General features: G+C 73.3%; 107 protein-coding genes and 1 pseudogene (2 of these 108 cut by a window edge). 63 read left to right on the top strand and 45 right to left on the bottom strand.

All coding sequences use genetic code 11. The annotated features are described in order from the left end of the window. Positions 1-341: the start of an FAD-binding protein gene (locus tag ELQ39_RS05920; protein ID WP_242591255.1), read on the bottom strand. 913 nt of this gene lie to the left of the window's left edge; 341 of the gene's 1,254 nt are visible here — the first part of the coding sequence; it begins with the start codon at positions 339-341; its stop codon lies beyond the left edge, outside the window. A gap of 174 nt (positions 342-515) precedes the next feature. On the opposite strand from ELQ39_RS05920, the gene ELQ39_RS05915 reads away from it, so the two are divergent. After that, positions 516-1,838 (top strand): radical SAM protein, encoded by a 1,323-nt coding sequence (locus ELQ39_RS05915; RefSeq protein WP_190001337.1) that lies wholly within the window; start codon positions 516-518, stop codon positions 1,836-1,838. 241 nt (positions 1,839-2,079) lie between these two features. Continuing rightward, a complete protein-coding gene (locus ELQ39_RS05910) occupies positions 2,080-3,600 on the top strand; it encodes a cellulose binding domain-containing protein (protein ID WP_242591254.1) in 1,521 nt (506 codons plus the stop codon). A 192-nt stretch (positions 3,601-3,792) separates the two neighbouring features. On the opposite strand, the gene ELQ39_RS05905 is transcribed toward ELQ39_RS05910, so the two are convergent. Next, positions 3,793-4,383: a TetR/AcrR family transcriptional regulator gene (locus tag ELQ39_RS05905; RefSeq protein ID WP_242591253.1), complete on the bottom strand. Its 591-nt coding sequence runs from the start codon at positions 4,381-4,383 to the stop codon at positions 3,793-3,795. 88 nt (positions 4,384-4,471) lie between these two features. On the opposite strand from ELQ39_RS05905, the gene ELQ39_RS05900 reads away from it, so the two are divergent. Together ELQ39_RS05900 and rsgA are read left to right on the top strand one after the other, a co-directional pair. Beyond that, on the top strand, positions 4,472-4,924 hold the full coding sequence (locus ELQ39_RS05900; protein WP_242591252.1) for an anthrone oxygenase family protein: 453 nt from the start codon (positions 4,472-4,474) through the stop codon (positions 4,922-4,924). A gap of 398 nt (positions 4,925-5,322) precedes the next feature. Then, positions 5,323-6,426 carry a ribosome small subunit-dependent GTPase A gene (gene rsgA / locus ELQ39_RS05895; protein WP_242591251.1) on the top strand — a complete coding sequence of 368 codons (1,104 nt, stop codon included), beginning with the start codon at positions 5,323-5,325 and terminating at the stop codon, positions 6,424-6,426. Between the two features lie 45 nt (positions 6,427-6,471). Here rsgA and ELQ39_RS05890 read toward each other — a convergent pair whose 3' ends face one another. Both ELQ39_RS05890 and ELQ39_RS05885 read right to left on the bottom strand, forming a co-directional pair. Further along, positions 6,472-7,476, bottom strand: coding sequence for a HEAT repeat domain-containing protein (locus ELQ39_RS05890; RefSeq protein ID WP_242591250.1), 1,005 nt, complete (start codon positions 7,474-7,476; stop codon positions 6,472-6,474). A 6-nt stretch (positions 7,477-7,482) separates the two neighbouring features. Continuing rightward, the gene (locus tag ELQ39_RS05885) at positions 7,483-8,163 is read right to left on the bottom strand and encodes a HEAT repeat domain-containing protein (protein ID WP_190001358.1); all 681 of its coding nucleotides are present in this window, start codon (positions 8,161-8,163) and stop codon (positions 7,483-7,485) included. Between the two features lie 181 nt (positions 8,164-8,344). Here ELQ39_RS05885 and ELQ39_RS05880 point away from each other — a divergent pair, with 181 nt between their 5' ends. After that, entirely contained in the window at positions 8,345-9,730 is a 1,386-nt protein-coding gene (locus ELQ39_RS05880; RefSeq protein ID WP_242591249.1) for a bifunctional transcriptional activator/DNA repair enzyme AdaA, read from the top strand. Between the two features lie 5 nt (positions 9,731-9,735). Next, a complete protein-coding gene (locus tag ELQ39_RS05875) occupies positions 9,736-10,230 on the top strand; it encodes a methylated-DNA--[protein]-cysteine S-methyltransferase (RefSeq protein ID WP_190001360.1) in 495 nt (164 codons plus the stop codon). A gap of 19 nt (positions 10,231-10,249) precedes the next feature. Here ELQ39_RS05875 and ELQ39_RS05870 read toward each other — a convergent pair whose 3' ends face one another. Further along, positions 10,250-10,732 (bottom strand): DUF456 family protein, encoded by a 483-nt coding sequence (locus ELQ39_RS05870; RefSeq protein WP_225625181.1) that lies wholly within the window; start codon positions 10,730-10,732, stop codon positions 10,250-10,252. 808 nt (positions 10,733-11,540) lie between these two features. Here ELQ39_RS05870 and ELQ39_RS32665 point away from each other — a divergent pair. Together ELQ39_RS32665 and ELQ39_RS05860 are read left to right on the top strand one after the other, a co-directional pair. Then, entirely contained in the window at positions 11,541-12,680 is a 1,140-nt protein-coding gene (locus ELQ39_RS32665; RefSeq protein ID WP_391686551.1) for a protein phosphatase 2C domain-containing protein, read from the top strand. Positions 12,681-12,746: 66 nt separating this feature from the next. Next, a complete protein-coding gene (locus tag ELQ39_RS05860) occupies positions 12,747-14,492 on the top strand; it encodes a pyruvate dehydrogenase (RefSeq protein ID WP_190001363.1) in 1,746 nt (581 codons plus the stop codon). Positions 14,493-14,498: 6 nt separating this feature from the next. On the opposite strand, the gene ELQ39_RS05855 is transcribed toward ELQ39_RS05860, so the two are convergent. Then, the gene (locus tag ELQ39_RS05855) at positions 14,499-15,908 is read right to left on the bottom strand and encodes a helix-turn-helix domain-containing protein (RefSeq protein WP_242591247.1); all 1,410 of its coding nucleotides are present in this window, start codon (positions 15,906-15,908) and stop codon (positions 14,499-14,501) included. A gap of 266 nt (positions 15,909-16,174) precedes the next feature. Here ELQ39_RS05855 and ELQ39_RS05850 point away from each other — a divergent pair, with 266 nt between their 5' ends. Next, positions 16,175-16,840: a hypothetical protein gene (locus tag ELQ39_RS05850; protein WP_242591246.1), complete on the top strand. Its 666-nt coding sequence runs from the start codon at positions 16,175-16,177 to the stop codon at positions 16,838-16,840. Between the two features lie 219 nt (positions 16,841-17,059). Then, a complete protein-coding gene (locus tag ELQ39_RS05845) occupies positions 17,060-17,485 on the top strand; it encodes an ATP-binding protein (RefSeq protein ID WP_225640207.1) in 426 nt (141 codons plus the stop codon). An 87-nt stretch (positions 17,486-17,572) separates the two neighbouring features. On the opposite strand, the gene ELQ39_RS05840 is transcribed toward ELQ39_RS05845, so the two are convergent. Both ELQ39_RS05840 and ELQ39_RS05835 read right to left on the bottom strand, forming a co-directional pair. Continuing rightward, positions 17,573-18,619, bottom strand: coding sequence for a DUF2637 domain-containing protein (locus ELQ39_RS05840; protein ID WP_225625186.1), 1,047 nt, complete (start codon positions 18,617-18,619; stop codon positions 17,573-17,575). 337 nt (positions 18,620-18,956) lie between these two features. Beyond that, entirely contained in the window at positions 18,957-19,829 is an 873-nt protein-coding gene (locus ELQ39_RS05835; RefSeq protein ID WP_242591245.1) for a (2Fe-2S)-binding protein, read from the bottom strand. A 167-nt stretch (positions 19,830-19,996) separates the two neighbouring features. On the opposite strand from ELQ39_RS05835, the gene ELQ39_RS05830 reads away from it, so the two are divergent. Then, positions 19,997-20,839, top strand: coding sequence for a GntR family transcriptional regulator (locus ELQ39_RS05830; RefSeq protein ID WP_242591244.1), 843 nt, complete (start codon positions 19,997-19,999; stop codon positions 20,837-20,839). Between the two features lie 80 nt (positions 20,840-20,919). Here ELQ39_RS05830 and ELQ39_RS05825 read toward each other — a convergent pair whose 3' ends face one another. Together ELQ39_RS05825 and ELQ39_RS05820 are read right to left on the bottom strand one after the other, a co-directional pair. Beyond that, positions 20,920-21,687 carry a hypothetical protein gene (locus ELQ39_RS05825; RefSeq protein WP_242595549.1) on the bottom strand — a complete coding sequence of 256 codons (768 nt, stop codon included), beginning with the start codon at positions 21,685-21,687 and terminating at the stop codon, positions 20,920-20,922. Between the two features lie 226 nt (positions 21,688-21,913). Beyond that, on the bottom strand, positions 21,914-23,608 hold the full coding sequence (locus ELQ39_RS05820; RefSeq protein ID WP_190001370.1) for a PucR family transcriptional regulator: 1,695 nt from the start codon (positions 23,606-23,608) through the stop codon (positions 21,914-21,916). Between the two features lie 342 nt (positions 23,609-23,950). On the opposite strand from ELQ39_RS05820, the gene ELQ39_RS05815 reads away from it, so the two are divergent. The 5 genes from ELQ39_RS05815 to ELQ39_RS05795 all read left to right on the top strand — a co-directional run bounded on the left by ELQ39_RS05815 (position 23,951) and on the right by ELQ39_RS05795 (position 30,742). Next, complete coding sequence (locus tag ELQ39_RS05815) at positions 23,951-24,841, top strand: FAD binding domain-containing protein (RefSeq protein ID WP_190001371.1); 891 nt, start codon at positions 23,951-23,953, stop codon at positions 24,839-24,841. Further along, the gene (locus ELQ39_RS05810) at positions 24,841-25,425 is read left to right on the top strand and encodes a (2Fe-2S)-binding protein (RefSeq protein WP_242591243.1); all 585 of its coding nucleotides are present in this window, start codon (positions 24,841-24,843) and stop codon (positions 25,423-25,425) included. Before ELQ39_RS05815 ends, ELQ39_RS05810 begins: the two co-directional genes overlap by 1 nt. Positions 25,426-25,427: 2 nt before the next feature. Further along, on the top strand, positions 25,428-27,812 hold the full coding sequence (pucD, locus tag ELQ39_RS05805) for a xanthine dehydrogenase subunit D (RefSeq protein ID WP_242591242.1): 2,385 nt from the start codon (positions 25,428-25,430) through the stop codon (positions 27,810-27,812). 278 nt (positions 27,813-28,090) lie between these two features. Then, the gene (locus ELQ39_RS05800; RefSeq protein ID WP_242591241.1) at positions 28,091-29,548 is read left to right on the top strand and encodes an NCS2 family permease; all 1,458 of its coding nucleotides are present in this window, start codon (positions 28,091-28,093) and stop codon (positions 29,546-29,548) included. 45 nt (positions 29,549-29,593) lie between these two features. Further along, a complete protein-coding gene (locus tag ELQ39_RS05795) occupies positions 29,594-30,742 on the top strand; it encodes an XdhC family protein (protein ID WP_242591240.1) in 1,149 nt (382 codons plus the stop codon). 43 nt (positions 30,743-30,785) lie between these two features. Here the strand turns inward: ELQ39_RS05795 and ELQ39_RS05790 are convergent, their stop codons facing one another. Further along, on the bottom strand, positions 30,786-31,508 hold the full coding sequence (locus tag ELQ39_RS05790; RefSeq protein WP_242591239.1) for a DinB family protein: 723 nt from the start codon (positions 31,506-31,508) through the stop codon (positions 30,786-30,788). A gap of 115 nt (positions 31,509-31,623) precedes the next feature. Continuing rightward, positions 31,624-32,064: an SRPBCC family protein gene (locus ELQ39_RS05785; protein ID WP_242591238.1), complete on the bottom strand. Its 441-nt coding sequence runs from the start codon at positions 32,062-32,064 to the stop codon at positions 31,624-31,626. A gap of 437 nt (positions 32,065-32,501) precedes the next feature. On the opposite strand from ELQ39_RS05785, the gene ELQ39_RS05780 reads away from it, so the two are divergent. From ELQ39_RS05780 to ELQ39_RS05750, 7 genes are read left to right on the top strand one after another with little or no spacing between them, the layout of a single operon-like run. After that, a complete protein-coding gene (locus ELQ39_RS05780; protein ID WP_242591237.1) occupies positions 32,502-33,509 on the top strand; it encodes a glycosyltransferase family 2 protein in 1,008 nt (335 codons plus the stop codon). Then, on the top strand, positions 33,506-34,162 hold the full coding sequence (locus tag ELQ39_RS05775) for a D-glycero-alpha-D-manno-heptose-1,7-bisphosphate 7-phosphatase (RefSeq protein ID WP_242591236.1): 657 nt from the start codon (positions 33,506-33,508) through the stop codon (positions 34,160-34,162). Before ELQ39_RS05780 ends, ELQ39_RS05775 begins: the two co-directional genes overlap by 4 nt. Continuing rightward, on the top strand, positions 34,159-35,148 hold the full coding sequence (locus ELQ39_RS05770) for a glycosyltransferase family 9 protein (protein ID WP_242591235.1): 990 nt from the start codon (positions 34,159-34,161) through the stop codon (positions 35,146-35,148). Before ELQ39_RS05775 ends, ELQ39_RS05770 begins: the two co-directional genes overlap by 4 nt. Continuing rightward, positions 35,145-36,095, top strand: a complete 951-nt coding sequence (locus ELQ39_RS05765) for a glycosyltransferase (RefSeq protein WP_190001381.1) — start codon at positions 35,145-35,147, stop codon at positions 36,093-36,095. The genes ELQ39_RS05770 and ELQ39_RS05765 overlap by 4 nt, the downstream gene beginning before the upstream one ends. Continuing rightward, positions 36,092-37,051: a glycosyltransferase family 9 protein gene (locus ELQ39_RS05760; protein WP_190001382.1), complete on the top strand. Its 960-nt coding sequence runs from the start codon at positions 36,092-36,094 to the stop codon at positions 37,049-37,051. Before ELQ39_RS05765 ends, ELQ39_RS05760 begins: the two co-directional genes overlap by 4 nt. Continuing rightward, complete coding sequence (locus ELQ39_RS05755; RefSeq protein ID WP_242591234.1) at positions 37,048-37,923, top strand: glycosyltransferase family 2 protein; 876 nt, start codon at positions 37,048-37,050, stop codon at positions 37,921-37,923. The genes ELQ39_RS05760 and ELQ39_RS05755 overlap by 4 nt, the downstream gene beginning before the upstream one ends. Beyond that, positions 37,920-38,816 (top strand): glycosyltransferase family 2 protein, encoded by an 897-nt coding sequence (locus ELQ39_RS05750; protein ID WP_190001384.1) that lies wholly within the window; start codon positions 37,920-37,922, stop codon positions 38,814-38,816. Before ELQ39_RS05755 ends, ELQ39_RS05750 begins: the two co-directional genes overlap by 4 nt. A 123-nt stretch (positions 38,817-38,939) precedes the next feature. Here the strand turns inward: ELQ39_RS05750 and ELQ39_RS05745 are convergent, their stop codons facing one another. The 3 genes from ELQ39_RS05745 to ELQ39_RS05735 form a co-directional block, all read right to left on the bottom strand. Further along, positions 38,940-39,281: a DUF3040 domain-containing protein gene (locus ELQ39_RS05745; RefSeq protein WP_242591233.1), complete on the bottom strand. Its 342-nt coding sequence runs from the start codon at positions 39,279-39,281 to the stop codon at positions 38,940-38,942. A 66-nt stretch (positions 39,282-39,347) separates the two neighbouring features. After that, on the bottom strand, positions 39,348-40,277 hold the full coding sequence (locus tag ELQ39_RS05740; RefSeq protein ID WP_225640195.1) for a polysaccharide pyruvyl transferase family protein: 930 nt from the start codon (positions 40,275-40,277) through the stop codon (positions 39,348-39,350). Positions 40,278-40,382: 105 nt separating this feature from the next. Beyond that, positions 40,383-40,811 carry a hypothetical protein gene (locus ELQ39_RS05735; protein WP_242591232.1) on the bottom strand — a complete coding sequence of 143 codons (429 nt, stop codon included), beginning with the start codon at positions 40,809-40,811 and terminating at the stop codon, positions 40,383-40,385. Positions 40,812-40,987: 176 nt separating this feature from the next. Here ELQ39_RS05735 and ELQ39_RS05730 point away from each other — a divergent pair, with 176 nt between their 5' ends. Beyond that, positions 40,988-42,109 (top strand): winged helix DNA-binding domain-containing protein, encoded by a 1,122-nt coding sequence (locus ELQ39_RS05730; protein WP_242591231.1) that lies wholly within the window; start codon positions 40,988-40,990, stop codon positions 42,107-42,109. Positions 42,110-42,636: 527 nt separating this feature from the next. Here the strand turns inward: ELQ39_RS05730 and ELQ39_RS05725 are convergent. Both ELQ39_RS05725 and ELQ39_RS05720 read right to left on the bottom strand, forming a co-directional pair. Then, entirely contained in the window at positions 42,637-45,447 is a 2,811-nt protein-coding gene (locus ELQ39_RS05725; protein WP_190001389.1) for an ATP-binding protein, read from the bottom strand. 153 nt (positions 45,448-45,600) lie between these two features. Further along, complete coding sequence (locus tag ELQ39_RS05720) at positions 45,601-46,431, bottom strand: helix-turn-helix transcriptional regulator (RefSeq protein WP_242595548.1); 831 nt, start codon at positions 46,429-46,431, stop codon at positions 45,601-45,603. 158 nt (positions 46,432-46,589) lie between these two features. On the opposite strand from ELQ39_RS05720, the gene ELQ39_RS05715 reads away from it, so the two are divergent. Both ELQ39_RS05715 and ELQ39_RS05710 read left to right on the top strand, forming a co-directional pair. After that, entirely contained in the window at positions 46,590-48,263 is a 1,674-nt protein-coding gene (locus tag ELQ39_RS05715) for an AMP-binding protein (protein ID WP_190001390.1), read from the top strand. Next, entirely contained in the window at positions 48,260-49,852 is a 1,593-nt protein-coding gene (locus ELQ39_RS05710; protein ID WP_242591230.1) for an AMP-binding protein, read from the top strand. The genes ELQ39_RS05715 and ELQ39_RS05710 overlap by 4 nt, the downstream gene beginning before the upstream one ends. A gap of 7 nt (positions 49,853-49,859) precedes the next feature. Here the strand turns inward: ELQ39_RS05710 and ELQ39_RS05705 are convergent, their stop codons facing one another. From ELQ39_RS05705 to ELQ39_RS05695, 3 genes are read right to left on the bottom strand one after another with little or no spacing between them, the layout of a single operon-like run. Beyond that, the gene (locus tag ELQ39_RS05705; protein ID WP_242591229.1) at positions 49,860-50,333 is read right to left on the bottom strand and encodes a GNAT family N-acetyltransferase; all 474 of its coding nucleotides are present in this window, start codon (positions 50,331-50,333) and stop codon (positions 49,860-49,862) included. Further along, entirely contained in the window at positions 50,330-50,884 is a 555-nt protein-coding gene (locus ELQ39_RS05700; RefSeq protein ID WP_242591228.1) for a GNAT family N-acetyltransferase, read from the bottom strand. The genes ELQ39_RS05705 and ELQ39_RS05700 overlap by 4 nt, the downstream gene beginning before the upstream one ends. Positions 50,885-50,927: 43 nt before the next feature. Next, positions 50,928-51,602, bottom strand: a complete 675-nt coding sequence (locus ELQ39_RS05695) for a hypothetical protein (protein WP_242591227.1) — start codon at positions 51,600-51,602, stop codon at positions 50,928-50,930. Between the two features lie 211 nt (positions 51,603-51,813). On the opposite strand from ELQ39_RS05695, the gene gcl reads away from it, so the two are divergent. Further along, positions 51,814-53,598, top strand: coding sequence for a glyoxylate carboligase (gene gcl / locus ELQ39_RS05690; RefSeq protein ID WP_242591226.1), 1,785 nt, complete (start codon positions 51,814-51,816; stop codon positions 53,596-53,598). A gap of 154 nt (positions 53,599-53,752) precedes the next feature. Next, positions 53,753-54,514 (top strand): ZIP family metal transporter, encoded by a 762-nt coding sequence (locus ELQ39_RS05685; protein WP_190001396.1) that lies wholly within the window; start codon positions 53,753-53,755, stop codon positions 54,512-54,514. Between the two features lie 28 nt (positions 54,515-54,542). On the opposite strand, the gene ELQ39_RS05680 is transcribed toward ELQ39_RS05685, so the two are convergent. From ELQ39_RS05680 to ELQ39_RS05665, 4 genes are all read right to left on the bottom strand, one after another. Next, positions 54,543-55,244, bottom strand: coding sequence for a TIGR04222 domain-containing membrane protein (locus ELQ39_RS05680; protein WP_242591225.1), 702 nt, complete (start codon positions 55,242-55,244; stop codon positions 54,543-54,545). Between the two features lie 165 nt (positions 55,245-55,409). After that, complete coding sequence (locus ELQ39_RS05675; protein WP_030869843.1) at positions 55,410-55,646, bottom strand: hypothetical protein; 237 nt, start codon at positions 55,644-55,646, stop codon at positions 55,410-55,412. Between the two features lie 335 nt (positions 55,647-55,981). Continuing rightward, positions 55,982-56,872, bottom strand: a complete 891-nt coding sequence (locus tag ELQ39_RS05670; RefSeq protein ID WP_242591224.1) for a 2-hydroxy-3-oxopropionate reductase — start codon at positions 56,870-56,872, stop codon at positions 55,982-55,984. Positions 56,873-56,934: 62 nt separating this feature from the next. Next, on the bottom strand, positions 56,935-57,765 hold the full coding sequence (locus ELQ39_RS05665) for a TIM barrel protein (RefSeq protein ID WP_242591223.1): 831 nt from the start codon (positions 57,763-57,765) through the stop codon (positions 56,935-56,937). A gap of 111 nt (positions 57,766-57,876) precedes the next feature. Here ELQ39_RS05665 and ELQ39_RS05660 point away from each other — a divergent pair, with 111 nt between their 5' ends. The 7 genes from ELQ39_RS05660 (at position 57,877) to ELQ39_RS05630 (ending at position 63,609) form a co-directional block, all read left to right on the top strand. Further along, complete coding sequence (locus tag ELQ39_RS05660; RefSeq protein WP_190001400.1) at positions 57,877-58,128, top strand: hypothetical protein; 252 nt, start codon at positions 57,877-57,879, stop codon at positions 58,126-58,128. Next, positions 58,125-58,493: a helix-turn-helix domain-containing protein gene (locus ELQ39_RS05655; RefSeq protein ID WP_225628509.1), complete on the top strand. Its 369-nt coding sequence runs from the start codon at positions 58,125-58,127 to the stop codon at positions 58,491-58,493. Before ELQ39_RS05660 ends, ELQ39_RS05655 begins: the two co-directional genes overlap by 4 nt. A gap of 156 nt (positions 58,494-58,649) precedes the next feature. Next, on the top strand, positions 58,650-59,168 hold the full coding sequence (uraD, locus tag ELQ39_RS05650; RefSeq protein WP_225628508.1) for a 2-oxo-4-hydroxy-4-carboxy-5-ureidoimidazoline decarboxylase: 519 nt from the start codon (positions 58,650-58,652) through the stop codon (positions 59,166-59,168). Continuing rightward, positions 59,165-59,569: a hydroxyisourate hydrolase gene (uraH, locus tag ELQ39_RS05645; RefSeq protein WP_190001403.1), complete on the top strand. Its 405-nt coding sequence runs from the start codon at positions 59,165-59,167 to the stop codon at positions 59,567-59,569. Before uraD ends, uraH begins: the two co-directional genes overlap by 4 nt. Positions 59,570-59,574: 5 nt before the next feature. Then, on the top strand, positions 59,575-60,471 hold the full coding sequence (gene pucL / locus ELQ39_RS05640; RefSeq protein WP_190001404.1) for a factor-independent urate hydroxylase: 897 nt from the start codon (positions 59,575-59,577) through the stop codon (positions 60,469-60,471). A 118-nt stretch (positions 60,472-60,589) separates the two neighbouring features. Continuing rightward, a complete protein-coding gene (locus ELQ39_RS05635; protein ID WP_242591222.1) occupies positions 60,590-61,969 on the top strand; it encodes an 8-oxoguanine deaminase in 1,380 nt (459 codons plus the stop codon). A 251-nt stretch (positions 61,970-62,220) separates the two neighbouring features. Beyond that, a complete protein-coding gene (locus ELQ39_RS05630; RefSeq protein ID WP_242591221.1) occupies positions 62,221-63,609 on the top strand; it encodes a nucleobase:cation symporter-2 family protein in 1,389 nt (462 codons plus the stop codon). A gap of 16 nt (positions 63,610-63,625) precedes the next feature. Here the strand turns inward: ELQ39_RS05630 and ELQ39_RS05625 are convergent, their stop codons facing one another. The 3 genes from ELQ39_RS05625 to ELQ39_RS05615 form a co-directional block, all read right to left on the bottom strand. After that, positions 63,626-64,285 (bottom strand): peptidoglycan recognition protein family protein, encoded by a 660-nt coding sequence (locus ELQ39_RS05625; protein ID WP_391671759.1) that lies wholly within the window; start codon positions 64,283-64,285, stop codon positions 63,626-63,628. Between the two features lie 99 nt (positions 64,286-64,384). After that, a complete protein-coding gene (locus tag ELQ39_RS05620; protein WP_242591219.1) occupies positions 64,385-65,269 on the bottom strand; it encodes a lysozyme in 885 nt (294 codons plus the stop codon). 286 nt (positions 65,270-65,555) lie between these two features. Further along, the gene (locus tag ELQ39_RS05615; protein ID WP_242591218.1) at positions 65,556-67,001 is read right to left on the bottom strand and encodes an MFS transporter; all 1,446 of its coding nucleotides are present in this window, start codon (positions 66,999-67,001) and stop codon (positions 65,556-65,558) included. 81 nt (positions 67,002-67,082) lie between these two features. Here ELQ39_RS05615 and ELQ39_RS05610 point away from each other — a divergent pair, with 81 nt between their 5' ends. Then, positions 67,083-67,484, top strand: a complete 402-nt coding sequence (locus tag ELQ39_RS05610) for a winged helix-turn-helix transcriptional regulator (protein WP_242591217.1) — start codon at positions 67,083-67,085, stop codon at positions 67,482-67,484. A 7-nt stretch (positions 67,485-67,491) separates the two neighbouring features. Here the strand turns inward: ELQ39_RS05610 and ELQ39_RS05605 are convergent, their stop codons facing one another. From ELQ39_RS05605 to ELQ39_RS05590, 4 genes are read right to left on the bottom strand one after another with little or no spacing between them, the layout of a single operon-like run. Beyond that, positions 67,492-67,914, bottom strand: coding sequence for an acyl-CoA thioesterase (locus tag ELQ39_RS05605; RefSeq protein WP_190001415.1), 423 nt, complete (start codon positions 67,912-67,914; stop codon positions 67,492-67,494). Between the two features lie 58 nt (positions 67,915-67,972). Then, positions 67,973-68,614, bottom strand: a complete 642-nt coding sequence (locus ELQ39_RS05600; RefSeq protein ID WP_242591216.1) for a hypothetical protein — start codon at positions 68,612-68,614, stop codon at positions 67,973-67,975. Further along, complete coding sequence (locus ELQ39_RS05595) at positions 68,611-68,808, bottom strand: DUF397 domain-containing protein (RefSeq protein ID WP_242591215.1); 198 nt, start codon at positions 68,806-68,808, stop codon at positions 68,611-68,613. Before ELQ39_RS05595 ends, ELQ39_RS05600 begins: the two co-directional genes overlap by 4 nt. Beyond that, positions 68,805-69,632 carry a helix-turn-helix domain-containing protein gene (locus ELQ39_RS05590; RefSeq protein WP_031023136.1) on the bottom strand — a complete coding sequence of 276 codons (828 nt, stop codon included), beginning with the start codon at positions 69,630-69,632 and terminating at the stop codon, positions 68,805-68,807. Before ELQ39_RS05590 ends, ELQ39_RS05595 begins: the two co-directional genes overlap by 4 nt. 149 nt (positions 69,633-69,781) lie before the next feature. Between ELQ39_RS05590 and ELQ39_RS05585 the strand changes: the two genes are divergently transcribed. The 3 genes from ELQ39_RS05585 to sigJ all read left to right on the top strand — a co-directional run bounded on the left by ELQ39_RS05585 (position 69,782) and on the right by sigJ (position 72,113). Further along, on the top strand, positions 69,782-70,249 hold the full coding sequence (locus tag ELQ39_RS05585; protein ID WP_242591214.1) for an ATP-binding protein: 468 nt from the start codon (positions 69,782-69,784) through the stop codon (positions 70,247-70,249). 103 nt (positions 70,250-70,352) lie between these two features. Continuing rightward, the gene (locus ELQ39_RS05580; protein ID WP_242591213.1) at positions 70,353-71,087 is read left to right on the top strand and encodes an SDR family oxidoreductase; all 735 of its coding nucleotides are present in this window, start codon (positions 70,353-70,355) and stop codon (positions 71,085-71,087) included. A gap of 48 nt (positions 71,088-71,135) precedes the next feature. After that, positions 71,136-72,113 (top strand): RNA polymerase sigma factor SigJ, encoded by a 978-nt coding sequence (gene sigJ, locus ELQ39_RS05575; protein ID WP_242591212.1) that lies wholly within the window; start codon positions 71,136-71,138, stop codon positions 72,111-72,113. Between the two features lie 42 nt (positions 72,114-72,155). On the opposite strand, the gene ELQ39_RS05570 is transcribed toward sigJ, so the two are convergent. Then, on the bottom strand, positions 72,156-72,719 hold the full coding sequence (locus ELQ39_RS05570) for a cysteine hydrolase family protein (RefSeq protein WP_242591211.1): 564 nt from the start codon (positions 72,717-72,719) through the stop codon (positions 72,156-72,158). 172 nt (positions 72,720-72,891) lie between these two features. Here ELQ39_RS05570 and ELQ39_RS05565 point away from each other — a divergent pair. Together ELQ39_RS05565 and ELQ39_RS05560 are read left to right on the top strand one after the other, a co-directional pair. After that, positions 72,892-73,353 (top strand): annotated as a pseudogene (locus ELQ39_RS05565) (pyridoxamine 5'-phosphate oxidase family protein). A gap of 39 nt (positions 73,354-73,392) precedes the next feature. Further along, positions 73,393-74,238, top strand: a complete 846-nt coding sequence (locus tag ELQ39_RS05560) for an inositol monophosphatase family protein (RefSeq protein WP_242591210.1) — start codon at positions 73,393-73,395, stop codon at positions 74,236-74,238. A 66-nt stretch (positions 74,239-74,304) separates the two neighbouring features. On the opposite strand, the gene ELQ39_RS05555 is transcribed toward ELQ39_RS05560, so the two are convergent. Further along, positions 74,305-75,237: an MBL fold metallo-hydrolase gene (locus tag ELQ39_RS05555; RefSeq protein ID WP_242591209.1), complete on the bottom strand. Its 933-nt coding sequence runs from the start codon at positions 75,235-75,237 to the stop codon at positions 74,305-74,307. A gap of 167 nt (positions 75,238-75,404) precedes the next feature. On the opposite strand from ELQ39_RS05555, the gene ELQ39_RS05550 reads away from it, so the two are divergent. Then, complete coding sequence (locus ELQ39_RS05550; protein WP_242591208.1) at positions 75,405-76,292, top strand: helix-turn-helix transcriptional regulator; 888 nt, start codon at positions 75,405-75,407, stop codon at positions 76,290-76,292. 140 nt (positions 76,293-76,432) lie between these two features. Then, positions 76,433-77,326 carry a GNAT family N-acetyltransferase gene (locus ELQ39_RS05545; RefSeq protein WP_242591207.1) on the top strand — a complete coding sequence of 298 codons (894 nt, stop codon included), beginning with the start codon at positions 76,433-76,435 and terminating at the stop codon, positions 77,324-77,326. Between the two features lie 143 nt (positions 77,327-77,469). Here ELQ39_RS05545 and ELQ39_RS05540 read toward each other — a convergent pair whose 3' ends face one another. Together ELQ39_RS05540 and ELQ39_RS05535 are read right to left on the bottom strand one after the other, a co-directional pair. Beyond that, the gene (locus tag ELQ39_RS05540; RefSeq protein ID WP_242591206.1) at positions 77,470-79,638 is read right to left on the bottom strand and encodes a hypothetical protein; all 2,169 of its coding nucleotides are present in this window, start codon (positions 79,636-79,638) and stop codon (positions 77,470-77,472) included. A gap of 63 nt (positions 79,639-79,701) precedes the next feature. Next, positions 79,702-80,667 carry a MerR family transcriptional regulator gene (locus ELQ39_RS05535; protein ID WP_242591205.1) on the bottom strand — a complete coding sequence of 322 codons (966 nt, stop codon included), beginning with the start codon at positions 80,665-80,667 and terminating at the stop codon, positions 79,702-79,704. Positions 80,668-80,759: 92 nt separating this feature from the next. Here ELQ39_RS05535 and ELQ39_RS05530 point away from each other — a divergent pair, with 92 nt between their 5' ends. Next, a complete protein-coding gene (locus ELQ39_RS05530; RefSeq protein ID WP_242591204.1) occupies positions 80,760-82,277 on the top strand; it encodes an alpha/beta fold hydrolase in 1,518 nt (505 codons plus the stop codon). A 121-nt stretch (positions 82,278-82,398) separates the two neighbouring features. Further along, positions 82,399-83,199 carry a GNAT family N-acetyltransferase gene (locus ELQ39_RS05525; RefSeq protein ID WP_242591203.1) on the top strand — a complete coding sequence of 267 codons (801 nt, stop codon included), beginning with the start codon at positions 82,399-82,401 and terminating at the stop codon, positions 83,197-83,199. Between the two features lie 102 nt (positions 83,200-83,301). On the opposite strand, the gene ELQ39_RS05520 is transcribed toward ELQ39_RS05525, so the two are convergent. Then, on the bottom strand, positions 83,302-84,510 hold the full coding sequence (locus ELQ39_RS05520) for a pyridoxal phosphate-dependent aminotransferase (RefSeq protein WP_190001431.1): 1,209 nt from the start codon (positions 84,508-84,510) through the stop codon (positions 83,302-83,304). A gap of 81 nt (positions 84,511-84,591) precedes the next feature. Between ELQ39_RS05520 and ELQ39_RS05515 the strand changes: the two genes are divergently transcribed. After that, positions 84,592-85,218 carry a winged helix-turn-helix transcriptional regulator gene (locus tag ELQ39_RS05515; RefSeq protein ID WP_190001432.1) on the top strand — a complete coding sequence of 209 codons (627 nt, stop codon included), beginning with the start codon at positions 84,592-84,594 and terminating at the stop codon, positions 85,216-85,218. 237 nt (positions 85,219-85,455) lie between these two features. Beyond that, complete coding sequence (locus ELQ39_RS05510) at positions 85,456-85,980, top strand: DUF3291 domain-containing protein (protein ID WP_242591202.1); 525 nt, start codon at positions 85,456-85,458, stop codon at positions 85,978-85,980. A 62-nt stretch (positions 85,981-86,042) separates the two neighbouring features. Here the strand turns inward: ELQ39_RS05510 and ELQ39_RS05505 are convergent, their stop codons facing one another. Genes ELQ39_RS05505 through ELQ39_RS05495 form a run of 3 tightly spaced genes read right to left on the bottom strand, consistent with a single transcriptional unit; the run spans position 86,043 to position 89,692 of the window. Next, positions 86,043-86,843 carry a hypothetical protein gene (locus ELQ39_RS05505; protein WP_225628488.1) on the bottom strand — a complete coding sequence of 267 codons (801 nt, stop codon included), beginning with the start codon at positions 86,841-86,843 and terminating at the stop codon, positions 86,043-86,045. After that, on the bottom strand, positions 86,843-88,114 hold the full coding sequence (locus ELQ39_RS05500) for a VWA domain-containing protein (RefSeq protein WP_242591201.1): 1,272 nt from the start codon (positions 88,112-88,114) through the stop codon (positions 86,843-86,845). The genes ELQ39_RS05505 and ELQ39_RS05500 overlap by 1 nt, the downstream gene beginning before the upstream one ends. Positions 88,115-88,159: 45 nt before the next feature. Continuing rightward, a complete protein-coding gene (locus tag ELQ39_RS05495) occupies positions 88,160-89,692 on the bottom strand; it encodes an IucA/IucC family siderophore biosynthesis protein (protein ID WP_242591200.1) in 1,533 nt (510 codons plus the stop codon). A 108-nt stretch (positions 89,693-89,800) separates the two neighbouring features. Here ELQ39_RS05495 and ELQ39_RS05490 point away from each other — a divergent pair, with 108 nt between their 5' ends. From ELQ39_RS05490 to ELQ39_RS05470, 5 genes are all read left to right on the top strand, one after another. Beyond that, positions 89,801-91,345, top strand: a complete 1,545-nt coding sequence (locus tag ELQ39_RS05490) for an IucA/IucC family protein (protein ID WP_242595547.1) — start codon at positions 89,801-89,803, stop codon at positions 91,343-91,345. A 123-nt stretch (positions 91,346-91,468) separates the two neighbouring features. Beyond that, positions 91,469-92,422: a TerC family protein gene (locus tag ELQ39_RS05485; RefSeq protein WP_242591199.1), complete on the top strand. Its 954-nt coding sequence runs from the start codon at positions 91,469-91,471 to the stop codon at positions 92,420-92,422. Between the two features lie 20 nt (positions 92,423-92,442). Further along, a complete protein-coding gene (locus tag ELQ39_RS05480; protein WP_242591198.1) occupies positions 92,443-92,700 on the top strand; it encodes a hypothetical protein in 258 nt (85 codons plus the stop codon). Between the two features lie 76 nt (positions 92,701-92,776). Further along, positions 92,777-93,691 carry a HipA family kinase gene (locus tag ELQ39_RS05475; RefSeq protein ID WP_242591197.1) on the top strand — a complete coding sequence of 305 codons (915 nt, stop codon included), beginning with the start codon at positions 92,777-92,779 and terminating at the stop codon, positions 93,689-93,691. Next, positions 93,688-93,966 (top strand): SelT/SelW/SelH family protein, encoded by a 279-nt coding sequence (locus tag ELQ39_RS05470; RefSeq protein ID WP_189904140.1) that lies wholly within the window; start codon positions 93,688-93,690, stop codon positions 93,964-93,966. Before ELQ39_RS05475 ends, ELQ39_RS05470 begins: the two co-directional genes overlap by 4 nt. 18 nt (positions 93,967-93,984) lie before the next feature. Here the strand turns inward: ELQ39_RS05470 and aceB are convergent, their stop codons facing one another. Then, positions 93,985-95,610, bottom strand: coding sequence for a malate synthase A (gene aceB, locus ELQ39_RS05465; protein WP_242591196.1), 1,626 nt, complete (start codon positions 95,608-95,610; stop codon positions 93,985-93,987). A gap of 153 nt (positions 95,611-95,763) precedes the next feature. Beyond that, a complete protein-coding gene (locus ELQ39_RS05460) occupies positions 95,764-96,363 on the bottom strand; it encodes a nucleotidyltransferase family protein (RefSeq protein WP_242591195.1) in 600 nt (199 codons plus the stop codon). A gap of 206 nt (positions 96,364-96,569) precedes the next feature. Here ELQ39_RS05460 and ELQ39_RS05455 point away from each other — a divergent pair, with 206 nt between their 5' ends. Next, complete coding sequence (locus tag ELQ39_RS05455) at positions 96,570-96,884, top strand: DUF5955 family protein (RefSeq protein WP_225628483.1); 315 nt, start codon at positions 96,570-96,572, stop codon at positions 96,882-96,884. Positions 96,885-96,990: 106 nt separating this feature from the next. Here ELQ39_RS05455 and ELQ39_RS05450 read toward each other — a convergent pair whose 3' ends face one another. After that, the gene (locus ELQ39_RS05450; protein WP_190001443.1) at positions 96,991-97,794 is read right to left on the bottom strand and encodes an IclR family transcriptional regulator; all 804 of its coding nucleotides are present in this window, start codon (positions 97,792-97,794) and stop codon (positions 96,991-96,993) included. A 237-nt stretch (positions 97,795-98,031) separates the two neighbouring features. On the opposite strand from ELQ39_RS05450, the gene allB reads away from it, so the two are divergent. Together allB and alc are read left to right on the top strand one after the other, a co-directional pair. Continuing rightward, entirely contained in the window at positions 98,032-99,372 is a 1,341-nt protein-coding gene (allB, locus tag ELQ39_RS05445) for an allantoinase AllB (RefSeq protein WP_242591194.1), read from the top strand. 31 nt (positions 99,373-99,403) lie between these two features. Beyond that, positions 99,404-100,519, top strand: a complete 1,116-nt coding sequence (alc, locus tag ELQ39_RS05440) for an allantoicase (RefSeq protein WP_242591193.1) — start codon at positions 99,404-99,406, stop codon at positions 100,517-100,519. A 46-nt stretch (positions 100,520-100,565) separates the two neighbouring features. Here alc and ELQ39_RS05435 read toward each other — a convergent pair whose 3' ends face one another. Next, entirely contained in the window at positions 100,566-101,318 is a 753-nt protein-coding gene (locus tag ELQ39_RS05435; RefSeq protein ID WP_242591192.1) for an SDR family NAD(P)-dependent oxidoreductase, read from the bottom strand. Between the two features lie 180 nt (positions 101,319-101,498). Here ELQ39_RS05435 and ELQ39_RS05430 point away from each other — a divergent pair, with 180 nt between their 5' ends. Beyond that, positions 101,499-101,930, top strand: a complete 432-nt coding sequence (locus ELQ39_RS05430; protein ID WP_242591191.1) for a ribonuclease domain-containing protein — start codon at positions 101,499-101,501, stop codon at positions 101,928-101,930. A 12-nt stretch (positions 101,931-101,942) separates the two neighbouring features. Here ELQ39_RS05430 and ELQ39_RS05425 read toward each other — a convergent pair whose 3' ends face one another. Then, on the bottom strand, positions 101,943-102,146 hold the full coding sequence (locus ELQ39_RS05425; protein ID WP_242591190.1) for a hypothetical protein: 204 nt from the start codon (positions 102,144-102,146) through the stop codon (positions 101,943-101,945). A gap of 179 nt (positions 102,147-102,325) precedes the next feature. Between ELQ39_RS05425 and ELQ39_RS05420 the strand changes: the two genes are divergently transcribed. From ELQ39_RS05420 to ELQ39_RS05410, 3 genes are all read left to right on the top strand, one after another. Further along, the gene (locus ELQ39_RS05420) at positions 102,326-103,573 is read left to right on the top strand and encodes a histidine kinase (RefSeq protein WP_190001449.1); all 1,248 of its coding nucleotides are present in this window, start codon (positions 102,326-102,328) and stop codon (positions 103,571-103,573) included. A gap of 130 nt (positions 103,574-103,703) precedes the next feature. Continuing rightward, entirely contained in the window at positions 103,704-104,384 is a 681-nt protein-coding gene (locus ELQ39_RS05415) for a response regulator (RefSeq protein WP_190001450.1), read from the top strand. A 32-nt stretch (positions 104,385-104,416) separates the two neighbouring features. Next, positions 104,417-104,851 carry a hotdog fold thioesterase gene (locus ELQ39_RS05410; protein WP_190001699.1) on the top strand — a complete coding sequence of 145 codons (435 nt, stop codon included), beginning with the start codon at positions 104,417-104,419 and terminating at the stop codon, positions 104,849-104,851. Positions 104,852-104,922: 71 nt separating this feature from the next. On the opposite strand, the gene ELQ39_RS05405 is transcribed toward ELQ39_RS05410, so the two are convergent. After that, a complete protein-coding gene (locus ELQ39_RS05405) occupies positions 104,923-105,945 on the bottom strand; it encodes a Gfo/Idh/MocA family protein (protein ID WP_190001451.1) in 1,023 nt (340 codons plus the stop codon). 128 nt (positions 105,946-106,073) lie between these two features. On the opposite strand from ELQ39_RS05405, the gene ELQ39_RS05400 reads away from it, so the two are divergent. The 4 genes from ELQ39_RS05400 to ELQ39_RS05385 form a co-directional block, all read left to right on the top strand. Continuing rightward, positions 106,074-106,811, top strand: a complete 738-nt coding sequence (locus ELQ39_RS05400) for a GntR family transcriptional regulator (protein ID WP_190001700.1) — start codon at positions 106,074-106,076, stop codon at positions 106,809-106,811. 211 nt (positions 106,812-107,022) lie between these two features. Beyond that, positions 107,023-108,171, top strand: a complete 1,149-nt coding sequence (locus tag ELQ39_RS05395) for an ROK family glucokinase (RefSeq protein ID WP_190001452.1) — start codon at positions 107,023-107,025, stop codon at positions 108,169-108,171. Next, on the top strand, positions 108,168-108,764 hold the full coding sequence (locus ELQ39_RS05390) for a sugar kinase (protein WP_242591189.1): 597 nt from the start codon (positions 108,168-108,170) through the stop codon (positions 108,762-108,764). Before ELQ39_RS05395 ends, ELQ39_RS05390 begins: the two co-directional genes overlap by 4 nt. 99 nt (positions 108,765-108,863) lie before the next feature. Continuing rightward, on the top strand, positions 108,864-111,151 hold the 5' portion of the coding sequence (locus ELQ39_RS05385) for a DEAD/DEAH box helicase (RefSeq protein ID WP_242591188.1). 598 nt of this gene lie beyond the right edge of the window; only the first 2,288 of its 2,886 coding nucleotides appear in the window; it begins with the start codon at positions 108,864-108,866; the stop codon falls past the right edge of the window.

Genomic DNA, 111,151 nt, shown 5'->3' with positions numbered 1-111,151 from the left:
GACCCGGCCACCGAGATGTGGGGGAGCGACGCCATGTTGGCCAGCGCCAGCCCGTGCCGGTGCACCTCGCGGGCCAGCTCCGCGTACCGCACCCCGCCGCCGGCCCGTACCGTGCGCGCCCCGGCGTCCACCTCGATCACCGGGGGCAGCGCGGCCAGGGACAGCAGGACGCCGTCCTCGCCGGCGTCGGCGATGTCGTTGAAGGAGTGGCCGCTGCCCAGCACCCGCACCCGCGAGGAGTCCGCGACCAGTGCGCGCAGCGCGTCCGTCGTGTGCGGCCGGTGCAGTTCCTTGGCGGCGTACGTGATGTTGCCCGCCCAGTTGGTCACACTCTCGGTCATCCCTCGTCCTTCCCGCCCGCGGGCCCGTGGAGGGCCCCGAGGACCCGTGGAAGGGCCCCGACGGAACCTACCCCGGGAGTGACTCGTGCCATGTGGGGGGACCCGCCGCCCCGGATGTCCGGCCGGGGGCATACCGTGAGGAGTCGTACGTCGGCACCGGGAGGAGAACACGCGATGGGCAGCCGTACCGCGCTGGTCGAGGATCTGATGGAGCGGTTCCCGCACGTTCCGCGCGAGGCCGTCTTCAAGGAGGACCTGCTGCGCGGCGGTGTGGCCTTCGACCCCTCCGCGCTCAGCGACAACGAGAGCGGCGAGGTCAAACCGAAGTCGTACTTCATCTTCTCCTTCGACCACGGCACCCTGCCGGAGCTGGGCGAGGCCGCGCTGCGCCGCCCGCCGGAGGAGATCATCCTCACGGGAGGACCGTACGACCTGCGCCGCACGGTCGTGTCCGTCCGGGTGAACCCGTCGTCCCCGTACCGGGTCGCCGCCGACGAGCACGGCATGCTCGGCCTGTACCTCGACGGCAGGCGGATCTCCGACGTCGGCGTGCCGCCGATGCCGGAGTACTACCGGCACAAGCTGTCCAACGGGAAGTCGGTGATGGAGGTCGCCCCCACCATCCAGTGGGGCTATCTGATCTACCTGACGGTCTTCCGCGTCTGCCAGTACTTCGGCGCCAAGGAGGAGTGCCAGTACTGCGACATCAATCACAACTGGCGCCAGCACAAGGCGGCCGGCCGGCCCTACACCGGTGTGAAGGACGTCGAGGAGGTCCTCGAGGCCCTGGAGATCATCGACCGGTACGACACCGCGAAGGCGTCCACCGCCTACACCCTCACCGGTGGCGCCATCACCAAGACCGTCTCCGGCCGCGACGAGGCCGACTTCTACGGCCACTACGCCAAGGCCATCGAGGAGCGCTTCCCCGGCCGCTGGATCGGCAAGGTCGTCGCCCAGGCGCTGCCCAAGGACGACGTGCAGCGCTTCAAGGACTACGGCGTGCAGATCTACCACCCCAACTACGAGGTGTGGGACGAGTACCTGTTCAAGATGTACTGCCCGGGCAAGGAGCGGTACGTCGGGCGGGACGAGTGGCACCGCCGCATCCTCGACTCCGCGGAGATCTTCGGCGCGCGCAACGTGATCCCCAACTTCGTGGCGGGCGTGGAGATGGCCGAGCCGTTCGGTTTCAAGACCGTCGACGAGGCGATCGCGTCCACCACGGAGGGCCTGCGCTTCTTCATGTCGAAGGGGATCACGCCCCGCTTCACCACCTGGTGCCCCGAGCCGACCACCCCGCTCGGCAAGGCCAACCCGCAGGGCGCGCCGCTGGAGTACCACATCCGGCTGCTCCAGGCGTACCGGCAGACGATGGAGGACTTCGGTCTGGCCTCGCCCCCCGGTTACGGCCCGCCCGGGCCCGGCCGCGCGGTGTTCTCCGTCAGCTCCTTCATGGACAGCCTGCCCGCGACGGAGCCCGTCGAGGCGGTCTGACCGGCTCCCCCGACGGTGAGCCTGATGTGACAGAAGTGAGCGGGAAAGGCCGGAACCGAGACGTTCCGGCCTTCTCCGCGTATGGTCCCTGCGAGGGGTCGCGGCACCGCCACACAAAGTGAAGACAGCGCTTGTCAGTTGTGTCGGAGACGTGCGAAGCTCTCGTCCACTGCCGCGAGGTTCCCTTCAACTCCACCCGCCGGTATGGCGAGTTGACCTCGCTCGTGGATGCAGGAGTCTCATGCCCGACCTGCCGAGCCCTCAGGACGCCACCGAGGCGGCTCTGTTCTCCGAATGCTGGGACGCGGTGCTCTCCTACGCCGACCTGTGCACGGCGGGTTCGAGCGCCGCCGCGGAACTGGCCCGCGAGGCCTTCGCCGAGGGCATACGCGAACTGCGCGCCGCCGAGTCGGGAAGCGTGCGCGGGACCGGCCGCCGCTCCTCCCGGCTGCCCCGCATCCCCCTGCTGCTGACCGCCGTGCGCACCACGGCCGCCGCGTGGGAGAAGGAGGGGCGGGGCCACAAGCTCGACCCCGGGCTGCGGCTGTGGCTGCACTCGGACGAGGCCGCCCGCTACACCGGGCCGCCCCTCGAACGCCCCATCGCCCTGCGGGGGTTGCGTGACCTCCAGCAGGCGGACGCCGAACTGCTGTGGCTGGCCGAGGCGGAGGCGCTCCCGCTGCCTCTCGTGGCCCGCCGACTGGGTCTCGACCCCGCCACCACGGCCGACGAACTCGCCCAGGTCGCCCGCCTGTTCCGGGACCGCTGCCACCGCAATCACCTCGACTCCCCGATGGACGCGGAGTGCCGCAGCTACGCCCGGCTGCTCGACGCCGTCACCCGCTCGCCCGCCGCGGACACCCCCGAGGACCTGTCCCGGCACCTGGCCACCTGCCGCCGGTGCGCGGAGGCCGCCGCCTGTCTGCGGCTGAACACCGGCACCCTTCCCGGAGCGCTGGCCGGCGGCGTCATCGGCTGGGGCGGCCTCGCCTACCTGGAGCGCCGCCGCCGCGCCGCCGAGGTCCGGCTGGGCGCGGGGCGCCCGGACGGGCCCGACGCGGACCACGACGATCCGTCGGGCGGACGGAGCGGCAAGGCGCGGGTCGTCCGGCACGGGCCCATGGCCGCGGCCGTCGTCGTCTCGCTGCTGGCGCTCGCGGTGTCGCTGATGCCGTTCGGGGACGGCGGGGACCCCGGGACCCCCGCCGCCGACAACGACCGCGGCGGCCCGGTCGCCGCGCCCGAGCCCTCCCTGCCGTCGGCGGGCACGGCGCCGTCCGGCTCCGCCGGCGCGGAGACGCCGCAACCCATGGCCCCCAGCGCCCCGCCGAGCCGCACCACCGCCCCGCCCTCCCGCACGGCGGACCCGGCCCCCGACCCCGACCCGGAACCGCAGGGCACGTCCTCGGGCGCCCCCGCGGCACCGGGCGACGAGGGCGACTCGCGCGCCGCGTGCGTGGTCGACCACGACGTGCTCAACCAGTGGCCGGAGGGCTACCAGGCCGCCGTCACCGTGACGACGCGCCACGCCATGGACGGCTGGCGCGTCGCCTTCACCGTCCCCGAAGGCCACCGGGTCACTCACATGTGGGACGCGTCGGTGCACCAGACCGACACGCGGGTGACCGCCACCGCGGCCGACTACAACGCCCGCGTCACGGCAGGCGCCCGCCTGTCCTTCGGCTTCCTCGCGGCCCGCCAGGGCACGGACACCCGGGCGTACGACTTCACTCTCAACGGCCGGACGTGCGCGGTGGCGTGAGCACACGCGCGCCGCTCGCCCCGCGGTCCGGGGACATGCGTGCCGCCTGGAACTGCGCTTGCCGCGCGAATCCGCGGGCATGCGTGCCGCCCGGGGCGGCACGGGTGGGCGCGGCGGCACCCCGCGGGCGCCGGGCTGCGCCGGCACCCCCCGGCTCACCGCAACGCCATGTGACGCAGCGACACCCCACGCTCACACCACCGCAAGCCGGCTGACCAGCAGCCCGACCCTCCGCTCCGCTTCCCCCGCCGGCAACCGCCCGGCCCGGGTCAAGGTCGCCAACCCGTGCAGCGACGCCCAGAACACCTCCGTGAACAACCCCGGTTCGACACCCTCCCCGGTAACGTCCCGCAACGTCTCCAGCAACGCCGCGAACCCGTCCTTCAAGGCCTGAGGCGTGTCCTCCGCCGCGAATGCGAGACCGCCGTCCAGCTGGAACATCGCGTCGTAGACGGCGGGATTCCGCTCGGCGAAGTCCAGATACGCCCGGGCCAGCGCGGTGACCCGCCCCCGCGCCTCCTCCGTCGACACGGCGGCCCCCGCCGAAGCGGCCCGCAACTGCGCCGCCAGCTCGGCCGCCCCCTCCAGAGCCACGGCCCCGATGATCTCCCGCTTCCCCCGGAAGTGGCTGTACAGCACGGGCTGGCTGTACTCGATCCGCTCGGCGAGCCGCCGGGTCGTGACCGCGTCCCACCCCTGCTCCTCGGCGAGTTCCCGCGCCGTGGCGACGATGAGCCGCTCCCGCTCCGCCCGCTCACGCTGCTTGCGTTCCTGTACCGACATACGTGGATCCTAGCACCGCTAGACAATCGAGCACCGGCAGGTCTAGCGTTGACCCATCAGCTAGCAACGCTAGATCCAGGGGGATCGCATGCTCAGCACACTCGAAGTGGCCACGGTCGTCATCGTCGGACTGATGGTCGGCGTGGAGTTCTCCGTCGCCTTCGTCATGAACCGCGTCATCGACGCGCTGCCGGAGGACAGCGCCCAGCAGGCCCACGCCCACGGCGGCCGCATGCTCGGCGCGGTGATGCCGGTCTGGTACATCGGCTCGCTCGTCCTCGTCGCCGTATGGGCCGTCACAGGACGGCACGGCTCCGACCCCGGCACCGGACTCCTCGTCACCGCAGCCGCGCTGCTCGTCCTCAGCGTGATCATGTCGCTGCTGCTGCTCGTCCCGATCAACAACCGCAACAAGACCTGGACGCCCGAGAACCGCCCCGCCGACTGGAGGGAGCAGCTCGCCCGCTGGGCCCGCTACCACTACGGCCGCCTCGCCCTGATCGCCGCGGCCTTCACCCTCCTGGCCGTCGCCCGAGGCTGAGGCGAGGCGGCCGGCGGTCTGCCGGCGGTGAGCGCCTTGACCCGCCGCAGGGTCGGCACGGTCTCCACCGCCTGCACCCCGGACAAGGCCCCGGCCCGCTCGGTGAGGAACGCGTACAGCTGCTGCGGATCCCGCACCCGCGCGACCCGTAGGACATGCCGGGAAAAGCGGTGGCAGGCCGCCGCCGGGCCCTCTAGTCTGTCCCGAGTCGGCAAGGCGCCCGTGGGTGCCGTTCGTGACGAGGTTCTTGGGAGGTGTGACCGATGGCTGTCTCTGTGATGGGCCGTGCCCGCATTCAGTCGATCGAATCGTTCACCTCCGTGGCCTCCGGCTGACCTCACCTCTCTTCGCGCGCTCGTCGACGCGCGCCGCCGGGGCCGCCCTTCGAAGGGTTCCCCTTGAATCTCTCCTCTCTTTCCGCCTCCTCGCACGCACTCGCTCCCTACGGCTGGGACGAGGACTGGGAGCAGGCCTTCGCTCCGTACGCCGCTCAGGGGCTGGTGCCGGGCCGGGTGGTCCGGGTCGACCGGGGGCTGTGCGACATGGCCACCCCGGACGGGGTGATCCGTGCCGACACCGAGTACGTCGTCCCCCGTGACCCGATGAAGGTCGTCTGCACGGGCGACTGGGCCGCCGTCGACCCCGAGGGCGCCCGCCCCCGCTACGTGCGGACGCTGCTGCCCCGCCGTACCGCGTTCGTGCGGTCCACCTCCTCCAAGCGGTCCGAGGGGCAGATCCTCGCCGCCAACGTCGACCACGCGGTCGTCGCGGTGTCCCTCGCCGTGGAGCTGGACCTCGCCCGGATCGAGCGGTTCCTCGCGCTGGCGTGGGAGTCCGGGGCGCAGCCGGTCGTGGTGCTCACCAAGGCCGACCTCGTGCCGGACGCGGCGACCCGCTCGCACCTCGTGCAGGACGTCGAGACGACCGCGCCGGGCGTGCCCGTCCTCACCGTCAGCGCGCAGGACGGCGAAGGGCTCGACGTGCTCGCCGCGATCGTGTCCTACGGGACCTCGGTGCTGCTCGGGCAGTCCGGCGCCGGCAAGTCCACCCTGGCCAACGCCCTCCTCGGCGAGGACGTCATGGACGTCCAGGCCACCCGGGACGTCGACGGCAAGGGCCGCCACACCACCACGACCCGCAACCTGCTCCTGCTGCCCGGCGGGGGTGTTCTCATCGACACCCCCGGTCTGCGGGGCGTCGGCCTGTGGGACGCCGGCACCGGTGTCGGCCAGGTGTTCTCCGAGATCCAGGATCTCGCCGAGAACTGCCGGTTCCACGACTGCGCCCACGAGAGCGAGCCCGGCTGTGCCGTGCTCGACGCGATCGAGACGGGGGAGCTGCCGCAGCGCCGCCTGGACAGCTACCGCAAACTGCTGCGGGAGAACCAGTACATCGTCGCCAAGACCGACGCCCGCGTCCGCGCCGAGCTCCGCAAGGACTGGAAGCGCAAGGGCGCCATCGGCAAGGCGGCCATGGAGGCCAAGCGGGGGCGGTTGCGCTGACACCCCGCCCCGCCGGGTGCCCTCGGCGGCACCCGGCGGGGCGGCTCAGCCCGGCTCCCGCAGCTCCAGCACGTACCGCGCGGTCAGCGCCACCGCCCGGTCCCCGTCCCGGGTCAGAGCCCTCAGCGTGCCCGTGGCGGCCGGGCCCGGGATCTCGGCGAGGGCCTGCGTCAGACGGCGGCGCGCCGACGGGTCCAGGACGGCGTCGGCCAGACGTTCCGACAGCGCCGTCACGATGCGGTCCGCCACCCCCGCGTCGCCCGCCAGCGTGCCCAGCGCGTCCGCCGCCTCGACGTCGTTCGCCTCCTCGACGACCATGCCGACCAGCTCCGGCATCGCCTCCGCCACCCCCCGCGCCCCCAGCTCCAGGGCCGCGGTCCGGCGCACGGAGGGGTCCGCGTCCCCGAGCGCCTCCCGCAGCAGCGCCGTCGCCCGGTCGCCCGGAATCTCCGCCAGGCACCGCGCCGCCCGCCCCCGCACCTCCGGCAGCGCCGACCCCAGCCCCGCCGCCAGCAGCTCCGGACCCCGCTCGCCCGCCTGCGCCAGCGCCCATCGCAGGGCCCCGGCGACATGCGGGTCCGTCTCGCGCAGCACCGCCTCCACGAGCGCCTCCACCGGCACCGGCGCCGTGTCCACCGACGACAGGGCAGCCCGCTGGCGCATCCCCGCGTCCCCCGAGCGCAGGTTCCGCAGCAGCGCGACGACCTGGAGGACCTCCTGCCAGTCGGCGGGCCCCGCCGCGTCGATCCGCTGGAGCCGCGTCAGCAGCTCCGTCTCCCGCGCGATGCGCTCCCGCGTCCGCCGCGCCAGGTCCGCGACGAGACCGGACGGGGTGAAGCCGGGGTCGTCCAGGGCGCGGCCCGCGTCCCGCAGCGACAACCCCAGCGACCGCAGGCTCTCCACGTGGAAGATCCGCCGGATGTCCTCCTCCGTGTAGGCGCGGTACCCGGCCGCCGTACGGCCCGTCGGCCGCACCAGGCCCAGCGACTCGTAGTGCCGCAGCATCCGGGGGCTGACCCCGGACCGCCGCGCCACCTCACCGATCAGCACCCTGCCTCACTCCTCCTCACCGGGAGGCCCGTCCGGCCCCAGCGACACCACCCGCTTCGCCTCCTCCACCGCGTACGCGAACCCCGCCTCAGGGTCGCGCCGCAGCCGCTCCGTCGCGAGCGCGTGCGCCCGGACCCGCGGGTCCGGAGCGTCCGCCGCGGCCCGCACCGGCGGTACCGCCGGCTCGCCCAGCTCGATCAGCGCCCGGCTGAGACTCAGCCGCGTCTCCCGCCCGCCCCGCCCGAGCTGCGACACCAGCACCTCCGCCAGCTCCGCCGCCTCATCCTCCGGCGCGAGCAGCACCGCCGTGCGCCAGGCGGTGCGCGCCACCTCGTCGTCCGGGTCGGTCAGCAGCGACCGGGGGACCGACGGCCACACGCTCCGGTCCCCGATCTTGGACAGGGTGTGCAGCGCCTGGCTCCGCGCCCGGGCGTTCGGCGACCGCAGCTCGGCCAGGACCCGCGGCACCGTCACCGTCTCCGGGTGGCGGGTCAGGGCCCACGTCAGCATGTCCCGCACATGGAACACGGGTTCCACCCCGCACCGCTCCACCAGCGGCTCCACGAACCCCGGGTCCGGGTCCGCACCGGCCGTCAGTGCCGCGCGCAGCCGCACCGAGGGGTCGTCGTGCCGCAGTCCCGCGAGCACGCGTGATGTTGTCGTCGTCTCCGCCTTGGGCGTGGTCATCGGAGCACCTCCAGGCACGCCAGTGAAGACCTTCTCACCGTGTCAGGGTCAAGCGCCGCCCTCGCCGGTCCCTGGAAGGTCTCACGGGCTCCGGAAGGCCTCACGCGCTCCGGAAGGCCTCACGGGCTCCATGTCCGATTCCCGCCAGCCGGGCCGTCCCCGCCAAGGGACACTGGACCGTATGACGGACGAGGACAGCAGGTACGAGGCGGTGCGCAGCCGGGACGCGCGGTTCGACGGCGCGTTCTTCTTCGCCGTCGAGACCACCGGCATCTACTGCCGGCCCAGCTGCCCCGCCGTCACCCCGAAACGCGCCCACGTGCGCTTCTTCCCGACCGCCGCCGCGGCCCAGGGCGCGGGCTTCCGGGCCTGCCGGCGCTGCCGCCCCGACGCCGTGCCCGGCTCCGCAGAGTGGAACGTACGGGCCGACGCCGTGGGCCGTGCCATGCGTCTCATCGCCGACGGCGTCGTCGACCGCGAGGGCGTCGCCGGGCTCGCCGCGCGTCTCGGCTACAGCGCCCGCCAGGTGCAGCGGCAGCTGACCGCCGAGCTCGGCGCCGGACCGGTCGCCCTGGCCCGCGCCCAGCGCGCCCACACCGCGCGTGTGCTGCTCCAGACGACCGGCCTGCCGGTCACGGAGGTCGCGTGGGCGGCCGGTTTCACCAGCGTGCGCCAGTTCAACGACACCGTCCGCGCCGTGTACGCCACCACGCCCACCGGACTGCGCGCCGCCGCGCCCCGCAGGGGCCGGCCCCGCCCCGGCACCCCCACCGCCGGTGTGCCCCTGCGCCTCGCCCACCGGGGCCCCTACCAGGCGCGCCCCGTCTTCGACCTGCTGGCACGGGAGGCCGTCCCCGGCGTCGAGGAGATGACCGGGACGCCCGGCGCCCGCACCTACCGGCGCACCCTGCGCCTCCCTTACGGCACCGGCATCGCCGCCGTCGAGGAGCGCCCGCACACCGGCGCCGGCGCCCGCCCCGGCGGCTGGCTCGACGCCCGCGTCCACCTCACCGACCTGCGCGACCTGACCACCGCCGTGCAGCGGCTGCGCCGGCTGTTGGACCTGGACGCCGATCCCTACGCCGTCGACGAGCGCCTCGGCGCCGACGCCCGGCTCGCCCCGCTGGTCGCGGCCTGTCCCGGACTGCGCTCGCCCGGCGCCGCCGACCCCGACGAGGTCGCCGTACGGGCGCTCGTGGGCCGCGACACGGCCGCCGAGCTGGTCCGCCGCTACGGCAAACGGCTCGACGCGCCCTGCGGGGGCCTCACCCATCTGTTCCCGGAGGCCGCCGTCCTCGCGGGCGCGGAACCCGGCGGCACCCTGGGCGCGCTGACCGCCGCCCTCGCCGACGGCGCCGTACGGCTCGGACCCGGTGACGACCGGGACGCGGCGCGGGACGCCCTCGCCGCCGTCCCCGGCCTCGACGACCGTACGATCGCCGCGATCCGCACCCGTGCGCTCGGCGACCCCGACGTGGCCCCGCCCGGCCTCGACACCCCCGACAGCTGGCGCCCCTGGCGCTCGTACGCCCTGAACCACCTGCGCGCCGCAGGGGAGTTGGAGTGACCCTCATGACGACGACGTACTGGACGCACGTGGACAGCCCCCTCGGGCCGCTGCTGCTCACCGCCGCCCCGACCGGCGAGCTGACCTCGCTCACCGTGCCCGGGCAGAAGAAGGCGACCGTGGTGCGGGACGACTGGACGCACGACCCCGGGCCCTTCCGGGAGGCGGAACGGCAGCTCGCCGCGTACTTCGCCGGCGACCTCAAGGAGTTCCGGCTGCCGACGCGGGCCGTCGGCACCCCCTTCCGGGAGAAGGTGTGGGCCGCCCTCGACGACGTGCCGTACGGCGGGACCGTCACCTACGGGGAGATCGCCGCGCGCGTCGGGGCGCCCCGGGCCGCCGTGCGCGCCGTCGGCGGCGCCATCGGCGCGAACCCGCTGCTGATCGTCCGCCCCTGCCACCGGGTCATCGGCGCCGACGGCTCCCTCACGGGGTACGCCGGAGGGCTGGAGCGGAAGGTTCGGCTGCTCACCCACGAGGGTGTGCTGCCGCCCGCGTGAGCGCTCCGCGATGCGCCGGTCAGCCGAAGAACACCGCGCCGATCCACGCCGCCGCGACCAGCTGGCAGGTGAACAGCTCCGTCAGCAGGCTCCACCCGCCCGACCGCATCACGGTGCGCACCGCAGCCCTCGCCTCCTCACGGCGGCCGAGGCGGATCCGCTCGTGGACGTACACCCCGGCGAGGAAGCCGGGGATCGCGCCGATCACCGGCAGCACGACGAAACCCGCGAACGAGCCGCCGCCCGCGTACGCCAGCAGCCGGGCGTCCACGCCCCCGGCCCGGAGTCTGCGGGGCGGCAGCGCCCAGCGGATCACCTGCGACAGGAACAGCACCACCGTCGCCCCCACCAGCACCCACCACGCGACCGCCTGCGGGTCCTTCAGCGCCCACCACAGGACCGCGGCCCACACCAGCCAGGCCCCGGGCACCCCAGGCACCAGCACCCCGCACAGACCGAACAGGAGCACCAGTCCGGTGAGCAGGAGGTCCCACGCTCCCATCTGTCCAGGGTGCAGGAGGGTGCGCGACGGCGCAGATCGGAAGCGTGGGGGCCGTCGCGCGGGGCGGCGATTTTCCCGATGCCCCGTTTTCATCCGGCCCGTCCGGTGGACAATTGGGGGCATGAGTCAGCAGGGGGGAAGGCCCGGCGGGCCCACAGGTCCCGGTCTCGGGGACGACTGGTGGGGTCAGCTCTACGACGACGCCTCCGACGACACGGGGCCGGCGCCCGCGGCCGACTCCCTGGACGACCGGTTCGCCTCGGCGGCGGGAGCGGTGGGCGCAGACGGGGCGCCCGCCCCGTCGGCCCCGGACCCCCGGGACGCGCCCAGCACCCCGGCGGTGCCGGGCCCGCGCCGGACGCCGCCACCTCCGGCCACGGAGCCGTCAGTCGGATACCTTCCGGGACCGGACGCCCCGGCCGATCCACCGGAATCGCCGTCCGCGCGGCCGGAGTCGCCCCAGGGGGCGCCGACCAGGAGGTCGCCGATGCCTCCGACCCCGGAGCAGGCACCTGCGCACGGCGTTCCCGCCCCACCGGCGCAGCCCCCGGGCCAGGCGCCGACGCCGCATCCGCCGGGCCGCGGGCTGTCCCCAGCGGGTTCGTCGCCCGCGCCGGAGGCGCCGCCTCCACCGGAGCCGCCCGCGGCACCCCCGCCCCCCGCGGCTTCTCCGCCGGGGCGGACTCCACCGACCGACGCGACCGACGCGTCCGACGCGTCCACCGCACCGGAGGCGCCGGCCGCCCCGAAGGCGCCGCCCACCCGGCATCCCGCGGCCGAGCCACGGAGGCCGGACACCGGGGCCGCCGTGTCAGCGACGCATCCTCCCGCACCCGGCGCCCCCGCCCTCCCCGACCGCCCACCGCCCTCCGGCCCCACCGCCGCCCCCGCCTACGGCGACTGGACCCCCGCCGCGCCGGCCGACGGCGAGTCGGAGGACGCGAGCCCCGCGTCCAGGCTCGGGCCCCTCCCGCCCCCGCTCACCTCCCGCGCCCACGTCGGCACCCGGCCGCCCACCTACGACGCCGAGCCCACCGCGCTCCCCGCCGCCGACCCCGACGACCTGGACGCCCTCGTCCCCGACACCGTGCTGGACGGCGCCCGCTACGGCGCCTGCACGCTGCGCGCCGTCTCCGTGCGCGGGGACTCCGCCCGGTACCGGGGCGAACCCCGCCGTGACGCGCTGCTGACCGCGCGGTTCGGGGCGGGGGAGCGGGCCCTCGTCCTGGTGGCACTGGCGACCGGCACCAGGACCGCTCCCGGCGCGCACCTGGCCGCCGCCGAGGTGTGCCGCTGGATCGGCGCGGCGGTCGGCCGCAGCCACGAGCGGCTCACCGACGACATCCGGGCGGCCCGCCGCGCCGACCTCAAGGCCGGCCTGCACCGTCTCACCGACCGCAGTCTCGGCAAGCTGCGCGCCGCCGCGACCGAGCAGGGCCTCGACCCCGACGACTACGCCGCCACCCTGCGCTGTCTGCTGCTGTCCGCCGACCCCGGGTGCCGCACCCGGGTGTTCTTCGGGGTCGGCCCCGGAGGGCTGTTCCGGCTGCGGGACCGTGAGTGGCAGGACATCGAGCCGGAGGTCGCGGAGGTCAAGGGCGAGCCGGTGCTCGGCTTCGGCTCGGCGCCGCACGAGACGCCGGACGGCGACCGCCTCACCATGGACCTCGGCATCCCCACGCCCCCGAGCCCGTACGAGCCGGCCCCCGAACCGCCCCGCGAGCCCTTCCGTTTCCGTACCTCCGTAGCCCGCCCGGGTGATGTGCTGCTGATGTGCGGCACCGGGTTCGCCGAACCGCTGCACGGCGAGCCAGAACTGCGCGCCCACCTCGCCGACAGGTGGTCCGGTCCCGAGCCGCCGGGACTGACGGCGTATCTGGCCGACACGCAGGTACGGGTGAAGGGGTACGCCGACGACCGTACGGCCGTGGCCGTCTGGGAGGCGTGAGCGGGCCCGGTGTGAATTCATGGAATCCGTCAGGCATCTCCGGCACCCGAGGGGCAGACGGAACCCATGGCCAAACAGAACATCGCGGAACAGTTCGTCGACATCCTCGTCCGTGCGGGAGTCAAACGCCTGTACGGCGTGGTCGGTGACAGCCTCAACCCGGTCGTGGACGCCGTGCGCCGCAACTCCGCCATCGACTGGATCCATGTGCGGCACGAGGAGACCGCCGCGTTCGCGGCCGGCGCCGAGGCGCAGGTAACCGGCCGGCTCGCCGCCTGCGCCGGCTCCTGCGGGCCCGGCAACCTCCACCTCATCAACGGCCTGTACGACGCCCACCGCTCCATGGCGCCCGTCCTCGCCCTCGCCTCCCACATCCCGTCCAGCGAGATCGGCCTCGGCTACTTCCAGGAGACCCACCCGGACCAGCTGTTCCGGGAGTGCAGCCACTACTGCGAGCTGATCTCCAGCCCCCGCCAGATGCCCCGGCTGCTGGACACCGCCATCCAGCACGCGGTCGGCCGCTCCGGTGTCAGCGTCGTCTCGCTGCCCGGCGACCTCGCCGACGAACCCGCCCCCGACCAGGCGCCCGAGACCGCGCTGGTCACCTCCCGGCCCACGGTCCGCCCCGGCGACGACGAGATCGACAAGCTCGTCGACATGATCGACCGCGCCGAGAAGGTCACCCTGTTCTGCGGCGCCGGCACGAAGGGCGCGCACGCCGAGGTGATGGAGTTCGCCGGGAAGATCAAGGCGCCCGTCGGGCACGCCCTGCGCGGCAAGGAGTGGATCCAGTACGACAATCCGTACGACGTCGGGATGAGCGGGCTGCTCGGCTACGGCGCCGCGTACGAGGCGACGCACGAGTGCGACCTCCTGATCCTGCTCGGCACCGACTTCCCGTACAACGCCTTCCTGCCCGGCGACGACGTGAAGATCGTCCAGGTGGACGTGCGGCCCGAGATCATCGGACGGCGCTCCAAGCTGGACCTCGCGGTGTGGGGTGACGTGAAGGAGACGCTGCGCTGTCTCACGCCCCGGGTGCGCACCAAGGACAACCGCAAGTTCCTGGACCGGATGCTGAAGAAGCACGCGGAGGCGCTGGAGGGGGTGGTGAAGGCGTACACCCGCAAGGTGGAGAAGCATGTGCCGATCCACCCCGAGTACGTGGCGTCCGTACTGGACGACATGGCCGACGACGACGCCGTCTTCACCGTCGACACGGGCATGTGCAACGTCTGGGCCGCGCGGTATATCTCGCCCAACGGCCGCCGCAGGGTCATCGGTTCGTTCTCCCACGGCTCGATGGCCAACGCGCTGCCGATGGCGATCGGGGCACAGTTCACCGACCGGGGCCGGCAGGTCGTGTCGATGTCCGGAGACGGCGGATTCACCATGATGATGGGTGACTTCCTCACGCTCGTGCAGTACGACCTGCCGGTGAAGGTGGTCCTGTTCAACAACTCCTCGCTGAGCATGGTGGAGTTGGAGATGCTGGTCGCCGGACTCCCGTCGCACGGCACGGCGATGAAGAACCCCGACTTCGCCGCCGTGGCGCGTGCCTGCGGGGCGTACGGGGTGCGGGTGGAGAAGCCGAAGGAGCTGGCGGGCGCGCTGAAGGCGGCGTTCAAGCACAAGGGCCCGGCGCTGGTGGACGTCGTGACCGACCCCAACGCGCTGTCCATCCCGCCGAAGATCAGCAAGGAGATGGTGACCGGGTTCGCCCTGTCCGCCTCCAAGATCGTGCTGGACGGCGGGGTTGGCCGGATGGTCCAGATGGCCCGCTCCAACCTGCGGAACGTGCCGCGCCCGTAGGGGCGTTCAGTTGTTCCGGATCCGCCAGGAGCGGTTCAGGGTGTCGTACTCGTAGTGCGGCAGCCCCTCGACCGCACTGGTGCGGAAGGGACGGCCCCGGTCGTCGATCCGCACCGTGCCGGTGCGGCCCTGCGACGACCAGTCCAGCTCCAGCCACCAGCGGCAGTCGCAGCCCTCGGTGCGGGCGGTGACCATCAGCACCTCGGGGTCGGTCGCGGACACCCGGTACGGCATCCGCACCGCCGGGATCGGCGTACCCGCGTCGTTCCCGGCGACCGCGCGGGCGATCGGCCGGTCCTTGTCCAGGTCCACGTCGAAGTAGCGCGGGGTCAGCGCGCCGCCGCAGCCCTGGTCCATCGCGTACGCGTTGCCGGGCGCCGGCGCCGAACGGCCGGCCACCCGGACGCGCAGCGCCGTGAGGACGACGGCCGTGTCGGACCTCCCCTGCACCGACAGCTCGACCAGCGTCTCCCCGCCGTGCACGGCGCCCTGCGTGGCCGCCCAGGTCCGGGCGTCCTGCGGGACGGGCGGCGGAGGCACCTGGGAGGGCGGCTTCGCCACGACGTAGTCGTGCCCGCAGCCGTACGACCACGCGTGGTCGTTCACCGACCAGGTGAGGGGCGGTGGCCCGGCGGGCGCGTCGTCCGGTGCGGTGGCGGAGCCGGTGGGTCCGGGCGCCTTGGACGCGGTGCCGTTCCCGCCGTGGCGGGCGGAAGGGGAGGGAGACGGAGAGGGCGACCGCGAGGCCGAGGGGGAGCCGGTGGGCGCGACGGACCGAGCGGGGCCCGCACCGCCGCCGGTGCCGCTCTCCCGGGTTTCCTCCGCCGCCCCGACGGCCCCGCTTCCGGCCGCCTTCCGCTCGTCCGGCAGGAACGACAGACTCCCGACGGTGGCGAGCACGGCACACATGGCAGCGGCGGCGACGGCGACGCGCTTGCGCCGCCGTGGGGCGGGCCCCTGGCTGTGGCCGACGGGCCCGCTCACCACACGCGTGTCGCCCCCGCCCGGCTCCTCGGCGTGGCTGGAATCGCGCGCGGCGGCGGGGTCCGGGGAGGAGTCGGGCTGCTCGCCGAGGGACGGGGTGGCAGGGCGGTCGCCCTGTGCCGACCCCGGGGAGGCGTCCGGCCCTTGGGTCGTCTCCAAAGCCGCCCCGCCCCGCGGCCGCCGCCTCGCCTCCGCAGCGCGGAGCCACAGGCGGTGGAGTTCGAGGCGTTCCGCGTCCGTCGCGCCGCACAGCGCGGCGAAGCGCTCGAGCGGGGCGAAGTCGACGGGGACCGCGTCGCCGGCGCAGTAGCGGTGCAGGGTCGAGGTGTTCATCCCGAGGCGGCGGGCCAGTTGGCCGTAGCTGCGGTCCGTGCGTCCCTTCAGTTCCCGCAGCAGCGCCGCGAACCGAGCCACTTCGTCCTGTGCCGACACCGGATCCGTCTCCCCGTCACTCGTCGTCACTCGTCCGTGCGCCTCCACCAGGCGTCCCAGGGCATCCCAGGCGCCCTGTATCACTGCACGTCGGGCGGGCTGGGATGGTTCCATGCCGGGGAACCGGGCGGCGGCGCTTGCGCCGGTCGTCATCGACGGCGGATGCTCTGACCACGGCGAACCGCCCCGACAGCCCGGACGGACCATCCCGGCCGTCGCGGCGCACGTGTCGTCATTCCACCACGCTCATCCCACGGGGGTCACCCATGCCTGTCCGCACCCGTGTCGCGGCGCTCGCCGCGCTCACCGCCACCGCACTCGCCCTGGGCGCGGCCGCCACCAGCCAGGCCGGCGCCGCGCCGGGCGGGACCGTGCAGAAGAACGCGGCAGCGAAAAGCGCGTCCGCGCAGAAGAAGGCCGCCGCGCCCAGGTTCCTCGCGGCGTCCGAGCTGCCGCCGCATCCGACCGGCTGGACCGCCGGTCCGGTCACCGACGGCTTCCCGGAGCAGCTCGCGTACTGCCTCGGCGAGGGCGTGCCGGCGTACGACTACCGGCACCGTCTGTTCCACACCGAGCTGGACGCCAGCGCCGTGCAGGTCACCGTCGTGACCGGGTCCGCGGCGAAGGGCAAGGCGCTGGCGGACCGGCTGAACGAGGAGATCCGCACCTGCGCGGCCCGGCTGGAGCGGCTGTACCCGGAGATCGAGGCCGAGGGCCGGTTCTTCGGGACGCTGCCCGTCGAGGAGGGGGCGACGGTGCACGGCCTGCACACCGAGACGTCGTACGGCGCCACGGACGTCAACCTGCTGTCCGTGGGGCGTGACGGCCGCACCGTGACCGTCGTCGGCTGGGGCCGGATGGGCGACTTCGACGACGCCCCCCTCGCCGCGTTCAAGAAGACCGCGAAGAAGGCGGTCACCAAGCTCTACTGACGTTCCTGGGGTTTCACGACCACCGTGTGAGAGCCGGGGTCGTCCTCTCGCCACGGGGGTCGGGAGGACGGCCCCGCACACGGTTGTGTGGCCGTTGCACTTCGGCCAACAACGGCTGACGACCGCTCCGCATGACTGCCGTGTGAACGACCGGGCAAGCATTTCCCTGTAGGTGTTCGAGCAGGTGGGGGAAACGGCGTCGGCACGCGGGCGGGGGTCATGAGAAGTCAGGCTTCGGCGGATCGGCTGAGGCGCACACTGGGGCGTGCGGATCTGCGGGCGGTGGCCGAGTCCCGCCGCGCCGTGCGCGAGCTGTTACGCCACCGGTGCGATCCGGAGCGGTCCGCTGTCGCGGAACTGCTCACCAGCGAACTCGTGACCAACGCCCTCGTCCACACCGACCGCGACGCGGTCCTCACCGCGGACGTCGGCCCCTTCGGACTGCGCGTGGAGGTACGGGACTTCACCGCCCGCGAGCCCCGGCCGCGCCCGCAGACGGGCAACGACACCACGAACGGGCGGGGCCTGGTGCTCGTGGAGTCCCTGGCAGACGCCTGGGGCGTCAGACGGCACGGCGTGGGCAAGTCCGTCTGGTTCGCGCTCGGCCCGGAGACGGAAACGGGGAAGGACGCCGACGCGGCGTGAGGGAGGCGGTTTCCCACCGCGTTCCTCACGCCGCGTCGCGCCGTCGTCAGGGCGCCGGCCCGGTCGTACGGCCGTGCCGTGCGACCGTCAGCCGAACTGCTGCTCCAGGTCCTTGAGTTTGCGCTCCAGGCTGTCCAGACGCGGCAGCGCCTGGGTGTCGTCCTCGGCCGTGAGGTCGACCGTCCGCGCCTCACCGCCGGAGCGGCGGGCCGGCTGCAGGGAGGGACGCGGGGCGGGGGCGGGCAGGGCCTCCGGCGCCGCTATGGCAGGCTCCGCGGCGACCACGTCGGAGTCCCGCTCCACTGTGGCCTCCAGCTCGCGCCCCCCGCCCCGGCCGCCGAACCCCCGGTGACCGCGGCTGATCGCCTTCAGACGGGCCCGCTCCATGCGCTCCTGCTCCCGCCGGCGCCGCTTCTCCTGCTCCTTGCGGAGCTTGTCCTCGCGCACCTCCTCGACCGCCTCGTCGAGGCTGCGCACGCCCTCCAGCAGCATCAGCGACCAGGCGCGGTAGGTCTCGCGGGGGGCGCGCAGCCAGCGGACGATGCGGATCTGCGGCAACGGCCGCGGCACCAGGCCCTGTTCCCGCAGCGCGGCGCGGCGGGTCTGCTTCAGCGCGCGGTCGAAGAGCACCGCGGCGGACAGGGACATGCCCGCGAAGAAGTGCGGGGCGCCCGCGTGGCCGACGCCGCGCGGCGCGTGGACCCAGTTGAACCAGGCCGCGGCCAGGGCGAACGTCCACACGAGTATGCGCGAGCCGAGGGCCGCGTCACCGTGGCTGGCCTCGCGCACGGCGAGCACCGAGCAGAACATCGCCGCGCCGTCCAGGCCGAAGGGGACGAGGTACTGCCACCCGCCGGACAGGCCGAGGTTCTGCTCACCGAAGCCGACCAGGCCGTGGAAGGACAGGGCGGCGGCCACCGCCGCACAGCAGAACAGCAGCACGTAGGAGACGGTGGCGTAGACGGCCTCCTTGCGCCTGCGGCGCTCCTCGCTGCGCTCCCACGAGTCGTCGGCGCTCGTGTCCTTGACCGAGGAGCGCTTGCCGCGCGCCAGCACCGCCACCGCCGCCAGCATGCCCAGGAGCAGCACGGCGCCCGGAAGCAGCCAGTTCAGCGATATGTCGGTCAGTCTCATCTAGGGGTCCCTTGCATTGGGATAGGGCGTAACGCCCGCCATAGTGGCCCAATCCCGGCGTCCCTCAGGGGGTTTCGGGGCAAGAGGCCGCCAATGAAGTGCGAGGGGGGTGCCCTGGGCGGCTTTCTGCTCGAACTGCCGCATGAGGGGCGGGAGTTGAGTTCGAATAAGACTACCCGTACGGATGGGTCCGGAGAGACTTCCAGCCGGCGGTGGGGAAATTGTGAAGTGCTCGTGACCTGGCGGCTCCGCCCGGCACGCGCCGGCGCCGCGCACAAAGACGGGGCGGCCGGACGATCTTACGCCGTCCGGCCGCCCCGCCTTGTTGTACGTCCCGTCAACCGGCCTGCCCGACCAGCTCCTTCTCCCGCTCGGGGGCGCGCACCGCGGTCCGCTCCTTGGCGCAGGTGCGCGGACAGGTGGCGCAGACGTCCGCGGGGCGCAGCGTGTAGAACATGCAGCAGCTCACCCGCTCCCGGGTGGCGGCGGCCGGTTGACCGCCGGGCCCGGACGGCCTGCGGAACGTCGCCGCGCCGACGTACGGCTTCGTCGCGCCGGGCAGCAGCAGCTCCAGCTCGCGCAGGGCCCGCTCCTCCTCGCCGAGCAGTCCGGCGACGTACCAGAGGCTCTCGACGATCTCGTCGGTCGCCATGCCCCACAGCGCCCGGCCGCGCCGGCGCATCCGGGGTCCGAATCCGGCCAGCACGGGCTCCAGGTGTTCGGCGACCGCCGCGCGCACCTCCGCCCGCAGCGCCTCCTCGCCCTCCACGACGTGCGCGCCGGGCAGGGCGGCGGCCGGGTCGTCCGGCAGGCAGGCGAAGCCGGCGGGGCGTACGGCCATGCGGCCCACGGCGAGCCCGGCGGCGGTGCGGTCGAACGAGACGTGCGTCACGGGGTAGCGCGGGACCCGGCGGTGCAGGAACCACGGCACGGTGATCAGCAGACAGGCCGGCCAGGCGTACCGGTGCAGACCGAAGCTGGCGATGACGTCCGGGCGGCCCTGCTGTCCGTAGTCCCGCCGCACCTGCGTGTCGTCCCAGGCGAGGAAGGAGTCCAGGACGTCCCCGCCCGTGGCGAGGTCGGAGGCGGCGACCCAGCCGCCGCCCCGGGGGGCCGCCTCTCCCGCGCCGAGCTCGGTGACGGCGAGGGCCGGGAAGGCCTCCGCAAGGCGGGCGTACGCGTCCGCGACGGCCGAACCGGGCACGGCCATGGGACCACCCCTTCGCATCTCGTGGAGCCGGGCAATAAAAGGTAAGCCTCACCTTACCCAACATCGCGGAGATGTGAACTGGCGTCCGATGCGCTTATGGTGCTTGACGCACAGGTGCCAACCCGCCGTAATGACCCCAAGTACCGACACGTCCGCAGGAGGACCTTGTGAAGCAGGGCACGCAGGGCTCCGCCGGGACGACGGGCGAGACGGCCGGGGCCGCCGGGGCCTCCGCCGGGACCGCGCGGAGCCGCTACCGGGTGCCCGCCCAGCCGGCCGCCGGTGAGGCGGACCGGCGCCGCGACGCCGGCGCCGCCGTCGAAGGGCCCGCACGCGGCGAGCACACCCACGCCGAGCCCGTCCTGCCCCGCCCACGGCCCGCCGTCCAGCGGTCGTCGGTACGCGGCCAGGTCCTCGCCGCCCTGCGCACCGCGCTGGTCACCGGTGACCTGCGGCCCGGCGAGGTCTACTCGGGGCCCGTGCTGGCCGAGCGCTTCGGCGTCTCCGCCACGCCCGTCCGCGAGGCCATGCAGCAGCTCGCCCAGGAGGGCGCGGTCGAGGTCGTGCCCAACCGGGGTTTCCGGGTCGTCGAGCGCGGCCCGCGCGAGCTGGCCGAGCTGGCGGAGGTGCGCGCGCTGATCGAGGTGCCGGTGATGCTGCGGCTGGCCCGTACGGTGCCGCCCGAGCGGTGGGCCGGACTGCGCCCGCTCGCCGAGGCCACCGTCCGCGCCGCGTCCTCCGGCTGCCGCGCGACCTACGCCGAGGCCGACCGCGCCTTCCACGGCGCGGTCCTCGCCCTCGCCGGCAACCAGCAACTGGTCGGCGTGGCAGAGGAGTTGCACCGTCGCGCCCAGTGGCCCCTGGTCGGCGGCAACGCCCCCGGCGGCGGCACCCGGGCCGAACTGATCGCGGACGCCCACGAACACACGGCCCTGCTCGACGCCCTGATCGCGGGCGACCTGGACGTGGTGCGGGCGCTGGTGGGCGAACACTTCAACGGCGCGCAGTAGGAGCGGAGCAGGGGGACGCCCCTTCCTGACGTCCCTGAGCCGATCCCTGGTTCACCCGAACGAGGCACCCGCAAGACCCCTCACGCCGTCGCCGCGCCCGTTTCCGGGGGAGCGAGGCGGTGGGCGAGCCAGGTGGGGACTCCGCCCAGGAGGCGGAACAGACGGCGGGCCTCCTCGCGCAGGCGGGAGGCCTCCGGCTCCGTCTCCGTGTCCGCGAGGGAGACCAACGCCGGAGCCGTGCCGACCAGATACCCCAGTTCCTCCCGGATCCGCAGCGACTCCGCGAACCCGTGCCGGGCCTCCGTCAGCTCACCCTCGCGCAGGGCGAGTCCGGCGAGATGGCGCCAGGTGGCGGACAGCAGCAGCGGGTCGGTATGGGCGGTGGCGCCCGCGTGGGCCCGCCGGTACGCCGCGCGGGCGGCCTGCGGGGAGCGGGTGAGGTTCTCCGCGATCAGCCCGCGCCGGAAGTCCAGCAGCGGCCGCCCCGGTGCGCCGGGCGCGATCAGCGCGGCGGCGCGGCCCAGCGCGGCGCGCGCCTCGTCGGCCCGGTCCCGGACCTGGAACAGCGTGGCGGCGTAGGCCAAGTACCCGCGTTCACAAGCGGCCGCGCCCCGCTCGTCGTCGGTGTGCGCCAGGGCCTCCGCCGTGCGCAGCGCGTCCTCCGCGTCCTCCCACCCCGCCTCGGTGTACAGACACCGCTCCACCAGCAGCGACGCCCGCTGCAGGGCCGCCCGAGGGGTGGCGGGGGTGAGCAGTGCGGCCGCGTCCACCCAGCAGGCGCGGGAGCGAAGCCGCCACACCGCCGTCTGGAGGGGATCGTCTTCGGCGGTCGTTCCGTCACCGGACATGGCGGTATGCGCCACGTTGCCCTCCCCGAGCACGCCATCGAGCTGTTGAGTGGTGGCCGCATCTCAGCACGAACCACCGGGCCCGGCCAAGAGGGCGGGTGAAGGATTTCACAAAGTCATGGGGAGCGGGACGGAACCGGGGAGTCCGGCCTGTGGGCCGGGCCAGGGAGGGGAGCGCCGTCGCCGACGGGCCTCGCGGCCGGCCCGGTCGCGGGCCGGCCGGCGCTCAGCTCATGCGCAGCGCCAGGAAGAAGTCCAGCTTGTCCTCCAGCCGCGACAGGTCACGCCCCGTCAACTGCTCGATGCGGCCGACGCGGTAGCGGAGCGTGTTGACGTGCAGGTGGAGGCGGGTGGCGCAGCGGGTCCAGGAGCCGTCGCAGTCGAGGAAAGCCTCCAGGGTGGGGATCAGCTCGGCGCGGTGCCGGCGGTCGTACTCGCGCAGCGGGTCCAGCAGCCGGGCGGTGAACGCGCGCCGCACGTCGTCGGGGACGAACGGCAGCAGCAGCACGTGCGAGGCCAGCTCCTGGTGTCCGGCCGCGCACACCCGGCCGGGGCGGGCCGCGGCGACCCGGCGTGCGTGCCGGGCCTCCTCCAGCGCGCCGCGCAGCCCCTCGGCCGAGTGCACGGCGGCGGACACCCCGACGGTGAGCCGCCCGTCGCCGTCGAGTCCCGCCGTCAGCGGCCCCCGCACGGAATCCAGCAGCGCGTCGGCCAGCACACCGGGCCCGGCCTCGTCGTGCTCGTCGGTCACGGACGGCAGCGGGACCAGCGCGATCGCCTCGTCGCCGGTGTGCGCCACCGCGATCCGGTCGGAGGGCTCGGGTCCGGTCGACGCCGGGTCGACGAGGATCTCCTCGAGCAGCGCCTGCGTGACCGGGCCGGCGTCGCCGCGCCCGTCCTCCCACTCGACCCGGGCGACCACGACCTGCCAGTGCGGCGCGGTGCCGAGCCCGGGCAGCAGCACCGGCGCGGCGACCCGCAGGCGCGCCGCGATCTCCGCGGGCGCGGCGCCCGTCTGCACCAGCTCCAGCACCTCCTGCGCGAGCCGCCGCCGCACCGTGCGCGCCGCGTCCCGCCGGTCCCGCTCGACGGCGATCAGCTGGGTGACGCCCTGCAGCAGGTCCAGCCGCTCCTCGGCCCAGTCCCCGGCGTCCGCCTCGACCGCCAGCAGCCAGTCCGCGAGCATCGTCTCGCGCGGGTCGGCCGGCTCCGAGGACGGACCGTGCCCGCTGCCCCGCACCGGGAAGAGGCTGTACGTCGTCCGGTCCAACACCACCCGGTGCGGACCGCGCCGCCCGGTCCGCACGGCCGCCAGATGCTCCGCCGCGAGCCGCGCGCACGCCTCGGGGGCCAGCGCGGGGACGGTGCCGCGCGCCCCCGCGGTCTCCTTGGGCGCGGCGATCAGCCGGCCGGTGGGGGAGAGCACCCAGGCGCGCAGGTCCAGGTCGGAGCCGAGCAGGTCGAGCACCACGTCGGGGCCGCCGCCCGCCGGGCCGGAGGTCATCATCCGCCGGTGCCGGTCGACGACGGCCGCCAGGTCTCCGGCGCGTTCGCCGGACACCTGTCGTACGACATGCTCGGTGATGGTCGCGAAGGCCACCGACTCGTGCACCGCGAACAGCGGCAGCCGGTGTCGCGCGCACGCCACGACCAGGTCCTCGGGGACGTCCCCCAGCTCCGCCTCGCCCGCGGCCAGGGCGGCCACCCCGGCCTGCACCAGGATCCGTACGAACGGCTCGGAGTCGGCGGCGTCGCGGCGCCAGGCCAGCCCGGTCAGCACCAGCTCGCCGCCGGACAGATAGCGGCTCGGGTCGCGCAGGTCGGTGGTCATCACCCCGCGCACACCGCGGTCCAGCTCGTCCTCCCCGCCGAGCAGCTTCAGGCCCAGCGCGTCGGTGTCCAGCAGTGCGCGCAGCCGCATTCTCGTCGCCGCCGTTCCTTGTCTCGGTACCTGTGGGGAGGGTGAAGGGATGGTCGGGAGGGGCCCGTGGGACTGGCCTGCGGACATGCTCCGCCGGCTCCCGATCGCCTCCCGCGTTGCTGGAGGAAGACCGGAAGGTTACCGAGGCTCTCCGTTCATACGAATCTACAAGATGCCCGCGTTGGCCAGCCAACTCCTTCATGGTTTCGGTGACTGACCCGGGCGGAGTACGCGGCGGTGTACTGAACGCACTCCACGTGAACACCGCAGGAACGAGCCGGGCCCGCCGCACACGGATTGGCTCAATCTGTACGCCCCACGAGACGAAGAAGAGAGCCGGTCATGGACTTCCTTCGCCCCGCCAGCTGGGAGGAGGCGCTCGCCGCGAAGGCCGAGCATCCCACCGCTGTGCCGATCGCGGGCGGCACCGACGTGATGGTCGAGATCAACTTCGACCACCGCCGTCCCGAGTACCTGATGGACCTCACCCGCATCGGTGATCTCTACGAATGGGAGGTGGGCCGGGACACCGTACGGCTCGGCGCCTCCGTCCCCTACGCGACGATCATGGAGCAGCTGCGCCCCGAGCTGCCGGGCCTCGCCCTCGCCTCCCACACGGTCGCCTCCCCGCAGATCCGCAACCGCGGCGGCGTCGGCGGCAACCTCGGCACCGCCTCCCCGGCCGGCGACGCCCACCCGGCCCTGCTCGCGGCCGGCGCCGAGGTCGAGGTGGAGTCCGTACGCGGGTCCCGCCGCATCCCCGTCGACGACTTCTACACCGGCGTGAAACGCAACGCGCTCGCACCCGACGAGCTGATCCGCGCCGTCCACATCCGCAAGGCCGACGGACCGCAGCAGTACTCCAAGGTCGGCACCCGCAACGCCATGGTCATCGCCGTGTGCGCCTTCGGCCTCGCCCTTCACCCGCAGACGCGCACGGTCCGCACCGGCATCGGCTCGGCCGCCCCGACCCCCGTCCGGGCGAAGGCCGCCGAGGACTTCCTCAACGCGGCCCTGGAGGAAGGCGGTTTCTGGGACAACGGGAAGATCATCACCCCGTCCGTGGCGAAGCAGTTCGCCGACCTGTGCGCAGCCGCCTGCAACCCCATCGACGACGTGCGCGGCACCGCGAGCTACCGCCGTCACGCGGTCGGCGTGATGGCGCGCCGCACCCTGACCTGGACCTGGGAGTCGTACCGCGGCGCCCACCGCACCACGGAGGGAGCCGCGTAATGCGCGTCAACTTCACCGTCAACGGACGCCCCCAGCAGGCCGACGACGTCTGGGAGGGCGAGTCCCTGCTCTACGTCCTGCGTGAGCGCCTCGGCCTGCCCGGCTCCAAGAACGCCTGCGAACAGGGCGAGTGCGGCTCCTGCACCGTACGGCTGGACGGCGCGCCCGTTTGCTCCTGTCTGGTCGCCGCCGGACAGGCCGAGGGCCGCGAGGTCGTCACCGTGGAGGGCCTGGCGGACTACGCCCGGCAGCGCGCCTGCGGCGGCGACGGGACCGGCGGCGTCTGCGGCACCTCGCTCGACGAGGCCAGGGCCTGGCAGGCGCGAGGCACCGACTCGCAGGCCGGCGGAAACGTGGAACTCTCGCCCGTGCAGCAGGCGTTCATCGACGCCGGCGCCGTCCAGTGCGGCTTCTGCACACCCGGGCTGCTGGTCGCCGCCGACGAGATGCTGGAGCGCAACCCCAGCCCGTCCGACGCGGACATCCGCGAGGCGCTCTCCGGCAACCTCTGCCGCTGCACCGGCTACGAGAAGATCATGGACGCGGTCCGCCTCGCGGCCGCCCGCCAGTCCGAGGGGGTCTGAGCATGCCCACGAACGGCGTTCCCACGAAGATCACACAAGGCTCGGGCACCAAGGGCGGCATCGGCGAGTCCACCCTCCGCCCCGACGGCACCCTCAAGGTCACCGGCGAGTTCGCGTACTCCTCCGACATGTGGCACGAGGACATGCTCTGGGGCCAGATCCTGCGCTCCACCGTCGCCCACGCCGAGATCGTCTCCCTCGACACCGCGGAGGCCCTGGCCACCCCGGGCGTGTACGCCGTCATGACGTACGACGACCTGCCCGCCGAGGTGAAGCACTACGGCCTGGAGATCCGGGACACCCCGGTCCTCGCCCACGGCAAGGTCCGCCACCACGGCGAACCCGTCGCGATCGTCGCCGCCGACCACCCGGAGACCGCCCGGCGCGCCGCCGCCAAGATCAAGGTGGAGTACCGTGAACTCCCCGTCATCACCGACGAGGCGTCCGCGACGGCGCCGGACGCGGTCCTGATCCACGAGCACCGCGACGACCACCACATCGGACACGTCCCGCACCCCAACATCGTGCACCGCCAGCCCATCGTGCGCGGCGACGTCACGGCGGCCCGCGGGCGCGCCGACGTGATCGTGGAGGGCGAGTACACCTTCGGCATGCAGGACCAGGCCTTCCTCGGCCCCGAGTCCGGGCTCGCCGTGCCCGAGGAGGACGGCGGCGTCCACCTCTACATCGCCACCCAGTGGCTCCACTCCGACCTGCGCCAGATCGCCCCCGTGCTCGGCCTCCCCGAGGACAAGGTGCGCATGACCCTGGCCGGCGTCGGCGGCGCGTTCGGGGGACGCGAGGACCTGTCCATGCAGATCCACGCCTGCCTGCTCGCCCTGCGCACCGGCAAACCCGTCAAAATCGTCTACAACCGCTTCGAGTCCTTCTTCGGCCACGTGCACCGCCACCCCGCCAGGCTGTACTACGAGCACGGGGCCACCGCGGACGGCAAGCTGACCCACGTCAAGGCGCGCATCGTCCTGGACGGCGGCGCCTACGCCTCCGCCTCCCCGGCCGTGGTCGGCAACGCCTCCTCGCTCGGTGTCGGCCCGTACGCCGTGGACGACGTCGACATCGAGGCGATCGCCCTCTACACCAACAACCCGCCCTGCGGTGCGATGCGCGGCTTCGGCGCGGTGCAGGCGTGTTTCGCCTACGAGGCGCAGATGGACAAGCTCGCGGCGCGTCTCGGCATGGACCCGGTGGAGCTGCGGCAGCGCAACGCCATGGAGCAGGGCACGCTGCTGCCCACCGGACAGCCCGTCGACTCACCGGCACCGGTCGCCGAACTCCTGCGCCGCGTCAAGGCGATGCCCCTGCCGCCCGAGCGCCAGTGGGAGTCCAGCGAGGGCGCCGACGTGCGCCAGCTCCCCGGCGGCCTGTCCAACACCACGCACGGCGAGGGCGTCGTCCGCGGCGTCGGCTACGCGGTCGGCATCAAGAACGTCGGCTTCTCCGAGGGCTTCGACGACTACTCCACCGCCCGCGTCCGCATGGAGGTCGTCGGCGGCGAACCGGTCGCCACCGTGCACACCGCGATGGCCGAGGTCGGCCAGGGCGGCGTCACCGTGCACGCCCAGATCGCCCGCACCGAGCTGGGCGTCAACCAGGTGACGATCCACCCGGCCGACACCCGTGTCGGCTCGGCCGGTTCGACGTCCGCGTCCCGCCAGACGTACGTCACCGGCGGCGCGATCAGACACGCCTGCGAGCTGGTGCGCGAGAAGGTTCTCGACCTGGGCCGGCGCAAGCTGGGCTCCTACCACCCCGCCTGGGCGCACGCCGAGCTCCTGCTGGAGGGCGGCAAGGTCGTCACCGACGGCGGCGAGGTCCTCGCCGACCTGGTGGACGTCCTCGGCGACGAGGCCGTCGAGGTCGAGGAGGAGTGGCGCCACCGCCCCACCGAACCCTTCGACCTGCGCACCGGCCAGGGCAACGGCCACGTGCAGTACTCCTTCGCCGCGCACCGCGCGGTCGTCGAGGTCGACACGGAACTGGGCCTGGTGAAGGTGATCGAGCTGGCCTGCGCCCAGGACGTCGGCAAGGCGCTCAACCCGCTGTCCGTCGTGGGCCAGATCCAGGGCGGGACCACCCAGGGTCTGGGCATGGCGGTCATGGAGGAGATCCTGGTCGACCCGAAGACGGCGAAGGTACGGAACCCGTCCTTCACGGACTACCTCATCCCGACGATCCTCGACACCCCGACCATCCCGGTCGACGTCCTGGAACTCGCCGACGAGCACGCACCGTACGGCCTCCGAGGAGTCGGCGAGGCCCCGACCCTGTCCTCGACACCGGCGGTGCTGGCAGCGATCCGAGCGGCAACGGGTCTGGAGTTGAACAGAACACCGGTCCGCCCGGAACATCTGACGGGCACGTCGTGACGCCGGGTGCGGGTCTGCCGTGGCTGGTCGCGCGGTTCCCCGCGCCCCTGAGGGCGCTTCCGCCCCGGTAGCCGCCCCCGCTGCGGGCATTCGTGCCGCTCAGGGCGGCACGGGTGGGCGCAGCGGCACCCCCGCCGGGCACGCGCGTACCCACGCACCCCAGCCCCGGCACCACCGTTCGTCTCGGGCCGTCCCCCGGGTCGTGCACCTCCCCAAATCCCGGCGCCCCCTCCGCGGAAGGCGCCGGGTGCCCCTATGAACCTTGGGAGCAGGCCCACATGACCCAACAGTCACTGCAACCGACGACCGCGGCCGAGGACGCGGGAACAGGATCCCGCGTCCCGGCCGGACGGTCCTGGCTGGACCGCTACTTCCACATCACCCACAGAGGATCGACCCTCGCCCGCGAACTCCGCGGCGGCACCACCACCTTCATGGCGATGGCGTACATCCTCCTCCTCAACCCCCTGATCCTCTCCGGCGAGGACGCCGCGGGGGACACCCTCGCCCCCACCGCCCTCATCACCGCAACCGCCTTCGCCGCCGCCCTCTCCACGCTCCTCATGGGCTTCTTCGGAAAGGTCCCCCTCGCCCTGGCCGCCGGCCTCTCCGTGTCCGGCGTCCTCGCCTCCCAGGTCGCCCCGGAGATGACCTGGCCGCAGGCGATGGGCATGTGCGTGATGTACGGCGTGGTCATCATGCTGCTGGTCGTCACCGGCCTCCGCGAGATGATCATGAACGCCATCCCGCTCGCCCTGAAGCACGCGATCACCATGGGCATCGGCCTGTTCATCGCCCTGATCGGCTTCTACAAGGCGGGCTTCGTCCACCAGGGCGAGTCCACCCCGGTCACCCTCGGTCCGTCGGGCGAACTGGCGGGCTGGCCGGTCCTGTTGTTCGCGATCACCCTGCTCGCCGTCTTCGTGCTCCAGGCGCGCGGCGTGCCCGGGGCCATCCTCATCGGCGTCGCCGGCGGGACCGTACTCGCCGTCGTGCTCAACGCGTCCGGCGTGATCGACCCCGACCAGTGGGCGAGCGGCCCGCCCGAGCTGAAGGGCGGCGCGGTGTCGATGCCGGACTTCTCCCTCTTCGGGCACGTCGAGTTCGGCGGCTGGGGCGAGGTCGGCGCGATGACGGTCGGGATGATCGTCTTCACCCTCGTCCTGGCCGGGTTCTTCGACGCGATGGCGACCATCATCGGCGTCGGCACGGAGGCGAAGCTCGCCGACGACAAGGGCCGGATGCCGGGCCTGTCGAAGGCGCTGTTCATCGACGGCGCCGGCGGCGCGATCGGCGGCGTCGCGGGAGCGTCCGGCCAGACGGTGTTCGTCGAGTCCGCGACCGGCGTGGGCGAGGGCGCCCGTACCGGCCTGTCCTCCGTCGTCACCGGACTGTTCTTCGCCGCGTGCCTGTTCTTCACCCCGCTGACGGCGATCGTCCCGGGCGAGGTCGCCGCCGCTGCCCTGGTGGTCATCGGCGCGATGATGATGTCGAACGCCCGCCACGTCGACTGGGCCGACCGCGCCACCGCGATCCCGGTGTTCCTGACCGTGGTGGTCATGCCGTTCACCTACTCGATCACCGCGGGCGTGGCCGCCGGTGTCGTCTCGTACGTCGCGATCAGGACCGGCCAGGGCCGGGCGCGGGAGGTCGGCCCGTTCATGTGGGGACTGACCCTCGTCTTCCTGGTCTTCTTCGCCCTCGCCCCGATCGAGAACTGGCTCGGGGTGCGCTGAGAGGGGCGTTCGTCGTCCACGTACCGCAGTTGAGGAGAGCGAGACATGCTGGACATCGCCGAGGAACTCCACCGGTGGGTCGCCGAGGGACGTGACTTCGCCGTCGCCACCGTGGTGGCCGTCGGCGGCAGCGCGCCCCGCGGGGCCGGAGCCGCGCTCGCGGTCGACGCCGACGGCACGGCGGTCGGATCGGTCTCCGGCGGATGCGTGGAGGGCGCGGTGTACGAGCTGTGCGTCCGTGCGCTCGAGGACGGCGTGACCGTCCTCGAGCGGTTCGGCTACAGCGACGAGGACGCCTTCGCCGTCGGCCTCACCTGCGGCGGGATCATCGACGTCATGGTCACCCCGGTGCGGGCGTCCGACCCCGCCCGCCCCGTGCTGGCCTCCGCGCTCGCCGCGGCGTCCGACGGGCGGGCGACGGCGCTCGCGCGCGTCGTCGAGGGCCCCGAGCACCTGCGCGGCCGCGCGCTCACGGTCCGCCCCGACGGCTCCTACGAGGGCGGCTTCGGCGCGCGTCCGGAGCTGGACCGCACGGTCGTCGCCGAGGCGGGCGCCTTCCTGGACGCGGGCCGCACCGGCACCGTGCGGATCGGGGAGGAGGGCTCGCGCTGCGGGGGGCCGGTCACGGTGCTGGTCGAGTCGTCGGTGCCGCCGCCCCGGATGATCGTGTTCGGTGCGATCGACTTCGCGGCGGCGCTGGTGCGGGTCGGCAAGTTCCTCGGCCACCACGTCACCGTGTGCGACGCGCGGCCGGTGTTCGCGACCCGGGCGCGGTTTCCCGAGGCGGACGAGATCGTCGTGGAGTGGCCGCACGAGTACCTGGCCCGCACGGAGGTCGACGCCCGCACCGTGCTGTGCGTCCTCACCCACGACGCCAAGTTCGACGTCCCGCTGCTGAAGCTGGCGCTGCGTCTGCCCGTGGCCTACATCGGCGCGATGGGCTCCCGCCGCACCCATCTGGACCGCAACACCCGTCTGCGCGAGGCAGGCGTCACCGAGCTGGAGCTGGCCCGCCTCAGGTCCCCGATCGGCCTCGACCTGGGCGCCCGCACCCCCGAGGAGACGGCCCTGTCCATCGCGGCGGAGATCGTCGCCGACCGCCGAGGCGGCACCGGCACCGCCCTCACGGGCGCGCACACCCCCATCCACCACGACACGCGGCCCCCGGCCCGCACCATCGGCTCGGTGGCCTGAGCGGCTGCCCTCGCTGACCGTCCCGCCGGCGCCGGGCGGACCGTCAGCGTCCCGTCAGCGCGTGCCGGACCCGCCACAAATCCCGCAGGAGTGCGATCTCGGCCATGTGGTGGACGAACTCCAGGTTGGCTCCCGCGATCACGCCGACGAACGGCTCGTCGGCGTCGGAACCGTAGGGGTACTGCGAGAAGCCGACCGTGTCGAGCTGCTCCTCGGTGACGCCGCCCAGGGCGGTCCGCCACCGGTCGACGGTCTCCCAGAAGCGCTCCAGCGCGACGGCTGCGGAGGGCGTGAAGTCGACCATCCGCTTCGGGTCCTGCCGCCGCTCGCCGAAGGCCCACTCCCAGCCGCCCGCGAACTCGTAGTGCAAGTGGTTCAGCCGCCACGCGATGGTCGTGAGCGGCGTGTCGTCCGGCTCCGGTTCCCCGGTGTGGGCGAGGACCTCCTCGACCCGCGCCACACTCACGCTCCAGTCCTCGGCGATCTTCTCGACGCTCATCCCGGAGGCCGCCTGCCGGGCCACTTCCGCGTACTCGCCCGCCGGGATGTCCGGTTCGCCCAGGTCGAGCACCCACTCGCCGGGCCCGAAGGCCCTGGGCGTCACCGCCTCGCCGCGCCGCCGGATCGACCAGCAGCCGGGGACCGGCTCCCAGAGGTACTCCTCGTCGCCCAGTCCCGACAGTCGCGCACGGGCCATGTCCGTCGCCTTGTCGAACTGCTCCAGCAGAATGCTCAAGCGGTCGGTCCGTACGCCCTCGGTGCCCATGCCAGGCCTTCCCGTGGTCGGGTCAGATGCCACCGGGAAAGTAGTGGCCCGCGCCACGGGACGCGACTGCTTTTCCGGCGCACGGAATCCGGGCCTTCGACGGGACTCGCGGAGTTCAGCGTCCCCGCAACAGCCGGTCCACCGCCCGCCCGAACATCACGCGTCCGGCCCGCGCCAGCAGCCCGTCGCACACGGCGGGGAGGAAACGCACCCGGACGTCCTCCCGCCACACCACCCGGCATCGACCGCCGGGACGCGCGTGCACCTCGATCTCCGCCCACCCCATGACCGTCCGCCCGCGCTTCTCCAGGCGGCAGAACCCGGGGGAGTCGCCCGCGGGCGGCCGCCACGCCGTGACCTCCATCGGGTCGTCGAAGCCGAGCGGACCCGCGCCCGTGCGGGCGACGAACAGGGTGCCCTCGCCGGTGGGCGGGGGAGTGGTGACGGTGACACGGGTCAGCGGGACCACCTCACCGTGCCGGGGCCATGTGGTGACCCGCCGCCAGGCCTCGGCGGGGAGCAGGGACACGGTGCGCTGGAGCTCGAAGGTGGCCACGCCCCGATCCTAGGAGCCTGCCGCCGCTCCCGCCCTCAGCGGTACACCGCCCCCGGCTCCGCCCTCCCCGGCGCCAGCAGCTGCGGAACCGTCCGCTTCCGCGTGCGTCCGTCCGGGTGATCGCGCCCGGTGAGAGTTGTCACCGGACGGTCGGGCGACCCCCGGCCCGTCCCGCCCTCCGACCTGCGCCGGACTGCGTCTCGGTGCACGCTGGTGCAGAGCGCCGCATATCCACACGAAGCAGGGCGAGCTGTGTCCAACGGTTTGACGCAGGTCGGGTGCGGCACCCGCTCCCCGCACAACTGGCCCGACGCAGGGACGGAGCCCACTCCCATGCACGACCCCGGTGACCACGCCCCGTTCCCCGAGCGCCGCCCCGCCCCCGCGGGCCCGCGCCCGGGCGGGCCGTGCGCCGGGTGCGGAGGGAGGGCGCCGCGATGACGCCGTACGCCGTCGTGATCCCCACCCTGGTGCGGGACAGCCTCGCCGACTGCCTTGCCGCGCTGGCCGCCGCGCGTGGACCGTGCCCGGAGCGCATCGTCCTCGTCGACGACCGTCCCGCCACGCCCGTCCCCGACCCGGAGCCGCTGGAGCACGCGCTGAGCGTCCTCGGCGACCTGCGCGCCCGCACCACCGTGCTGCCGGGAGAGGCCCGCGGCCCCGCCGCCGCCCGCAACACCGGACTGCGCGCCGTCACCGAACCCTGGGTGGTGTTCGTCGACGACGACGTCCAGGTCGGGCCGCACTGGTGCGCCCAGCTCCAGCGGGACCTCGACGAGGCGACGCCCGACACCGCGGGCGTGCCGGGCGTCATCACCGTGCCGCTGCCCGGCGGACGCCGCCCCACCGACTGGGAACGCGGCACCGCGGGACTGGCCCGGGCCCGCTGGATCAGCGCCGACATGGCCTACCGGACCGAGGCCCTGCGCCGGGCCGGAGGCTTCGACGAACGCTTCCCCCGCGCGCACCGCGAGGACGCCGACCTCGCGCTGCGGCTCCTCGACGCCGGCTGGCGCATCCGCCGCGGCTGCCGCACCACCCTGCACCCCGTGCGCCCCGCCTCCCGCTGGGCGGCGGTGCGCGAGCAGCGCGGCCACGCCGACGACGCCCTGATGCGGCGGCTGCACGGCCCCGGCTGGTGGGAGAGGGCCGTCTCACCGCGCGGACGCATCCGCCGGCACACCGCGATCACCGCCGCCGGCGCCGCCGCGTGCGCGCTCGCCGTCACCGGACACCGCAGAGCCGCCGCGGTTTGCGCGGCGGGGTGGGCGGCCGGCACCGCCGAGTTCGCCCGTGCCCGCATCGCGCCCGGGCCGCGCACCCCCGAGGAGGTAGCGACCGTGCTCGCCACCAGCGTGGTCATCCCGCCCGCCGCCACCTGGCACCGCCTGGCCGGCGCCTGGCGCCACCGGCACGCCCCCGCCTGGCGCGAGGTGGCCCGATGAGCCCCGTGCGGGCGGTGCTGTTCGACCGCGACGGCACCCTGGTGCACGACGTCCCCTACAACGCCGCCCCGGAGCGCGTGCGCCCCGTCGAAGGGGCGCGCGAGGCGCTCGACGCGCTGCGCGCCCGCGGTATCCGCCTCGGTGTCGTCACCAACCAGTCCGGCGTGGCCCGCGGACTGCTCACCGAGGCCGACGTGCGGCGCGTCAACAAGCGCGTCGAGGAACTCCTCGGCCCGTTCGACGTCCGGGCCTTCTGCCCGCACGGCCCCGACGACGGCTGCCCCTGCCGCAAACCCCGGCCCGGCATGATCCTCGACGCCGCCGGCCGGCTGGGCGTCGACCCCGCCGACTGCGTGGTCGTCGGCGACATCGGCTCCGACGTCGAGGCCGCCTGCCGGGCCGGCGCGCACGCCGTCCTCGTCCCCACGCCCGTCACCCGCCCCGAGGAGACCGCCGCCGCCCCGCACGTGGCGCGCGACCTGCCCGCCGCCGTACGGATGATCCTCGACGGCCCGCCGTGGGAGGCACCGGGCGGCGCCCCCGCGCTGGGGCTGTACGCCGACGCCGAGCACGCGCGGGTGGCCTCCGGACGAGCCGGGCGCCTGCCGGCCGGCCCGGACTTGGCGCCGCCCCGGACCCGGAGGTACCTGTGAGAGCCCTCGTCACCCGGCTCGACAGCTTCGGCGACGTGCTGCTCGCCGGGCCCGCCGTACGGGCCGTCGCCGCCCGCGCCGACCACGTCACCCTGCTGTGCGGACCGCAGGGGGCGCCCGCCGCGCGGCTGCTGCCCGGGGTGGACGAGGTGCTCGTCTGGGAGTCCCCGTGGACCGGGTTCCGGCCGCCGCCCGTGGACCGGGACGACATCGAGAAGCTCGTCGCGTCCGTCGACGCCGACGCCGCGCTCGTCCTCACCTCGTTCCACCAGTCGCCGCTGCCCACCGCGCTGCTGCTGCGGCTGGCCGGCGTGCCCTTCATCGCCGCCGACAGCGAGGACCACCCCGGCAGCCTCCTCGACGTACGCCACCACCGCGCCCCGCACGCCCACGAGGCCGAGGCCGCCATCGACCTCGCCGAGGCGGCCGGCTTCCCCCGCGTCGACGACGGCAGGCTACGGGTCCTCCCGCCGCCCGCCGCCGACGGGCTGACCGGCGACGGGCCGTACGTAGTCGTCCACCCGGGCGCCAGCGTGCCCGCCCGCGCCTGGAGCCCCGGACGCTGCGCGCAGGCGGTCCGCGAACTGACCGCCGCCGGACGGCGCGTCGTCGTCACCGGAGGCGCGGGGGAACGCGACCTCACCGCGTACGTCGCCGGCGGCCGCGCCGTCGACCTGGGCGGCCGCACCGACGCCCCGCGGCTCGCCGGGGTGCTCGCCGGCGCCGACTGCGTCGTCGCGGGCAACACCGGCCCCGCCCATCTCGCCGCCGCCGTCGGCACCCCTGTGGTGTCGCTGTTCGCGCCGGTCGTCCCCGCCGAGCGGTGGCGCCCCTACGGCGTGCCCCACCTGCTGCTCGGCGACCAGGACGCCCCGTGCGCCGGAAGCCGCGCCCGGCGCTGCCCCGTACCGGGCCATCCCTGCCTGGACACCGTGACCGCGTTCGACGTCGTCGCCGCGGTCGACAAGCTCGTGGAGGTGGCATGAGAATCCTGCTGTGGCATGTGCACGGGTCGTGGACCACGGCCTTCGTGCAGGGACCGCACACCTACGTCGTCCCCGTCACCCCGGACCGCGGACCCGACGGACTCGGCCGCGCCCGCACCTTCGACTGGCCCGACACGGTCGTCGAGGTGGAGCCGGAGCGCCTGGCCGAGCAGGACGTCGACGTCGTCGTGCTGCAACGCCCGCACGAGATCGGCCTCGTGGACCGCTGGCTGCGCCGCCGCCCGCCGCTGGTCTACCTGGAGCACAACGCCCCGCACGGCGACGTCCCCGACACCCGGCACCCCGCGGCGGACATCCCCGGCGTGACCCTCGTGCACGTCACCCACTTCAACCGGCTGATGTGGGACGCCGGCCGCACTCCCACGACGGTGATCGAGCACGGCATCGTCGACCCCGGTCCGCTGTGGACGGGCGAGCTGCCGCACGCCGCCGTCGTCGTCAACGAGCCGGTGCGGCGCGGCCGTACGACCGGCACCGACCTGCTGCCCGGGTTCGCCGCCGCCGCGCCGCTCGACGTGTTCGGCATGGGCACCGAAGGCCTCGCCGGCCACCTGGGACTGCCCGCCGACCGGTGCCGCTCCCACGAACTGACCCAGGCCCGCCTGCACGCCGAGATGGCCCGCCGCCGCGTCTACGTGCACCCGGTGCGCTGGACCTCCCTCGGCCTGTCCCTGCTGGAGGCCATGCACCTCGGCATGCCCGTCGTCGCCCTCGCCACCACCGAGGTCACCGAGGCGGTGCCGCCCGGCGCCGGCGTCGTCTCCAACCGCGTCGAGGTCCTCACCGACGCGGTACGGGACTTCGTCGCCGACCCCCTGGCCGCCCGCCGCACCGGCGAGCTCGCCCGCGCCGCCGCCCTCGCCCGCTACGGCCTGCCCCGCTTCCTCGACGACTGGGAACGCCTCCTCAAAGAGGTCACGCGATGACGTCCCTCCGGGTGCTCGTGCTGCGGGCGCTCGGGCTCGGGGACCTGCTCGCCGGGGTGCCCGCGCTGCGGGCGCTGCGGCGGGGCTTCCCGGACCACGAGATCGTGCTGGCCGCGCCCGCCGGCCTCGCCCCCGTCGCCGAGGCGACCGGTGCCGTCGACCGGCTGCTGCCCGCCTCCGCGCCCGGCCGGGCCGTCCCCCGCACGCTCGACTGGAGCGGGCCGCCCCCGGACGTCGCCGTCGACCTGCACGGCAACGGCCCGCCCAGCCACCGCCTGCTGCAGGCCCTGCGCCCCGCGCGGCTGTTCGCCTTCGCGCACCCCGGCACCCCCGAGATCGAGGGCCCGCCCTGGCACCGTGACGAACACGAACGCGACCGCTGGTGCCGGCTGCTGGCCTTCTACGACGTCGACGCCGACCCGGCCGATCTGAGGCTGCCCCGCCCGCACACGCCCTCGCCCGCCCCCGGCGCGGTCGTCCTGCACCCCGGAGCGGGGGCGCCCGCCCGCTGCTGGCCCGTCGAGCGGTACGCCGCCGTCGCCTCCGCCCTGCGCGGGCGGGGCCTGCGGGTCGTGGCCACCGGGGGCGCGGGGGAGGACGACCTCGTGGCACGGCTCGCCAAGGAGGCCCGGCTGCCCGACACGGACGTCTTCTCCGGCGGCCTGCCCTTCCACCGGCTGTCCGCGCTCGTCGCGGGCGCCCGCGCGGTCGTCAGCGGCGACACCGGCGTCGCCCACCTCGCCGCCGCCCATGCCGTTCCCAGCGTCACCCTGTTCGGCCCCGTGCCACCGAGCCACTGGGGCCCGCCCCCGCACCCCCGGCACATCGCCCTGTGGCACGGCCCCGAGGGCGACCCGCACGCCCGCCGCCCCGACCCGGCGCTGCTGCGCATCACCCCCGGCGAAGTACTGGACGCCCTGCACCGCCTGCCCGCACCCGAGGAGCCCGCTCCATGACCCGCCACCCCCGCGTCGGCGTCGTCATCGCCACCCGCGACCGCCGCGACCGACTCGCGGTCACCCTGCGGCACCTCACCGACCTGCCCGAACGGCCGGAGATCCTCGTCGCCGACAACGCCTCCACCGACGACACCCGCGCCATGGTCGCCCGCGACTTCCCGCACGTACGGGTCCTCGCCCTCACCCGTAACCACGGCGCCCTCGCCCGCAACCACGGCACCCGCGCGCTGGACACCCCGTACGTCGCGTTCGCCGACGACGACTCGTGGTGGGCGCCCGGCGCGCTCGACCGCGCCGCCGACCTGTTCGACGCCCACCCCCGGCTCGGACTGATCGCCGCCCGCACCCTCGTCGGCCCCGAGAACGCCGAGGACCCGCTCAACGGCCTCCTCGCCCGCTCCCCCCTCGGCCCCGCCACCGACCTCCCCGGCGTCCAGGTGCTCGGCTTCCTCGCCTGCGCCTCCGTCGTCCGCCGCACCGCCTACCTCGACGCGGGCGGCTTCCACCGGGTGCTGTTCTTCGGCGGCGAGGAGACCTGCCTCGCCTACGACCTCGCCGCCCGCGGCTGGGGCGTGTCCCACTGCCCCGACGTCGTCGCCCACCACCACCCGGCCACCTCGGACCGCCCGGGCCGGCCCGCCCAGCAGCGCCGCAACGAGGTGCTCACCGCGTGGCTGCGCCGCCCCGTCCGACACGCCCTCGCCCGCACCGGCGCCCTCGCCGCCGAGGCCCGCGCCGACACGACCGCCCGCCGCGCCCTGCGCGAGACGCTCACCCGGCTCCCCGCCGCTCTGCGCGCCCGCCGCCCACTGCCCCCGCACGTGGAGCGCGCCGCCCGCAGGCTGGAACTGGAAGGGGCGACCGCATGACCGACCTCCGCACCACCGTCGTCGTCATCACCCACAACCGCCGCCGCGAGCTGCTGCGCACCCTCGACCGGCTCGCCGAACTCCCCGAACGGCCGGAGGTGATCGTCACCGACAACGGCTCCACCGACGGCACCGCCGACGCCGTCGCCCGCCACCACCCGGAGGTCCGGCTGCTGCGCCCCGGCCGCAACCTGGGCGCGGTCGGCCGCAACCTGGCGGTCCGCGAGGTCACCACCCCGTACGTGGCCTTCTGCGACGACGACTCGTGGTGGGCGCCCGGCTCCCTGGCCGGCGCCGCCGACCTGCTCGACCGGCACCCCGGCGTCGTCTCCGTCACCGCCCGCATCGTCGTGGAGCCGCACGGCACCGAGGACCCGATCGTCCGCGAGCTGCGCGAGTCGCCCGTGCCGGGACCGCCGTGGCTGCCCGGACCGGCGCTCGGCTCCTTCCTCGCCGCCGCGACCGTGCTGCGCACGGACGCCTTCCGGAAAGCGGGCGGCTTCCATCCCAAGCTGTGGCTCGGCGGGGAGGAGGAACTGCTCGCCGTCGACCTCGCCGCCGACGGCTGGTGGCTCGTCTACGCCGACGACCTCACGATCCACCACCAGGCGTCCGAGGCCCGCGACGCGACCCTGCGCCGCCGCCACGGCATCCGCAACACCCTGTGGTTCACCTGGCTCCGCCGCCCGGTCGTCCCCGCCCTGCGCCGCACCCTGAACCTGGCCCGCACGGTGCCGCGCGACACGACGTCGCTCCTCGCCTTCACGGAGGCGGCGGCCGCCCTCCCGTGGATCCTCCGCGAGCGCCGTGTGCTCCCCCGGGAGGTCGAGTCCCGCCTCCGCCTCCTGGAGCCCACCCAACGCGCCTCGAAGGCCCGCCGCTACACGGGCTGACCCCGCACACCCGCCGACGTGCCCCGGACCCTGCCCAGGTGCGGGGGCCGCACTCCGGGGCCGCCCGGGCAGCGGGCCGTGCCGGGAGCGGCCGGTGTGGGCGTGCGCGGCTCGCGCGGGTTCTCACCGCCCGTCGGACGGGCCCGCGTCGCCCGACCACCTGGACAGCAGCCGGAATCCCAGGAACACCACCACCGGCCACACCACCGCGAACGTCCACATCGCCCACGGCGCCGCTGTGACGAGGCCCGTCACCATCAGGGCCACCGACAGCACGGCCAGGAGGGCGACCGTCCGGCCGCGCGGGTCGCAGCGGGCCACGCGGGCCGCGAACCGCTTCGGATCGGGGCCGCGGCGCGTCCGACGGCCCCGCAGCAGCCGGTTGAGGCGGCGGTCACGCCGCAGCGACCGCTCGATCTCGTCGAGGATGTGCTGTTCGTGTTCGGGGAGCCGACCGAGGGACACCGTCTTCCTCCAACGACCGCGACCGCCAGGGTGGACGTGGGTCCGGGTGCCCGGCGGACCCGCGCCCTAACCGGCGCCCGCGCGGGTCGTCAGCGCCTCCAGCAGACGGTCCGCTCCGTCCGGCAGCCGGCCCTCGCGGAACGTCTCACGGGCCTGCCGCGCGGCCACCCGGCCGGAGGTCAGGCACCAGTCCCACCACCGGTCCAGCCGTCGCTCGCCCACCTGCTCCGCCGGCAGCAGCGCCGGCCATCCGACGGCCCGCGCCTGTGCCGTCATCTTCGCGCCGCCCGCCACCGGGTCGACCGCGATCACCGGCGTGCCGACCCGCAGGGCCAGTACCAGCCCGTGCAGCCGGTCGGTGACGACCAGGTCGAGCCGTGCCAGCACCGACTGCACCTGCGCCGGTGTCGCGTTCAGATGCCAGTCGCGGGTGTCGAGCCGTGTCTCCAGTTCGAGCCGCGCGCAGTCCTTCCCGGCCAGCCAGTGCGTCACCCGCTCGGCGACCTCTCCATGCCGCCGCTGCGCCCCGTACTCGTGCTGCCCGTGGGTGAGGATCACCCCGACCACCGGCCGCGGCGGCACCGCGGGCGCGCGGGCAGCCAGGTCCTCGGTGGGCGCACGGCCGGGCGCGTCCCGGGCCAGCACCCGGTGGAACCCGGTGACCGCCGGCTCGTCCGGGTCGATCACCGACGTCCCCACGGCGATCCGCACGCAGTGCGCGAACCGCCGGTGCAGCTCCTCCACCTGCGGCCCGTGCAGCGGCCCGCACACGAACACGAGGTGCGAGTAGTCGTGGGGCCGTGCGGCGTCGAGGTGCAGCGCGTCCGGCCGGAAGCCGGGGCTCCAGGCGATGTCGTACCGCGTGCCGGACCCGCGCAGCACCGTCTCGACCCGGTGCAGGGCCAGAACGTCCCCGGCGGTCGCCTCCCCGTCGCGGAAGCTGAACCACCCGGTCAGCAGGATCCTGCGCGATGCTGTTCGGCTTTGCTCGTGCACGGCGCACCGAGTGCCCCTCCCGGCGGGACGGCAATCGGCCCGCGCACGATCGGGGAGGGGAGATCGGAGATCAGGGAGCAGGGATCAGGGATCAGGGAGCAGCGGTCAGCCGGCGTCGGGGCGCTGCGGCTCCTCGTGGTGTCCGTCGCCGCCCTCCTGCGGCCCGCCGCCTTCCTGCCGGGGTCCGTCCTCGAACGGACGCGGACCGTGACCCTGCGGGCCGCCTCCCTGCGGACCAGGACCCTGCGGCTGTCCAGGCCCCTGCCCGGGACCCTGTGCCTGCTCCTGCTGCTGCCGGGGCCCGCCCTGCGGCCGGCGCGGACCGCCCTGGGGGTGGCGGGGGCCGCCGGGCCCCTGCTGCTGGCGCGGGCCGTTCTGCGGCGGCCGGGGACGGACGGTGCCCGCCAGCGCCTGGCGGACCTCGAACTGGGTCCGCTCGGCCACCTCGCGGACCTCGGCCACGACGTCACCGCGCTCGCGCACGAGTCTGTCGTAGACCGGGAGGTCGTCGGGGGAGGGGGCGGAGGAAGTCATGTGGGGTTTCCTTCGTGGGGGGATGTCGTGCACCGGGGCCGGAGTCCTGCCCGGATGTTCAGCGCCGCCGGGCGGTCAGGGCGTTACACTCCGCCGCGTTTTGTCCGGTGAGGAGTCGGCTGTCCGGATCGGGAAAGAGGACGGGATCCGTCCTACATCACCGCTAGCGTGGCCGCATGACGAAGTCGAAGCGGACCACCGCCGCCCCGCCGTCGCCGCCCGTCCTCGGCCCCCGCGCGCTGAACCGGGCGACCCTGGCCCGGCAGCTCCTGCTGAGCCGCTCCCCGATGTCCGCGACGGCCGCCGTCGAGCATCTGGTCGGCCTCCAGGCGCAGAACGTCAAGCCGCCGTACTACGCCCTCGCCGCCCGCCTCGACGGCTTCACCCCGGAGGCGCTGTCCCGGCCCATGGCCGAGCGCGAGGTGGTCCGCATCGTCACCCTGCGCTCGACCATCCACACCCACACCGCCGGCGACTGCCTCACCCTGCGGCCCCTGGTGCAGGCCGCCCGCGACCGGGAGCTGCACCACTTCCGCGCCGGGCTCGCCGGTGTCGACCTGGACCGCCTCGCCGCCAGGGCGCGCGCCCTCGTCGAGGAGGCGCCGCGCACCATGAAGGAGCTGCGTGAGGCCCTCCTGGCGGACTGGCCGGACGCCGACCCGCAGGCCCTCTCCGTCGCCGCCCGCTGCAAGCTGCCGCTGGTGCAGATCACCCCGCGCGGGCTGTGGGGCCGCAGCGGCCAGGTCCGGCTGACCACCGCCGAGCAGTGGCTGGGCCGGCCCGCCGAACCCGCGCCGGCGCCGGACGCCACCGTGCTGCGTTACCTCGCGGCGTTCGGCCCCGCGTCCGTGAAGGACATGCAGACCTGGGCCGGACTCACCCGGCTCCGTGACGCCTTCGAGCGCCTGCGGCCCCGGCTCGTCACCTTCCGGGACGAGAACGGCACCGAACTCTTCGACCTCCCCGACGCGCCCCGCCCGGACCCGGACACCCCGGCCCCGCCCCGTTTCCTGCCCGAGTTCGACAACCTGCTGCTCTCCCACGCCGACCGCACCCGTGTGGTGCCGCCCGAGCTGAAGGGCCGGCACTGGCAGGGGAACATCGCCTACCGCACCCTGCTGGTGGACGGCGTGCTGGCGGGGCTGTGGCGCCTGGACGACGACGCCCTCACGGTCGAGACCTTCGGACATCTCGACCGGGCCCGGCGGGCGGAGATCACAAAGGAGGCGGAGCGGATGCTCGGCATCCTGCACCCGGGGACGGCGTACGACATCCGCTTCGGGACGGTACGGGAGTGACGTCCGCAGGGAACAGCAGGAGGCATTGGAGAGGGGGCGCTGCGGGCTGCTCGTGGAAGCCCGCAACGCCCCCTGGTCGTGACCTGAGGGTTGCTCAGGAAATCATGGGGTCAGCCCCGGACGAGGAGGGGCGGACAGGGAGAGAAGTGAAGGAGGCGGCGGCGGTCGCGGCGGCGATGGCGCGTCCGGGGGCGGACAGTCTGGTGCGGCTGAGCCCTCGCATGGGTCTCCTCCAGTTGCCGGTGGGGGTCGCGCGGGGTGGGGGTCCGGGCATCGGGGGCGAGCCCCGACGTGCCCGAGCGATCGGCACGTGTCACACGCTAGAACCGGGCCAGGGGCGGTCCCAATGAGGGAACCCCCTAGGGGGAGTCGGACAGGGAAAACCCTCGGTCGCCGGGGACCGGACCAGCCGGTTTCCGGTCACGTCGGCCGATTGAGGCGCCCTCGAAGGCCCGCCACGAGCGCGGCACGGCGCGAGCGCGGCATCCATCGTGGCACGCGTCACGACGCCCCGTGACCCGGGTCACCTACGGCGCCCGGCGCCCCGCCGCGAGCCGCACGATGTCCACGCGGGAGCGTATGCCCAGCTTGCGGTAGACCCGGGTGAGCGTCGCCTCGACGGTCTTGACGCTGATGAACAGGCGCCCGGCTATCTCCCGGTTGGTGGCGCCCTCCATGACCAGCGCCGCGACCTGACGCTCCATCGAGGCCAGCCCGTCCAGCGCGGCCGGTGTCGCCGAGGGCGCCGGGTCGGCCTCCGCCGGGCCGGCCGCCACGGCCTCGTCGACCTGCCGCAGCCACGGCAGCGCACGGCACCGCCGGAACAGCCGCGCCGCCTCGTCGTACCCGGCGGGTCCCGGACCGCGGGAGCGCAGCCGGGCCCGCGCGAAGGCGGCCCGCGCCTCCTCCAGGCCGTAGCCCAGCTTGGCCAACCGTTCCTGCGCCGACGTCAACTGGGCGACCGCGGCCTGGTGTTCGCCGCGCGCCGCGCGCACCAGCGCCTCCGCTCGGTCGAGCACCGCGAGCACGCTCGCGCGGTTCAGCCGCAGCGCGTGCACCCGGGTGACGTTGATCAGCTCCTGCGCCTCGCCGGGCTCGCCGATCCGCACCAGGGCCTCGGCGAGGTCGCCCTGCCAGCGGCCGCGCGCCGGGTCGGTGATGCCCATGCCCTGCTCCAGCTCGCGCACCCGGCGCAGCGAGCGCACCGCGGCCTGCGCGTCCCCGGACACGAGCTGGGCGTACCCCAGGGCCGCCAGGGCGAGGGACAGGTACAGCTGGTCGCCGTCCACCTCGGCGTGGTCGGCGGACTCGCGGGCCAGGGCCAGCGCCCGGTCCACGTCCCCTCCGGACGCCTCGGCGACGGAGGCGAGCATCGCGGACGCGCTCTCCCCGATGCCCGAGTCGCGGGCCAGCCGCAGGCTCTCCCCGGCCAGGTCCAGGGCGCGCCCGCAGTGCCCGAAGCGCAGTTCGGTGTCGGCGAGGAGCCGGGAGAAGTGCACCTCGCTCTCGACCATGCCGCGCCGCCGCGCCTCCCGCAGCAGCGCCGTGATGGCCGTACGGGCCTCGGGGAGCTGGTCGCTCATCAGCAGCCAGCGGAACCGGGACATCGCGGCGCCGTTGTGGTGGCTGGAGACGTCGGGATCCTGGGGCTCCTGGAGGGCGCGCCGGATCGTGGCGGGGGCGTCAGGGTGGCCCATCAGGGTCTCGGTGGACGACTGGAAGGCCAGCGCCATCAGCTCGGTGCGCCGGTCGCCGCCGCGGGCGGCGAGCTCCGCCGCGTGCGCGGCCTCCTGCCGGGACTTCGCGAAGTCCCCGTTGACGACGACCTCCCGCCAGGCGAGCTGGTAGTGGACCAGGGCGAGCAGCCGGGGGTCGTCCCCGGCGTCGGCGAGCACCTGCGGGAAGACGGCGTCGACCTCGCCGAGCGCCTGCCCGGCCGCCTCGATGACGACCATCCACGCCCGGACCCGCTCGGCCGGCACGGTGGCCCGGGTCAGCACCTCGCGGGCGATGTCCCGCGCGAGGTCGACCTCGCCGGCGGTGATGGCGTCCTCCGCGGCCTGGAGCCGCCGCTCGTCGGGGGCGGGCGCGGAGTCGGCGGGGGTGTGCCGGGCGGCGAGCAGTCCGAGGGAGGCGGCGACCGACGGCGCGCCCCGGTCGCGGGCCATCGCGGCGGCCTCGGCCAGCCGGGCCGCGACCTCCGGGTCGGGTCCGGTGGAGGCGAGCGCCAGGTGCCGGGCGCGTTCGATCGGGTCGGAGGCGGCCGTGGACAGCGCGGTGTGGGCGGCGCGCCGCTCGTGGGCGGGGGCCTCCGCGTAGAGGGCGGCGGAGATCAGCGGGTGCGTGAAGCGCAGCGCCGGGTCCTCGGGGTCGGTGATGAGCAGCCCGAGGGAGGCCGCCTGGGCGGTCTCGGCCTCCGCGTTGTCCCGGCCGGCCGCGTGCAGCAGGGCGAGGGTGGGGCGGGCGCCGGCGCTGGCCACCAGCAGGGTGCGGCGGGCCTCGTCGGAGAGCATCTCCAGGCGGCTGAGGACCAGCGCCCGCAGTGAGGTCGGCACCGGGAGCGGCTCGCCCGGCCGTGGCCGGGTGGGGCTCTCCGCGAGGGCACGGCCCAGCTCAAGGGCGAACAGCGGATTGCCGCCGCTGGTGCGGTGGATGTCACGGACGGTGGAGCGGGACAGGGTGGTGTAGCCGCGGTGGTCGAGCAGCGCGGACACCTGGGTGCGGGAGAACGGGCCCAGCCGCACGGCCAGCGTGTCCGGCGGGCAGGCGCGCAGATGACGGTCGTACTCCTCGTCCTCCGTGCGCACCGCGCACAGCATGCGCACCGGGCTGTCGCCCAGACGGCGGGCGGCGAAGCCGAGCAGTTCGGCGCTGGCCGGGTCGAGCCACTGGAGGTCGTCGGCGACGACCAGGACGGGCCCCTCGGCGGACAGCGCGCGCAACGTGGACAGCACCGCGAGCCGCAGCGCCAGGCCGTCCCGCTGGAGGGTGGACTCGCCGCGTCCGGTGAGCGCCGACTCCAGGGCGGTGCGCTGGGCGGCGGGCAGCCGGGGGGCCACCTCGTCCAGCACCAGACCGAACAGGTCGGCCAGCGCGAGGAACGGGAGATGGGATTCGGACTCCGTGGCCGAGCAGCGCAACACGCGCGACGTCGCCGCGGCGTTTTCCGCCGCAAGTGCCCGCAGCACGGTCGATTTTCCTATTCCGGCGGGGCCGTGCAGGAGCACGCTGCCGCCGCGCGCGAGCTGCGCCCTGGCGTCGGCGAACAGCTCCTCCCGGCCGATGACCAGGTCGGGGCGGTACCTGGCAGGCTCCTTGTCGTCCCGTCGCACGGTCACCGCTCCCCTCCGTGTGGCGTGTCCTGGCCAATATTAGGCAACAGGGTCCTCAATTCCGGCGGACGGTGTAGTGAGGTAAATGACAACGTTCCGATCAACTGCTAATCAAAGGTGCACTCGTGCTATTGCCGTCCGTGGGAGAACACCGCAAATCTACGGCAACCACCCGGCCCTGCGGGCGGCGACCACCGCCTCGCCCCGGGTCCCGGCCCCCAGCTTCCGCATCGCGGACCGCAGATACGCCTTGACCGTTTCGGTCGTCAGCCCCAGCCGGGCGGCCGCCGCCGCGTTCGTCGCCCCCGCCGCGACACAGGCCAGCACGTCCACCTCCCGGGGCGCGAGCCGCACCGCACCGGACGGCGTCTCCCGCGCGGTGAGCAGGGCGCACGCGTCCAGCAGCTCCGCCCGCAGCGCCGGGTCGGTGATCCGCGGGGCCAGCGCCCGCAGCGCCGCGTGCGCCTCCCGCACCCGCTCCCGCCGGGCGCCGGCGCCGGGCTCCCGCCACGGGCCCGCTCCCGGCTCCGGCGCCGGATCGGCGGCGGCCAGCAGCTCCGCCGCCTCCTCCCGCACCAGCAGCGCCTGCTCCACGTCCCGCGCGACCTGCACCGCCTCCCCGAGCGTGCGGTCGCCGAGCGGCCGTGCGGTGCGCAGCGCGCCGTACAGCACCGCCCGCACCCTCCGCCGCACGACGACCGGCACGGCCACCACGGAGCGCAGGCCCTCGGCGGCGACGGGGGCGTCGTACTCGTGGCTGATCTGGCGGGAGACGGAGTAGTCCGTCACCGCGCACGGCCGGGCCAGCGCGACCGCCTTGCCGCCCAGGCCGTTGCCCGGGGTCACCGCGAGCGAGCTGAGCGCCGGGGTGGCGGTGCCGCTCAGCTCGCTGATCCGCACCTGCCGGCGCCCCGGCTCCACCAGCCCGCCGAACGCCACCGGCAGTCCCGTCGTACGCCGCAGCCGGGCCAGCGCACCCCGGATCTCCACCGTCCCGCCCGTCCTCGTCGGGTCTGCTGTCACCTGTTCGCCCCTTCACCGCGGCCCGTGTGCGGGCGCACACCCCCGTTCGGGGGTAGTGAGACCTGCATCACGGATTACACGATGGCGGTGAGCCGCCCGGCAAGGTCCGGCACCGAGGAGGACGCATGACGACGGCGACGGAGCAGTTCCGCAGGGCCCGGGACTTCCTGCTGGAACACCGTGAGGACTACGCCACCGCCTACCGGGACTTCGTCTGGCCCCGGCCCGAGCGCTTCAACTGGGCCCTCGACTGGTTCGACGAGATCGCCGACGGCAACGACCGCACGGCCCTTCACCTGGTGGAGGAGGACGGCGGCGGGACGCGCCTGTCCTTCGCCGAACTGTCGCGCCGCTCCGACCGGGTCGCGAACTGGCTGCGGGAGCGGGGCGTGGCCGCCGAGGACCGGGTGCTGGTGATGCTCGGCAACCAGGCCGAGCTGTGGGAGACCGCGCTGGCCGCGATGAAGCTGCGCGCCGTGGTCATCCCCGCCACCCCGCTCCTGGGCCCCGCCGACCTGCGCGACCGCGTCGACCGCGGCCGGGTCCGCCATGTGATCGTACGCTCCGCCGACGCCGCGAAGTTCGACGAGGTGCCCGGCGACTACACCCGCATCGCGGTGGGGGAGGAGCCCGGCGGCGCCTGGCTGCCGTACGCCGACGCGTACGGCGCGTCCGACGCGTTCGCCGCCGACGGGCCGACCCTCGCCGACGACCCGCTGATGCTGTACTTCACCTCGGGCACCACCGCCCGCCCCAAGCTGGTCGAGCACACCCACACCTCGTACCCGATCGGGCATCTGGCGACCATGTACTGGATCGGCCTGCGCCCCGGTGACGTGCACCTCAACATCTCCTCGCCTGGCTGGGCCAAGCACGCCTGGTCGAACCTCTTCGCCCCCTGGAACGCCGAGGCGACCGTCTTCCTGCACAACTACACCCGCTTCGACGCGCCCCGTCTGATGGCCGAGATGGACAAGGCGGGTGTCACCACCTTCTGCGCCCCGCCGACGGTGTGGCGCATGCTCATCCAGTCCGACCTGGGCCGGCTGAGCACCCCGCCCCGCGAGGTCGTCGCCGCGGGCGAGCCCCTCAACCCGGAGGTCATCGAACAGGTGCGGCGCGCCTGGGGCGTCACCATCCGGGACGGCTTCGGGCAGACCGAGACCGCCGTGCAGGTGTCCAACAGCCCCGGCCAGGTCCTCAAGACCGGTTCCATGGGCCGCCCCAGCCCCGGCTACCGCGTCGAGCTCCTCGACCCCGTTTCCGGCGCGCCCGGCGCCACCGAGGGCGAGATCGCGCTCGACCTGTCCGAGCGGCCCGTCGGCCTGATGACGGGCTACCACGGCGACCCCGACCGCACGGCGGAGGCGATGGCCGGCGGCTACTACCGCACCGGCGACATCGGCTCCCGCGACGAGGACGGCTACATCACCTACGTCGGGCGCGCGGACGACGTGTTCAAGGCGTCCGACTACAAGATCTCCCCGTTCGAGCTGGAGAGCGCGCTGCTGGAGCACGAGGCGGTCGCCGAGGCGGCCGTGGTGCCCGCGCCGGACGAGCTGCGGCTGGCCGTGCCGAAGGCGTACGTCGTGCTCGCCGACGGCTGGGAGCCCGGCCCCGACACGGCGAAGGTCCTCTTCGAGCACTCCCGCGAGGTGCTCGCCCCCTACAAGCGCATCCGCCGCCTGGAGTTCGGCGAGCTGCCCAAGACCGTCTCCGGCAAGATCCGCCGCATCGAACTGCGTGAGGCGACGGCGGCCGGCTCGACCGCCGAGTACCGCGAGGAGGACTTCCGGTGACCGGACTCTCCTACAGCCACGGCACCGGCGCCACGGCCCTGCTCGGCGACACCATCGGCGCCAACCTGGACCGCACCGTCGCCGCCTGGCCCGACCGTGAGGCGCTCGTCGACGTGCCGTCAGGCCGCCGCTGGACCTACGCCGAATTCGCCGCACAGGTCGACGAGTTGGCGTCCGCGCTGCTCAACTCCGGTGTCGCCGAGGGAGACCGGGTCGGCATCTGGGCGGTCAACTGCCCCGAGTGGGTGTTCACGCAGTACGCCACCGCCCGCATCGGCGCGATCATGGTGAACATCAACCCGGCCTACCGCACGCACGAGGTGGAGTACGTCCTCAAGCAGTCCGGCATCCGCCTGCTCGTCGCCTCCGAAAGCCACAAGACGAGCGACTACCGGGCGATGGCGGAGGAGGTGCGCGGCAGATGCCCCGAGCTGCGTGAGGTGGTGTACATCGGCGACCCGACCTGGGACGCGCTGATCGCCCGCGCCACCCCGGACCCCGTGTACCCGGAGCTGTCCTGCGACGACCCCGTCAACATCCAGTACACCTCGGGCACCACCGGCTTCCCCAAGGGCGCCACCCTCTCCCACCACAACATCCTCAACAACGGCTACTTCGTGGGGGAGTCGATCGCCTACAGCGAGCAGGACCGGGTGTGCATCCCGGTGCCGTTCTACCACTGCTTCGGCATGGTCATGGGCAACCTCGCGGCCACCTCGCACGGCGCCTGCATGGTCATCCCCGCCGCGTCCTTCGACCCGGCGGCCACCTTGCGCGCGGTCCAGCAGGAGCGCTGCACCTCGCTGTACGGGGTGCCGACGATGTTCATCGCCGAGCTGAACCTGCCCGACTTCGCCTCCTACGACCTCACCTCGCTGCGCACCGGCATCATGGCGGGCTCGCCCTGCCCGGTGGAGGTGATGAAGCGGGTGGTCGCCGAGATGCACATGGAGCAGGTCTCCATCTGCTACGGCATGACGGAGACCTCCCCGGTGTCCCTCCAGACCCGCATGGAGGACGACCTGGAGCACCGCACCGGCACCGTCGGCCGCGTCCTGCCGCACATCGAGGTGAAGGTCGTCGACCCGGCCACCGGTGTCACCGTCCCGCGCGGCACGTCCGGCGAACTGTGCACCCGGGGCTACAGCGTGATGCTCGGCTACTGGAACGAGCCGGAGAAGACCGCCGAGGCGATCGACCGGGGCCGCTGGATGCACACCGGAGACCTGGCGATGATGCGGGACGACGGCTACGTGGAGATCGTCGGCCGCATCAAGGACATGATCATCCGGGGTGGCGAGAACATCTACCCGCGCGAGATCGAGGAGTTCCTCCACGGCCACCCGAAGGTCGCGGACGTCCAGGTCGTCGGGGTCCCGCACGAGCGCTACGGCGAGGAGGTCCTCGCCTGCGTCATCCCCCGCGACCCGGCCGACCCGCTCACCCTGGAGGAGCTGCGGACGTACTGCGACGGCCGCCTGGCCCACTACAAGGTGCCGAGCCGCCTGGAACTCCTGGAGACCTTTCCGATGACGGTCTCGGGCAAGGTCCGCAAGATCGAGCTCCGGGAGAGGTACACGACGGGCTGAGCCCCGTTCAGCCCACCGCTCGCCGGTAGACCTGCCGGGAGCCGCCCTCCGGCCCCGGAGCGGCGGCCTCGGCGGGGACGAAGCCGAGCCGTTCGTAGAAGACGCGGGCGCCGCTGACATGGGCACCGGGATGGTCCGGGCCGAAGGTGACCACCTCGATCTCGCCGGGACCGCGCACCCAGCGGCGTACCGCCTCCTCGATCAGCGCGCGTCCGACGCCCGTGCCGCGGGCGCGGCTGGAGACGACGAGCCAGTGCACGTGATACGTCGGCCCCTCCGTCCCGAACAGCAGCCCGCCGAGGAGGCGGGTCCCGCAGGACGGGGCGACGAGAGCCGCGTGGCCGTCCCGGCCGGCGATGTGCCGGCGCACCGCGTCATGGAAACCGGGCTCCTCCACCATGGGCCCGAACCACTGCTCCACCTGCGCCGCCAGGCCGAGGAATCCGGGAAGGTCGTGCGCGCGTGCCTGCCTGATCGTCATCGGGACGGACCGCCGGACGTCGTGTCGTCGCGCGGCAGTTCCAGTCGCATGCACACGCGGGGCCAGTGGTCGAGTCCGTGGGCGCTCTCCTCGGCGCGGATGCGGTGGAGGCCCGGGGTGAGCTCGCATGCGGCCAGGGTGCGGAAGCCGAGGCGGGCGTAGTACGGGGCGTTCCACGGGACGTCGGCGAACGTGGTGAGGGTGAGGGCGGTCCAGCCCTCCTCGCGGGCGTGGCGTGCGGCGTGGGCGAGCAGGGCGCGGCCCACGCCGCGGCGGGCCGCGTCCGGGTGCACGGACACCTGCTCCACGTGGAGCGCGCCGTCCACCGGCTCGGCGATCAGATAGCCGACGGGCCGGCCGTCGCCCTCGCCGTCCTCTTCTGCCGCGATCCAGCAGCGGCCGGCCTTCCGGTAGCGCTCCAGTTCGTCCAGGGCGGGAGGGTCGTCGTCGGCGATCTCCGGCATGCCGAGGTCGCGGAACGGCGCGCCGGCCGTGCGTTCGACGTCCTGGAGGGCGGGCAGGTCGGCGGGGGCGGCGGGGCGGATGCGCATCCGACGAGTATCGGGCCCGTCCGCCGCACGCGTCGCCCGAGTTTCAGGACGCGTCCGCGTCCAGCGCCACGGCCGGGGCGTTCTGGGGGCGGGCGGCGCCCGAGGCGTCGAGGACGAACAGCGGGACGTCGAGGGCGTCGGCGCGGACGCGGGCCTCGGCGGTGTAGCCGGAGAGGGAGAAGTACAGGCAGGCCGCGGACTCGGTCATGGCGGTCAGCCACAGGCACTCCACGTCCCGCGGGGTCGCGCGCCGCGGCGACGGGTCGAGCTGGGCCAGCACGCCCCGGCCGGCCAGTCCGATGCCGGACGTCGGCCGCTGGTCCGCGCGCCGGATGTCGTCGTGGCCGAGGCGGCGCAGATACAGCACCGCCGCCGTGACCGCGTCGCGCGCGGTGCGGATCGGCACGGCGGGGCCGGCCGGCCGCCCCGGCCCCTCGCCGGCCGGCGCCTCCGCGCGCTCGCCCGTGACCGGGATGCGCAGCAGCGTCCCGCAGGGGCAGCCCAGTTCGGGATGCGGCCACTCGTCGTGCGTGCCGCAGCTGCCGCACCGCACGGTCACCCATTCCTCGCTCCAGGAGCGATGCCCGACGGCGGCCGGCACCCGGTCGGGGTCCAGCGGCGCGGCGACGGGCGCACCGCAGACGCAGGGGTAGGCCGGGACCGTGTAGCGGTGCGAGCGCCGACAGGCGGGACAGCGCACCGGGAGGCTCTCGGACATGGGTCCACTCCGTTGTTCTCGAGGCGGGTACATCGTCCTCCTCCGGCCCGCCGATGTCCGGTACTTGCGGCTCTCTTGACGGCCTCCTCCCACCGCTTCTACATTCATTCCAGATAGCAGAAACAATATTCCACTATGTGGAATAGGTGGAGCGGCTCACCGCGGGGCGCGACGGGCGTGCGAATCCGAGAAGCCGAAACAGGAGTACTCCATGGCTCGAATGACGGCTGCCCGAGCGGCGGTCGAGATCCTCAAGCGTGAGGGCGTCGACGTCGCGTTCGGTGTCCCCGGCGCGGCGATCAACCCGTTCTACGCGGCGCTCAAGGCGTCCGGCGGCATCGGCCACACCCTCGCCCGCCATGTCGAGGGCGCCTCCCACATGGCCGAGGGCTACACCCGCACCCACCCCGGCAACATCGGCGTGTGCGTCGGCACGTCGGGTCCGGCCGGCACCGACATGATCACCGGCCTGTACTCGGCGTCAGGCGACTCCGTCCCGATCCTCTGCATCACCGGGCAGGCGCCGACCGCGGTGATCCACAAGGAGGACTTCCAGGCCGTCGACATCGCGTCCATCGCCCGGCCGGTCACCAAGATGGCGGTGACCGTGCTGGAGGCCGCGCAGGTCCCCGGCGTGTTCCAGCAGGCGTTCCACCTGATGCGCTCGGGCCGTCCAGGGCCCGTGCTGATCGACCTGCCGATCGATGTGCAGCTCACGGAGATCGAGTTCGACCCCGACACGTACGAGCCGCTCCCCGTCTACAAGCCCGTCGCGACCCGCGCGCAGATCGAGAAGGCGCTCGGCATGCTGAACGCCGCCGAGCGGCCGCTGATCGTCGCGGGCGGCGGGGTCGTGAACGCCGACGCGGCCGGCCTGCTGGTGCGGTTCGCGGAACTGACCGGCACGCCCGTCGTGCCGACGCTGATGGGCTGGGGCGTCATCCCCGACGACCACGAACTCAACGCCGGCATGGTCGGGTTGCAGACCTCGCACCGCTACGGCAACGCGACCTTCCTGGAGTCCGACTTCGTCCTCGGCATCGGCAACCGCTGGGCCAACCGCCACACCGGACGCCTCGACGTCTACACCGCCGGCCGCACCTTCGTGCACGTCGACGTCGAACCCACCCAGATCGGCCGCATCTTCGCCCCCGACTACGGCATCGCCTCCGACGCGCGCGCCGCGCTGGAACTCTTCGTCGAGGTCGCCGAGGAGATGCGGGCCGAGGGCCGCCTCCCCGACCGCACGGCCTGGGCGGCCTCCGCGCGAGAACGTCGCGCCACGCTGCAGCGCCGTACGCACTTCGAGGACGTGCCGATGAAACCGCAGCGGGTCTACGAGGAGATGAACAAGGCCTTCGGGCCCGAGACGCGGTACGTCACCACCATCGGCCTCTCCCAGATCGCGGGCGCGCAGATGCTGCACGTCTACCGGCCGCGCCACTGGATCAACTGCGGCCAGGCAGGCCCCCTCGGCTGGACCGTCCCGGCGGCGCTGGGCGTGGCCAAGGCCGACCCGGAGGCCCAGGTCGTCGCCCTCTCCGGCGACTACGACTTCCAGTTCATGATCGAGGAACTGGCGGTCGGCGCACAGCACCGCATCCCCTACGTCCACGTCCTCGTCAACAACGCCTACCTGGGCCTGATCCGCCAGGCGCAGCGCGCCTTCGACATCGACTTCCAGGTCAACCTGGAGTTCGAGAACATCAACACGCCCGAACTGGGCGTCTACGGCGTCGACCACGTCAAGGTCGCGGAGGGACTGGGCTGCAAGGCGATCCGCGTCACCGACCCGGACGAACTGGGCGCGGCCTTCGAGCAGGCGAAGAAGCTGGCGGCGGAACACCGCGTCCCGGTGATCGTGGAGGCGATCCTGGAACGCGTCACCAACATCGCCATGTCGACCACCAACGACATAAGCGACGTGGTCGAGTTCGAACCCGTCGCGACGGAACCGGGCCACGCGCCGACGGCGGTCCGGCCGCTGCGGCTCTGACAACGCGCGACCGGGCCAGGGCGCACGCCGCTGCCCCTGGTCCTGTCGGCGGCCTCCCGCACGTGTCCGCAGTGGACGGGAGCCGGACAACGAGTCGTGAGCGTCCCGGCGTGCCGACCGATGACACGGGCGGACGTCGGGTACTCACGAGACCATGACAGAGGTCGTTCAGGCGGGCCTGTGGGGTCTCGTGGCGGGTTCGGCGCTGCTCGTCGGGGCGGTGGTGGGCTTCGCGGCGCGGGTGCCGCAGAAGGTGATCGCGACGGTGATGGCGTTCGGGGCGGGGGTGCTGCTCTCGGCGGTGAGTTTCGAGCTGGTCGGGGAGGCCTACGAGCAGGGCGGGTTGGCCCCGGCGGCGATCGGCACGCTGGCGGGTGCCGTGCTCTACACCGCGGGCAATGTGTGGCTGGCCCGACGCGGCGCCCGTCACCGCAAGCGCTCCGGTCACCACGAGAGCCAGGTCCAGCCCTCCGAGGAGCAGCAGAACGGTTCGGGCCTCGCGCTGGCCTTCGGGGCGCTGCTGGACGGTGTCCCGGAGTCGGCGGTCATCGGCGTGAGTCTGCTCGACGGCGGAGCGGTGAGCCTGGTGACCGTGGCGGCGGTGTTCATCAGCAATGTCCCCGAGGGGCTGTCCAGTTCCGCGGGGATGAAGAAGGCCGGCCGCGGCAAGGGGTACGTCTTCGGGGTGTGGGGGGCCATCGCCGCGGCGAGTACCGTTGCCGCGGTCCTGGGCTACACCGTGGTCGGCGGCTTCTCCCCGGCCGTGATCGCCGGTGTGACCGCCGTCGCGGCCGGAGCGATTCTCGCGATGATCGCGGACACGATGATTCCGGAGGCGTTCCAGGACGCTCACCTGGCCATCGGCCTGGTCACCGTGTGCGGCTTCCTGGTCTCCTTCGCCCTCTCCCACACCTGAGGAGTGTGCCGGTCACCGTCTCGGCGTCTCAGTTCCCCCCGCCCCCGCCGCAGCCCCCTCCGCCCCCGCAACCGCCGCCACCCCCGCAGCCCGCCGCGCCGCCGCAGTAGTAGGGGCCCGAGTAGCCGCCGCCGGAGGTGCCGGAGGCGCCGGAGAAGGGCCCCAGGGCGCGCTTGTGGCGGAGGCGGACGCGTGCGGTGAGGCCCGCGCGGAGGGCGAAGCGAGGGACGACCACACGCAGGGCCGCCTGGCCGTGCAGGGCGACGGCCAGAAGTTTCTCCTCGTCGGAGAGGCCGGCCCGGCTTGCCGGGACGGGACACTCGGTGCGCAGCACGTGCAGGCGACGGCGTGCCGCCCGCGTCGTACCCAGCGCCGGCGGACTCACCATGCCCGTCTCCGCCAGCCCGGTCTTCAGCGTGTCCACCGCCCACCGGACATCCGGGTCGCGCAGCAACTCCCGTACGTCGCACGGCTCGTGCAGCCGTCGGTACACCGCGCTCTCCAGGTACGGCACCCGCAGCTCCGCCGGGACGTCGTCCTCCGGCGCGGGCAGCGGCGGCAGCGTGCGCCCCGCCTCGTTGTCGACCGCCACCAGCGTGCCCCGTGAGCCCGGCTCGACTGCGCCGCGCACATGAAGGGCGACGACGGCCACGATGACGGCGGCGCGCGGCCCCCCGGCCAGCAGGGCGATCTCGTGCGGCGTCTCCCGGACGCCCGCGGTGTCGGCCATGACAGGCACCCCCTCGGACAGGGGGCCCGCCGCCCCCGTGCCGGCGGGCCCCGTGTGCGGGGATGGTTCCGCGCGCAAGGCCCGCCGAAGCCTCGGGAGGCGGTGTTCAGAGGTTCGTTTGAGGGTGCCGTAGCCCGCCTACGGACGTTGGCGTACGGCCGCCTCTCACGGCTCGTGGTGTTCGGACAGTCCCGGCCAGTCGTCCGGGCCGCCGCCCTGCCACTCGATGAAGTCCGCGTCCTCGACGTCGGTGACGTACAGGTCGGCCAGGCGCAGGATCTCGCCCACGTCGTCGGTGTGGGTGGCGACGCCCAGCGTCTCGTCGTCGGAGGTGACCCGCCGGGAGCCGTCCAGGGCGGGCGCGTGGACCACGATGTGCGGATGCTCCGTCGGATGTGCCATGCCCCCAGGCTGCTGCGGACCGGGCGGATCCGCACGCCGGGACCGGATCGCACGGCGGGAGGGTGGGCTCGGGACCGCGGCGGCGGCGACGGCCGCGGGACGTCTCCCCTCAGGTCGTAGGAGACGGGCCGCGGCGTTCACCACCGCACTGGCTCGCGCGCCGCCGCGGCGCCCTCGCCCCGCCCGCATCGCCGCCGTGCCGTTCGGCCACCCCTCGTCCGGGCCGTACGGCGTGGCGGTGCGGGCCGTGGGTTCCGGGCGGCGCCGCCGCCTTGGGCGCGACGGGACTGATGTCGGCGCCGGCGCCACCCGGGGTCTCGCAGACGCGGCAGGGATCAGACCCGCGCGCCGGACAGCCGCTCGACGGCCCGCAGCAGCGCGGAATGGTCGAGCCCGCCGTCGCCCTGGGCGCGCAGGCTCGCCACCAGCTGGGCGACGACGGCGCCGACGGGCAGCGTGGCGCCCACGTTCCGGGCGGCGTCGGTGACGATGCCCATGTCCTTGTGGTGCAGGTCGATCCGGAAGCCGGGCTTGAAGTCCCGCTTCAGGAAGTTGTCCTTCTTGCGGGCCAGCACGGTCGAGCCGGCCAGCCCGCCGCCCAGGACGTCCAGCGCGGCCGCGAGGTCGACGCCGGACTTCTCCAGGAAGACCACGGCCTCCGCGCACGCCTGGATGTTCACGGCGACGATCAGCTGGTTGGCGGCCTTCACCGTCTGCCCGGAGCCGTGCGGACCGCACCGCACGATCGTCTTCCCCAGCGCCTCGAACAGCGGCTTCGCCTCGTCGAAGTCGGCCTGGTCGCCGCCGACCATGATGGACAGCACCGCCTCGACCGCCCCGGCCTCGCCGCCGGACACCGGGGCGTCGAGCACCCGGATGCCCTTCTCCTTCGCGGCGGCGGCCAGGTCGACGGAGGTCTGCGGGGTGATCGAGGACATGTCGATCAGCAGGGCGCCGCGCCGGGCGTTCTCCAGGATGCCGTCGGGGCCGTACGCGACGGCCTCGACCTGCGGGGAGGCGGGGACCATCGTGACGATCACGTCCGCGTCCCGCACCGCCTCGGCGACGGAGGAGGCGGCGGTGCCGCCCGCGGCGGCCAGCCGGTCCAGCTTGTCCCGCTCCAGGGTGTGGCCGGTGACGTCGTAGCCCGCCTTGACCAGGTTCTCGGACATGGGGGAGCCCATGATGCCGAGACCGATCCAGGCGACCTTGGGAAGGGTGCTCATGGGGGTGCCTCTCGGTACGACTCGGTACGTTTCGGAAAGGTGCGCGCCGACCGCGCGACGCCTCAGCGGGCCTCCTGCGGCAGCCAGTCGAAGGCCTTCGCGCTCGGGCCGTCGCCGGGCTTGTACTCCAGGCCGACCCGGCCGTCGTAACCGGCCTTGCGCAGCCGGTCCAGCAGGTCCTCCAGCGGGAGCGACCCGGTGCCGGGCGCGCCGCGTCCGGGACTGTCGGCGATCTGCACATGCCCGGTGCGGTCCGCGAAGCGGTCGATGACCGCCGGCAGGTCCTCGCCGTTCATGGCCAGGTGGTACAGGTCCATCAGGAAGCGCGCGTTGTCCAGCCCCGTGGCCGCGTTGACCCGGTCGACGACGCCGGCGGCGGCCGGCGCCGACACCAGCGGGTACCGCGGAGACTCGGGCCGGTTCAGCGCCTCGATCAGCAGGACCGCGCCGATCCGGTCGGCGGCCCGCGCGGCGAGGACGAGGTTCTCCAGCGCGAGAGCGTCCTGCTCGGCCGGGTCCACCCCGTCGACCCGGTTGCCGTACAGCGCGTTCAGCGCGCGGCAGCCGAGCGACTCGGCGAAACCGGCCGCGACCTCGACGTTCTCCCGGAAGCGGGCCGACTCCTCGCCCGGCACGGACAGGGCGCCCCGGTCGGGGCCCGGCAGCTGCCCGGCGTAGAAGTTCAGGCCGGTGAGCCGCACCCCCGCGTCCTCGATCGCCGTGCGCAGCGCGTCCAGCTCCGAGCGCGGCGGCACGGGTGAGTCCACCCACGGCCACCACAGCTCGACCGCGCCGAAACCGGCCTCGGCGGCGGCCGCCGGGCGCCGAAGGAGCGGGAGCTCGGTGAAGAGGATCGACAGGTTGACGGTGAAGCGCTGGTCTGCGAATCCCATGGGGCCGCGCTCCCTTCCCTCAGTTTTTCCGTATTGCGGAATAAGCTTTCTGCTTACTGGAAGATTGCCCGCACCGGTGAAGAGCTGTCAAGGGGTCGGTAGGTTGACCCCGTGCGATTGCGAGTGGAGTTCACGACCGAGCCCTTCGACCTCGACGAGGCGCCCGAGCACGCCGTGGTGGCGCGCGAGGTCATCGAGACGGCCGACCTGGACGAGGTGGACGTCGGGCCGTTCGGCAACACCGCCGAGGGCGGCGCCGACGCGGTGCTGTCCGCCGTGGACGCCCTGCTGCGCCGCACCCTGGCCGCCGGCGCCACCCGCGTCTCTCTCCAGGTCAACGTGGTCGAGGAGGGCGGCCGGTGAGCGGGACCGGTCAGGGCGCCTTCATCCAGGCCGTGAAGCCGCTGGTCGACGCGATGGGCGGGGAGATGGTCCCGCCGGACGAGGCCGGCCCCGACGACGTGGTGCTCACCTGGGAGGGCGCCGCCGCCGTCGCCGTACGGCTGCCGCAGCTCGCCGACTCCCTCGACCACATCCTGGCCGCGCTGGAGCGGCGCAAGGGCATGCCGCTGGCGGAGCTGGACCGCAAGGCGAAGCAGGAGATCGTACGCAGTCTGGAGGCGCGCGGGGCGTTCGCCGTGCGGCACGGCGTGGAGACGGTGGCGAGCGCGCTCGGTGTCAGCCGCTTCACCGTCTACAACTACCTCAACCGCGAGAAGGGCGTCTGAGCCGAGCCGCGGTCACCCTTACGGAGCCCGGTCCGGGCGCCTCACCCGAACGTCACACGGATTTTTCAACAAACTGTTGACGCCTGCTGCGTGACGGCGTTCACTGTCGGCACGCCCGTTCGCAGCACACGGCCGTTCGCGGCCACGGAGGCTCCCGTGACGTCGACAGCAACGCCCCCGGGCCTGGCCCGGTTCAACGCACTGGAGGAGCACGCGGCGCACACCGCGCTCCTCGAGGTCTGCGCCTCCACCGCCTGGGCCCGGCGGCTGCTGGCCGCCCGCCCGTACGCGGAACCCGACGCGCTGTACGCCGAGAGCGACACCGCCATGGCCGCGCTCACCGAGGCCGACCTGGCCGAGGCGATGGCCGGGCACCCGCCGATCGGCCGCCCCAGGCCGGGAGACCCCACCTCGGCGCGGGAGCAGCGCGGCATGGCCGGGGCCACGGACGAGCTGCGGGCCGAGATGCTGGAACTGAACCTCGCCTACCAGGAGAGGTTCGGCCACGTGTTCCTGATCTGCGCGACCGGCCGCACCGCCGAGGAGATGCGCGACGCCGTGCGCGAGCGCCTCGGCAACGCGCCGGAGAAGGAACGCGAGATCGTCCGCACCGAACTGGGGAAGATCAACCGCATCCGGCTGACCCGACTCGTCGAAGAGGACCGACTCGCATGAGCACCGACACCACCGCCTCCGTGTCCACGCACATCCTGGACACCAGCGCGGGCCGCCCCGCCGAGGGCGTCACCGTACGCCTCTTCGCCCGCGCCGGCCGGCAGACCGCCTGGCAGGAGCTCGGCGGGTCCGCGACCGACGCGGACGGGCGGTGCAAGGACCTGCCGGCCCTGCCGGAGGGAACCACCCGTGTACGGCTCGACTTCGAGGTGGAGCCGTACTTCCTGAAGAACCCGAAGAAGAAGGCCGAGGCTCAGCAGGACGCCCCCGCGCACCGGGACAGCGGCACCGGAGTGTTCTTCCCGGAGGTGACGGTCACCTTCGCCGTCACGGCCGGCGAGCACTACCACGTACCGCTGCTGCTCAACCCGTTCGGCTACTCCGTTTACCGAGGGAGCTGACACCCATGCCCACGATCCTGGGACAGAACCAGTACGGCAAGGCAGAGAACCGAGTCGTCAAGATCACGCGGGACGGCGCCACCCACCACATCAAGGACCTCAACGTCTCCGTCGCCCTCTCCGGCGACATGGACGACGTCCACTACAACGGCTCCAACGCCAACGTCCTGCCGACCGACACCACCAAGAACACGGTGTTCGCCTTCGCCAAGGAGCACGGCATCGAGTCCGCCGAGCAGTTCGGCGTCCACCTCGCCCGCCACTTCGTCACCTCGCAGGACCCCATCCACCGGGCGCGCATCCGCATCGAGGAGTACGCCTGGGAGCGCATCGAGACCTCCGGCGAGGCCAAGCACTCCTTCGTCCGCAAGGGCCAGGAGACCCGCCTCACCCAGGTCACCTACGACGGGGAGAGCTGGGAGGTCGTCTCCGGTCTGAAGGACCTCACCGTCATGAACTCCACCGACTCGGAGTTCTGGGGCTACGTGAAGGACCGCTACACCACCCTCAAGGAGGCCTACGACCGGATCCTCGCCACCTCGGTCTCCTCCCGCTGGCGCTTCAACTGGACCGACGACGCGCGGGAGATGCCCGACTGGGACGCCTCGTACGCGCGGGTCAGGCAGCACATGCTGCGGGCCTTCGCCGAGACGTACTCCCTCTCGCTGCAGCAGACGCTGTACCAGATGGGCTCCCGCGTCATCGAGGAGTGCGCCGAGGTCGACGAGATCCGCTTCTCCCTCCCCAACAGCCACCACTTCCTGGTCGATCTGGAGGCGTTCGGCCTCAAGAACGAGAACGAGGTGTACTTCGCCTCCGACCGCCCCTACGGCCTGATCGAGGCCACCGTCCTCAGGGACGGCTGCGAGCCGCGGATCCCGGTGGACCTCACCAACCTCTGACCACACCCCCGCATCGGCACCCGTGGCCGGGTACCCGCGCCCCGCACCCGCCCGGCCACGGCACTCAGAACCCCAGGGTCCTGCCGTGCCCTCTCCCCGTACGCGAAAAGGACGCACCATGGCAGCAGACCGGCGCACCGTCATCGAGAACTGCGCGATCGCCACCGTCGACGCGAACGACACCGAGCACGCCGCCGGACACCTCGTCCTCGCCGGCGACCGCATCGAGTCGCTCGGCCCCGGCCCGGCCCCCGAGGGCCTGGAGAACGTCGCCCGCCGGATCGACGCCACCGGCCATCTCGCGACCCCCGGCCTGGTCAACACCCACCACCACTTCTACCAGTGGCTCACCCGGGGCCTGGCCACCGACCACAACCTCTTCGACTGGCTCGTCGCCCTCTACCCGACCTGGGCGCGCATCGACGAGGCGATGGTCCACGCGGCGGCCCAGGGCTCCCTCGCGACGATGGCCCGCGGCGGCGTCACCACCGCCATGGACCACCACTACGTCTTCCCGCGCGGCTCCGGCGACCTGTCCGGCGCGATCGTCACCGCCGCCCGCGACATGGGCGTCCGCTTCACCCTCGCCCGCGGCTCCATGGACCGCGGCGAGTCGGACGGCGGTCTGCCCCCGGACTTCGCGGTGGAGACCCTCGACGACGCGCTCGCCGCCACCGAGGAGACGGTACGCCGCCACCACGACACCTCGCCCGGCGCGATGACCCAGGTCGCCGTCGCCCCCTGCTCCCCGTTCTCCGTCTCCACCGAACTCATGCGTCAGGGCGCCGAGCTGGCCCGCCGCCTCGGCGTACGGCTGCACACCCACGGCTCGGAGACCGTGGAGGAGGAGAAGTTCTGCCACGAGCTGTTCGGCATGGGCCCGACCGACTACTTCGAGTCCACCGGCTGGCTCGGCGACGACGTGTGGATGGCGCACTGCGTCCACATGAACGACTCCGACATCGCCGCGTTCGCCCGCACCGGCACCGGCGTCGCCCACTGCCCGTCCTCCAACGCCCGCCTCGCCGCCGGCATCGCCCGGGTCCCCGACATGCTCGCCGCCGGCGTCCCCGTCGGCCTCGGCGTGGACGGCACCGCCTCCAACGAGTCCGGCGAACTCCACACCGAACTGCGCAACGCCCTGCTGATCAACCGCCTCGGCGCCCACCGCGAGAAGGCCCTGACGGCACGCCAGGCCCTCCGTCTCGGCACCCACGGCGGGGCGCGCGTACTGGGCCGGGCGGACGAGATCGGCTCGCTGGAGCCCGGCAAACTCGCCGACCTGGTGCTCTGGCGGATGGACACCCTCGCCCACGCCTCCATCGCCGACCCGGTCACCGCCCTGGTGTTCGGCGCCGCCGCCCCGGTCACCGCGTCCTTCGTGAACGGCCGCCGGATCGTCGAGAACGGACGGCTCCTCACCGCGGACGAGGACGCCGTCGCCCGCACCACCCGAGCCGAGGCACGGCGCCTCGCCCGTATCGCCGGGCACGCCTGACCCCCGCACGTCTCCGGGCCGGGAGGGACGGCTCCCGGCCCGGAGACCGCGGACCCCGCACGGGATCCGCGGAGGCCGTCCCCGAGGCGCGCCAGGCGCGCCCCGGGGACGGCACACACCACCCGCTCCACCGGACGTCACCGTCCCTCCCCACGCTCGGCCGCACTCGAGCGGGAGGTACCCCACGCCCGCCCGCACCTCCCTGACAACCACGCCGGCCCCGGCGTGCAACCGACCGGAGGAACACCGCAGTGGCCGACCACCCCGTAGACGAGAAGCTCCCCGCGCCGAAGATGGCGACGACCGGCCTGCAGCACGTGGCCGCCATGTACGCGGGCGTCGTCGCCCCGCCCCTGATCGTCGGCGCGGCCGTCGGTCTCAGCCCCGCCGAGCTCACCTTCCTCACCGGCGCCTGCCTGTTCACCGCGGGCCTCGCCACCTTCCTGCAGACCGTCGGCGTCTGGAAGATCGGCGCCCGGCTGCCGTTCGTCAACGGCGTCACCTTCGCCGGCGTCGCCCCCATGACCGCGATCGTCGCCTCCACCGACGACAAGAAGGACGCCCTGCCCGTCATCTTCGGCGCGGTCATCGTCGCCGGACTGCTCGGCTTCCTCGCCGCGCCCTTCTTCAGCAAGGCGGTCCGCTTCTTCCCGCCCGTGGTCACCGGCACCGTGATCACCCTGATAGGCGTCTCCCTGCTGCCCGTCGCCTTCGGCTGGGCGCAGGGAGCGAGCCCCGACGCGGACGACTACGGCTCGGCCGTCAACCTGGGGCTCGCCGCGATCACCCTGCTCGTCGTGCTGCTGCTGCGCCGTTTCACCCGGGGCTTCGTCAAGCAGATCGCCGTGCTCCTCGGCATGGTCGCCGGCACCCTGATCGCCGTCCCGTTCGGCGTCACCGACTTCTCCCCGGTCGCCGACGCGGACCTCATCGGCTTCCCCACGCCGTTCCACTTCGGCGCCCCGCAGTTCCAGCTCGCCGCCATCGTCTCGCTGTGCGTGGTGATGGTCGTGTCGATGACCGAGTCGACCGCCGACATGCTGGCCCTCGGCGAGATCGTCGAGCGCCCCGCCGACGAGAGGACCATCGCGGCCGGGCTGCGCGCCGACACGCTCGGCTCGGCACTCGCACCGCTGTTCAACGGCTTCATGTGCAGCGCGTTCGCCCAGAACATCGGGCTCGTCGCGATGACGAGGATCCGCAGCCGGTTCGTCGTCGCCACCGGCGGCGGCTTCCTCGTCCTCATGGGCCTGTGTCCGGTCGCCGCCTCGCTGATCGCCGTCGTGCCGCGCCCGGTGCTCGGCGGAGCAGGGGTGGTCCTCTTCGGCTCGGTCGCCGCCAGCGGCATCCAGACCCTCGCCAAGGCGGGCCTGGACAAGGACAACAACGTGCTCGTCGTCGCCGTGTCGCTCGCCGTCGGCGTCATCCCGATCAGCGCGCCCGAGTTCTACCACGCGTTCCCGGAGACGGCCCGCATCGTCCTGGACTCCGGCATCTCCACCGGCTGCGTCGTCGCGGTCCTGCTCAACCTCGTCTTCAACCACCTGGGCCGGAGCGGCCGTGAGGCCGCCGACGTCACCCATCCGATGGAGACGGGCGAGGACCTCGCCTCCCAGGGCAGGGCGCCGGCGGCCTCCTGACGGTCCGGCGGCCCGGTCAGGCCCGGGCCGCCGCCACCTCCGCCCGCAATTGGGGCAGCATGTCGTGGTAGACGCCCGGGCACTCGGTCGTGCCGTAGTCCTTGTGCCCGAAGATCTGCGTGGACGCGATCCCGTACCGGTCGCAGGTGTACGCGCACAGCGCCACCAGGACCTCCCACTGCGCCTGCGGCGGCTGCGCGCCCGCGTGGTACTGGCCTTCGCAGGCGATGCCGAGGGCCTGCGTGTTCTGCCCGGAGGTGTGGGCGCCCAGCACGAAGGTCCGCCCGCCGGTGAGCGCCGGGAGGCTGCCGGTGCGGCCCTCGGTGATCCAGCCGCCGCGGCTCACCAGGAAGTTGTAGCCGGTGTCCACCCACCCGTTGTCGTCCATGTGCAGGTCCTGCACCCAGTGGGCGTGGGCGTGCGCCCGGGCGCGGGAGTAGTCGGTGGAGTTGGCGGACACGGTGTGGTGGACCACGATCCGGCTGGGCCGGTACTGCAGGACGCTGACGGTCCCCTGCGGGGACCGGGCGCCCCAGACCTTCGTGCCGTCGATGTCCGGCTGCACGGCGTCCGCGCCGCGCGCGTGCGCGACACCGGACACGGCGCCGGCGGCGAGCCCGGCCGCGCCGGCGAGCAGGAGACGGCGCCGGAAGAGGTTGCTGGAATGCACGATCACTCCTCGGGAGAGGGGGTGTGGGGGGAAACGGAGAGGGGCCGGCGTCCGAGGACGTCCGGCCCCTCCGCGTGGCCGCGTACGAACGGATCTGTCAGCCCGTCACGTGTTGTTGGCGAGGGCCAGGAGCCGGTCGCGGGTGCCGTTGAACTTGTTGCGGTCCACGTTGCCCGAGACGCCGGAGACCGACCCCGCGTCGGTGTACTGCCACACCGTCCAGGTGGGGAAGCCGGCGGGGATGGTGGGCGACGAGGCGGAGGTCCAGTGCGCCACCCACAGCGGGCTCTTGGACGACATGCCGGTCCAGCTGCCGGTGCAGGTGTTCCACCAGCTCGCCGTCGTGTAGATGACGACGTCCCGGCCCGTGCGCGCCTTGTAGGTGGTGTAGAAGTCGTTGATCCACGTGCGCATCTGCGTGGTGGACAGGCCGTAGCACATCGCCCCGTACGGATTGTGCTCGATGTCCAGCACGCCCGGCAGCGTGAGGTTGTCGCGCGACCAGGCGCCGCCGTTGCCCGCGAAGTAGGCCGCCTGTGTGGAGCCGCTGGAGGCGTTGGGGAGGGCGAAGTGGTACGCCCCGCGGATCACGCCCGCGTTGTACGCGGCGACGTAGTTGGTGTTGAAGCGGTCGTCCTTGTAGGTGGTGCCCTCGGTCGCCTTGATCCAGGCGAACTGGATGCCGGCGTTGCGCACGGAGGTCCAGTTGATGCTGCCCTGCCAGTGCGACACGTCGATGCCCTGCACGCCGTCGGTGGGGGCCAGCAGGCCGCGCGACGGTTCCTCGGCGGCGGGGTTGCCCTCGTGGATGCGGGCGCCGACGCCCATGTAGGCCTGGCCGGGCTTGATGGTGAGGGGCTTCGGGTCGGGCTGCGGTGCGGCGCCCGCGCCGGCGGCGGTCGTGGCCGTGAGCGCGAGGGCGGCGCCGAGGACGCCGAGCGCGGTGGCCGTGCGTCTCGCGAGGCGGGGGACGAGGGGGAGTACGTGCATGGACTTGCCTCCTGGCACATGTGGGGATGAGAAGGAGGTGACGTCGGCCGCTGCCACCTGGGCAGTTCCGTGCTTGTTTGACGTGCGCGCGTCATTAGTTACGCACGTAGATTCACAGCGTGTAAAGAGTCTCCCTGCTCCTCTGGTGGTCTGGTCCACTGTAGGAGCGGATGGCCAGGAAACTTGGGAGCCGAACGGAGGAAACTTTCATCGGATGAAAACATGAAACGGGTTCCGGTGACCCGGAACCCGGCCTTCACCTCAGGCTTTCGCAACAGCCTGCCGCTCACGTCTGCTGACGAGGCGTCCGCAGCACGAGCGCCGCCAGCCCCAGCGCGCCCGCCGCGATCACGGCCGCCGCACGGAACGCCAGCTGGTATCCCTCCGCCGTCGCCGCGACCACCTCGGCGCCCTTGCCCAGCAGGGCGTCCATCCGGCCGGCCGCGAGCACCGACAGCGTGGCGAGCCCCAGCGATCCGCCCACCACCTGCGTGGTGTTGAACAGGCCCGAGGCGAGCCCCGCGTCCTCCTCCCGCGCCCCCGACATGGCGAGCCCCGTCAGCGCCGGCATCGCCGCCGCGAACCCGACCGCGAGCAGCAGCATCGGCGGCAGGACGTCCGTCGGGTACGCGCCGTCCGCGGGCGCCCGACTCAGCAGCGCCATGCCCGCGGTGATCAGCGCGAGCCCCGACAGCAGAACCCGGTACGCCCCGAACCGGCTCACCGCGCGCGCCGACAGACCCACCATCAGCACCCCGATCACCACGGGTGCGGGCAGGAAGGCCAGCCCGGTGGTCAGCTCGTCGTAGCCGAGAACCCGCTGGAGGTACAGCGCGCCGATGAACTGGAAACCGTACATCGTCGCGATCATCAGGATCTGCACGGCGTTCGCCCCGCTCAGCAGCCGCGAGCGGAACAGCCCCAGTCCCAGCAGCGGACGCGCGGCCCGCGCCTGGCGCACCACGAACGCCGCGAGCAGCGCCAGGGCGAGCGCGGACAGCAGGAGGGTGCGGCCCGCCCCGCGCTCGCCGGAGCCGACGATGACGTACACGGTGAGCATCAGCGCGCCCGTGATCAGCGCGGCGCCCATGTGGTCGGCGCTCCGCGCGAGCCCCGCGCCCGGGTCGGGCCGGTCGTCGGCCAGGACACGGACCGCCGCGACCAGCGCCACCACCCCGATCGGCAGGTTGATCAGGAAGATCCAGTGCCAGCCGAACGCCTGCGTCAGCGCCCCGCCGAGGAAGGTGCCGAGTGCTCCGCCCGCCGCGCCCACGGCACTGAACACCGCGATCGCCGTGGCCTGTTCACGGCCCTGCGGGAACAGCGCCACCACCATGCCCAGCACCACGGCCGACGTCATGGCCCCGCCCACCCCCTGAAGGGCGCGCGCCGCGATCAGCACGGCCCGGTCGTCCGCCACCCCACACAGCACGGACGCCGCCGTGAACACCGCGAGTCCGGACGCGAACATCCGCTTCCGGCCCACCAGGTCCCCGAGCCGCCCGACGAGCAGCAACAGCCCCCCGAACGGGATCAGATAGGCGTTGACCACCCACGCCAGACCCGGCGCGCCGAAACCGAGGTCGCCCTGGATCGCCGGCATGGCGACCGTGACGATGTTGCCGTCCAGGATCGTCATCAGCGTTCCCGCGCACAGGACGGCGAGTGAGGCCCAGCGGGAGAAGACGCGGTCCGGCGCCACCGGCACCGGTGACTCCGTAGGGGTGGACATGGGGCTGACCTCCAAAGGTGCACGACTTGTAACGGGGTACATCGTCAGTGACCATGGAGGGCGCCGTAAGGAGGCAGTCGCATGTCACAGAGGAACACCGGTGTTACCCCGCAGGCAGTGAACGCGCAGGTGTGCCCGGTGCGGGAAGTTCTTGACAGGGTCGCGGGCAAATGGAGCGTGCAGATCCTGGTGGCGGCCGCCCGGGGCCCCATCCGGTTCACCGAACTGGAGCGCGGCATCGAGGGGATCAGCCGCCGCATGCTCACCCTGACCCTGCGTCAGCTGGAGCGCGACGGACTGGTCAGCCGGACCGTCCATCCGACCGTGCCGCCCAAGGTGGAGTACGCCCTCACCCCGGCCGCGGAGGAGCTGTACGAGACCCTGCTGCGGCTGACCGACTGGGCCGAACGCCACCGTGTCCACATCGCCGAGTCACGGGCGGCCTACGACGCCGCCCACGACCCGGCGCCGGCCGACGCCTAGGCGCTCCCTACAGCCCGAAGAGGGCGGTGTCCTTCGTCAGCTCGCGGAACACGTCCCGCGGGTCCGGCACCAGCTTGCGCTTCTCCAGGTCCAGCAGGCCGCCCACGGCGCTGACTTCCGCCGCGACCGTGCCGTCCGTCTTCGTGATGGTCTGCTCGATGGTGAAGGTCTTGCCCCCGCCCCAGTGGAAGACGCAGCTCACGTCCACCTCGTCGCCGGCGAGCAGCTCCCGCCGGTAGCGGATCGTCGTCTCCAGCGCGACCGGGCCCACCCCGTGCGCCTGAAGACGCGACTGGGTGATCCCGGCCTCCTGGAGCAGCGACCAGCGCGCGTGCTCCGCGTAGTTCAGATACACGGCCTGGTTCAGATGGCCCTGCACGTCGGTCTCGTATCCGCGCACGGTCACGCGGACGGAATACGGCTTGCTCACTGCGTCCCCTTCACGCCGGTTCGGTTCGTCGCCCGATCCACCGATCTTGGCACGCCCCTCAGACGCGGCGCGGAGAGGCCAGGACGTAACGCCTCCGCGTCCTCGGCTCCGTGTGCTCCCCGGCCTGCCAGCCCGCGCCCTCCAGCGTCCGGGCGCAGGCACGCATCGCGGCGGCGTCCGGCGCGTACACGGCGACGGCGTCCGGCTGCGGAGTTTCCCGCACACGGTAGCCGTCCTCGCCGTCCGCCTCCGCCGGCCGGTGCCCGGCCGCCTCCAGCGCGAGGGCGGCGGCCTGCGCGAGGTGCGTGCGTTCCCAGGCGCAGGGGCGGTCCGCCGACGCGTCGGCGTTGGTCATGCGGCGCAGTTCGAGCATGCCCTGCCAGGCGCTGCGGACCTCCCGCGCGCGGGCGGCGCCCCCGGCGGCGGGGGGCGCGGGCTCGCCGCCCACGCGCGCGGTGAAGACACCGCCGGTGGAGGCGGGTGTCTGTGGCTCGTCGGGCTCGGGCGGTCCGGTTTGGGCCTCGCGCGCCCGGTGCCCGGCAGGGGTGAGGAAGTAGTCGTGCGGGGGCCGCGGATGCCGGAAGGCGAGGCCGCGCTTCACCAGCGCGGTGAGCTGGGCCTCGGTCCCTTTCAGACGCCCGGTCCCCGGATCGGCGGCTTCGATCAGCCGACGCTGGGCGGCGGTGAGGGGTCGGGTCATCGGCGTCCGGACGCGTAGGGGAGGAAGGCGGCCCAGGGGGTGGGGGAGAAGGTGAGGTGGGGGCCCGGTATGTGCTTGGAGTCGCGGATATGGACGGTGTCGGCGGCGAAGGCGACCTCCACGCACTCAGGCCCGTCGTTCGTGCTGTAGCTGCTCTTGAACCAGGTCAGTTCGCTGCGCGACTGCGCCGTCATGTCTCTCCCAGCACTTTCTCGATGAAGGCCAGCGATTCACGAGGTGTGAGCGCTTGCGCCCGGATGATGCCATAGCGGATCTCCAGGATCTGGATCTCCCTCGGGTCGGAGATCAGCCGGTTGAGCAGCTGGACCTCGACGTGGCCCACGGTGTGACCGTCCTTGAGCCTCAGCAGTTGAAGCGCCCCCGCCAGGCCCGCATGGTCCTCGCGCTGTGTGGGCAGCACCTGGATCTCCACGTTCCGCCGCCGCCCCACCTCCAACAAATGTTCTAGCTGCTTGCGCATGACCATTCTGCCCCCGAGCGGCCTGCGCAACGTCACCTCTTCCTGGACGAAACTGAAGACCGGGGCGGGCTGCTCGTCGAGAACGCGCTGACGCGCCAGGCGTGCCACGACGAGTTCGTCGACCTGCTCCTCGCTGTAGGGAGGCCGCCGCATCCCGTACAGCACCCGTGCGTACTCGGGCGTCTGCAGCAGACCGTGCACGACATGGTTGGCGTAGGCGCACAGCTCGACCGCCTGCGCCTCCAACTGGGCAAGGTCCCGCACCTTCTTCGGAAAGCGGGCCTTCTCCACGTCCCCCTTCAGGGCGCTGATGAGGCCGTGGGCCTCCAGGACCCGGTCGGCGGCGTCGAGGAACTCCTCCATCGGCGCCCGCCGACCCCGCTCGACGGAGGAGACCTGCTCCTCGCTGTACCCGATCTGCGCGCCGAGGGCGGCCTGGGTCAGCCCCGCCCGCTCACGGCACATCTTGATGACACGGCCGACGGTCCGCAGCACGGCCGCCGATTCCTCGTCCGCCCCGTAAGGCTCCACGCTCATGTCCCCACACCTCCCAGGTGCTCAACTCACGGCGGGCGCCGGATGTCACGCGTCGCGACCCGGACAGGTCCGGACAGCTTCCGTACGGCGGCCGCGGGTCCGGCCGCCGGGACTTCTCACGGCGGAGCCGGCTGGCCACGCTGAGTGACATGAACGTCGAGACCGCCCCGGTGGACGAACACACCGGTCCCGCCCGTCACTTCCGTATCCGTCTGTCGGCGACGGCGAGGGGAGCCCGGCTGGCCCGGCACCTCGCGGCGGAGCAACTGGACACGTGGGGCTGGCCGTACGACTCCGAGGGCAACCGCACGGCGTCCCTGCTGGTGGCCGAGCTGGCCACGAACGCCGTACGCCACGGACGGGCACGGGGCCGGGACTTCGCCCTGCGCCTGACCCTGTACGCGGAGGACGAGACGCTCCGTATCGAGGTGACGGACGCCCGCCCGGACCGGAGCCCGCCGCTCCCCGGCACGCTCACGCCTGCGGACCCCGACACGGAGTCGGGTCGTGGCCTGCTCCTGGTCGAGTCCCTGTCCACCCACTGGGGCGCGACGGCGGGGGACCCGTACACGAAGACGGTGTGGTGCGAGGTCCCGCTGACGGGGCGGCCCGGATAGCGGGCGTCGCTCGGGACGCGGTGCCCTCTCGGCCTCACATTTCTCCGGGCTACGTCGTCATGTCGGTGAGGGCGGCGACCGGCGCCCGGAACGGAGTGAGGAAATGAAGGTCTTCATCGCTGGTGGGCGTGGCCGTGTCGGGTCCCGTCTTGCTGACAACCTGGAGGTCAAGGGCATCGAGGTGGTCTCGGGAGGGCTCGAGGACGGGATCGACGTGATCTCGGGCAAGGGGCTGGCCGAGGCTCTCGTCGGAGTGGACACCATCGTGAACGTCCTCAACACCCCCCGCTTCGATGCGGAGGGGGCCATCTCGTTCTTCGAGGGAGCGATCAACAACCTGACGGCGGAGGGCGAGCGGGCTGGTGTGCGCCATCACATCGTGCTCTCCATCGTCGGCGTCGGAGAAGGGGACGCGTCCGAGATCGGGTACTACCTCGGCAAGGTGGCGCAGGAAAAGGCCGTGCGATCCGCTTCGATCCCCGCCACCATCATTCGGGCCACCCAGTTCCAGAGCTACATTCCTGTCCTCATCGACCAGCACACCGTGGACGGAAAGGTTCTCGCCCCGAGGTCGTTCATCCAGCCCGTCGAGCTGGACGAAGTCATCGAACTGCTCGCCGAGGCCGTCACGACGCCGGAGCCGGGACGTGCGGTCGAGATCGCCGGACCCGACCGCTTTTACCACGACGACCTTTTCCGTGCCACTCTGGCCGAGCGTGGAGACGAGCGCGAGGTCGTGACCGTGGAGGGACAGGAGCCCCTCGATGCCATGGTTCCGCGCGGCGCGTACCGGAAGGGAACCGTGCGGTACCCGATTGCGGGAATCCCCACTGCCTGAATGCGATAGTGGAGAGGCGCACTGCGCTTCATTGGGAAAGGGTGCCCCATGTCGGAAGATTCTCCTCGCGAATCCGCGGATTGCGGGGATTACGGGAAATGCGAGCGTGATGCATCACATGCGCTCGATTCGATCATGGCGGAGCGGCATCGTCTGCTGTCGCTGGCTTTCCGCATGACGGGCACCCTGGCCGATGCCGAGGACGTCGTGCAAGAGACGTATGCGAGGTGGTACCGCCTCGATCCCGGGGAACGCGACGACATCGCCGTGCCCGCGGCATGGCTGATGCGAGTGGCGAGCCGCATCTCACTCGACCTGCTGGGTTCCGCGCGGGCGCGACGGGAGACCTACGTCGGGCAATGGCTGCCCGAGCCGGTCCCGGCCGACCTCTTCGCGGACACGGCCGCGGCGCCACTGAACTCCAGTGGTATCGCTGCCGATCCGCTCGAACGCGTCACCCTCGATGACGCCGTCAGCATGGCATTGCTGACGGTCCTGGAAGCCATGACGCCGGCAGAGCGAGTGACGTTCGTGCTGCACGACGTGTTCGGCGTCCCGTTCGACGAGATCGCTGATGTCGTGGGCCGTTCGGCAGCGGCGACAAGGCAATTGGCGACGTCCGCACGCCGCCACGTACGACGAGGAAGACGCGCACAGGTTTCCCCCCACCAGCATGACGAGGTCGTCCGGGCATTCCGTGGTGCGGCTGTCGGAGGGAACATCGAGAGTCTGCTCCGCGTGTTGGCTCCGGACGTAGAACTACGCGTGGACGGCGGCGGCTTCGTCAATGCCGCATCTCAGGTGATCCGTGGATCGGATCGTGTCGCCCGATGGTTCATGGGCGTGATGCGCAAGCAGCCCGCCCTCCGCCTTGAGCGACGCGACACGGCTGACGGTCTCGGTTACATCCTTCTGACCGAGGGGAGTCGACATGGAATTGTCACCTTCGACGTCAGAGATGAAGGCATCACGAACGTGTGGCTGATGCTGAATCCGATGAAGCTGACGAATTGGTCACTCCGATAGGAAACCTATGCGGACGAGGGGGCGGTGTTCGGACGGCCGCCGTCACTGCGGTGCGACGGCCCTGAGCCAGTCCTCCACCGTGACGACGTCCGCCCACTGCGGGAACAGCTTCTCCGTGAGCATCCGGTGCACCTCCGGGTCGGTGTCGAGACAGGCGTCCGCCAGGACGGTGAGGCCGAAGTCCAGGTCGACGGCGTGCCAGAAGGTGGACAGCACGACGGCGCTGGTGGCGATGCCGGTGAGGACAAGGCTGTCGATGTCGCGCGCCCTGAGCACCAGGTCGAGGTCGCTGCCCGAGAACGCGCTGCCCCGCCTCTTGGTGACCACCACGTCGCCCTGCTGGGGCGCGACCTCGTCATGGATCTCGGTGCCAGGGCCCCCTTCGGTGAACAGGCCGGCCCGAACGATGTTGGCCATCACCTTGCTGCGGGGACTGACTTCGGGATCGCCCGGCCGTAACCCCATCACCACGTAAATCACGGGGATGCCGGCAGCCCGGGCACCGTCGATGGCCCCGCGCAGACGCAGCAGGTATCCGGAACCGTCGTCGGCGAGGGCCACGATGTCCCGTTGGACGTCCATCACCAGAAGTGCGCTGTTCGCCATGCCCGCCGTCCCTTCTGCCAATGGGCAACAGAAGCAAGTCTGGTGGACCAAGCGAGCTGCGGTGGGGGTTTCGGAGATCGCCCGACGGCCGGGTCCCGGCCCCGGTCCCGGTCGATGGTGTAGGTCTCTCGCCTCAGGTGCGCCGGGCGTACGTTGACTACGGTCGGTCCTCATGGGAACCACGGACATCGTTCGCCGCCCGACGGCGCAGCGCGCACGCGACACGCTCGAGCGGCTCGACACCGAGCGGGACGTGTGGGTGTCCACGGCCCACCACGAACACGGTCCGCACCAGGTGCCGTTGTGGTTCCTGTGGGACGGGCAGGCGGTGTGGTTCTGCACCGGGGCCAGGTCCGCGACGGTGCGGAACCTCCGCGCCGAACCCCGCGTGCGTCTGGCGCTGCCGGACTCCTACGACGCCGTGCTCGTCGAAGGCGGGGCGCAGTGCTTCACGGACCGGGAGGCACCCTAAGCCGGGGCGCGCGCGTTCGCCGCAAAGTTCGGGTGGGATCCCCGCGCTGAGGACAGCCCTTTCGTGTACGTACGCGTCGTCCCGAGGACCGTTCGCGCATGGCGCGGTGAGGCGGAACTGCGCGGACGCGTCGTCATGCGCGACGGGGCCTGGCGCGGGTAACCCTGGGGTTCACGGCGGGACCTCGCTAGCCTGCCGGACGTGACCAACTCACATGCGGGCACCGCCGACACCGACGTCGCCCTCGCTGCCGTGCGGGCCGGGGCGGATGTCGTCCGGGCGATGTACGGGCGGCGGCTCGGCCGGATCGACAAGGGTGCCGGTGACTTCGCCACCGAGGCCGACGTCGCGGCCGAGAAGGCCATCCTCGACGTCATCCGCGCCGCCCGGCCCGGTGACGCGATCCTCGGGGAGGAGAGCGGACGGCAGGGAGCCGCCGAAGCCGAGCGCCAGTGGCTGGTGGACCCCCTGTGCGGCACGCACAACTACGCCTCCGGCACCATGCTGGTCGCCGTCAACGTGGCACTGCGCGACGGACCCGCGGCCGTGGCCGACCCCTTCAGCGGCGAGGTCTTCTTCACCGACGGGCGGACCGCCCACGTACGGCGACAGGACGGGGGTGAGGACACCCCGCTCACACCTACCCCCGACACCCGCCTGGTCGACGTCAACCTCGATCCGCCGTTCCCGAGCGCGCCCGCGATCCGGACCGTAGGCCTTGCCGCCCACCCCGACTTCGGCGCGCACTTCCGCCCCCGGGCCGGGTCCACGTCGCTCGCCCTCGCCTGGGTCGCCGCCGGCAGGCGCGCCGCGTACGTCACCGACGGCGGGAACCTCTCGGGCAGCGTGCACTTCGCGGCCGGCATCGCCCTGTGCCGCGCTGCCGGCTGTGTCGTCACCGGCATCGACGGCACCCCGCTCGGCCCCTCCGGACGCGGACTGGTGGCCGCCGCCGACGAGGAGACCCACGCTGCGCTGATGGCGATGCTGCGCGGCGAGAGTCATGCAGCCAGTGCGACCTCGCCGGCCCAGGAGCCGCCCTCGTGAACCTCCAATCCGTCCTGTCCGCCATGCCGAACAGGCGAGCCGCTCCCACTCCACGGGCGTAGCACCTCACGTACGTGAGAACCCCGCCCACCCCGCCAGCCCGAACCCGCTCCCCTCCCGCCGGATCTCGAACGCCCCCTGGCCCGGCAGATGGGCCGGGAACACCAGCGCGCCGTGGTCCGCCGCGTAGGCGAACATCCGTGCGCGGCTGGCACGGGCGCCCTCCTCGTCCTCCTCGAAGCAGCTGTTCAGATGCGGCTCGTGGATCTGGATCGCACCGTGCAGCAGGTCCCCGGCGAACACCGCACGCTCGCCCCCGGACTCCAGGTGGACGACCGCCGAACCCGGGGTGTGGCCGGGGGCGGGCTCGAGCCGGAGGTTGCCGTCGATGGCGTAGGAGCCCTCCCACGTCGTGACGAGCCCCGCGTCGATCACGGGCTGGACGCTGTCCTCGTACACGTTCTGATTGCCCCGCCCGAACCGCGTGCGGTGCAGGTTCCCGGGATGCCAGTACGTCACGTCGATCGCCGGCATCAGGTACGTCGCGTTGGGGAAGGTGGGCACCCATTCGCGGCCGTCGAGGTACGTGTTCCAGCCGACGTGGTCGTCGTGCAGGTGGGTGTTGACGACGAGGTCGACGTCCTCCGGGCGGACGCCGGCGGCGGCGAGATTGGCCAGGTAGCCGGTGTCCAGGTACGACCAGATCGGCTGCAGGGGACGGTACTTGCCGTTCCCCGCCCCGGTGTCGATCACGACGACCCGCCCCTCGCTGCGCAGCACCCACGACTGTGTGGCGACCCGGGTGAGGCCGGTACGGGCGTCCCAGTGGTCCGGGTCCAGCAGCGCGGCGTGCCGCTGCCACTCCTCCGGCTTGCTGCCGGGGAAGAAGACGTCGGTCGTCATCGGGGAGATGTCGGAGAACTCGATCACCCGGCTGATCTCGACGTCTCCGAGACGGAGAGTGGTGACCTGGGGTGATGCTGTGCGGGCGGCGGGCATGGGTCTCCCTCGTACGAGGCCGGGACAGGATGGGTGACCGCTTCCGCGGAGGGCGGGACGGCCGTACGACCGACTCTGCGGCCCCCCGCCTAGCGGAACCAGCCCCGCCCCTGCCTACCCCTGACAGGTGCAGGCTGCGGGACACCGCCCCCGCGCATACTGGGCGCATGGACCGCACATCACCGCTCGGCGCGTTCCTGAAGGCACGGCGGGCGCGGCTGACCCCCGACGACGTCGGCCTGCCCCTGTTCGGGGACCGGCGGCGCGTCCCCGGATTGCGGCGTGAGGAGGTCGCGCTGCTCGCGGGCGTCAGCGCCGGGTACTACACGCGGCTCGAACAAGGCCGGCAGGCCAACGCCTCACCGGAAGTCCTCGACGCGCTGGCACGGGCGCTGCACCTGTCCCCGGCCGAGCGGGACCACCTCTACGACCTGTCCTCGACGACCGGTCACCGCCCGGCCACATCCGGCGGCGACGAGACGGTGTCCGCCGACCTGAGCACATTGCTGACCACGATGGCCGCCCACGTGCCCGCCCTGGTCGTCGGCCGCCGTAACGACGTACTGGCCTGGAACCGCACCGGGCACGCCCTCCTCGCCGCGCACCTGGACTTCGCCGCGCCCGGCGACCCGGCCACCCGGCCCAACCTGTCCCGCCTGGTCTTCCTGGATGACCCCACCCGCGTGCTCTACCGCGACTGGCGGGCGAAGGCGCGTGCGGTGGTCGGCAACCTCCGCGTCCTGACCGCCCGCAACCCGGGCGACACCCGTCTCGCCGCGCTGATCGCGGAACTGACGGCTCGGAGCCAGGAGTTCAGGAGCATGTGGGACGCCCACACCGTCGCCCCCTGTGGCCGTGACGTGCACACCCTCGCCCACCCTGCCGCCGGTGAACTGACCGTCGTCCAGCAGACGTTCGACGTCCCGAAGGAACCCCACCAGTCCCTGGTCACCTTCACGGCGGAACCGGGCTCGCCGTCGGCGGCGGCCCTGGAGGCTCTCCAATCCCATGGACGAAGCGTGGACGCCCCCGTACCGTATGCCTCCACGCCCTGACACGGACGGAAGGAGGCGAGTGCCGTGCCGTTCACGCCTTTCCAGCGCTCCCTTCCCCACCGTCCCGGCGTGCGCGACGAGTTCTGACCGGGAGCGCTCCGAGCAGCAGGCGACCCTGCTGCATGCATCCTGGAGGACCCATGACCGATCTGGTCATCCGCACGCTCTCCGCGAGCGACGCCCACCTGTTCGACGCGCTCCCCGACCCGCTGGGCGCCCGCGAGGCCCACCGGCGTACCCGCTTCCGCCCCGACTGGAAACGTGTCGCCCTGCGCGACGGCGAGGTCGTGGCGCGCGGGGCGTGGTGGGGCGGGCCCGACGACCCGGAACCCGTCAACATCAACTGGTTCGACGTGGCCGAGGGCGAGGAGGAGGCAGGAGCCGAACTTCTGCGCTCCGCACCCCGGCAGGTCGAACTCGAGATCAACCTGCCCGGCGGCCGGCGCGACGACCCCGTCGTGCGCGCAGCCGCCGAGGCACGCTTCACCGCCGCACGCGCCGCCGGCTACGAACTCCTGGTGGAACGCCTCCTGTACCGCTGGACACCGGAGAGCGGCCTGCCCGAGCGCCCCGGACGCCTGAGCTTCCGCACCGAACCCGACGACACCGTCTTCTTCGACGCGCTGCGCCGCATCCACTCGGCGACCCTTGACGCCCACGCGCTCAAGGCGATCGAGGAGGGCGGCCTCGACCGGGCGGCCCAGGAGGAACTCGACTTCCTCCACTGGTGCCCGTCCCCACGCGAGTGGTGGCGGACCGCCCACACGCCGGACGGCGCCCTGGCCGGCATCCACATCCCGGCCCACAACCCCTCCGGCCCGACGATCGGCTTCATCGGAGTCGTCCCGGAACACCGCGGCCAGGGCTACGCCTTCGACCTGCTCGTGGAATGCACGCGCCATCTGGTCGAACAGGGCGCGGAGTTCGTCAGCGCGGCAACGGACCGGGGCAACGTCCCGATGGCCGCCTGCTTCGCCAAGGTCGGCTTCCCGGTCGTCGGTGAACGCATCAACTTCCACCCGACGACCGCCTAGGGGAACGACTCCGGGCGGCGCCCGCAGGGTGATGCGGGCGCCGCCCGGAGCGACGTCGTCGGCAAGGAAAGCGAAAGAACTCGTTTCAGGAAGGAGTTGAGAAGGAAGCCCTTTCATGGCCTTGCCGTGGACCACGCTAGCACTCAGTCCGGGATGAGGTCGCGAAGATTTCCGCGGGTGACGACGACGGAGTCCGGGTGCAGTCCCTCGGGACGTTCGAGACCGACGTACGTGACGGGCTCGTCCGGCACCGCCTTGCCGTCCCACAACTCCACGGCCGTGGCACCGGCCATCAGGCCCGTCAGGTACCGCACCGTCAGGTACTCGCGTTCCACGACGGCGCGCACCACCTTGGACACCGACACCTGGTTCTCCTCCACCCGGTTGGCCGAGGAGATGCCTCTCAGGTACAGGTGGAGCCACTTCGCGTGCCACCGGCCGTCGTCGTCCCGCCGGAACACCAGCGGCAGGGCCACCCGGCCCGTGCCGCGCAGGTCCGACTTCATGCGCACCGTGCGCGGCTCGAACGGCCGGCCCTTCTGCTCGCCGTCGCGCAGCATGAAACCGAAGAACGACTCCTCGACCTCGTCGAAGCCCTCGCCGGAGAAGATGTTGACCTGCGGAACGACGAAGGTGCTGCGTACCCGGCCCAGCGACAACTCGATGAATTCCGAGGCCCCGTCGGGCGCCTCGGTGACATCTCCCGAGTGCACGCCCGCGACGGTCCTGAGCGAGGTGTAGGACAGCCAGGAGTCGGTGCTGTAGTCGGTGCGCAGGAGCAGCGCCGAGAGGTCGTAGTCGGTCCGCTCCGCGGCCTCCTTCCAGTACACGAAGAAGCGCAGCCGCTCCCCGTCGATCGCCGAGACCGACCCGCGCGGCAGCACCCCGAGTCCTGCCGCGGCGGCCCTGCCGCTGAGCGGGAGCGCCACGTCGAGGACGTCGGGGTCGAGCAGCAGCCGGCCAGGGACGGGGAGCCTGCGGCGTATCTCGGCGTCGAGGGCGGCGACGAGACGGTCGCGGTCGGCCGCGGGTACCGGCGGCCGGGCGTCGGGAGCGACCCACCCCCGGCCCCGCCGGTTGACGAAGATCCGCGGCTCGCCGGTCTCCCTCTCCCGGTTCTGCAGGTGCTCACGGACCGACAGCACGACCCGGCCGGAGACCCGTGGAGCGACCCGCACCGCCGCGGCCACCACCGCGTCCCTCTCCTCCTGGCCGGAGGCGATACGCAGCAGGAGGTCCAGGGTGCGGAACAGCTTGCCGGGCGCGGACTCCAGCAGCCGTACCGCACCGCGTACGTCGTACGCGTCGAGCAGCCTCTCGAGCCGGCTTTCGAAGGACCGCGCCTCCTTCTCCCCTCGGGCCACGGCGAACACCTCGGCCGCGTGCGGCCAGCGAGGGTACTCGTGCGGATGGAGCCGCTCACCGAGCCGCTTGAAGGGCTCGCGGTGCGCGTGCACGTCGGCCAGCTTGCCGGGGTTCGCCGCGACCACGGCGTCGAGGCCCGCGAGCAGGGCACGGCGGACCGGCCGGGGCAGGGGACCGAACCGGGTCGGCTCCTGCAGCGTCACGTCGCCGCCCGACAGCGCGCAGGCGAGGCGCAGCACGTCGGTGACGGTGTCGAGCAGAAGGTCCGCGCCGGCCATGAGACGCGCCTCGTTGACGACGGCCCGGTTCTCCCGGACCGGGATCGACTCGGGCTGCGGTCCGAGCGCGCACCGCTGGGCGAGAGTCTTGAGGTCGTCCAGGTGCTCCTCGCCCAGCGGCGTCGCGCTGCCTGCCAACGCCAGGTAGAGGTCGGTGAGTTCGTCGTCCAGGTCCCGCCCCGGGTGCAGGACGGTCACCCGGTCGCCCGCCGAGGCGATCAGCTCCTCCTGCGCCGCGAGCAGCTGCTCGTAGGTGTGCTGGTAGCGGCCGTACGTGGGGAGGGTGAGCAGGTTCAGCACCCCGCGCGACAGCTGCGTCAGCACGCTCTCGCGCGACGCGTCGTCGTCGAGCGCCTTCGCCACGCAGCTGATCCAGAACTCCTCGGTGTCCGGTACGTTCGCCGGGAAGTCGATGAAGTACGCGTTGTGTCGGACGTGGTCGCCCACCATCTCGCTCACCGCGCGCAGGGTGCGCCGGGCCGTGTGCACGACCGCGGCCTCGGAAAGCCCGGACAGCCGCGCCAGCAGCTCCGCCGAGAGCTTGAAGCCCACGGACATCAGGGCGGCGTCGAACTGCCGTGCGGCGGCGGCGCCGTTCCCGGCGGAGCCTTCGGGGGAGGGGACGCGGTGGGTGTGCCGGATGACCAGTGATGCGAGACCGTGCGTCATCCGGCGATGGTCGCAGAGGTGTACGAACCGGCGCACCGGAGTTTTCGTACGCTCCCGGGGGCGTCACACGGACGCCGGCAGCGAAGTCCCCGTCTCCGCCGCCAGAGCGGCGAGCAGCCAGTCATGGGCGGTTCCGGGTGTCGGTTCCGGCCGTCGGCCCGGCTCGGTGACGACCTCGGCCACCAGCTCCCAGTACCGGTCGAGCCGCGGGTCCACCGCGAGCTGCCTGGCCAGTCCGCGACGGAACCGCTCGCCGTCCCGTACGGCGTAGGCGCTCGTGTACGCGTCGACGAAGCAGTCCAGCGCCTCACCGGGCCGCGGGTCCCGGCCTCGCCGCATCTGGACGCCCGCCAGCTCGTACGCCTCCGCGAGCCCCGCGTACAGCACGGCGGCACCCCGCGCGCCGACGGTCCGGTGCGCCTCCGGCTGGGGCTGCGCGGCGTCCGGACACGGGCCCCGCGTGAGGGCGTTGAGGCGGGCGAAGGCCAGGACCTGGGCGGGAGCGGGGTCCTCCGGCGGCCGGGGCACCGCGACGTCCAGAAACGCGTCGACGGAGCGGCGGGGCATCCGGGGCGGAAGCCAGCCGCGCCAGAACCGGACCAGCGGGGCCGTGCCGGGCGGGACGGGCAGGTCCCCGATCAGTCGAAGCCGGTCGGCTCGCTCGCCGGGAGTGGACTCCTGGACCAGACGGAGCGCCGCCTCCCTCCAGCGCAACGTCCTCTTCTCGTTCCCTAGTTCGCGCAGGCGCTGTGCGACCGCGCCTTCCAGTGCCTCCCCCGTGCCGTCGGCCGCGTCCTCCTCGTCGAGGACCCGCCGCACCTCCGGGACCGAGAGGCCGAGCGCGCGCAGGGAGCGGATCAGGCGGAGCCTGTCGAGCGCGTCGGAGCCGTACCGCCGGTGCCCGCCGGCGCTACGGGAGGTCTCCGGCAGCAGACCGCCGTCGGAGTAGAAGCGGACGGTCTTGACGGTGACGCCGGCCCGCGCGGCCAGCTCTCCGATGCCCCACAGCTCGTCGTACCTCGCGCGCACGCTTGAACCTCCCTCAGGGGGAGTTCCTACGGTACCGGCGACCGAGGGCCGGTGATCGGTGCCGGACCGTCGAATCTCGAAGGGAAGGGTCCATGACCGTATTCGTGTTGGTGCCGGGCATGTTCACCGGCGCGCATGTCTGGCAGGAGACAGTCGACCGCCTGACCGCGGCGGGCGCCGAGGCGCACGCGGTCCGTCCGAGCGGGATCGACGCTTCGCTCGGCCCGGCGCGCGAAGGCGTCGATCTGGAGGCCCACATCGCGGACGTGGTCGCGGTGATCGACTTCGTCGGCGGGACCGGCAGGAAGGTCGTGCTGGTCGGACACGACTACGGCATCCATCCGGCGCTGGGCGCGGCCGACCGCAGGGCCGGACGCGTCGACCGGATCGTGTACCTGGATGCGGTCATGCCGAGGAACGGCGTCCCCGCCGTGGCCGCGGTGCCCGACCGTTCGCTGCGCGACCGGACGGCCGCGACGGACGGCGAAGCGCTCCCGCCTCCGGCCACACCCGAGGACTGGCGCCGGTGGGGCAGTACCGAGGGCGTGCCCGGTCCGGCGCTGGACCGGCTCACGGCCATGGCCGCGCCGCAGCCGTCAGGGACCCTGCTCCAGCCGCTCCGGCTGACCGGCGCGGTGGACTCGGTGCCCGTCACCGGCGTGCTGTGCACCGGGAACGGGGCGAGCATCGAGATGGTCCGGATGATGGCGGACCGGGGCGACCCGGCGCTGCGGGCACTGGCCGATTCCCCGGCCACCTTCTTCGAACTGCCCACCGGCCACTGGCCGATGCTCTCCCTGCCAGACGAACTGGCGGACGTCCTGCTGCGGGCCGCGGCCGGTGAGGGACACCGTCTGGTGCCCGCCGACGCGTCGGAACCGCCCGCGCACCTGCGTCCCTTCCTGCTGGACGTTCCCGAAGCCCCGCGGGAGCGGCACGGGAATGTCGACCTGTACCTGCCCGAGGCCGAAGAGCCGCGCCCCGGGGTGCTGTTCGTGCACGGCGGCCCGGTCCCCGCCGAGGCCCGCCCCACACCGCGGGACTGGCCGACCCTGAGGGGCTACGCACACTGCGCCGCGGCGGGCGGCGCGGTGGCCGCCGTCGTCGACCACGGTCTCCACACCCTGGGCGACTACGAGCGGGCGGCCGCCGACGTCGCCGCCGCGATGGAGCGGGTGCGGGCCGACCCCCGCGTGGACGCGGACCGGACCGCGCTGTGGTTCTTCTCGGGCGGCGGCCCGATCGCGGCCCGCTGGCTGGACGCGCCCCCGCCCTGGCTGCGCTGCCTGGCGGCCACCTACCCGGTGTTCGGACCGATGCCCGGCTGGGGACTGACCGACAGCCGCTTCGACCCGGCGCGCGCGGTGGCGAACGCCGGAGCTCTGCCCGTCGTCCTCACCCGCGTCGGACTGGAGACGCCCGCGATCGCCGCCACCGTCGAGGAGTTCCTCGCCTCGGCGAAGGAGTGCGGGGCGGACGTGGAAGTGGTCGAGGTGCCGCACGGTCATCATGCCTTCGAGACCGTCGACCCCACGGACGAGTCCCGCGACGCGGTGCGCCGTGCCGTGCGGGCGGTACTGGACCGTCTGCGGCGGCCCGGCAGGCGGTAGGGCCCACGGGGCGACACGGCGCACCGGGGTGTGGGCGCGGGCCCCGCGGGGGAGGATGCGCAGCGGGTACGACTCGTACCGCCCGGAGGGCTCAAGACCTCGCGACCGGAGAGGGACACCTGTGCACGATCTCGCGGACTCCGTCGAATCGATGGAACAGCTCGCGGCCGTCTGGCGGACCATGGTGCTCGACCGCGATCCCGACGCGGACGTCCGTGACCTGCCCGGGATCGCCGTCCGCTGGGCCGACTGCCGGTTCGCCTTCTGGAACTGCGTCACCCTGACCGACGTCGGTGCGGGCGCCGACCTCCTCCAGCGGCGTCTGGAGGAAGCGGCGGAGATCATGCGCGCGAAGAGCCGCCCGGGATTCCTGTGGGTCTTCGAGGACCTCCTCGACGACGAGGCGCGCGCCGCGCTCGACACCGCCGCCGAGCAGGCCGGCCTCGCCTACGCCTTCCCCGGCACGGGCATGGCCGGTGACCTGCCGCCGCTCCCCGCACCGCACCACCCCGACCTGAGGTTCCGGCGCGTGACCACCGAGGAGCACCTGCGGGCCTACGCGGACATCAACTCCCGCGCCTACGGCTTCCCGCTCGAGGACGGCCGCGACGGACTCGCCGGCTCCACGCTGTGGAAGGACGGCGTCCACGCCTACCTGGGCGTACGCGACGGCACCCCCGTGGCCTGCGCCGCGACCGTGGAGGCGCGGGGCCGCGTGTTCGTCCTGCTCGTCGCCACCGATCCGCAGTGGCAGCGCCGGGGCTACGGCGAGGCGGTGACGCGCAAGGCCCTGCACGAGGGCATCCGCGCCACGGGAGCGACCCGCGCCACCCTGCACGCGACCGCCGCGGGCGCCCCCGTGTACCCCCGCATCGGCTTCGTCCCGAACTCCCCGATGCGCTTCTTCACCCCGGCGTCGTGATCCGGCGGACCGGCGGTGGGCGCCGGTGCGACGGCCGCTGGTACGCCCGCTCGGTCCGCTGACGTCGTGACCTGCGCGTGCACATCTTCCTGGACGGGGCGCCTACTGCCGGTACCCGCTCAGGAACCGTCCGATCCGGCCGATCGCCGCCTCCAGGTCCTCCGCGTGGGGGAGCGTGAGGATGCGGAAGTGGTCGGGGGAGGGCCAGTTGAAGCCGGTGCCCTGGACCACCTGGATCTTCTCCCGGAGCAGCAGGTCCAGGACGAACTTCTCGTCGTCGTGGATCCTGTGCACCTTCGGGTCGAGACGGGGGAACGCGTACAGCGCGCCCTTCGGCTTCACGCAGCTCACGCCCGGGATCTCGTTCAGCTTCTCCCAGGCCACGTCCCGCTGCTCGCGCAGCCTGCCGCCCGGGGCGGTGAGGTCCCGGATGGACTGCCGGCCGCCCAGCGCGGCCTGGATGGCATACTGCGCGGGCGCGTTGGCGCACAGCCGCATCGACGCCAGCATGGTCAGACCCTCGAGGTAGTCCTTCGCGTGCTGCTTCGGGCCGGTCACCACCAGCCAGCCCGAGCGGAACCCCGCCACGCGGTACGTCTTCGACAGGCCGCAGAAGGTCAGCACGACCAGGTCGGGGGCGAGCGCGGCGGCCGAGTGGTGCACGGCGTCGTCGTACAGGATCTGGTCGTAGATCTCGTCCGCGAAGACCATCAGGCCGTGCCGGCGGGCCAGATCGAGGATGCCCTCGACGACCTCCTTCGGATACACCGCGCCCGTCGGGTTGTTGGGGTTGATGACGACGACGGCCTTGGTGCGGTCGGTGATCTTCGCGGCCATGTCGTCGAGGTCCGGGTACCAGTCGGACCGCTCGTCGCACAGGTAGTGCACCGCCTTGCCGCCCGCCAGGTTGGTCACCGCGGTCCACAGGGGGAAGTCCGGTGCGGGGATGAGGACTTCGTCGCCGTCCTCCAGCAGCGCCTGCACCGCCATCGACACCAGCTCGGAGACGCCGTTGCCGAGGAACACGTCGTCGACGTCGACCTCCAGGCCGAGCGTCTGGTAGCGCTGGGCCACCGCGCGGCGGGCGGAGAGGATGCCGCGCGAGTCCGTGTAGCCGTGCGCCTGGGGGAGCATCCGGATCATGTCCTGGAGGATCTCCTCGGGCGCCTCGAAGCCGAACAGGGCCGGGTTGCCGGTGTTCAGGCGCAGCACGCTGTGCCCCGCCTCCTCCAGCGCGTTGGCGTGCTCGATCACCGGCCCGCGGATCTCGTAGCAGACCTCGCTGAGCTTGCTCGACTGCCGGAACTCCATGCGCCCCTCCGGTTTCTGGTGTTACTTGGTTTTACCAAGTGGCTGCTTGGAAAGTCCAACGACATGTCTAGACTGCGGGGCATGCCACCTCGCCGAAGCTACGACCAGTACTGTTCCGCCGCCCGCGCGCTCGACGTCGTCGGCGACCGCTGGACCCTGCTGATCGTCCGGGAACTGCTGGCCGGGCCGCGCCGCTACACCGACCTGCACGCGGACCTGCCGGGCGTCAGCACGGACGTACTGGCCTCACGGCTGAGGGACATGGAACGCGACGGCCTGGCCACCCGCCGCCGCCTTCCGCCTCCCGGCGCGGCCTACGTCTACGAACTCACCGCGCGAGGGGGCGAGCTGCTGCCCGTCCTCCAGGCCCTCGGGGCGTGGGGCCAGGCGGAACTGGGCGATCGTCGGCCGACCGACGCGGTCCGCGCCCACTGGTTCGCCCTGCCGCTGCTGCGGGCGCTGGAGGGGGAGGGGCTCGTCGAAGTACGCCTGGACGAGGGCTGCTTCCACGTCCACGCGGGCGCGGCCGGCAGCCCCGTCTACGGCGACGGCCCCGCCCCCGCCGACCCGGACGCCGTCCTCACCCTCGACACGCCCACGTGCATCGCCCTCGGCCGAGGCGACCTGTCCCTCCCGGAGGCGATCCGGGACGGCCGCGTCGAGGTGACGGGCGACAGCCCGCTGGCCAAGCAGCTCAGGGAGTCGTGAGGGGGCAGGCCCCCCGGCCCTCACATCTCTTCACCCGCGTGTGCGCCGTCAGCGCCTTCGGTGTCTTCACCGCCGGTGAACTGCGCCGGGCCGGCGTCACGTCCGGATCGGTGGACGCGGCCACATGAGCGGGCGCACCGCAACTTCGACAGGGCCCGTCGACGGGGCTACCTTCGCCTGGTCCCGGGCGAGTCCACGCTCAGGTGCACCCCTCGAAGCCCCTGCCAAGGGAGACGCATGCCCCGCCTCGCGCTCTACACCTTCGGTGTCCTCAAGTCCCCCCTCTCCGACCCCGCCCCCTCGACCCGCGAGTTCTACGCCCTCGGTGAGGCCGTCTACCGCACGATCAGCGTGCACCCCGGCCACCTCGCCCGGGCCGAACCGGCGGGCGGTGAGCAGGGCGTCCTTTTCGGGGCGGACTGGGGTGCGTGGGGCGAGTTCGCCGTGCCGTCGTGGTACGCCAAGGGCCGTACCCCCGACACCACCGCCCTGGCGGCCACCCTCTCCCTGTGGACCGGCCTCCGCTCCGCCCGCGACGCCGTCTACACCGGTCTCCACCGCGACGCGCTGACCAGGCGCCAGGACTGGTTCGAGAGGTCACGGCACCCGAGTCACGTGATCTGGTGGGTCCCCGAGGACGCGATCCCCACCTGGCAGGAGGGCGTGGACAAACTGGAGGGCCTCCATCACCACGGGGTCGCACCCCAGCGCTTCACGTTCTCGCGGCCGTACACCCCGGAGGGCGCCCCGGCCCGTGCGTGAGGCTCTCAACAGCCGGAAGGCCCGCACAAGGCGGGCCTTCCGGTCGGCTGCGAGCGAGATCCCTACACCCCCGGCGGGACATGCCGAGGCCGCCCCGGCCCCCGCGTCAGGCGGTAGCCGAAGACGCCCGCCAGGGCCGCCAGCGCTCCGCCGACCGCCGTCCAGATCCAGCGGTCGGACCACCAGCCCGACGTCCAGCCGTCCTCCGGCTCGAGGCCGGCCAGCACGGCGGAGGAGGAGTCGTCCGACTCTTCCTCCGGACGGGAGGCGACACCCGGTACCAACGGCTCCGACAGTGAGCCGTCCACCGCTGCCGCGCCGCCCATCTCCTTCGACTCGACGCGCAGTTCGGCGTCGACCGGCTGACCCAGGTCGTCCGCCGACAGTTCCAGCGCCGTCAGGCGCACGTAGTACGTGCCGGGCAGCGGATCGTTGGCCCAGGGCTCCGACCAGGCGCGGACCGTGCGCAGGACGCACGCCAGTTCCACGCCGGTCGTGCCCGGTCCGGCGGTGCGGGTCTGCGCGCCGTACTGGCAGGCCTGGCGGCGGCGCAGACCGTCGTACACGTCGACCTGCCACGTCTCGGAGGCGTGGCTCTCCGGCAGCTTCACCGTCGCGCGGACCGTGGGCCGCTGTCCCGCGTCCGCGGGGAACGACCAGTACAGGTAGTCGCCCGTGGAGGCACGCGCCGTGGCGGTCTGCCCCTGCTCGACCTCCGTAGCGGTGCGGAAGGACGTCCCCGCGCGGGTGGGACCCCCGCTGCCGGCGGAGGCCTCCGGCGACGGGGTGGAGTCGGCCGCGGCGGGTGCGGCGGCCAGGCCCAGCGTCAGCAGGGCGGCACTCAGTACTCGTACGGCGCGCATCAGTTGGTCCTCCAGACGGCGACCCGCCAGCGGGACAGCCAGCCCCAGACGAGACCGGCGACGAAGCCGGTCACGACCAGTGCGCCGAGCAGCCACCAGCCCCGGCCGAGACCGAAGGAGGCGACGTCGGACGCGTCGTCGGGGCCGTCGACGACGTCGACCGTCAGCTCCAGCGGCAGACCGGGCGTGGTCTTCACGCCGGCGTCCGCCGAGAAGGAGGTGGTCACGCCGAGGCACACCGTCTCCGCCGCGGGCTTGTCGCTGTCGTCGTCACGCTCCGGCTCGGGGTGGCGCAGGCCCGTGGACACCACGTCCGTACGGCCGTTGCCCGTGGCCTCGCCGCGCACGATCTCCCGGCCGTGCACGGTCACCGCGCGCATCAGCACGCCGTGATCGGGGCGCACGGCGCGGTCCGCGGCGACGCTCACCGAGGCGCGCAGCTCCTGCCCGGCGAGCAGCTCCACGCGGTACCAGCGCTGCTGGCCGAACTCCTCGCGGTCGGTGTAGAGACCGGACGTGAGCACGGGCGCCTTCTCGCACGAGCCGGCGCCCTCGGTGGCGACCGGGGTCACCACCGGCTCGGCCGCCCGGTCGACCAGCTCGTTGACACGGTCGGTGAGTTCGTCCTGGTGCTCGACGGAGGTGTAGGTGCCGCCGGTCGCCTCGGCGATGCAGCTGAGCTGCCGGCTCAGCTTGGCGTTCGGCACCAGGCCCAGCGTGTCGATGGTCAGGCCGATGCCCTTGGCCGCGATCTCGCGGGCCACCTCGCACGGGTCGAGCGGGGCGCAGGTGTCCTCGCCGTCGCTGATCAGCACGATCCGCTTCGAGCCGTCGCCGCCGTCGAGGTCGTCGGCCGCCTTCAGCAGCGCCGGGCCGATCGGGGTCCAGCCGGTCGGGACGAGGGTCGCCACCGCCGTCTTCGCCTCGGTGCGGTCCAGCGGGCCGACCGGGTAGAGCTGCGCGGTGTCCTTGCAGCCCTCCTTGCGGTCGTCGCCGGCGTAGTCCGCGCCGAGGGTGCGGATGCCGAGCTGCACCTCCTCCGGCGTCGCGTCCAGCACCTCGTTGAACGCCTGCTTCGCCGCCGCCATCCGGGACTGGCCGTCGATGTCCTTGGCGCGCATCGAGCCGCTCACGTCGAGGACGAGGTCGACCTTGGGCGCGTCCTGGCCCGTGGGTTCACCGGCGGCCGCCCCGGCCGGGAAGGCGATCCCGGCCGTCAGGGCGGCGAGCAGGGCTATGGCGCCTGCCACCGGCCGTGTTCTTCTGATCATCGGCGGATCCTATTGATCAGGAGCGCCGCATTCCAAAACGGTCCGTCACCCTACCCCGTGGCTCAGGGGATTGGGCAGGTCCGTCCACCGGTCGCCCCCGGTGCCCGGCGACAGCCGCATCAGCGTCAGCGCCTTCGCCGGCAGCGGTCCGTCGCACAGCGCCGAGAGGTCGTCCGTACGCGGCAGATCCGGTGCGGCCCTCTCCAGCGCCGCCCGCAGCGCCGCACCGGACCCCGCCGTCCCGGCCAGCGCGCCCGCCACGAGTGAGCCGAACAGCTTGCGGCGCAGGGCCAGGGCGTCGTCCGTGACCATGCGGCCGGGCACGTCCGGCACCGGGATGCCGTGCCGTGCCAGGCGGGCCGGCGAGACGCGCAGATCGGCGAGGTCCCGGTAGACCAGCCGTATCGGCTCCCCGTCCGGCGACAGCACCACGAGCAGGTTCTGTCCGTGTGCCTCCAGCGCCACGCCGATGTCCAGCAGCCGCAGCCCGACGGTGAGCGCCAGCCGGGCGAGACGGGCCAGCCGGGCGGGCGAGCGGGGCAGGTCCGTGCCGGCCAGCGCCGCCACCGGCACCACCCGCTCCCCAGGGCCCGCGTACTTCTCCGGCGACTCCCGCAGCAGCGCCGCCAGATCGGGCGAACCGGCCGCCACCGCGCCCAGCGTGCGGGTGATCCGCAGCAGCCCGTCCGTGCGTTCCGCCACCGCCTGCCCGAAGTCCGTCAGGATTGCCGACGCGGCCACCGACCCCAGGGAGATGTCCCGCACCGAGGACGTCAGCCGGGCGCTCAGCGCCGTCTTCACGTGCGGACCGTCCGGCAGCGCGAGGGTGCGCAACGCCATCAGCGGATGCGCCGCGAGCGCCCCCTCGCCCGTCCCCGGACCAGCCCCCGCCCGCTTCAGCACATGCGCCGCCTGCCACGGATGCACCGGCACCAGCACCCGTTCCCCGTCCCGCAGCCACTCCGGCCACACCCCCGACACCAGACACTCCCCGGCCGGCACCGGAATCAGCCCCAGCTCCACCACCGGCCGGTGCTCGGGGCCGTACGCGAGCTGTTCGAGCACCGAGAAGCCGGGACGGGAGCGGCAGTTCGGGTGGAAGGGGTGTCCGTCGACCACCCGCTGCTCCCACTCCCAGTCCCGCACCGGCGTCGCCTCCCCAGGGCTCCCGAAGCCCCGCTGCCCGGCCCGCGACAGGGCCAGCGAGGCCGTGCTGTGCCCCAGTTCGGAGGCGAACGAGCCCGAGTGCGGCACCGCGAGGTCGGTCATCAACCGCGCCGGATCGTCGTACTCCGCACCTTCCAGCCGTACGGCGGTCACCCGGTCGTCCGTCGCGTACGGGTCCGAGGCCGGACCCTCCAGCCGCCGCCCGTCCGCCAGCCGCAGCACCACCCCCGACCGGGTGTCCTGCCGTCCGGCGAGCCACGGCAGCGGGTCGTGCGTCAGCCCCCGCCACAACCGGGTCAGCACCGCCGCCCGCGCCCCGGGCAGCGCCCCTGCGTACGCCGGCAGCAGAGCGGGCCTTACGACGGCCAACTCCTCGGCGACCTCGGCCTCGGCGGTGGAGGGACGCGGCACGGGCACACTCCTCGGATCGACGGAAAGGTGGGACGTACGGGGGGACGATGCCAGACATACTGATCGTCTCCGCCGGACAGACGTAGGGAACCAGAACGCGTGGACCTCATGCCCCCGCCCGCAGACGACGACGCGGCGAACCGCGACGGCCTGGCCGGACGCGCCGACGCCCACGCGGCCGTGCCGCTGCTGAACTGCCTGCTGCGCGAAGTGGCCGAACCCCTGCCCGCGCCCGGCCGCCCGGACGGCCCGCGCACCTACCGCCTGCCCCACACGCGCCGGCTGCTGCGGGTGCGCGGCGCCCGCCGCCCCACCGCGCCCGAGGTGCGCACCGCCGGGTCCTGGCGCCGCCTCACCCACACGGAACTGGTCAAACTCGTCGCCGATGAGCTGCGCGGGCACACCGGCCGGTCCAACCACGAACTGCCCGCCGAGATGCTCGACAGCCGCGACGCCGTCGCCGCGCTGCTCGCCGCCCGCGACCGCGCCGACCCGCCCGGCGACCTCTACCTGCGCTCCGAGCAGTCCCTGCTCACCGGGCACACCCACCACCCCGCCCCCAAGGCCCGCGGCGGCGGCCCCGCGGCCGCCTGGCTGCCGTACGCGCCCGAGGCGTACGCCCGCTTCCCGCTGACCCTGCTGGGCGTGCGCGAGGACACCCTGGTGGACGAGGGCGACACCGCGGCCCTGGACCGTCTCGGCGCCGCCCCGCCCGGCTACCGGCTGCTGCCCGCCCACCCCTGGCAGCTCGACCTCGCGGCCGACGACCTCGCCCCCGCGTTCGCCGACGGCCGACTGCTCCGGCTCGGCGGGACGCCCTGGCCGGTGTGGCCCACGGCCGCCGTCCGCACCGTCTACGCCCCCGCCGAGGACCTGTTCCTCAAGTTCAGCCTCGACGTGCGCATCACCAACGACATCCGCCGGCTGTGGCGGCACGACCTGGCGCGCCTGCGCGCCACCGACACCGCCGTACGGGACGCCTTCGAGGGCAGCCCGGCGGGCGGTGCCTGGCTGAGCGACCGGGGGCACCGCACCGCGGACTTCGCCGTGGAGCAGTTGGCGGTCGTGGTCCGCGACGGGTTCGACGGCCACCTGGCCCCCGGTGCCACTCCCTGCCTGGCCGCCGCCCTGGTGGAGGGCTTCGACGGCGACCCGCTCGCGGCCACCGACCGTCCCGCCGCCTGGTGGGAGGCGTACCTGGCCCAGGTGGTGCCCCCGGCCCTCGCCGCCTTCCACCGGCACGGCGTCGTCCTGGAGGCGCATCTGCAGAACACGCTGGTCGCCCTCGACGCCGCCGGCATGCCGGTGCAGGCCCTCTACCGCGACGCCGAGGGCGTGAAGCTGCTGGCGTCCCCGCACCGCCCCGACGGCCCGGCCACGGTGACGCGGGAGGCGGGCTGGGAGCGCCTGGTGTACTGCCTGGTCGTCAACCACCTCATGGAGATCGCCGGCGCCCTCGCCGGCCACCACCCCGGCCTCGACCCCTGGCCCGCGCTCCGCCGCGAACTGGCCCGGCACGACCTCCCCGAGATCCCCGCCCTGCTCACCGCGCCCACCCTGCCCGCCAAGACCAACCTCCTCCTGCGCTGGACCGCCGCCGACGGCGCCGCCGCCCGCTACCGGCCGCTGCCCAACCCTCTGTCGGGCCACTGAGCGCGCCCCGCTTGGAACGCGAGGAGAGGCGACGGCCGTCCGGATGCCCCAGACTCGGGAGAAGGGCCGCAAGGAAGGCCCCGGGGGGACCGCCGCCCGACCGTGCCCGGAGGAGGCCGGCCCGTGCATGACGTGCCGTTCTGGCTGTGGATCGTGTTCGTCGCCATCGTCGTCGCGTCCCTCGCGATCGACCTGTTCGCACACCGCTCGGCCCATGTCATCGAGTTCCGCGAGGCGGCGGCCTGGAGCGCCGGGTGGATCGGCCTGGCCGTCCTCTTCGGCGGCGTGGTCTTCCTCGTCGTCGGCACCGACGCGGGCGTCGAGTACACCACCGCGTGGCTGCTGGAGAAGAGCCTGTCCGTCGACAACCTCTTCGTCTTCGCACTGATCTTCAGCTACTTCCAGGTGCCACGCGCCTACCAGCACCGCGTGCTGTTCCTCGGCGTCCTGGGCGCCCTGGTCTTCCGCGGCCTGTTCCTCGCGGCCGGCGTGGCCGTGGTCAGCCGCTTCACCGCCGTGCTGTTCGTCTTCGCGGCCATCCTCTTCTGGAGCACGTACAAGATCCTCAAGGGGGAGGACGAGAGCTTCGACCCCGGCAAGAGCGTCGCGGTCAGGTTGCTGCGCAAGGTGATCCCCGTCCAGGACGAGTACGCGGGCCCGCACTTCTTCGTCAAGGAGGCGGGCAAGCGGGTGGCGACCCCGCTGCTCGCGGTCGTCGCCGCGATCGAGGCCGCCGACCTCGTCTTCGCCGTCGACAGCGTGCCCGCGGTCCTCGCCGTCAGCAGCGACGTGTTCATCGTCTACACCAGCAACGCCTTCGCCATCCTCGGCCTGCGCGCCCTGTACTTCATGCTGGCCGGACTGCTGGACCGCTTCCACTACCTGAGCGTCGGCCTCGCGCTGATCCTCGGCTTCATCGGCGTCAAGCTCGTCCTCCAGGCCACCCACGAGACCGTCAGCACCGCCGTCCCCGAGATCCCGTCCCTGGTCAGCCTGGCGGTCATCGTCGTCGTCCTGGCCGTGTCGATCACGGTGAGCGTGCTGCGGCCACCGGCCGAGGAGGACAAAACCGTGTAAAGCGGGCGTAAAGTGGAAGCATGAGCAGCGACCGCAAACGCGACGGGACCCGGCCCACCGAGCTGCTGTGCGCCTCGTGCGGCCGGCCGGTGGAGACCGTCGTCACCCGGCACAAGACCATGGGCGTCAACGTCCCCCACTGGCGGGCGGGCCCCTGCCACAACCCCGACTGCGTCGACTACGTCCCCGAGATGGTCCCGGCGGACACCCTCCGTCACCAGGAGCGGGGGGAACGGCGGACGGAGGAACGCCGCAAGGAGGCAGGTCCCTCCGCCTGACCGTCCCCGCCGCCGCCCCTCCGCGCGCGGTTAGGATTCCTGTCCGACGTCGTACGAGGATGGGGTGGCCCGAAACATGCTGAAGCAGGTCACCGCCACCCGTTACGTCGAGCCCCTGCACTCCGGCGGCTCCGTGCCGGGCGTCGTCGAGGCGGACGACCTGGGCACGTACGTCGTCAAGTTCACCGGCTCCGCGCAGGGACGCAAGGCGCTGGTCGCCGAGGTGATCGTCGGCGAACTGGCGCGGGCGCTCGGACTGCGCTTCCCGGAGCTGGTGCTGGTGCACTTCGACCCGGCGATCGCCGACGCCGAACCGCACCAGGAGGTGCGCGACCTGCACGCCTCCAGCGCCGGGGTCAACCTCGGCATGGACCACCTGCCGGGAGCGCGCGACTTCACCCCCGAGGCGGCCGAGACGTTCACCGTCGATCCGCTGGAGGCCGGGCGGATCGTGTGGCTCGACGCGCTCACCGCGAACGTCGACCGCACCGTGCACAGCTCCAACCTGCTGCTGTGGCCGACCCTCGGCGTCGTCCCGCCCCGGCTGTGGCTGATCGACCACGGCGCCGCGCTCGTCTTCCACCACCGCTGGGACGCCGGCGACCCGACGAAGGCGTACGACTTCCGCCACCACGCCCTCGGCCGGTACGGACCCGACGTGCGCGCCGCGGACGCGGAGCTGGCGCCCCGGGTGACGGAGGAACTGCTGCGGTCGATCGTGGACCAGGTGCCCGACGCCTGGCTGGACGGTGAGCCGGGGTTCGGCTCGCCCGAGGCGGTCCGCGCGGCGTACGTGGACCACCTGCACGCGCGAGCACGGGCGTCCGGCGTATGGCTGCCCCTCGACTTCCCCACGGCCGACCAGATCGCCGCGGAGAACGCCCTCCGCGCGGCGCGGACGCAACGCGGCCGGCCGGACTGGCTCAAGCAGGTGCCGGACCTGCACGGCCGGCCGGCGGTGGAACAGGACGGGACGGTGCACCTGCGGTGACGGCCGACGCACGGCGCGTGGAGATCGAGTACTGCACCCGGTGCCGTTGGCTGCCCCGGGCGGCCTGGCTGGCGCAGGAGCTGCTGACCACCTTCGAGCAAGAACTGACCGAGCTGGCGCTCAAGCCCGGGACCGGCGGGGTGTTCGTGGTCCGGGTCGGGGACGAGGTCGTCTGGGACCGGCGGGAGCAGGGCTTCCCGGAGCCGACGGCGGTGAAGCAGGCCGTACGCGACCGAGTGGCCCCGGGGAAACCCCTGGGCCACTCGGAGAGGTGAACCGCCCGAACGGCCGCTTCAGCCCTTGAGCTGCTCGTACGCCGGAAGCGTGAGGAAGTCCGCGTAGTCCTCGTCGAGGGCGACCTTCAGCAGCAGGTCGTGGGCCTGCTGCCAGTTGCCCGCAGCGAACGCCTCCTCGCCGGTCTCCGCGCGGATGTTCGCCAGTTCCTCGGCGGCGACCTTGCGGGCCAGCTCGGCGGTGACCCGCTCGCCGTTGTCGAGCACCACGCCCGCGTTGATCCACTGCCAGATCTGGGAGCGGGAGATCTCCGCGGTGGCCGCGTCCTCCATCAGGTTGAAGATGGCCACCGCGCCCAGGCCGCGCAGCCACGCCTCGATGTAACGGATGCCGACCTGCACGGCGTTGACCAGACCCGCGTACGTGGGGCTGGCGTCCAGCGAGTCGATCGCGATCAGGTCCTCGGCCTTGACGTCGACGTCCTCGCGCAGCCTGTCCTTCTGGTTCGGCCTGTCGCCGAGCACCCGGTCGAAGGACTCCATCGCGATCGGCACCAGGTCCGGGTGGGCGACCCAGGAGCCGTCGAAGCCGTCGTTCGCCTCGCGGTCCTTGTCCGCCTTCACCTTCTCGAAGGCGACCTTGTTGACCTCCTCGTCCCGCCGGGACGGGATGAACGCCGCCATGCCGCCGATCGCGTGCGCGCCGCGCTTGTGGCAGGTGCGGACGAGGAGTTCGGTGTACGCCCGCATGAACGGGGCGGTCATCGTCACCGCGTTGCGGTCCGGCAGCACGAACTTCGGCCCGCCGTCACGGAAGTTCTTGACGATGGAGAACAGGTAGTCCCAGCGGCCCGCGTTCAGCCCGGAGGCGTGGTCGCGCAGCTCGTAGAGGATCTCCTCCATCTCGTACGCGGCCGTGATCGTCTCGATCAGGACGGTGGCGCGGACGGTGCCCTGGGGGATGCCCAGATGATCCTGCGCGAACACGAACACGTCGTTCCACAGCCGCGCCTCGAGGTGCGACTCCGTCTTCGGCAGGTAGAAGTACGGACCCTTGCCGAGGTCGAGCAGCCGCTGGGCGTTGTGGAAGAAGTACAGGCCGAAGTCGACCAGCGCGCCGGGCACCGGGGTGCCGTCGGCGTCGGTGAGGTGGCGTTCGTCCAGGTGCCAGCCGCGCGGGCGCATGACGACCGTCGCCAGCTCCTCGTCCGGCCGCAGGGCGTACGTCTTGCCGGTGCGCTCGTCGGTGAAGTCGATGCTGCGGGTGTACGCGTCGATCAGGTTGAGCTGACCCGTGACCACGTTCTCCCAGGTGGGCGCGGACGCGTCCTCGAAGTCGGCCAGCCACACCCTCGCACCGGAGTTGAGCGCGTTGATGGTCATCTTCCGGTCGGTCGGGCCGGTGATCTCGACACGGCGGTCCTCCAGGGCCGGCGGGGCCGGGGCGACCTTCCAGGAGTCGTCGGCGCGGATTGCGGCCGTCTCCGGGAGGAAGTCGAGGGTGGAGGTGCGGGCGATCTCGGCGCGGCGCTCCGCGCGCCGCGCGAGCAGCTCGTCACGCCGGGGCGTGAACCGGCGGTGCAGCTCCGCCAGGAAGGCGAGGGCCGTCTCGGAGAGGACCTCCTCCTGCCGCGGCAGGGGCTCGGCGTCGACGATGGCCAGCGGGGACGGCGCTGGTGCGGACATCAGCTGTCACTTCCTTCGGCGTGCGGGGGGCACCGGGTGCCGGGCGACCCGGGTACGGCGGGAGAGGCCTCTGCGCCGGGCAGGGGGCTTCTGATCAGTGGATAGTAGTTTCCTCATGGTGGAAGTTCAATGTTTTGTTGATGCCGGGACTCCTCATTCAAGGTGCGCCAGATCCGCCTCCGTGTCGACGTCGTACGCCTCCGCGACGTCGCCGCACTCGACCAGTTCCACAGCCTCCGCGTGCTCCTCGAGATACGCGCGGGCCCCCCGGTCGCCGGTGGCGGCCGCGGCGATTCCCGCCCAGTGTCCGGAGCCGAACAGCACCGGATGCCCGCGTACACCGTCGTACGCCGCCGATACCAGCGAGCGGGGTGACCCGTACGCGCGCCGCACGCGGGCCACCGCCCGAGGGCCGATCCCCGGCTGGTCCACCAGCAGCACCAGCGCGGCCCGCACGCCCGTACCGGCGAGCGCGTCCAGGCCGGCCCGCAGGGACGTGCCCATGCCGTGCTCCCAGTCCGGGTTGTCCACGAGCACGCAGTCCGGCAGGGCGGCGCGGGTGCGCACCTCCTCGGCGCGCGCCCCCAGCACCACGTGCACGCTCGCGCAGCCGCCCGCGCGCAGCACCTCCGCCGCGTGCTCCACGAGGAGCCGTCCTCGGTGGGGGAGCAGGGCCTTGGGACGCCCGCCCAGCCGGCGTCCGCCGCCCGCCGCCAGCAACAGGCCGGCCACCCGGTTCTCGTCGTCCGTCATGCGTCCTGCATACCCCACCCGAAGCCGCCCGTCCGGATGCCCGGCGGAAAGATGCCCCGGGGCGCGATGTCACGCTCCGGAACAAGTCGATGACGCAGCGGACTGGCGCAAAGGCCCCGGGGTGGCGTTTACTGGCGCGCACCGGTCCGCGGGGGCGCGTGGGTCCGGCCAGGGGAGGCGCACGACGACCTGCCAGGGGGAGGACTGTGTTGCGAGGCGTGGACCAGAGGTGTGTGCCCGGCAGTCAGGTGGATCCGCGTGTGGCGGAGCTGCGCTCCGCCGTGGCCCGGTTACGCCGCCAACTGGCCGCACACCGTGCAGAGTTCCGGGACCGGAGCATCGCGGAGGAGGCGCTCGCCACGCTGGCCGGACTGGCCGCCGCCGACCGTCCCGACATCCCGATGCTGCGCCGCTCCCTGCTGCTCGTCGCCGGAGCCATCGGCTCGGTGAGCGCGCTGGGGGACGGGCTGCGGCAACTCCGCGATGCGGTGGACCTGTTCGGGACGTCACCCCGCTCGTGACGTACGGGTGTTCGGGGTGTAGGCCTGACGCGTGATCCGTGCGGCGCGCCTCTGACGCAGAGTGAGCGCGGAGTGCCCAGGGTCAGTGGCCGGTGCGGGCGCGGCCTCAGGCGGCCGGACCTCCCGGGTTCGCCAGCGCCTCCGACAGTTCACGCGCGATCTCCTGCAGCACCGGCACGATCCGCTCCGTCGCCGGCTCCGTGACGCGGCCCGCCGGGCCCGAGATGGAGATGGCCGCCGCCGTGGGCGCGTCGGGCACCGGGACCGCCAGGCAGCGGACGCCGATCTCCTGCTCGTTGTCGTCGACGGCGTACCCCTGCCGGCGCACCTCCTCCAGTGCGGCGAGGAAGCCCTCGGGGGTGGTGATGGTCTTCTCCGTGGCAGCCGGCATACCGGTGCGGCCCAGCAGCGCCCGCACCTCCTCCGGCGGGAACCCGGCCAGCAGCGCCTTGCCGACGCCCGTGGAGTGCGGCAGCACACGCCGGCCGACCTCGGTGAACATCCGCATCGAGTGCTTCGACGGCACCTGTGCCACGTACACGATCTCGTCCCCGTCCAGCAGGGCCATGTTCGCCGTCTCGCCGGTCTCCTCCACCAGTCGCGCCAGATACGGCCGTGCCCAGGTGCCCAGCAGCCGGGACGCCGACTCGCCGAGGCGGATCAGGCGCGGGCCGAGCGCGTACCGCCGGTTGGGCTGCTGGCGTACGTAGCCGCAGGTGACCAGCGTGCGCATCAGCCGGTGGATCGTCGGCAGCGGCAGGCCGCTGCCGGCGGACAGCTCGCTCAGGCCGACCTCGCCGCCCGCGTCCGCCATCCGCTCCAGCAGGTCGAAGGCGCGCTCGAGGGACTGCACGCCGCCACTGGCGGCGGGCCGGGCGGAGTCGGTGGTGCTGGCGCTGGACGTCGGCACGGCGCGTTCCTTTCGGGGCTGGCAGGAGGTCAGAAGCCTACCCGGCGGCCGGCCGGCGGCCCGCTTGTACGGAGCTACGTTCTGTGTGACGGAATGGTAATTCCGCTTTGTGGAAACGTCCAGAGGTGGCGCTCGCGCTCCCGTCGCACCAGGAGCACCCTTGACGCGGTGGTGTCCGAGGGCAACACTCCTTCAACAGAACGTTGAATTTTCCGGCGGACCTGCAGGAGGCTCCGGGTGCCCGACGTCCAACTGGTGCTGCGCTCGACCCGTGTCATCACCCCCGAGGGAATGCGCGCCGCGTCCGTCGCCGTCACCGGCCCCACCGTCACCGCCGTCCTCCCGTACGACGCGCCCGTCCCCGACGGCGCCCGTCTGGAGGACTTCGGCGACGACGTCCTGCTGCCCGGCCTGGTCGACACCCACGTGCACGTCAACGACCCCGGCCGCACCGAGTGGGAGGGCTTCTGGACCGCCACCCGCGCGGCCGCCGCCGGCGGCATCACCACGCTGATCGACATGCCGCTCAACTCCCTCCCGCCGACCACGACGGTCGACCACCTGCGCGTCAAGCGGAAGACCGCCGCCGACAAGGCGCACATCGACGTCGGCTTCTGGGGCGGCGCCCTCCCCGACAACGTGGCCGACCTGCGCCCGCTGCACGAGGCGGGGGTCTTCGGCTTCAAGGCGTTCCTGTCGCCGTCCGGCGTCGAGGAGTTCCCCCATCTCGACGACGAGCGCCTCGCGAGCGCACTGCGCGAGATCGCCTCTTTCGACGGCCTGCTGATCGTGCACGCCGAGGACCCGCGCCGGCTCGCCGAAGCCCCGCAGCGCGGCGGACCCCGCTACGCCGACTTCCTCGCCTCCCGTCCCCGCCGCGCCGAGGACACCGCCATCGCGCGACTCCTCGAACAGGCCCGGCGGTTCGACGCCCGCGTGCACGTCCTCCACCTCTCCTCGGCCGACGCGCTGCCCCTCCTCGCCGAGGCCAAGGCGGACGGCGTCCGCGTCACCGTCGAGACCTGCCCCCACTACCTGACCCTCACCGCGGAGGAAGTCCCGGACGGGGCCAGCGAGTTCAAGTGCTGCCCGCCCATCCGCGAGGCCGCCAACCAGGACCTGCTGTGGCAGGCCCTGGCGGACGGCACGATCGACTGCGTCGTCACCGACCACTCCCCGTCCACCGCCGACCTCAAGACGGACGACTTCGCGACCGCCTGGGGCGGCATCTCCGGCCTCCAGCTCAGCCTCCCGGCCGTCTGGACCGAGGCCCGCGGACGCGGCCACACCCTGGAGGACGTGGTCCGCTGGACGGCGACGCGCACGGCCCGGCTGGCCGGCCTCGAGGCACGCAAGGGCGCCATCGCGCCCGGCCTCGACGCCGACTTCGCCGTCCTCGCCCCCGAAGAGACCTTCACCGTCGACCCGGCCGCCCTCCAGCACCGCAACCGGGTGACCGCCTACGCCGGACGCACCCTGCACGGCGTCGTCAGGTCCACCTGGCTGCGCGGCCAACGGATCCTGGCCGAGGGAGAGTTCACCGAACCGAGGGGCCTGCTCCTCACCCGGCCGCACTGACCCGACATCCGAAAGGCAGGACCACATCACCGTGACGGCGATCGAGACCTTCACCGGCGACGCCCACCCCTACGGCGGCGGCGACCCGTACGCGGACTACCGCACCGCCGACTTCCCCTTCACCCACCTCGCCGACCTCGCCGACCGCCGGCTCGGCGCCGGTGTCATCGCCGCCAACGACGAGTTCTTCGCCCAGCGCGAGAACCTCCTGCTGCCCGGCCGCCCCGTCTTCGACCCCGAACGCTTCGGCCACAAGGGCAAGATCATGGACGGCTGGGAGACCCGGCGCCGGCGCGGCGTCTCCGCCGGCCACCCCTGGCCGGACGACGACGACCACGACTGGGCGCTGATCCGCCTCGGCACCCCCGGCGTCGTCCGGGGCATCGTCGTCGACACCGCCCACTTCCGCGGCAACTACCCGCAGGCGGTCTCGGTCGAGGGCACCGCCGTGGACGGCTCCCCGTCGCCCGGGGAACTGCTCTGCGACGACGTGAAGTGGACGACGCTGGTGCCGCGCACCCGGATCGGCGGCCACGCGGCCAACGGCTTCGCCGTCACCGCCGAACAGCGCTTCACCCACCTGCGCCTGAACCAGCACCCCGACGGCGGCATCGCCCGCCTGCGCGTGTACGGCGAGGTCGTCCCGGACCTGGCGTGGCTCACCGCGCTCGGCACCTTCGACGTCGTCGCCCTGGAGAACGGCGGCCGGGTCGAGGACGCCTCCGACCTCTTCTACTCGCCGGCCGCCAACACCATCCGGCCCGGGCGCTCCCGGAAGATGGACGACGGCTGGGAGACCCGGCGCCGCCGCGACCACGGCCACGACTGGATCACGTACCGCCTGGTCGCCCAGTCGCAGATCCGCGCCCTGGAGATCGACACCGCCTGCCTCAAGGGCAACGCGGCCGGCTGGGCGTCGGTGTCCGTGCGGGACGGCGAGGACGGCGACTGGCGGGAGATCCTGCCCCGCACCCGCCTCCAGCCCGACACCAACCACCGCTTCGTCCTCCCGGACCCGGCGGTGGGCACCCACGCGCGCGTGGACATCCACCCCGACGGCGGCATCTCCCGCCTGCGCCTCTTCGGCTCCCTGACGGACCGGGGAACGGCGGCGCTGGAGGCGCGGAGGCAGCGGCTCGGGGGCTGAACCCGTGCGGGTGCCCGCCTTCCGGGGCGGGCACCCCGCGGTGCGGCTAGGCCGCGTGACCGCCGTCCACCGCCACCTCCGCGCCCGTCACGTACGCGGCGCCGGCGAGGTGGACGATCGTCTCCGCCACCTCCTCCGCCGTACCGAACCGGCCCAGCGCGGTGGCCGCCGCCTGGCCGGCCGCGTAGGGGCCGTCGGCCGGGTTCATCTCCGTGTCGGTGGGCCCCGGGTGGACGATGTTCGCTGTGATCCCGCGCTCGCCCAGCTCCCGCGCCAACGCCTTGGTCAGCCCCACCAATGCCGCCTTGCTCATCGCGTAGAGGGTCCCGCCGGGGCCCGTCACCCGCTGCGTCAGACACGAGCCGACGGTGACGATCCGGCCCCCGCGCCCCATCACCGCGGCCGCCGCGCGAGAGGTGAGGAAGACACCGCGCACGTTCACCGCGAGCACCCGGTCGACGTCGGCGGGGGAGAGGGACTCCAGCGGGCCGAGCACGCCGACGCCCGCGTTGTTCACCAGCACGTCCAGCCGCCCCAGTTCCCGCACGGCGGCGGTCACCGCCGAGGCCGCCTCCTCCGGGTCGCCGGCGTCCGCGCGCAGGGCCACCGCGCGGCGCCCCAGCGCCTCGACGGCCCGTACGACTCCCTCCGCCGCCTCCTTGCCGTTCACGTACGTCACCGCGACGTCCGCGCCCTCCTGGGCGAGCCGCAGCGCCGTCGCGGCGCCGATGCCGCGGCTGCCGCCGGTCACCAACGCCGTCCGGCCGAGCAGGGTCCTGTCCCTCATCCGTGTGGTCATACGTCCATCTCAGCGGCCGCCACGGCAGGGCGCTGGCGGCGATCGGACCTCGACCTGCCGCGCCGTCACCCGGCGCGGCGCGCGTCCCCGTGCCACGTCACGGGATACTCATCGGACCACACCGAAACATCCATGTACTTGACATTGACATGCCAGTGTCTACGCGCGTCATCATGGGGTATGCGATTCCCCCCACGAGCGGCCCGGTCCGGGGCCGCAGCAGCCCTTCTGTCCGTCCTTCTGCTGGGCGGCGGCGGAACGCTCTCCGCCCCGGCGGCCCACGCCGCCCCCGCCCTCCCCGCGTCCGCCGCGCCGTCCGTCCTGGCGGTCGGTGACATCTGCTACGGCGACCTGCCGTCCGAGGCGCACGACACCCTCGACCTGATCGAACAGGGCGGCCCGTTCCCGTTCGAGCAGGACGGCACGGTCTTCCAGAACAGGGAGGGCATCCTCCCCGGCCAGGACAGCGGCTACTACCACGAGTACACGGTCATCACGCCCGGTTCCCCCACCCGTGGCGCCCGCCGGATCGTGACCGGCGAGGAGTACCAGGAGGACTACTACACCGCCGACCACTACGCCTCGTTCGACCTGGTCGACCACACCTGCTGACCGGCCGGCGGTTCAGGCGCCGGGCTTCCGGGTCTCCGCGACGGCGAACAGCGCGACGCCCAGCACCAGCAGGGCGACGCTCGCGTAGATCTCGTAGCCGTCGAGGAACCCGGCCCGCCGCACCAGGCCCCAGTGCCAGTCGGTGAACTCCGTCACCAGACCGGCCACGCCCTGCAGCGCGGCCACGAACCCCAGTATCTCCAGCAGCTTTCTCATGCCCCCGACTCTCGCCCCGCGGACCCCCCACCCACAACGGCCGCGGGGCGAGGCCCCTCCGACCGAGGTGGACGGCCGTCCGCGCCCGGGACGCCGAAAGTCTGAGGTCGTGCGACTTTCGTCGACGATTCCGCCGGCGAGGGGCCACAGCGGGCCCCCACCGCATAGATTCATCGGCTGTGACCGATGACCAGGCGGCCAGGACCGCCCCGGTGTACACGGGGCCCAGGTGGTTCTTCCCGTCCGCCCTCATCCACGAGCTCGACCCCGACGCGAGCCGCTCCGGCCGCCGTCCCCGGCGTACCGCGCGCGACTGGGTCGTCGACTTCTCCTGCTTCCTGCTCGCCGCCCTGATCGGACTGGTCGGCGCCGACACGCTGCAGAACTCCGACCTCCCGCGGGCGCTGAGCATCGCCGACCAGACACTCGGCGCGCTGTCCTGCGCCGCGGTCTGGCTGCGCCGCCGGTGGCCGTTCGGCCTGGCCGCCGCCATGGTGCCGGTCAGCTTCGTCTCCGAGACGTCCGGCGGGGTCGCGGTCATCGCCCTGTTCACGCTCGCCGTGCACCGGCCCTTCCGGTACGTGGCCTGGGTGGCCTGCTCCCAGCTGGTGCTGGTGCCGCTGTACTTCTGGTGGCGCCCGGACCCCGACCTGCCGTACGCCGTCGTCGTCGTCCTCTTCGTCGTGCTGACGGTCGCCGTCGTCGGCTGGGGGATGTTCGTCCGGTCCAAACGGCAGCTCATGCTCAGCCTGCGGGACCGGGCCCGGCACGCCGAGACGGAGGCGCGGCTGAGGGCCGAACAGGCGCAGCGGCTCGCCCGCGAGGCCATCGCGCGCGAGATGCACGACGTGCTCGCGCACCGGCTGACGCTGCTCAGCGTGCACGCGGGCGCGCTGGAGTTCCGGCCCGACGCCCCGCCCGACGAGACAGCACGGGCGGCGGGCGTGATCCGGGAGAGCGCCCACGAGGCCCTCCAGGACCTGCGGGAGATCATCGGGGTGCTGCGGGCCGGCGACAGCGAGGACGCGGGCCGCCCGCAGCCGACGCTCGCGGCGCTGGACACCCTTGTCGCCGAGTCCCGCCAGGCGGGTATGAAGGTCACCCTGGAGCAGCGGGTCACCGACGCCGCCTCCGTCCCCGCCTCCGTCGGCCGCACCGCCTACCGCATCGCCCAGGAGGGCCTGACCAACGCCCGCAAACACGCCCCCGGCACGGAGGTCACGGTCTCCGTCACCGGCGGCCCGGGCGAGGATCTCACGGTCACGGTCCACAACCCCGCCCCGGAAGGCGAGGTCCCTCCTGTCCCAGGCGCGGGCCAGGGCCTGATCGGCCTGACGGAACGCGCGACGCTGACGGGCGGCTCCTTCGAACACGGGCCCACACCGGACGGCGGCTTCGCCGTGAGGGCGCGGCTGCCGTGGCGGTGAACCTCGCGTGGACCGCGGGCAATCGTGCCGCCCGGGGCGGCACAGGTGGGCGGGGCGGCACCTCACAGGCGCCGAGTTGCGCAGACACCCCCGCCCCGCACCAGTCCCGGTGCATGATTTCGTACCGCCCATGACCGCGATCAAAGTCCTCCTCGTGGACGACGACCCCCTCGTCCGAGCCGGCCTCTCGCTCATGCTCGGGGGCGCCGACGACATCGAGATCGTCGGAGAGGCCGCCGACGGCTCCGAGGTCACCGCACTCGTCGACCGCACCCACCCGGACGTCGTCCTCATGGACATCCGCATGCCCTCCGTCGACGGCCTCGCCGCCACCGAGGCGCTGCGCGGCCGAGACGACGCCCCGCAGGTCGTCGTGCTCACCACCTTCCACGCGGACGACCAGGTCCTGCGCGCACTCCGCGCGGGCGCGGCCGGCTTCGTGCTGAAGGACACCCCGCCCGCCGAGATCGTCGCCGCGGTACGGCGCGTCGCGGCCGGCGACCCGGTGCTGTCGCCCGCGGTCACCCGGCAGCTGATGGCGCACGCCGCCGGCGATCCGGGCCCGGGCGACACCCGCCGCTCCCGCGCCCGCGACCGCGTCGCCTCCCTCAACGACCGCGAACGAGAGGTCGCCGTGGCCGTCGGCCGGGGCCTCGCCAACGCGGAGATCGCCGCAGAGCTGTACATGAGCGTGGCCACCGTCAAGACGCACGTCTCACGCATCCTGGCCAAGCTCGACCTCAACAACCGTGTCCAGATCGCGCTGCTCGCCCATGACGCGGGCCTGCTGGAGGAGACAGACCACCCGTGACGTCCACCGGCCGTTCAGAGGAGCCCCGCACCATGACCCCGCCGCCCGAACTCGACCTCGCCGCCGCGCGGAAGCTGCTGGACGCCCAGCCCTTCAGCAGACTCCTCGGCGCCCGTGTCACCGCCTTCGGCGACGGCGGGGCCACCCTGGAGATCGACATCAGGGACGACCTGCACCAGCAGAACGGCTTCCTGCACGGAGGCGTCCTCGCCTACGCCGCCGACAACGCGCTCACCTTCGCCGCCGGCGCGGTCCTCGGCCCGTCCGTGCTGACCGGCGGCTTCTCCGTGCAGTACCTGCGTCCGGCCACCGGCCGCACCCTCCGCGCCCGCGCCACCGTGGTCCACGCGGGCAGACGCCAGGCGGTCACCCGCTGCGACCTCCTCACGGTGACAGAGGAGGACGAGGAGACGCTGTGCGCGGTGGCGCAGGGGACGGTCCTGCCGGTGACGGCCCGCACGTCATGAGGGCATGACGGGGGACGGCCCGCACGTCATGAGGGCATGAAGAAGGGGGTGTCGCCCGACACCCCCAGGTCTCACGTCAGCGCCTCCTGCGCGCTGCCCAGCAGTTCCGCGGGCCGCACCGGCCTGTGCTCCCGCCGCGATCTCTCGCACGCCTCCGCGATCAGCAGCGCCCGCAGGGCCTCACGGCCGTCGCACGGGTTGGGCCGCTCACCCCGCACCACCTCGACGAAAGCGACCAGTTCGGCCTCGTACGCGGGTCCGAACCGCTCCAGGAAGCCGGTCCACGGCTTGTCCGCCGCGGGCGGCCCCGTCGGCTCGGTGGACGCGATGGGCGTACGGTCGTCGAGGCCGACCACGATCTGGTCACGCTCCCCGGCGAGTTCCATGCGCACGTCGTAGCCGGCGCCGTTCATCCGGGTCCCGGTGACCGTGGCGAGGGTGCCGTCGTCGAGGGTGAGCAGCACCGCGCCCGTGTCGACGTCGCCCGCCTCGCGGAACATCGGGGGCCCCGCGTCCGACCCGGTGGCGTACACGTCGACGACCTCCCGGCCGGTCACCCAGCGCAGGACGTCGAAGTCGTGGATGAGGGTGTCCCGGTACAGCCCGCCCGACTGCGCCAGGCGGGAGGGGTCCGGCGGCTCCGCCTCGCTGGTCGTCGCGCGTACCGTGTGCAGCCGCCCCAGCCTGCCCGTCCGTACCGCCTCGCGGGCGCCCGTGTAGCCCCGGTCGAACCGCCGCTGGAAGCCCATCTGGAGCACCGTCCCGGCGGTCTCCACCTCCGTGATCGCCTGTAACGTGCCCGCGATGTCCAGGGCGATGGGCTTCTCGCAGAAGACCGGCAGACCGGCGCGCGCCGCCCGCGCGATCAGGTCCGCGTGGGCGGAGGTGGCCGTCGTGATCACCACGGCGTCGACCCCCCAGGTGTAGATCTCGTCCACACCCGGCGCCGCCGTCTCGCCGAGCCGGTGGGCGAGGGCCTGCGCCCGCGCCGGATCGACGTCCGTGAGAATGAGGGATCCGACCTCGCGGTGCCTGCTGAGTGTGTGGGCGTGAATGGTGCCGATACGGCCCGTACCGATGACCCCGATGCGCATGGAAACAAAGTGGGGCCCGCACCGCTCCCTGTCAATGCGTATGTCCGGACAACCGAACTACACGACTTCCCGTCAACAGCCCACGCCGATACGCTCGCTCCGTGCCGAAACCAGAAGTGGACCCGACCGTGCAGCTGGAGCTGAGCGTGGACCGCGGCTCCCCCGTGCCGTTGTACTTCCAGCTGGCCCAGCAGCTGGAGTCCGCCATCGAGCACGGCACCCTCACCCCCGGCACCCTGCTGGGCAACGAGATCGAGCTGGCCGCGCGCCTCGGCCTGTCCCGGCCGACCGTCCGCCAGGCCATCCAGTCGCTCGTCGACAAGGGCCTGCTGGTGCGCCGCCGCGGCGTCGGCACCCAGGTCGTGCACAGCAAGGTCAGGCGCCCGCTGGAGCTGAGCAGCCTCTACGACGACCTGGAGTCCGCAGGCCAGCGCCCCACCACCACCGTGCTGGTCAACACCATGGTCGCCGCGTCCGCCGAGGTCGCCGCCGCGCTCGGGGTGACCGAGGGGAGCGAGGTGCACCGCATCGAGCGGCTGCGCTCCGCGCACGGCGAGCCCATCGCGTACCTGTGCAACTACCTCCCGCCCGGCCTGCTCGACCTGGACACCGGCCAGCTCGAGGCCACCGGCCTGTACCGGCTGATGCGGGCCGCCGGCATCACCCTGCACAGCGCCCGGCAGACCATCGGCGCGCGGGCCGCCACCGCCGTCGAGGCCGAGCGGCTGCGCGAACGGACCGACGCCCCGCTGCTCACCATGCAGCGCGTCACCTTCGACGACACCGGCCGAGCGGTGGAGTACGGCACGCACACCTACCGGCCCTCGCGGTACTCCTTCGAGTTCCAGCTGCTCGTACGGAACTGAGCCGGGCCCCGGGCGGCCCCGGTCGTCGCATTGTCCGGACAATGTGACGCGATCCACAGGCGTACGGTGGGAGCGCGCCGACCGGTGCGGACGCGAACGGCGGAGGGCCCGCCTCCGCCCCGCCTCCACCCGCTTCCGGTGCCGGATCCGAGGAACCCCGCCACCTGCCCGGTACCGCGATCGGGGCACCTGTGCGGCACAATCGCACCCGATGAGCACCTACCGCGACTTCACCGCCCCCATCGGCTCCCGGCGCGCGACCGTCCTGAGAACGGTCGGTACGCGGGAGCGCCGCTCCCACCTGTCGGCGCCCCGGGTGCCGACCGTGGGCATCGACATCGGCGGCACCAAAGTGATGGCGGGCGTCGTGGACGCCGACGGCAACATCCTGGAGAAGCTCCGCACCGAGACCCCCGACAAGTCCAAGAGCCCGAAGGTCGTCGAGGACACCATCGTGGAGCTCGTCCTGGACCTGTCCGACCGGCACGACGTGCACGCCGTCGGCATCGGCGCGGCCGGCTGGGTCGACGCCGACCGCAACCGGGTGCTCTTCGCCCCCCACCTGTCCTGGCGCAACGAACCCCTGCGCGACCGCCTCGCGGGACGCCTCGCCGTCCCGGTCCTCGTCGACAACGACGCGAACTCCGCCGCCTGGGCCGAGTGGCGCTTCGGCGCCGGACGCGGCGAGGACAACCTCGTCATGATCACCCTCGGCACCGGCATCGGCGGCGCCATCCTCGAGGACGGAAAGGTCAAGCGCGGCAAGTACGGCGTCGCCGGCGAGTTCGGCCACATGCAGGTCGTCCCCGGCGGACACCGCTGCCCCTGCGGCAACCGCGGCTGCTGGGAGCAGTACAGCTCCGGCAACGCCCTGGTCCGCGAGGCGCGCGAGCTGGCCGCCGCCGACTCCCCGGTCGCCTACGGGATCATCGAGCACGTCAAGGGCAACATCGGCGACATCAGCGGCCCGATGATCACCGAGCTGGCCCGCGAGGGCGACGCCATGTGCATCGAGCTGCTCCAGGACATCGGCCAGTGGCTCGGCGTCGGCATCGCCAACCTGGCCGCCGCCCTCGACCCCTCGTGCTTCGTCATCGGCGGCGGCGTCTCCGCGGCCGACGACCTGCTCATCGGCCCCGCCCGGGACGCCTTCAAGCGGCACCTCACGGGGCGCGGCTACCGCCCCGAGGCCCGCGTCGTGCGCGCCCAGCTCGGCCCCGAGGCCGGCATGGTCGGCGCCGCCGACCTGGCCCGCCTGGTCGCCCGCCGCTTCCGCCGCGCCAAGCGCCGCCGGGTCGAGCGGTACGAGCGCTACGAGAAGTTCGCGGAGGCCCGCCGTTCCCCCTCGGAGTCGCTGTGACGGGCGGGCTTCCTGCGTCGGCGCACGACCCCGGCCGCCCCGACGGGCAGGGCGGGGCGCACCCCGGTGAGGACCGGCGGCACATGATCCGCCGCCGCGCCCTCACCCTGCTGATCATCGTCCTGCTCATCGGCATCCCGGCCGGCTACCTGGTGATCTCCGCGAACCAGAGCCGGGCCAGCGGCAAGGACAAGGAGGCGAAGTACTCGGCGACCGGCCTCACCGAGGGCTGGCCGTCCAAGCTCCAGCGACGCATCTACCAGGTGCCGGTGCCGCACCCGGCCTGGTGGGTCGCCTCGTACGAGACGAACAACTGGAAGACCAGCCGCCTCTACGTCGAGTTCGAGACCAGCGACGCGGGTCTGACCGCGTTCCTCACCAGCATGGGCATGTCGGAGAAGGACCTGAAGAAGGACCGCCTCCCCATCAGTGAGCGCGACCGCGACGTCACCGGCTGGACCTTCGACGGCCCCGGCACCTGGTCAGGCCTGGTGCACAGGCAGAAGAACCCCGCGCCCACGCACGACGTCGTCGTCAACCACGACAAACCCGGCTACCCGCGCGTGTACGTCGTGTCCCGCACGGTGCCCTGACCCTCCCGCGGGACCTGGCCGCCGGAGCCGATTGTCGGACCCCGCCCGTAGAGTCGAAGACGACTGGTCCGACGGACGGGCGGGGAGGTGACAAGACGTATGGGCGAGGCGACGACGGTGGCCGAGGGCGCCGTGACGGCCGACGGGCTCGTCGCGTCGTCGCTGCCGGCCGTGTTCCTGCCCGCACCCCTCCCGCGCGACGGACGGATCGCCTTCTACGACCCGCAGGGCGCGGACGTGCCCGCCGGGAGCGGGGACGCGGACGTGCCCCCGCAAGCCGGGGGCGCCCGGCGCACGGACCTCACCGTCGTACGACCGCACGGCGCGAGTGTGCGCCGGCGCACCGTCCCCGCGCTGTCCCTGCCCGTGGACGAGGCCCTGCCCCTGCTGGTCCGCGCCCGGCACGATCCGGCGGCCCACCCGGCCACCGCCTGCTGGGGCGCCGCCGCCCTGCACGCCCTGCGCCTCACCGCCCGGGGCCGCCTGCTGCCCGGCCTCACCGCCGAGGGGTACGACGCCTGGCGCGCCGGCCCCCTCGAACCGGACGACGTGACCCACCTGCGCGCGGTGGCCGCCGCCCTCCCGTACGAGGGCCACGCGGTGCCGCTGCCCGGCCCCGGCCCCCTGCGCCTGCCGCGACCGGAGGCGCTGGTCCGCGCGTTCCTCGACGCGGTCGCCGACACCCTGCCCCGCACGCCCGCCGCGCCCTACGCATCCGGACCGCCGTTCGCCGCGCGGCGGCCCCAGCGGCTGCCCGATGCCCGGGACTGGGCCGCGGAGGTCGCCGCCGGCATGGACGCGGGCGTACGGATCTCGCTCCGCCTGGACCTGTCCGCGCACGACCTCTTCGACGCCGACGGGACCGCGGGCGGCAGCGGCGCGCGCGGCGCGGGAGCGGCGATCGTGCAGGTGCACAGCCTGTCCGACCCGACGCTGGTGGCCGACGCGGCGGCCCTCTGGTCCGGTGAGGCGGACCACGGCTTCGGGCCCCGCGCGCGCGTCGACGCCGCCCTCGCGGTGCGCCGCGCGGCCCGCGTCTGGCCCCCGCTGGACCGGCTCTCCGACCAGGACGTGCCGGACGTCCTCGCCCTGTCCGAGGACGAGCTGAGCGATCTGCTCGGCGTGGCGGCCACCCGGCTCGCGGCGGCAGGGGTCGCCGTGCACTGGCCGCGTGACCTCGCCCAGGACCTCACGGCCACGGCCGTCGTCCGCTCCGCGCCCGGCTCCGCGACCGACGGCACCGGCTTCTTCGAGAGCGAGGACCTGCTGCGGTTCGGCTGGCAGATCGCCCTCGGCGGCGACCCGCTGACCGAGGCCGAGATGGACGCCCTGGCCGAGGCGCACCGCCCGGTCGTCCGGCTCCGCGACCAGTGGGTGCTGGTCGACCCCGCCCTGGTCCGCAAGGCCCGCAAACGGGACCTGGGCCTGCTCGACCCCGTCGACGCGCTGTCCGTCGCCCTCACCGGGGAGGCGGAGATCGACGGCGAGACGGTGGAAGCGGTGCCCGCCGGGACGCTGGCCGCCCTCCGCGACCGCCTGACCGCGGGCGTGCTCCCCGCCGAACCCCCGCCCGGCCTCGACGCCACCCTCCGCGACTACCAGCTCCGCGGCCTGGCCTGGCTCGACCTCATGACCTCCCTCGGACTGGGCGGCTGCCTCGCCGACGACATGGGCCTAGGCAAGACCGTCACCCTCATCGCCCTGCACCTGAAGCGCGCCCGCACCGAGCCCACCCTCGTGGTGTGCCCGGCGTCCCTGCTCGGCAACTGGCAGCGGGAGATCACCCGGTTCGCGCCCGGCGTGCCCGTACGCCGCTTCCACGGACCCGACCGCACCCTGGAGGGGCTGGACGGCGGCTTCGTCCTCACCACCTACGGCACCATGCGCTCCGCCGCCCCCACCCTGGCGGAACAGCGGTGGGGCATGGTCGTCGCCGACGAGGCGCAGCACGTCAAGAACCCGCACTCGGCGACCGCCAAGGCCCTGCGCACCATCCCGGCACCCGCCCGGGTGGCCCTCACCGGCACGCCCGTGGAGAACAACCTCTCCGAGCTGTGGGCCCTCCTCGACTGGACCACCCCCGGCCTTCTCGGCCCGCTCAAGTCCTTCCGCGCCCGGCACGCGCGCGCGGTGGAGACCGGGGAGGACGAGCAGGCGGCCGAGCGGCTGGCCCGTCTGGTCCGCCCCTTCCTGCTGCGGCGCAAGAAGTCCGACCCGGGCATCGTCCCCGAGCTGCCGCCCAAGACGGAGACGGACCACCCGGTGCCGCTCACCCGCGAACAGGCCGCGCTGTACGAGGCGGTGGTGCGCGAGTCGATGATCGCCATCGAGACGGCGCAGGGGATGGGGCGCCGCGGGCTGGTGCTGAAGCTGCTGACCTCGCTCAA

It is taken from the genome of Streptomyces sp. GB4-14 (assembly GCF_022696125.1).
Classification (GTDB): Bacteria; Actinomycetota; Actinomycetes; order Streptomycetales; family Streptomycetaceae; genus Streptomyces; species Streptomyces werraensis.
This window is presented reverse-complemented; position numbering and strand designations above follow the sequence as displayed.

Bases quoted from the DNA above. Each gene is read 5' to 3' on its own strand.
- ELQ39_RS05915 (WP_190001337.1), top strand. From the start codon at position 516: ATGGGCAGCCGTACCGCGCTGGTCGAGGATCTGATGGAGCGGTTCCCG.
- ELQ39_RS05910 (WP_242591254.1), top strand. From the start codon at position 2,080: ATGCCCGACCTGCCGAGCCCTCAGGACGCCACCGAGGCGGCTCTGTTC.
- ELQ39_RS05905 (WP_242591253.1), bottom strand. From the start codon at position 4,383: ATGTCGGTACAGGAACGCAAGCAGCGTGAGCGGGCGGAGCGGGAGCGG.
- ELQ39_RS05900 (WP_242591252.1), top strand. From the start codon at position 4,472: ATGCTCAGCACACTCGAAGTGGCCACGGTCGTCATCGTCGGACTGATG.
- ELQ39_RS05885 (WP_190001358.1), bottom strand. From the start codon at position 8,163: ATGACCACGCCCAAGGCGGAGACGACGACAACATCACGCGTGCTCGCG.
- ELQ39_RS05880 (WP_242591249.1), top strand. From the start codon at position 8,345: ATGACGGACGAGGACAGCAGGTACGAGGCGGTGCGCAGCCGGGACGCG.
- ELQ39_RS05875 (WP_190001360.1), top strand. From the start codon at position 9,736: ATGACGACGACGTACTGGACGCACGTGGACAGCCCCCTCGGGCCGCTG.
- ELQ39_RS05870 (WP_225625181.1), bottom strand. From the start codon at position 10,732: ATGGGAGCGTGGGACCTCCTGCTCACCGGACTGGTGCTCCTGTTCGGT.
- ELQ39_RS05860 (WP_190001363.1), top strand. From the start codon at position 12,747: ATGGCCAAACAGAACATCGCGGAACAGTTCGTCGACATCCTCGTCCGT.
- ELQ39_RS05850 (WP_242591246.1), top strand. From the start codon at position 16,175: ATGCCTGTCCGCACCCGTGTCGCGGCGCTCGCCGCGCTCACCGCCACC.
- ELQ39_RS05845 (WP_225640207.1), top strand. From the start codon at position 17,060: ATGAGAAGTCAGGCTTCGGCGGATCGGCTGAGGCGCACACTGGGGCGT.
- ELQ39_RS05840 (WP_225625186.1), bottom strand. From the start codon at position 18,619: ATGAGACTGACCGACATATCGCTGAACTGGCTGCTTCCGGGCGCCGTG.
- ELQ39_RS05835 (WP_242591245.1), bottom strand. From the start codon at position 19,829: ATGGCCGTGCCCGGTTCGGCCGTCGCGGACGCGTACGCCCGCCTTGCG.
- ELQ39_RS05825 (WP_242595549.1), bottom strand. From the start codon at position 21,687: ATGTCCGGTGACGGAACGACCGCCGAAGACGATCCCCTCCAGACGGCG.
- ELQ39_RS05820 (WP_190001370.1), bottom strand. From the start codon at position 23,608: ATGCGGCTGCGCGCACTGCTGGACACCGACGCGCTGGGCCTGAAGCTG.
- ELQ39_RS05815 (WP_190001371.1), top strand. From the start codon at position 23,951: ATGGACTTCCTTCGCCCCGCCAGCTGGGAGGAGGCGCTCGCCGCGAAG.
- ELQ39_RS05810 (WP_242591243.1), top strand. From the start codon at position 24,841: ATGCGCGTCAACTTCACCGTCAACGGACGCCCCCAGCAGGCCGACGAC.
- pucD (WP_242591242.1), top strand. From the start codon at position 25,428: ATGCCCACGAACGGCGTTCCCACGAAGATCACACAAGGCTCGGGCACC.
- ELQ39_RS05800 (WP_242591241.1), top strand. From the start codon at position 28,091: ATGACCCAACAGTCACTGCAACCGACGACCGCGGCCGAGGACGCGGGA.
- ELQ39_RS05795 (WP_242591240.1), top strand. From the start codon at position 29,594: ATGCTGGACATCGCCGAGGAACTCCACCGGTGGGTCGCCGAGGGACGT.
- ELQ39_RS05790 (WP_242591239.1), bottom strand. From the start codon at position 31,508: ATGGGCACCGAGGGCGTACGGACCGACCGCTTGAGCATTCTGCTGGAG.
- ELQ39_RS05780 (WP_242591237.1), top strand. From the start codon at position 32,502: ATGACGCCGTACGCCGTCGTGATCCCCACCCTGGTGCGGGACAGCCTC.
- ELQ39_RS05775 (WP_242591236.1), top strand. From the start codon at position 33,506: ATGAGCCCCGTGCGGGCGGTGCTGTTCGACCGCGACGGCACCCTGGTG.
- ELQ39_RS05765 (WP_190001381.1), top strand. From the start codon at position 35,145: ATGAGAATCCTGCTGTGGCATGTGCACGGGTCGTGGACCACGGCCTTC.
- ELQ39_RS05760 (WP_190001382.1), top strand. From the start codon at position 36,092: ATGACGTCCCTCCGGGTGCTCGTGCTGCGGGCGCTCGGGCTCGGGGAC.
- ELQ39_RS05755 (WP_242591234.1), top strand. From the start codon at position 37,048: ATGACCCGCCACCCCCGCGTCGGCGTCGTCATCGCCACCCGCGACCGC.
- ELQ39_RS05750 (WP_190001384.1), top strand. From the start codon at position 37,920: ATGACCGACCTCCGCACCACCGTCGTCGTCATCACCCACAACCGCCGC.
- ELQ39_RS05735 (WP_242591232.1), bottom strand. From the start codon at position 40,811: ATGACTTCCTCCGCCCCCTCCCCCGACGACCTCCCGGTCTACGACAGA.
- ELQ39_RS05730 (WP_242591231.1), top strand. From the start codon at position 40,988: ATGACGAAGTCGAAGCGGACCACCGCCGCCCCGCCGTCGCCGCCCGTC.
- ELQ39_RS05715 (WP_190001390.1), top strand. From the start codon at position 46,590: ATGACGACGGCGACGGAGCAGTTCCGCAGGGCCCGGGACTTCCTGCTG.
- ELQ39_RS05705 (WP_242591229.1), bottom strand. From the start codon at position 50,333: ATGACGATCAGGCAGGCACGCGCGCACGACCTTCCCGGATTCCTCGGC.
- ELQ39_RS05700 (WP_242591228.1), bottom strand. From the start codon at position 50,884: ATGCGCATCCGCCCCGCCGCCCCCGCCGACCTGCCCGCCCTCCAGGAC.
- ELQ39_RS05695 (WP_242591227.1), bottom strand. From the start codon at position 51,602: ATGTCCGAGAGCCTCCCGGTGCGCTGTCCCGCCTGTCGGCGCTCGCAC.
- gcl (WP_242591226.1), top strand. From the start codon at position 51,814: ATGGCTCGAATGACGGCTGCCCGAGCGGCGGTCGAGATCCTCAAGCGT.
- ELQ39_RS05685 (WP_190001396.1), top strand. From the start codon at position 53,753: ATGACAGAGGTCGTTCAGGCGGGCCTGTGGGGTCTCGTGGCGGGTTCG.
- ELQ39_RS05680 (WP_242591225.1), bottom strand. From the start codon at position 55,244: ATGGCCGACACCGCGGGCGTCCGGGAGACGCCGCACGAGATCGCCCTG.
- ELQ39_RS05675 (WP_030869843.1), bottom strand. From the start codon at position 55,646: ATGGCACATCCGACGGAGCATCCGCACATCGTGGTCCACGCGCCCGCC.
- ELQ39_RS05670 (WP_242591224.1), bottom strand. From the start codon at position 56,872: ATGAGCACCCTTCCCAAGGTCGCCTGGATCGGTCTCGGCATCATGGGC.
- ELQ39_RS05665 (WP_242591223.1), bottom strand. From the start codon at position 57,765: ATGGGATTCGCAGACCAGCGCTTCACCGTCAACCTGTCGATCCTCTTC.
- uraH (WP_190001403.1), top strand. From the start codon at position 59,165: ATGAGCACCGACACCACCGCCTCCGTGTCCACGCACATCCTGGACACC.
- pucL (WP_190001404.1), top strand. From the start codon at position 59,575: ATGCCCACGATCCTGGGACAGAACCAGTACGGCAAGGCAGAGAACCGA.
- ELQ39_RS05635 (WP_242591222.1), top strand. From the start codon at position 60,590: ATGGCAGCAGACCGGCGCACCGTCATCGAGAACTGCGCGATCGCCACC.
- ELQ39_RS05620 (WP_242591219.1), bottom strand. From the start codon at position 65,269: ATGCACGTACTCCCCCTCGTCCCCCGCCTCGCGAGACGCACGGCCACC.
- ELQ39_RS05615 (WP_242591218.1), bottom strand. From the start codon at position 67,001: ATGTCCACCCCTACGGAGTCACCGGTGCCGGTGGCGCCGGACCGCGTC.
- ELQ39_RS05610 (WP_242591217.1), top strand. From the start codon at position 67,083: ATGTCACAGAGGAACACCGGTGTTACCCCGCAGGCAGTGAACGCGCAG.
- ELQ39_RS05600 (WP_242591216.1), bottom strand. From the start codon at position 68,614: ATGACCCGACCCCTCACCGCCGCCCAGCGTCGGCTGATCGAAGCCGCC.
- ELQ39_RS05595 (WP_242591215.1), bottom strand. From the start codon at position 68,808: ATGACGGCGCAGTCGCGCAGCGAACTGACCTGGTTCAAGAGCAGCTAC.
- ELQ39_RS05590 (WP_031023136.1), bottom strand. From the start codon at position 69,632: ATGAGCGTGGAGCCTTACGGGGCGGACGAGGAATCGGCGGCCGTGCTG.
- ELQ39_RS05585 (WP_242591214.1), top strand. From the start codon at position 69,782: ATGAACGTCGAGACCGCCCCGGTGGACGAACACACCGGTCCCGCCCGT.
- ELQ39_RS05580 (WP_242591213.1), top strand. From the start codon at position 70,353: ATGAAGGTCTTCATCGCTGGTGGGCGTGGCCGTGTCGGGTCCCGTCTT.
- sigJ (WP_242591212.1), top strand. From the start codon at position 71,136: ATGTCGGAAGATTCTCCTCGCGAATCCGCGGATTGCGGGGATTACGGG.
- ELQ39_RS05570 (WP_242591211.1), bottom strand. From the start codon at position 72,719: ATGGCGAACAGCGCACTTCTGGTGATGGACGTCCAACGGGACATCGTG.
- ELQ39_RS05555 (WP_242591209.1), bottom strand. From the start codon at position 75,237: ATGCCCGCCGCCCGCACAGCATCACCCCAGGTCACCACTCTCCGTCTC.
- ELQ39_RS05550 (WP_242591208.1), top strand. From the start codon at position 75,405: ATGGACCGCACATCACCGCTCGGCGCGTTCCTGAAGGCACGGCGGGCG.
- ELQ39_RS05545 (WP_242591207.1), top strand. From the start codon at position 76,433: ATGACCGATCTGGTCATCCGCACGCTCTCCGCGAGCGACGCCCACCTG.
- ELQ39_RS05540 (WP_242591206.1), bottom strand. From the start codon at position 79,638: ATGACGCACGGTCTCGCATCACTGGTCATCCGGCACACCCACCGCGTC.
- ELQ39_RS05530 (WP_242591204.1), top strand. From the start codon at position 80,760: ATGACCGTATTCGTGTTGGTGCCGGGCATGTTCACCGGCGCGCATGTC.
- ELQ39_RS05520 (WP_190001431.1), bottom strand. From the start codon at position 84,510: ATGGAGTTCCGGCAGTCGAGCAAGCTCAGCGAGGTCTGCTACGAGATC.
- ELQ39_RS05515 (WP_190001432.1), top strand. From the start codon at position 84,592: ATGCCACCTCGCCGAAGCTACGACCAGTACTGTTCCGCCGCCCGCGCG.
- ELQ39_RS05510 (WP_242591202.1), top strand. From the start codon at position 85,456: ATGCCCCGCCTCGCGCTCTACACCTTCGGTGTCCTCAAGTCCCCCCTC.
- ELQ39_RS05505 (WP_225628488.1), bottom strand. From the start codon at position 86,843: ATGCGCGCCGTACGAGTACTGAGTGCCGCCCTGCTGACGCTGGGCCTG.
- ELQ39_RS05500 (WP_242591201.1), bottom strand. From the start codon at position 88,114: ATGATCAGAAGAACACGGCCGGTGGCAGGCGCCATAGCCCTGCTCGCC.
- ELQ39_RS05490 (WP_242595547.1), top strand. From the start codon at position 89,801: ATGCCCCCGCCCGCAGACGACGACGCGGCGAACCGCGACGGCCTGGCC.
- ELQ39_RS05480 (WP_242591198.1), top strand. From the start codon at position 92,443: ATGAGCAGCGACCGCAAACGCGACGGGACCCGGCCCACCGAGCTGCTG.
- ELQ39_RS05475 (WP_242591197.1), top strand. From the start codon at position 92,777: ATGCTGAAGCAGGTCACCGCCACCCGTTACGTCGAGCCCCTGCACTCC.
- aceB (WP_242591196.1), bottom strand. From the start codon at position 95,610: ATGTCCGCACCAGCGCCGTCCCCGCTGGCCATCGTCGACGCCGAGCCC.
- ELQ39_RS05460 (WP_242591195.1), bottom strand. From the start codon at position 96,363: ATGACGGACGACGAGAACCGGGTGGCCGGCCTGTTGCTGGCGGCGGGC.
- ELQ39_RS05435 (WP_242591192.1), bottom strand. From the start codon at position 101,318: ATGACCACACGGATGAGGGACAGGACCCTGCTCGGCCGGACGGCGTTG.
- ELQ39_RS05430 (WP_242591191.1), top strand. From the start codon at position 101,499: ATGCGATTCCCCCCACGAGCGGCCCGGTCCGGGGCCGCAGCAGCCCTT.
- ELQ39_RS05425 (WP_242591190.1), bottom strand. From the start codon at position 102,146: ATGAGAAAGCTGCTGGAGATACTGGGGTTCGTGGCCGCGCTGCAGGGC.
- ELQ39_RS05415 (WP_190001450.1), top strand. From the start codon at position 103,704: ATGACCGCGATCAAAGTCCTCCTCGTGGACGACGACCCCCTCGTCCGA.
- ELQ39_RS05410 (WP_190001699.1), top strand. From the start codon at position 104,417: ATGACCCCGCCGCCCGAACTCGACCTCGCCGCCGCGCGGAAGCTGCTG.
- ELQ39_RS05405 (WP_190001451.1), bottom strand. From the start codon at position 105,945: ATGCGCATCGGGGTCATCGGTACGGGCCGTATCGGCACCATTCACGCC.
- ELQ39_RS05395 (WP_190001452.1), top strand. From the start codon at position 107,023: ATGAGCACCTACCGCGACTTCACCGCCCCCATCGGCTCCCGGCGCGCG.